At 69.6% G+C, this 115343-nt stretch carries 93 protein-coding genes, 2 tRNA genes and 3 pseudogenes (2 of these 98 cut by a window edge); 54 read left to right on the top strand and 44 right to left on the bottom strand.

Translation table 11 applies throughout. The annotated features are described in order from the left end of the window. The 5 genes in view from CLV71_RS15660 to CLV71_RS15640 are tightly spaced (at most 6 nt apart) and all read right to left on the bottom strand, a layout consistent with a single transcriptional unit that may run on beyond the window. Positions 1-1076 carry the 5' portion of a cytochrome P450 gene (locus CLV71_RS15660; protein WP_133903486.1) on the bottom strand. 169 nt of this gene lie to the left of the window's left edge, so only the first 1076 of its 1245 coding nucleotides appear in the window; its start codon is at positions 1074-1076; the stop codon falls past the left edge of the window. Beyond that, on the bottom strand, positions 1076-1711 hold the full coding sequence (locus CLV71_RS15655) for a GTP-binding protein (RefSeq protein WP_133903485.1): 636 nt from the start codon (positions 1709-1711) through the stop codon (positions 1076-1078). The genes CLV71_RS15660 and CLV71_RS15655 overlap by 1 nt, the downstream gene beginning before the upstream one ends. After that, the gene (locus CLV71_RS15650) at positions 1692-2033 is read right to left on the bottom strand and encodes a DUF742 domain-containing protein (RefSeq protein WP_133903484.1); all 342 of its coding nucleotides are present in this window, start codon (positions 2031-2033) and stop codon (positions 1692-1694) included. The genes CLV71_RS15655 and CLV71_RS15650 overlap by 20 nt, the downstream gene beginning before the upstream one ends. Before the next feature lie 6 nt (positions 2034-2039). Further along, the gene (locus CLV71_RS15645) at positions 2040-2444 is read right to left on the bottom strand and encodes a roadblock/LC7 domain-containing protein (protein WP_133903483.1); all 405 of its coding nucleotides are present in this window, start codon (positions 2442-2444) and stop codon (positions 2040-2042) included. After that, positions 2441-3958, bottom strand: coding sequence for an ATP-binding protein (locus CLV71_RS15640; protein ID WP_208297579.1), 1518 nt, complete (start codon positions 3956-3958; stop codon positions 2441-2443). The genes CLV71_RS15645 and CLV71_RS15640 overlap by 4 nt, the downstream gene beginning before the upstream one ends. 542 nt (positions 3959-4500) lie before the next feature. On the opposite strand from CLV71_RS15640, the gene CLV71_RS15635 reads away from it, so the two are divergent. From CLV71_RS15635 to CLV71_RS15625, 3 genes are all read left to right on the top strand, one after another. Next, positions 4501-4782, top strand: coding sequence for a DUF3311 domain-containing protein (locus CLV71_RS15635; RefSeq protein WP_133903482.1), 282 nt, complete (start codon positions 4501-4503; stop codon positions 4780-4782). After that, positions 4782-6428: a monocarboxylate uptake permease MctP gene (mctP, locus tag CLV71_RS15630; RefSeq protein WP_133903481.1), complete on the top strand. Its 1647-nt coding sequence runs from the start codon at positions 4782-4784 to the stop codon at positions 6426-6428. The genes CLV71_RS15635 and mctP overlap by 1 nt, the downstream gene beginning before the upstream one ends. Before the next feature lie 168 nt (positions 6429-6596). Beyond that, positions 6597-7691 carry an L-histidine N(alpha)-methyltransferase gene (locus CLV71_RS15625; RefSeq protein WP_133903480.1) on the top strand — a complete coding sequence of 365 codons (1095 nt, stop codon included), beginning with the start codon at positions 6597-6599 and terminating at the stop codon, positions 7689-7691. Positions 7692-7707: 16 nt separating this feature from the next. Here the strand turns inward: CLV71_RS15625 and CLV71_RS15620 are convergent, their stop codons facing one another. Then, the gene (locus CLV71_RS15620; protein ID WP_133903479.1) at positions 7708-8301 is read right to left on the bottom strand and encodes a TetR/AcrR family transcriptional regulator; all 594 of its coding nucleotides are present in this window, start codon (positions 8299-8301) and stop codon (positions 7708-7710) included. 90 nt (positions 8302-8391) lie between these two features. Here CLV71_RS15620 and CLV71_RS15615 point away from each other — a divergent pair, with 90 nt between their 5' ends. Genes CLV71_RS15615 through CLV71_RS15600 form a run of 4 tightly spaced genes read left to right on the top strand, consistent with a single transcriptional unit; the run spans position 8392 to position 14331 of the window. After that, complete coding sequence (locus tag CLV71_RS15615) at positions 8392-10122, top strand: ABC transporter ATP-binding protein (RefSeq protein WP_133903478.1); 1731 nt, start codon at positions 8392-8394, stop codon at positions 10120-10122. Next, complete coding sequence (locus CLV71_RS15610) at positions 10119-11981, top strand: ABC transporter ATP-binding protein (protein WP_133903477.1); 1863 nt, start codon at positions 10119-10121, stop codon at positions 11979-11981. The genes CLV71_RS15615 and CLV71_RS15610 overlap by 4 nt, the downstream gene beginning before the upstream one ends. Then, positions 11978-12703, top strand: coding sequence for an SDR family oxidoreductase (locus CLV71_RS15605; protein ID WP_133903476.1), 726 nt, complete (start codon positions 11978-11980; stop codon positions 12701-12703). The genes CLV71_RS15610 and CLV71_RS15605 overlap by 4 nt, the downstream gene beginning before the upstream one ends. Positions 12704-12747: 44 nt before the next feature. After that, positions 12748-14331: an ABC transporter ATP-binding protein/permease gene (locus CLV71_RS15600; RefSeq protein ID WP_133903475.1), complete on the top strand. Its 1584-nt coding sequence runs from the start codon at positions 12748-12750 to the stop codon at positions 14329-14331. 67 nt (positions 14332-14398) lie between these two features. Here CLV71_RS15600 and CLV71_RS15595 read toward each other — a convergent pair whose 3' ends face one another. The 5 genes from CLV71_RS15595 to CLV71_RS15575 form a co-directional block, all read right to left on the bottom strand. Continuing rightward, complete coding sequence (locus tag CLV71_RS15595; RefSeq protein WP_133903474.1) at positions 14399-14803, bottom strand: hypothetical protein; 405 nt, start codon at positions 14801-14803, stop codon at positions 14399-14401. 105 nt (positions 14804-14908) lie between these two features. Further along, on the bottom strand, positions 14909-17092 hold the full coding sequence (locus CLV71_RS15590; RefSeq protein WP_133903473.1) for an MMPL family transporter: 2184 nt from the start codon (positions 17090-17092) through the stop codon (positions 14909-14911). 149 nt (positions 17093-17241) lie between these two features. Beyond that, positions 17242-18990, bottom strand: a complete 1749-nt coding sequence (locus tag CLV71_RS15585) for an EAL domain-containing protein (protein ID WP_133903472.1) — start codon at positions 18988-18990, stop codon at positions 17242-17244. Further along, on the bottom strand, positions 18963-19952 hold the full coding sequence (locus CLV71_RS15580) for an alpha/beta hydrolase (protein WP_133903471.1): 990 nt from the start codon (positions 19950-19952) through the stop codon (positions 18963-18965). The genes CLV71_RS15585 and CLV71_RS15580 overlap by 28 nt, the downstream gene beginning before the upstream one ends. Positions 19953-19961: 9 nt before the next feature. Then, positions 19962-21272, bottom strand: coding sequence for a cytochrome P450 (locus CLV71_RS15575; protein WP_133903470.1), 1311 nt, complete (start codon positions 21270-21272; stop codon positions 19962-19964). Between the two features lie 106 nt (positions 21273-21378). Here CLV71_RS15575 and CLV71_RS15570 point away from each other — a divergent pair, with 106 nt between their 5' ends. Next, positions 21379-22182, top strand: a complete 804-nt coding sequence (locus CLV71_RS15570; protein ID WP_133903469.1) for an SAM-dependent methyltransferase — start codon at positions 21379-21381, stop codon at positions 22180-22182. Between the two features lie 34 nt (positions 22183-22216). After that, positions 22217-22915, top strand: a complete 699-nt coding sequence (locus CLV71_RS15565) for an HNH endonuclease family protein (protein ID WP_243866480.1) — start codon at positions 22217-22219, stop codon at positions 22913-22915. Here the strand turns inward: CLV71_RS15565 and CLV71_RS15560 are convergent. From CLV71_RS15560 to CLV71_RS15540, 5 genes are all read right to left on the bottom strand, one after another. Beyond that, positions 22912-24279 carry a tetratricopeptide repeat protein gene (locus tag CLV71_RS15560; RefSeq protein ID WP_133903468.1) on the bottom strand — a complete coding sequence of 456 codons (1368 nt, stop codon included), beginning with the start codon at positions 24277-24279 and terminating at the stop codon, positions 22912-22914. The genes CLV71_RS15565 and CLV71_RS15560 overlap by 4 nt on opposite strands. Before the next feature lie 881 nt (positions 24280-25160). Further along, the gene (locus CLV71_RS15555; RefSeq protein ID WP_133903467.1) at positions 25161-26300 is read right to left on the bottom strand and encodes a serine hydrolase domain-containing protein; all 1140 of its coding nucleotides are present in this window, start codon (positions 26298-26300) and stop codon (positions 25161-25163) included. A gap of 20 nt (positions 26301-26320) precedes the next feature. Then, positions 26321-27433 (bottom strand): serine hydrolase domain-containing protein, encoded by a 1113-nt coding sequence (locus CLV71_RS15550; protein ID WP_133903466.1) that lies wholly within the window; start codon positions 27431-27433, stop codon positions 26321-26323. Between the two features lie 100 nt (positions 27434-27533). After that, positions 27534-28187, bottom strand: coding sequence for a response regulator (locus CLV71_RS15545; RefSeq protein ID WP_133903465.1), 654 nt, complete (start codon positions 28185-28187; stop codon positions 27534-27536). After that, positions 28175-29416 (bottom strand): sensor histidine kinase, encoded by a 1242-nt coding sequence (locus tag CLV71_RS15540; RefSeq protein WP_133903464.1) that lies wholly within the window; start codon positions 29414-29416, stop codon positions 28175-28177. The genes CLV71_RS15545 and CLV71_RS15540 overlap by 13 nt, the downstream gene beginning before the upstream one ends. A 127-nt stretch (positions 29417-29543) precedes the next feature. Between CLV71_RS15540 and CLV71_RS47660 the strand changes: the two genes are divergently transcribed. Continuing rightward, complete coding sequence (locus CLV71_RS47660; protein WP_166664112.1) at positions 29544-29720, top strand: hypothetical protein; 177 nt, start codon at positions 29544-29546, stop codon at positions 29718-29720. Between the two features lie 10 nt (positions 29721-29730). Here the strand turns inward: CLV71_RS47660 and CLV71_RS15535 are convergent, their stop codons facing one another. From CLV71_RS15535 to CLV71_RS15525, 4 genes are read right to left on the bottom strand one after another with little or no spacing between them, the layout of a single operon-like run. Further along, on the bottom strand, positions 29731-30234 hold the full coding sequence (locus tag CLV71_RS15535) for a GNAT family N-acetyltransferase (RefSeq protein ID WP_133903463.1): 504 nt from the start codon (positions 30232-30234) through the stop codon (positions 29731-29733). 11 nt (positions 30235-30245) lie between these two features. Further along, the gene (locus CLV71_RS50130) at positions 30246-30374 is read right to left on the bottom strand and encodes a hypothetical protein (protein WP_279588733.1); all 129 of its coding nucleotides are present in this window, start codon (positions 30372-30374) and stop codon (positions 30246-30248) included. Further along, positions 30364-30690 carry a ketosteroid isomerase gene (locus tag CLV71_RS15530; protein ID WP_133903462.1) on the bottom strand — a complete coding sequence of 109 codons (327 nt, stop codon included), beginning with the start codon at positions 30688-30690 and terminating at the stop codon, positions 30364-30366. Before CLV71_RS15530 ends, CLV71_RS50130 begins: the two co-directional genes overlap by 11 nt. Then, complete coding sequence (locus tag CLV71_RS15525) at positions 30687-31595, bottom strand: LysR family transcriptional regulator (protein ID WP_133903461.1); 909 nt, start codon at positions 31593-31595, stop codon at positions 30687-30689. Before CLV71_RS15525 ends, CLV71_RS15530 begins: the two co-directional genes overlap by 4 nt. 71 nt (positions 31596-31666) lie before the next feature. Here CLV71_RS15525 and CLV71_RS15520 point away from each other — a divergent pair, with 71 nt between their 5' ends. The 6 genes from CLV71_RS15520 to CLV71_RS15495 are packed head-to-tail and all read left to right on the top strand — an operon-like array spanning position 31667 to position 39139. Next, entirely contained in the window at positions 31667-33418 is a 1752-nt protein-coding gene (locus CLV71_RS15520) for a gamma-glutamyltransferase family protein (RefSeq protein WP_133903460.1), read from the top strand. A gap of 30 nt (positions 33419-33448) precedes the next feature. Further along, the gene (locus CLV71_RS15515) at positions 33449-35074 is read left to right on the top strand and encodes an ABC transporter substrate-binding protein (protein WP_133903459.1); all 1626 of its coding nucleotides are present in this window, start codon (positions 33449-33451) and stop codon (positions 35072-35074) included. Then, positions 35074-36030, top strand: a complete 957-nt coding sequence (locus CLV71_RS15510; RefSeq protein ID WP_133903458.1) for an ABC transporter permease — start codon at positions 35074-35076, stop codon at positions 36028-36030. The genes CLV71_RS15515 and CLV71_RS15510 overlap by 1 nt, the downstream gene beginning before the upstream one ends. After that, positions 36027-36899, top strand: a complete 873-nt coding sequence (locus tag CLV71_RS15505; RefSeq protein ID WP_133903457.1) for an ABC transporter permease — start codon at positions 36027-36029, stop codon at positions 36897-36899. Before CLV71_RS15510 ends, CLV71_RS15505 begins: the two co-directional genes overlap by 4 nt. Beyond that, entirely contained in the window at positions 36896-38488 is a 1593-nt protein-coding gene (locus CLV71_RS15500) for a dipeptide ABC transporter ATP-binding protein (protein ID WP_208297578.1), read from the top strand. The genes CLV71_RS15505 and CLV71_RS15500 overlap by 4 nt, the downstream gene beginning before the upstream one ends. A 36-nt stretch (positions 38489-38524) precedes the next feature. Beyond that, on the top strand, positions 38525-39139 hold the full coding sequence (locus CLV71_RS15495; protein ID WP_133903456.1) for a helix-turn-helix transcriptional regulator: 615 nt from the start codon (positions 38525-38527) through the stop codon (positions 39137-39139). On the opposite strand, the gene CLV71_RS15490 is transcribed toward CLV71_RS15495, so the two are convergent. The 3 genes from CLV71_RS15490 to CLV71_RS15480 form a co-directional block, all read right to left on the bottom strand. Then, positions 39112-42423 (bottom strand): ATP-binding protein, encoded by a 3312-nt coding sequence (locus tag CLV71_RS15490; protein ID WP_133903455.1) that lies wholly within the window; start codon positions 42421-42423, stop codon positions 39112-39114. The genes CLV71_RS15495 and CLV71_RS15490 overlap by 28 nt on opposite strands. Before the next feature lie 47 nt (positions 42424-42470). After that, positions 42471-45590 carry an ATP-binding protein gene (locus tag CLV71_RS15485; RefSeq protein WP_166664111.1) on the bottom strand — a complete coding sequence of 1040 codons (3120 nt, stop codon included), beginning with the start codon at positions 45588-45590 and terminating at the stop codon, positions 42471-42473. A 206-nt stretch (positions 45591-45796) separates the two neighbouring features. Then, positions 45797-46408: an ATP-binding protein gene (locus tag CLV71_RS15480; RefSeq protein WP_166664110.1), complete on the bottom strand. Its 612-nt coding sequence runs from the start codon at positions 46406-46408 to the stop codon at positions 45797-45799. A 131-nt stretch (positions 46409-46539) separates the two neighbouring features. Between CLV71_RS15480 and CLV71_RS15475 the strand changes: the two genes are divergently transcribed. The 4 genes from CLV71_RS15475 to CLV71_RS15460 all read left to right on the top strand — a co-directional run bounded on the left by CLV71_RS15475 (position 46540) and on the right by CLV71_RS15460 (position 48774). Further along, positions 46540-46770: a WXG100 family type VII secretion target gene (locus CLV71_RS15475; RefSeq protein ID WP_166664109.1), complete on the top strand. Its 231-nt coding sequence runs from the start codon at positions 46540-46542 to the stop codon at positions 46768-46770. Further along, positions 46757-47074: a WXG100 family type VII secretion target gene (locus CLV71_RS15470; protein WP_133903451.1), complete on the top strand. Its 318-nt coding sequence runs from the start codon at positions 46757-46759 to the stop codon at positions 47072-47074. Before CLV71_RS15475 ends, CLV71_RS15470 begins: the two co-directional genes overlap by 14 nt. An 80-nt stretch (positions 47075-47154) precedes the next feature. Continuing rightward, complete coding sequence (locus tag CLV71_RS15465) at positions 47155-47760, top strand: helix-turn-helix transcriptional regulator (RefSeq protein ID WP_133903450.1); 606 nt, start codon at positions 47155-47157, stop codon at positions 47758-47760. Between the two features lie 399 nt (positions 47761-48159). Beyond that, positions 48160-48774: a hypothetical protein gene (locus tag CLV71_RS15460; RefSeq protein ID WP_133903449.1), complete on the top strand. Its 615-nt coding sequence runs from the start codon at positions 48160-48162 to the stop codon at positions 48772-48774. Here CLV71_RS15460 and CLV71_RS15455 read toward each other — a convergent pair. Then, positions 48749-49114, bottom strand: a complete 366-nt coding sequence (locus CLV71_RS15455; protein WP_208297577.1) for a PadR family transcriptional regulator — start codon at positions 49112-49114, stop codon at positions 48749-48751. The two genes, CLV71_RS15460 and CLV71_RS15455, sit on opposite strands and share 26 nt — an antisense overlap. 278 nt (positions 49115-49392) lie before the next feature. Here CLV71_RS15455 and CLV71_RS15450 point away from each other — a divergent pair, with 278 nt between their 5' ends. From CLV71_RS15450 to CLV71_RS15430, 5 genes are all read left to right on the top strand, one after another. Then, on the top strand, positions 49393-49734 hold the full coding sequence (locus CLV71_RS15450) for a hypothetical protein (protein ID WP_133903448.1): 342 nt from the start codon (positions 49393-49395) through the stop codon (positions 49732-49734). A 29-nt stretch (positions 49735-49763) separates the two neighbouring features. Further along, positions 49764-51746 (top strand): ATP-binding protein, encoded by a 1983-nt coding sequence (locus CLV71_RS15445; protein ID WP_133903447.1) that lies wholly within the window; start codon positions 49764-49766, stop codon positions 51744-51746. Further along, positions 51736-52452: a response regulator transcription factor gene (locus CLV71_RS15440; RefSeq protein WP_133903446.1), complete on the top strand. Its 717-nt coding sequence runs from the start codon at positions 51736-51738 to the stop codon at positions 52450-52452. The genes CLV71_RS15445 and CLV71_RS15440 overlap by 11 nt, the downstream gene beginning before the upstream one ends. A 46-nt stretch (positions 52453-52498) precedes the next feature. Next, entirely contained in the window at positions 52499-53140 is a 642-nt protein-coding gene (locus CLV71_RS15435; protein WP_133903445.1) for a hypothetical protein, read from the top strand. Positions 53141-53220: 80 nt separating this feature from the next. Beyond that, a complete protein-coding gene (locus tag CLV71_RS15430) occupies positions 53221-54102 on the top strand; it encodes a tetratricopeptide repeat protein (protein WP_133903444.1) in 882 nt (293 codons plus the stop codon). Here the strand turns inward: CLV71_RS15430 and CLV71_RS15425 are convergent. From CLV71_RS15425 to CLV71_RS15380, 10 genes are all read right to left on the bottom strand, one after another. Then, complete coding sequence (locus CLV71_RS15425; protein WP_166664108.1) at positions 54057-55151, bottom strand: Fic family protein; 1095 nt, start codon at positions 55149-55151, stop codon at positions 54057-54059. The two genes, CLV71_RS15430 and CLV71_RS15425, sit on opposite strands and share 46 nt — an antisense overlap. Positions 55152-55554: 403 nt before the next feature. Continuing rightward, positions 55555-56919, bottom strand: a complete 1365-nt coding sequence (locus CLV71_RS15420) for an aldehyde dehydrogenase family protein (protein WP_133903442.1) — start codon at positions 56917-56919, stop codon at positions 55555-55557. Next, positions 56919-58007: an acyl-CoA synthetase family protein gene (locus tag CLV71_RS15415; RefSeq protein WP_133903441.1), complete on the bottom strand. Its 1089-nt coding sequence runs from the start codon at positions 58005-58007 to the stop codon at positions 56919-56921. The genes CLV71_RS15420 and CLV71_RS15415 overlap by 1 nt, the downstream gene beginning before the upstream one ends. Before the next feature lie 90 nt (positions 58008-58097). Continuing rightward, positions 58098-59015 carry an arylamine N-acetyltransferase family protein gene (locus tag CLV71_RS15410; RefSeq protein WP_133903440.1) on the bottom strand — a complete coding sequence of 306 codons (918 nt, stop codon included), beginning with the start codon at positions 59013-59015 and terminating at the stop codon, positions 58098-58100. 17 nt (positions 59016-59032) lie between these two features. Then, positions 59033-59305: a phosphopantetheine-binding protein gene (locus tag CLV71_RS15405; protein ID WP_133903439.1), complete on the bottom strand. Its 273-nt coding sequence runs from the start codon at positions 59303-59305 to the stop codon at positions 59033-59035. Further along, a complete protein-coding gene (locus tag CLV71_RS15400; RefSeq protein WP_133903438.1) occupies positions 59292-60743 on the bottom strand; it encodes an amino acid adenylation domain-containing protein in 1452 nt (483 codons plus the stop codon). The genes CLV71_RS15405 and CLV71_RS15400 overlap by 14 nt, the downstream gene beginning before the upstream one ends. Continuing rightward, positions 60740-61879: an acyl-CoA dehydrogenase family protein gene (locus tag CLV71_RS15395; protein WP_133903437.1), complete on the bottom strand. Its 1140-nt coding sequence runs from the start codon at positions 61877-61879 to the stop codon at positions 60740-60742. Before CLV71_RS15395 ends, CLV71_RS15400 begins: the two co-directional genes overlap by 4 nt. A 4-nt stretch (positions 61880-61883) precedes the next feature. Beyond that, a complete protein-coding gene (locus CLV71_RS15390) occupies positions 61884-62984 on the bottom strand; it encodes a 3-dehydroquinate synthase II (RefSeq protein ID WP_133903436.1) in 1101 nt (366 codons plus the stop codon). Then, positions 62981-63871, bottom strand: a complete 891-nt coding sequence (locus CLV71_RS15385; protein ID WP_133903435.1) for a 2-amino-3,7-dideoxy-D-threo-hept-6-ulosonate synthase — start codon at positions 63869-63871, stop codon at positions 62981-62983. Before CLV71_RS15385 ends, CLV71_RS15390 begins: the two co-directional genes overlap by 4 nt. A gap of 1386 nt (positions 63872-65257) precedes the next feature. Then, entirely contained in the window at positions 65258-70924 is a 5667-nt protein-coding gene (locus CLV71_RS15380; protein WP_133903434.1) for a DUF4011 domain-containing protein, read from the bottom strand. A gap of 215 nt (positions 70925-71139) precedes the next feature. Here CLV71_RS15380 and CLV71_RS50650 point away from each other — a divergent pair. Both CLV71_RS50650 and pglW read left to right on the top strand, forming a co-directional pair. Further along, positions 71140-71397: pseudogene (locus tag CLV71_RS50650) on the top strand (HNH endonuclease family protein); the annotation flags it as partial. Between the two features lie 134 nt (positions 71398-71531). Then, positions 71532-75710, top strand: a complete 4179-nt coding sequence (pglW, locus tag CLV71_RS15370) for a BREX system serine/threonine kinase PglW (protein ID WP_166664107.1) — start codon at positions 71532-71534, stop codon at positions 75708-75710. 24 nt (positions 75711-75734) lie between these two features. Here pglW and CLV71_RS15365 read toward each other — a convergent pair whose 3' ends face one another. Beyond that, positions 75735-76313: a Uma2 family endonuclease gene (locus CLV71_RS15365; protein WP_133903432.1), complete on the bottom strand. Its 579-nt coding sequence runs from the start codon at positions 76311-76313 to the stop codon at positions 75735-75737. A gap of 128 nt (positions 76314-76441) precedes the next feature. Between CLV71_RS15365 and CLV71_RS15360 the strand changes: the two genes are divergently transcribed. Then, positions 76442-77689, top strand: coding sequence for an HNH endonuclease signature motif containing protein (locus CLV71_RS15360; protein ID WP_133903431.1), 1248 nt, complete (start codon positions 76442-76444; stop codon positions 77687-77689). Between the two features lie 9 nt (positions 77690-77698). On the opposite strand, the gene CLV71_RS15355 is transcribed toward CLV71_RS15360, so the two are convergent. After that, complete coding sequence (locus tag CLV71_RS15355) at positions 77699-78064, bottom strand: hypothetical protein (protein ID WP_243866478.1); 366 nt, start codon at positions 78062-78064, stop codon at positions 77699-77701. A 383-nt stretch (positions 78065-78447) separates the two neighbouring features. Here CLV71_RS15355 and CLV71_RS15350 point away from each other — a divergent pair, with 383 nt between their 5' ends. The 8 genes and pseudogenes from CLV71_RS15350 to CLV71_RS50645 all read left to right on the top strand — a co-directional run. Then, entirely contained in the window at positions 78448-79338 is an 891-nt protein-coding gene (locus tag CLV71_RS15350; RefSeq protein WP_133903430.1) for a helix-turn-helix domain-containing protein, read from the top strand. A 5-nt stretch (positions 79339-79343) separates the two neighbouring features. Continuing rightward, positions 79344-79550, top strand: a complete 207-nt coding sequence (locus CLV71_RS15345; RefSeq protein ID WP_133903429.1) for a DUF397 domain-containing protein — start codon at positions 79344-79346, stop codon at positions 79548-79550. 87 nt (positions 79551-79637) lie between these two features. Continuing rightward, a pseudogene (gene pglX / locus CLV71_RS49300) lies at positions 79638-82328 on the top strand (BREX-2 system adenine-specific DNA-methyltransferase PglX); the annotation flags it as partial. 88 nt (positions 82329-82416) lie between these two features. After that, positions 82417-83067 carry a helicase-related protein gene (locus CLV71_RS50435; RefSeq protein WP_341771598.1) on the top strand — a complete coding sequence of 217 codons (651 nt, stop codon included), beginning with the start codon at positions 82417-82419 and terminating at the stop codon, positions 83065-83067. 32 nt (positions 83068-83099) lie between these two features. Further along, positions 83100-83783, top strand: a complete 684-nt coding sequence (locus CLV71_RS50430) for a hypothetical protein (RefSeq protein WP_341771571.1) — start codon at positions 83100-83102, stop codon at positions 83781-83783. 450 nt (positions 83784-84233) lie between these two features. Continuing rightward, positions 84234-84572, top strand: coding sequence for a DNA/RNA helicase domain-containing protein (locus CLV71_RS49295; RefSeq protein ID WP_341771569.1), 339 nt, complete (start codon positions 84234-84236; stop codon positions 84570-84572). Positions 84573-84929: 357 nt separating this feature from the next. Next, complete coding sequence (locus CLV71_RS15320; RefSeq protein WP_133903425.1) at positions 84930-86321, top strand: plasmid pRiA4b ORF-3 family protein; 1392 nt, start codon at positions 84930-84932, stop codon at positions 86319-86321. A 779-nt stretch (positions 86322-87100) separates the two neighbouring features. Continuing rightward, positions 87101-87472, top strand: a pseudogene (locus tag CLV71_RS50645) (tyrosine-type recombinase/integrase); the annotation flags it as partial. 12 nt (positions 87473-87484) lie between these two features. Here CLV71_RS50645 and CLV71_RS15305 read toward each other — a convergent pair. Further along, positions 87485-87560 (bottom strand) — tRNA-Lys (locus CLV71_RS15305). A 201-nt stretch (positions 87561-87761) separates the two neighbouring features. On the opposite strand from CLV71_RS15305, the gene CLV71_RS15300 reads away from it, so the two are divergent. Then, a complete protein-coding gene (locus CLV71_RS15300) occupies positions 87762-88928 on the top strand; it encodes a L,D-transpeptidase (protein ID WP_243866476.1) in 1167 nt (388 codons plus the stop codon). A 2-nt stretch (positions 88929-88930) separates the two neighbouring features. On the opposite strand, the gene CLV71_RS15295 is transcribed toward CLV71_RS15300, so the two are convergent. From CLV71_RS15295 to orn, 4 genes are all read right to left on the bottom strand, one after another. Further along, on the bottom strand, positions 88931-89215 hold the full coding sequence (locus CLV71_RS15295; protein ID WP_133903422.1) for a hypothetical protein: 285 nt from the start codon (positions 89213-89215) through the stop codon (positions 88931-88933). Positions 89216-89337: 122 nt separating this feature from the next. Next, positions 89338-89781 (bottom strand): GtrA family protein, encoded by a 444-nt coding sequence (locus CLV71_RS15290; protein ID WP_133903421.1) that lies wholly within the window; start codon positions 89779-89781, stop codon positions 89338-89340. Positions 89782-89982: 201 nt separating this feature from the next. Beyond that, positions 89983-90058, bottom strand: a tRNA-His gene (locus tag CLV71_RS15285). 65 nt (positions 90059-90123) lie between these two features. Beyond that, positions 90124-90729: an oligoribonuclease gene (orn, locus tag CLV71_RS15280; RefSeq protein WP_133903420.1), complete on the bottom strand. Its 606-nt coding sequence runs from the start codon at positions 90727-90729 to the stop codon at positions 90124-90126. 107 nt (positions 90730-90836) lie between these two features. Here orn and CLV71_RS15275 point away from each other — a divergent pair, with 107 nt between their 5' ends. After that, positions 90837-92315, top strand: a complete 1479-nt coding sequence (locus tag CLV71_RS15275) for a glutamate-cysteine ligase family protein (RefSeq protein WP_133903419.1) — start codon at positions 90837-90839, stop codon at positions 92313-92315. A 3-nt stretch (positions 92316-92318) separates the two neighbouring features. Here the strand turns inward: CLV71_RS15275 and CLV71_RS15270 are convergent, their stop codons facing one another. After that, positions 92319-92522, bottom strand: a complete 204-nt coding sequence (locus tag CLV71_RS15270; RefSeq protein WP_133903418.1) for a hypothetical protein — start codon at positions 92520-92522, stop codon at positions 92319-92321. 116 nt (positions 92523-92638) lie between these two features. Between CLV71_RS15270 and CLV71_RS15265 the strand changes: the two genes are divergently transcribed. Both CLV71_RS15265 and CLV71_RS15260 read left to right on the top strand, forming a co-directional pair. Further along, on the top strand, positions 92639-93862 hold the full coding sequence (locus CLV71_RS15265; protein ID WP_133903417.1) for an NAD(P)/FAD-dependent oxidoreductase: 1224 nt from the start codon (positions 92639-92641) through the stop codon (positions 93860-93862). 23 nt (positions 93863-93885) lie between these two features. Beyond that, positions 93886-94905, top strand: a complete 1020-nt coding sequence (locus CLV71_RS15260; protein ID WP_133903416.1) for a tetratricopeptide repeat protein — start codon at positions 93886-93888, stop codon at positions 94903-94905. Positions 94906-95905: 1000 nt separating this feature from the next. Here the strand turns inward: CLV71_RS15260 and CLV71_RS47655 are convergent. Further along, the gene (locus CLV71_RS47655) at positions 95906-96046 is read right to left on the bottom strand and encodes a hypothetical protein (RefSeq protein ID WP_166664106.1); all 141 of its coding nucleotides are present in this window, start codon (positions 96044-96046) and stop codon (positions 95906-95908) included. A 441-nt stretch (positions 96047-96487) separates the two neighbouring features. On the opposite strand from CLV71_RS47655, the gene CLV71_RS15255 reads away from it, so the two are divergent. Continuing rightward, entirely contained in the window at positions 96488-97651 is a 1164-nt protein-coding gene (locus CLV71_RS15255; protein ID WP_133903415.1) for a lactate 2-monooxygenase, read from the top strand. A 45-nt stretch (positions 97652-97696) separates the two neighbouring features. Here CLV71_RS15255 and CLV71_RS15250 read toward each other — a convergent pair whose 3' ends face one another. After that, complete coding sequence (locus CLV71_RS15250; RefSeq protein WP_133903414.1) at positions 97697-99343, bottom strand: bifunctional 3'-5' exonuclease/DNA polymerase; 1647 nt, start codon at positions 99341-99343, stop codon at positions 97697-97699. Positions 99344-99454: 111 nt separating this feature from the next. Here CLV71_RS15250 and CLV71_RS15245 point away from each other — a divergent pair, with 111 nt between their 5' ends. From CLV71_RS15245 to CLV71_RS15185, 13 genes are all read left to right on the top strand, one after another. After that, positions 99455-101296, top strand: a complete 1842-nt coding sequence (locus CLV71_RS15245; protein WP_133903413.1) for an acyl-CoA synthetase — start codon at positions 99455-99457, stop codon at positions 101294-101296. Between the two features lie 111 nt (positions 101297-101407). After that, positions 101408-102598 carry a S8 family peptidase gene (locus CLV71_RS15240; protein WP_133903412.1) on the top strand — a complete coding sequence of 397 codons (1191 nt, stop codon included), beginning with the start codon at positions 101408-101410 and terminating at the stop codon, positions 102596-102598. Positions 102599-102786: 188 nt separating this feature from the next. Further along, positions 102787-103122: a transposase gene (locus tag CLV71_RS15235; protein ID WP_341771568.1), complete on the top strand. Its 336-nt coding sequence runs from the start codon at positions 102787-102789 to the stop codon at positions 103120-103122. Between the two features lie 394 nt (positions 103123-103516). Beyond that, entirely contained in the window at positions 103517-104752 is a 1236-nt protein-coding gene (locus CLV71_RS15230) for an acyl-CoA dehydrogenase family protein (protein ID WP_133903411.1), read from the top strand. 18 nt (positions 104753-104770) lie between these two features. Further along, positions 104771-105568: an SDR family oxidoreductase gene (locus CLV71_RS15225; RefSeq protein ID WP_133903410.1), complete on the top strand. Its 798-nt coding sequence runs from the start codon at positions 104771-104773 to the stop codon at positions 105566-105568. Continuing rightward, positions 105565-106605, top strand: coding sequence for a phosphotransferase family protein (locus CLV71_RS15220; RefSeq protein WP_133903409.1), 1041 nt, complete (start codon positions 105565-105567; stop codon positions 106603-106605). Before CLV71_RS15225 ends, CLV71_RS15220 begins: the two co-directional genes overlap by 4 nt. Beyond that, positions 106602-107252: a histidine phosphatase family protein gene (locus CLV71_RS15215; protein WP_133903408.1), complete on the top strand. Its 651-nt coding sequence runs from the start codon at positions 106602-106604 to the stop codon at positions 107250-107252. Before CLV71_RS15220 ends, CLV71_RS15215 begins: the two co-directional genes overlap by 4 nt. Positions 107253-107260: 8 nt before the next feature. Next, positions 107261-108241, top strand: a complete 981-nt coding sequence (locus CLV71_RS15210) for an SMP-30/gluconolactonase/LRE family protein (protein ID WP_133903407.1) — start codon at positions 107261-107263, stop codon at positions 108239-108241. Between the two features lie 541 nt (positions 108242-108782). Further along, on the top strand, positions 108783-110084 hold the full coding sequence (locus CLV71_RS15205; protein ID WP_133903869.1) for an ABC transporter substrate-binding protein: 1302 nt from the start codon (positions 108783-108785) through the stop codon (positions 110082-110084). 79 nt (positions 110085-110163) lie between these two features. Beyond that, positions 110164-111165 (top strand): carbohydrate ABC transporter permease, encoded by a 1002-nt coding sequence (locus CLV71_RS15200; RefSeq protein ID WP_243866475.1) that lies wholly within the window; start codon positions 110164-110166, stop codon positions 111163-111165. After that, positions 111162-112004 (top strand): carbohydrate ABC transporter permease, encoded by an 843-nt coding sequence (locus tag CLV71_RS15195; RefSeq protein WP_133903406.1) that lies wholly within the window; start codon positions 111162-111164, stop codon positions 112002-112004. The genes CLV71_RS15200 and CLV71_RS15195 overlap by 4 nt, the downstream gene beginning before the upstream one ends. 30 nt (positions 112005-112034) lie before the next feature. Next, positions 112035-114575 carry a glucosidase family protein gene (locus tag CLV71_RS15190; RefSeq protein WP_208297575.1) on the top strand — a complete coding sequence of 847 codons (2541 nt, stop codon included), beginning with the start codon at positions 112035-112037 and terminating at the stop codon, positions 114573-114575. Between the two features lie 177 nt (positions 114576-114752). Further along, positions 114753-115343 carry the 5' portion of an NPP1 family protein gene (locus CLV71_RS15185; RefSeq protein WP_133903405.1) on the top strand. Its footprint extends 165 nt past the window's final position, so only the first 591 of its 756 coding nucleotides appear in the window; the start codon lies at positions 114753-114755; the stop codon falls past the right edge of the window.

Here is a 115343-nt window from a genome sequence, read left to right as displayed (position 1 = left end):
GCGGGACAGGCGTGCGGGCCTGCACTCCACGCCAGGTGCGACCGGTTGCCGACCTCCAGCCACGCGTCGTCGGTGTGGACACGGGGATCGTTGTTCGCCGAGGACAGCCCCAGGATGATGGCGTCGCCGCGCTGCACGTGCGCGCCACCCAGCTCGCAGTCCACGAGTGCGTAGCGGGCGGGCATGTTGGACATCGGCGGGTCACGCCACAGGACCTCGTCCAGCGCGTCGTCGATGCCGAGGCGCCCACCACGCATCCGGCCCGCGAACCGGCTGTCGGTCAGCATCAGCCGCAGTGTCTGGGCGATCCACGTGGTCGTCGTCTCGTAGCCCGCGGAGATCATGAGCACGATCGACTGCTGGATCTCGAAGTCGTTGCGCAGGTTGGCGTGCCGCAGGAACGCGGTCGTCAGGTCGTCCGTCGGCGCGTTGCGCCGCGCGGTCATCACGCCGGACAGGATGCGCTCGAGCTGGTGCGCGGCGGGCTGTGAGTCCTCCGCGGAGCTGAACAACGCGATCAGCGCGGCCCGCAGCTCGTGGCCCTGCTCGCGGCCGATGCCGAAGAAGCCCGCCACCGTCAGCATCGGCACGACCGCGGCGTAGTCGGCGACGAGGTCGGCCTTGCCCTGGGACTCGAACTCCCGCAGGAGGTCGACGCACGTGGCGCGGATGAACCGGGCCATGCGGTGCTCGTCGAGGCTCTCCAGGCCGTCGTCGATGGGCCCGCGCAGCCGCCGGTGCTTCTCGCCGTCGGCGAAGTAGGCGTTGTCGCGCGGGAACATCATGGGTCCGAGACCGGAGTCCGCCGCGACGACACCCTCGGAGAACAACCGCCAGTTGTTGGGGTCGCGGGAGAACAGCTGCTCGTTGCGCACCACCTGGCAGATCTCGTGGTGCCCCATGACGAGCCAGGCGTGGATGCCCGGCTCCAGCTCGACGGGTGCCACGACACCCCACCGCTCCTGCAGGTCGCGGTAGGCGCCCTGCGGGTCGGTCGTGGTGGTGGTCGTCGCCAGGTTCTGCAGGCCGGTCATGTCGGCCAGTCTCTGGCGGTGCCTGCGGGTTGCGGATGGCATCAGGTGAGCGCCTTCTGCGGTGTCGGGTGATGGAGCGCGTGTTCGACGAGCTTGATCAACGCCTGTGCCGACGACTCCTTGTCGCGGGCGTCGCACTGCACGATCGGGGTGTCCGGCAACAGGTCCAGTGCCTCGCGCAGCCGCTCGGTGTCGTAGCGGGGCGCGTCGGGGAAACCGTTGACGGCCACGGCGAACGGCATGCCGGTGCGGGTCTCCAGCTGGTCGAAGACCTCGAAGCTGTCCTCGAGCCTGCGGCTGTCGATCAGCACGAGCGCGCCGACCGCGCCGTCGGACAGGCCCTCCCAGAGGTCCCAGAACCTGCGCTGGCCCGGGGTGCCGAACAGGTACAGCACGACCTCGGAGCTCACCGTGATCCTGCCGAAGTCCATCGCGACCGTCGTGGTCGCCTTGTCGTCGAGGCCCATGAGCGAGTCGATGCCGACGCTCGCCGAGGTCATCGTCTCCTCGGTGCGCAGGGGCGCGATCTCGGAGACCGCCCCGATGAGCGTCGTCTTGCCGACCCCGAACGCGCCGACGACGAGGATCTTCACCGACTGGGCGACGGTGGACGCCACATAGCGCCCGGCATCGTCGTCGGCCGAGTCATCGGCCCAGTCAGAGTTTGCGGAGGCCATCAAGCACCTTCTCCAGAAGTTCAGCTGGTGGCGGGGTGTGGCGTGGCGCGGAGCGGATCTGCAGGTGCCCGCTGTCGACCAGGTCCGACGCGATCACGACCACGAGGCTCACCGGCAGGCGAAGGTGTGCGGCGGCCTCGGCGAGCGAGAGCATGCCGCCGCACATCTCGAGCAGTGCCTTCTGCTGGCTCGTCGGCGCGATCGGACGTGGCGCGTCCGGGTCCACCACCAGCAGGGTCTCGGGTCTGATCGTGTTCCGTGACGGGTGCGCGCGGCCCGAGGTCAGGACGTAGGGCCGCACGGGGTGGTCGTTGTAGTCCATAGGCCTCTAGCCAGTGCGTGTCGGGGTCGAGAGCGTCCGCTCGCCGATCATGAGCACCTGGGCCTGCATCTGCTGCGCGATGAGCGCCGGGTCGATGACGGACTCGGTGACCACCGCGAGCCGCGAGCCGTCGCCCGCACCGCGCACGAACAGGTAGCCGCCGTCGAACTCCACCATGACCTGCTTGGACCCGACTCCGGTGCCGAACTCCTTGCTGATCCCCTGGCCGAGCGCGGAGAGCCCGGCACACGCGGCCGCCAGCTTGTCCGCGGTGTCCTGCGGGGTGTGGTCGGTTCTGACCTTCAGCAGCCCGTCGGAGGTGAGCACGACGACGTGGCGAACGCCCCGCACCGCCCTGATCAACTCCAGCATCCAGCTGTTGTCGACGGGATGGGTGCCACCGGTGCTCATCTGGGGTCCTCCGAGTTTTCTGTGTCTGTCCTGTAGACCGGGTAGTCCGGGTCGCTGTGGTGTTCCTGGCCGTTGGTGGACGCCGTGCCGGACAGGAACGCGTTCATCCACTGGCCCGCCTGCTCGGGGTCCTCCTCGACGTCGCGCTCCGCGGGCCAGTCCACGGCCGGCTGCGGCCGGGGCACCGTGTGGCCCCTGCGGGAGCGGCGGCGGGGGAGCGCGGGGAGGTCGTCGTCGCCGGTGGGGGCGAGCGGCGGCAGTGCGTCCTCCACGTTGACCTGGCCGCTCTGCGTCTCCAGTTCCCAGTCCTCCGGCTCCCTGGGGGCGGGCGCGGCGAGGGCGTGCCGCTCCGGGCGGCGGGCGAGCGCGTGGGCGCCCGGTGCGACCATGCCGGAGGGGGCGAGGGCCTCGGTCAGCTCGGTCGGCACGAGCACGATCGCACGCAGGCCGCCGTAGACGGACTCGGTGATGTCGACGCGGAAGCCGTGCCGTCGGACGTACGCGCCGACCACGGGTAAGCCGGTCTGCGGGATCTCGCCGAGGTCGGAGATGCCGACCGGCCGGTGGCCGGACGCGATCTCACGCACCTGCTCCAGGCGCTTGTCGTCGAGGCCGACCCCGCCGTCGTCGATCTCGATGACCGCGCCGCGCTGGACCTGCCGCAGGGTGACGAGCACCTGCGTGGTCGGCGGGGACGACTGGGTGGCGTTGGCGAGCAGCTCGGCGACGAGGTGGATCAGCGGCTCGACGACGCGCGCGGACACGGCGACGGCCGGGTCCCCGGAGACCTCGACGCGCTGGAAGGCGGTGATGCGGCCCGCGGCGCCACGCACGACGTCGCCGATCGGCAGGGCGTCGTGCCACTGCTGGCCAGGCCACTCGCCGCAGAGCGCGGCCAGGGTCTGCGCGTTGCGGGCCTGCTGGGCGGCGGCGTGGTCGACACGCATGCTGCTGTGGAGGATGTCCGGGTCGGTGGGGTGGTGCACCACCATCCGCGCCGCCTCCTCCTGGATGCGGTGCGCGGAGGCCTGGACCTTGCGGCCCAGTGAGACGACGGCGGCGGACACGGCGTCCTGACGGGCCATCTGGTCCTCGCGCAGACGGCCGAGGTACACGGCGGCCTGGCCCGCGAGGTGCGCGGCGATGTCGTCGCCGGCGAGGTCGGGGAGCGGGGGCGGCACCGTGCCGTTGACCAGGGCCGGGAGTTGGTGTTCCACAAGGCTTTCCAGCGCGACGTGCCTGGCCTCGGCGAGCGCGGCGAGGTTGTGGTTCTCGTCGTCGAGCCGAGCCAGCTCGTCGAGGTGCTCGCGTCCGGCGCGCGTGGTCCGGTACGCCCCGGCCGCGACGACGGCGATGGCGATGGCGCCGACCACGAGCCACGCCACGATCCAGACCGGCGAGCCGAGCTCGTGGAAGATGAGCGGGGAGACCGCGACGTAACCAGTGACACCGGCGATACAGGTCCAGGGGCCCGAGTGCCGTGGCGATGACGACACGGACGATGAGGCTGTCATGATCACCTTATGGTCGAGATTCGGGGGGACCGCGCTGCTCACCCACAGCGGTGCCACGTCACCCACCGCAGTACGCCGTAAGCAGCGAGGTACGAGGTTATCCCATACCGTCAAGCTGCGCTGTTCACCAGATCGATGGATTTTCGGCCCATGACGGAAAATGCCCGTTACCCGTATTCGGGGCGTACGGCCCATAAGTGCTGCTGCCGCACGGCTGTACCGGTGGACGGCTGCCGGCGCACAACGTGATCAACCGCTTGGCCCAGCGTTTCGCCGTGTCGGGAACGACAGTGGTGTCATTGCTCACGCGTGGCGCGGGTCGATCACGCGACGGTGGGGGGACCAGGCATTTCGCCCTGTCCCGCCATGCGCCCCGGATCGCGTTCCGGAGTGCCGCGGGACCGGCCGGGCGTGTCCACGCTTGATAACACTGCGGACACGCATCCTGGCCCGGGGTGATCATCGGATCTATCGTATCCGGCACTGTCCCTCGATCACGTCAGACAAGCGTCGGTCACGCCAAACAACGAGGTAGGGCTGCTATGTCGTCAGACAAGCCAGGCGGCCGGGCCAGCGGGCTGGTGTTCAACCCGTGGAACCTGGTTCTGCTGATCCCGTTCATCGTCCTGCTGACACCGCTCTACAACAGTCGGACGCCGGAACTGTTCGGGATGCCGTTCTTCTACTGGTTCCAGTTCGCGGTGATCATCATCGGCGTGCTGTCCACGATCACCGTCTACCGGATGACCCGGAAGGCGCCAACGACCCGGGCGGGCGGCGAGACCGCTGACGTGGACGCCCTCGACGAGGGGAGCGCCGAGTAATGCAGTGGACAGAGCTCATCATCTTCATCCTGCTGTTCGGCCTGGTCACCGTGCTCGGCTTCGTCGCGGCCCGCTGGCAGGCCGCCGACAACCTCGACCACCTCGACGAGTGGGGCCTCGGGGGGCGCAAGTTCGGCTCCTGGATCACCTGGTTCCTCGTCGGCGGTGACCTCTACACGGCCTACACGTTCGTCGCCGTGCCCGCCCTGCTGTTCGGCGCGGGTGCGGTCGGCTTCTACGCGCTGCCGTACACCATCGTCGCCTACCCGCTGGTGTTCCTGCCGGTGCTGCGCATGTGGTCGGTCTCGCGGGCCCGCGGCTACGTGACCCCGGCAGACTTCGTGCGCGGCCGCTACGGCTCGCCGCTGCTGGCGCTGATCGTGGCGGTCACCGGCATCGTCGCGACCATGCCCTACATCGCGCTGCAGCTGGTCGGGCTCGAGGCCGTGCTGCGGTCGATGGGCTTCAACGCCTCCGGCTTCCTCGGCCACCTGCCGCTGCTGATCGCGTTCGTCATCCTGGCCGTCTACACCTACCAGTCCGGCCTGCGGGCGCCCGCGCTGATCGCGTTCGTCAAGGACATCCTGATCTACCTGGTGATCCTGGTCGCCGTGATCTACCTGCCGATCAAGCTCGGCGGGTGGAGCGAGATCTTCGGCGCGGCGGAGGACAAGCTGTCGGCGACGAACCCGGCGACGGGCAAGCCCTTCGGCGACGTGCTGCTGAACTCGAACAACCAGCTGCAGTACGCGACGCTGGCGCTGGGTTCGGCGCTCGCGTTGTTCCTGTACCCGCACTCGGTCACCGGCGTCCTCGCCTCGCGCGGCCGGGACGTGCTGAAGCGCAACATGTCCGCGCTGCCGGCGTACTCGCTGCTGCTCGGCCTGCTCGCGCTGCTCGGCTACGTCGCGATCGCCGCGGGCACCAAGCCGATCACCAACAACGCCACCGGCCGCCCGGACGGCAACACGGTCATCCCGGAGCTGTTCAACGGGCAGTTCCCGTCGTGGTTCGCGGGGATCGCGTTCGCCGCGATCGGCATCGGCGCACTGGTGCCCGCCGCGATCATGTCGATCGCCGCGGCGAACCTGTGGACCCGCAACGTCTACAAGGAGTTCTTCCGCAAGGGCGCGACGCCGAAGGACGAGGCCAAGCAGGCGAAGGTCGCGTCGCTGGTGGTCAAGTTCGGCGCCGTCCTGTTCATCGTGGTGATCGATCCGCAGTACGCGATCGACCTGCAGCTGATCGGCGGCGTGATCATCCTGCAGACGCTGCCGTCGGTCGCGATCGCCCTGTACACGCGGTGGCTGCACCGCTGGGCGCTGGTCGCGGGCTGGGCGGTCGGCATGCTCTGGGGCATGGTGATGCTCTACGGCATCCCCAACCCGGCGACCGGCCGCGCGCACTTCGGCGGTTCGGCGCTCGCGCTCGACAAGCTGAGTGTCTTCGGGTGGCACCCGTTCGCGGGCTCGATGGTCCAGATCTACGTCGGTTTCGTCGCCCTGGTGGCGAACCTGCTGGTGGCGGTGGTCGTGACGCTGGTGATCCGGCGCACGAGCGTCTCCAACGGCACCGACGAGACGACCGGCGAGGACTACCACGTCGACGAGCACGACGAGAACCTGCGGCCTGTCGCCGCACACTGACAAGACATCGTTCCAGAAAGCCCTTAACGGGACAGAATTCTGTCCCGTTAAGGGCTTTCTGGATTTTGTACGCATCCGTGATCGACTCGGCTTGTGCAGATGCACGTGCAGATGCAGAATCAGTGACTTCATATCAAGGTCCGCCATCCGCGGAAGGGGAGACCTGCGATGGCTGTAGGGGAAATCAAGCTCGGAAGTGGGCCGACACCCGTATTACGTGTGCCGTCGCCGCCGGTTCTCGAGTGGCTGGAACTGGGTGCCGACGACCGGACGCCCCGGTTCATCGGCCTGACGAGCGACCTCGGCCGCTCGTTCGACCCGTTCGGTGACGGCAAGCGGATCACCAGCGGTCACGCGTACGCCGGGAACGACGCGGCGGTGGCCTGGACGTCGGTGTGCCGGGACCCCCTCGGCGGGGCATTCCGGCAGAGCGTCGAGACGTTCGCCGAACGCTGGCGTGCCGTGCGTGGCAGCGCTCCGGCAGAGCCGTGCCACTACGTCAGCTTCGGCCCGGGTGACGGCCGCAAGGACGGCGTGGTGCTGTCCGACCTCTCGACCGTCAACCGGGACCTGTGCTACCTGCCCGTCGACACGAGCGTGGAGCTGCTGCACCTGGCGATCCGCGGTCTCGTCCGGCGCGTCGGCCTGCCGACCGACCGCGTGATGTCCCTGCCGTGGGACTTCTCGTTGACGGAGTCGGTCTCGGCGCTGCGCCGCCTGCTCGACGAGATGTTCGGGTCGACCCCCGTGCTGTTCTCGTTGCTGGGCAACACGATCGCCCACTTCGACAACGACGTCGAGGTGCTGCGGCTGCTCGGTTGCCTGCTGAACCCGGGGGACCGCCTGCTGTTGGAGGTCGAGGCGACCGCGGCCGTGCTGCCGCAGCTGGCCGCGCCGGCCGCCGACGAGCTGGCGCAGAGCCCCGCGTTCCGCGAGTTCGCCACCAGTGCGCTGCGCCACCACACCGACCTGCACCCCGGCTGGGACGACGTGGAGTTCACCGGCGGGGTGGAGTCCGACCGGGCACTGGTGGTCAAGACACTCCACCGGGCCGACGAGGACACGGTCCTGACCCTGCCGAACGGCGCCACGACCCGCTTCGCTCTCGACGACACCGTCCGGGTGGGTCTGTCGCGCAAGTACTCGGCACTGGGCCTCGCGGAGCTGGTGGCGGGCGCGGACCTGTCCATCGTCGGCGACAAGTGCACCAGGACCAGCGGACCGTTCGGGCTCGCGCTGCTCATGCTCGAACGACCCGAGTGACACGGTCGCCGGGGAGTCAGTCGACGGCGAGGCCCTTCAGGAGCGGGATGTAGATCTCGTCCACGATGGCCTCGACGGCGACGGTGGGGATGCCCTCCCGGCTGAACATGGCCTCGGAGCGGATCAGGTCCACCGGCATGCGCAACACGCGCCGGGTGAGGGGGACCGGCCGCATCTCGCCCCTGGCGACCGCGTTGTCCACGATCGTGGACAACGACTGGTGCATCGGCCTGGTCTCCAGCCGGTTGCGGAGGAAGTCGACGACCTCGGGATGGCGGAACGCCTCGCCCATGACGCCCGCGATGGTCTCGCTCATCATGCCGTTCACGCGACGGGCGATCCGGTCGAACAACCACACCAGGTCGGCTCGTAGTGAACCCAAATCGGGTATTGCGGGGTCAATCGGGATCCGGTCGGCCCAGGCGGCGATGACCAGCTCCGCTCGGCTCGCCCATCTGCGGTAAATGACGGGTTTGCTGGTCCCCGCCCGTTTTGCCACCGCCTCTATGGTTAGAGCTGTGTAGCCCACCTCGCTGAGCTGCTCCCACGTGGCGTCCAGGATGGCTCGCTCAAGCTCGGCGCCGCGGCGCCGCGTCTTGGTCTCGGTCACCCTGCTCCCTAAGATACGTTGCGTTTCTTACGTGGGTGGTCTACCTTGGCACAATATTAGACACGGGTCGTTTCTTCCCAGGGGGGAACGTTGCTGAACCGCTTGCTGGTGTTCTACCTGCGGCCGTACCGCAAGGAGCTGACGGCCATCCTCGCGCTGCAGCTCGTCGGCACGATCGCGTCCCTCTACCTGCCGAGTCTCAACGCGGACATCATCGACAACGGTGTCGCGCGCGGGGACAACGGCTACATCCTGTCGACCGGCGGCTGGATGCTGGCCGTCTCGCTGGTGCAGATCGTCTGCTCGGTCGTCGCCGTGCGCTTCGGCGCCCGCACGGCAATGGCCTTCGGGCGGGACGTCCGGTCCGGCATCTTCCACCGCGTCGGCCAGTTCTCCGCCCGCGAGGTCGCCACCTTTGGCGCACCGTCGCTGATCACCCGCACCACCAACGACGTCCAGCAGGTCCAGATGCTGGTCGTCATGATGGCCACGATGTTCGTCACCGCGCCGATCATGTGCGTGGCCGGCGTGATCATGGCGCTCCGCGAGGACATCGGCCTGTCCTGGCTGCTCGTGGTGTGCGTGCCGGCGCTGATCATCTGCATCGGCCTCATCGTGTCGCGGATGGTGCCGCAGTTCCGGCTCATGCAGGACCGCATCGACCAGGTCAACCGGGTCCTGCGCGAGCAGCTGACCGGCATCCGCGTGGTCCGCGCGTTCGTCAGGGAGAAGGCGGAGACCACCCGGTTCGCCGACGCCAACGAGCGGCTCACCGACACCGCGGTGCGGGTCGGCAGGCTGCAGGCGATGATGTTCCCGACGGTGATGCTGATCCTCAACGTGTCGAGCGTCGCGGTCCTGTGGTTCGGGGCCCACCGCGTCGACGACGGTGAGATGCAGGTCGGCGCGCTCACCGCGTTCCTGTCCTACCTGCTGCAGATCCTGATGTCGGTCATGATGGCCACCTTCATCTCGATCATGATCCCGCGCGCTGCCGTCTGTGCCGAGCGGATCATGGAGGTGCTGGACACCGACTCGTCGGTCAGGGACCCCGAGAGCCCGGTCGTCGAGCTGCCGACGCGGGCCGAGGTCGAGTTCGCCGGCGTCGAGTTCCGCTACCCCGGCGCGGCCGACCCCGTGCTCCGCGACATCTCCTTCCGCGCGGAGGCCGGCAGGACCACGGCGATCATCGGCAGCACCGGGGCCGGCAAGACCACACTGGTCTCGCTGATCCCCCGGCTCATCGACGTGACCGGCGGCGAGGTCCGGATCAACGGCACCGACGTGCGCACGCTCGACCCCGACGTCATGCGGTCCAGGATCGGGCTCGTGCCCCAGCAGGCGTACCTGTTCACCGGCACCGTCCGGTCCAACCTCCAGTACGGCAAGGGCGACGCCACCGACGAGGAGCTGTGGGAGGCGTTGACGATCGCGCAGGGCAAGGACTTCGTGACCGAGATGGGCGGGCTGGACGCCACCATCGCGCAGGGCGGCACGAACGTGTCCGGCGGCCAGCGGCAGCGGCTCGCGATCGCGCGGGCACTGGTCCGCAAGCCGGAGATCTACCTGTTCGACGACGCGTTCTCCGCGCTGGACCTCGCGACCGACGCGGCGCTGCGTGCCGCGCTCCGGCCGCACACCCAGCACTCCGCGGTGCTCGTGGTGGCCCAGCGCGTGTCCACGATCCTCGACGCCGACCAGATCGTGGTGCTGGAGAACGGCGAGGTCGTCGGCGCGGGCACGCACCGCGAACTGATGGACACGTGTCCAACCTACGTCGAGATCGTCGAGTCCCAGCTCACCCCGGAGCAGGTCGCATGAGTACACCAACCGCCACCCGCAGGCCGCCGCCCGGTCCGATCGGGCGTGGCTTCCCCGGCATGCAGGGGCCCGTCAGCAAGGCCGACGACTTCGGCACGTCCGCGAAACGGCTCCTCAGGAGGCTGCGGCCGGAACGCGCCAGCATCGCGCTCGTCGTGACGCTCGGTGTGGTGGCCGTCGGCTTCAACGTGGCCGGACCGAAGGTCCTCGGGCACGCGACCGACATCATCTTCGACGGCGTCATCGGCCGCTACCGCGGCCTCCCCGACGCCGGCATCGACTTCGGCGCACTCGCCACGGTGCTCTCGTGGGTGCTCGGGCTGTACCTGACGTCATCGCTGTTCAGCTTCGCGCAGGGCAGGCTGCTCAACACCGTCGTGCAGCGCGTGATCTACACGCTGCGCGAGGACGTCGAGGCCAAGCTGCACCGGCTGCCGCTGCGGTACTTCGACGGCCAGCCCCGCGGCGAGCTGCTCTCCCGCGTCACCAACGACATCGACAACATCTCGACCACGCTGCAGCAGACCATGAGCCAGCTGATGATCTCCGTGCTCACGGTGATCGGCGTGCTGGTCATGATGTTCACGATCTCGCCGCTGCTGGCGCTGATCGCGTTGCTGGTCATACCGGTGTCGGTGTACCTGACGCGGGTGATCGGCAAGCGGGCGCAGAAGCAGTTCATCGCGCAGTGGAAGCACACCGGCCAGCTCAACGCGCACATCGAGGAGTCGTTCACCGGGCACCAGCTGGTGAAGGTGTTCGGGCGTCAGAAGGAGTCGGAGGAGGAGTTCCGCAAGCGCAACGAGGAGCTGTACCAGGCCTCGTCCGGCGCGCAGTTCGTGTCCGGCCTGATCATGCCGTCGATGATGTTCCTGTCGAACATCAGCTACGTGCTCATCGCGGTGGTCGGCGGCCTGCGGATCACGTCGGGGACCATGACCCTCGGCGAGGTCACCGCCTTCATCCAGTACTCGAGGCAGTTCACCCAGCCGCTGACGCAGGTCGCGTCCATGGCGAACCTGCTGCAGTCCGGGGTGGCGTCGGCGGAGCGCGTGTTCGAGCTGCTCGACGCGGAGGAGCAGGAGCCGGACCCGGCCGACGCCTCGCTGCCCGCCGAGCGCAGGGGCCGCGTCGAGTTCGAGGACGTGTCGTTCTCCTACCGCGCCGAGCAGCCGCTGATCGAGAACCTGTCGCTGGTGGCCGAACCCGGCCAGACGGTGGCGATCGTGGGGCCGACCGGCGCAGGCAAGACCACGCTCGTGAACCTGATCCTGAGGTTCTACGAGCTGGACGCCGGCCGGATCACCCTCGACGGCGTGGACATCACGGCGTTGAAGCGGGAGGACCTGCGTTCCCAGATCGGCATGGTGCTGCAGGACACCTGGCTGTTCGGCGGGACCATCCGCGACAACCTGGCGTACGGCAAGCCGGGTGCCACGGAGGAGGAGATCGTCGCGGCCGCGCAGGCGACCTACGTCGACCGCTTCGTCCGCACCCTGCCGGACGGCTACGACACGGTCATCGACGAGGAGGCCTCGAACGTCTCCGCCGGTGAGAAGCAGCTGCTGACCATCGCACGCGCGTTCCTGGCGAGCCCGTCGCTGCTGATCCTCGACGAGGCGACCAGCTCCGTCGACACCCGCACGGAGTCGCTCGTGCAGCACGCGATGGCGGCGCTGCGCTCGTCGAGGACCAGCTTCGTGATCGCCCACCGGCTCTCCACGATCCGCGACGCCGACCTGATCCTGGTCATGGAGTCGGGCCGCATCGTGGAGCAGGGCAACCACGAGCAGCTGCTCGAACAGCGCGGTGCCTACCACCGCCTGTACTCCGCGCAGTTCGCCGCGCCGGTGGAATGACCGGCACGGCCCTCGTCACCGGAGCCGGACGCGGCCTGGGTGCGGCGATCGCCGCCACCCTGGCCGCGCACGGCTGGTCGGTGGCGGTCAACGACCTGGACGCCGAGTCGGCCGACAGGGTGGCGTCCTCGTGCGGTGGCGTTGCCGTGCCGGGCGACGTGACCGACGAGGACGCCGTGACCTCGATCGTGGCGTCCGCGTCGGACCGGCTCGGCCCGGTCGGCTGCCTGGTGGCCAACGCGACCGGTCCACAGCCGGTCGTGGCGCTCGCCGACCTGACCTGGCGCACGCACCTCGACCAGTTGGAGTTCTTCGTCAAGAGCCCCACCCTGCTGGCTCGGGCCGTCGTACCGGGCATGACTGCCATCGGCGGCGGCCGGATCGTCAACATCGGCTCGGACATGCCGGACCGGGCGCTGCCCGGCTGGTCCGCCTACTCCGCCGCCAAGGCCGCCCAGCTGGCGCTGACCCGCACGTGGGCCCGTGAGCTGGGCCCGGCCAACATCACGGTGAACGTGGTCGCACCGGGCTGGATCCCGGTGGAACGCCACGCGGACGCGACCCCGGCCGAACGGGCGGCGTACGCCTCGGAGGTGCCGTTGGCGCGGCTGGGCACGCCGCAGGACGTGGCGGAGACGGTCGCGTTCCTCGCCTCGGGCGAGGCGGGCTTCATCACCGGGCAGTACTTCCCGGTCAACGGCGGTCATACCATCGCGCGCTGACGCTCCCGTGCGGCACACTGGCCAAAAGCCGCTGGGGAGGCGACATGCCCGTCACGAAGACGCTCGCCCGGGTCCAGGCGCTGGCCGCGTCGTGGACGGCGGGGGACTTCACGCTGGAGCCGGTCACCGCCGAGATCGGCACCGGCAGGCTCGTGGCGATCATCGGGCCCAGCGGTGCCGGGAAGACGACGCTGCTCGAACTGCTCGCCGGCGTGCGCACCCCGTCGAAGGGGCAGGTCACGAACCCGCCGGAGGTCGGGTTCGTGCCGCAGGACGACATCGTGCACACCCACCTCCCGCTCCGGCGCACACTGTCCTACGCGGCCAGACTCCGTGGCGAGCACGAACCCGCGACCGTCGCCGAGATCCTCGAGACGCTCGGGCTGACGCAACGCGCCGCCGCGACCGTCGGCACGCTCAGCGGCGGCGAGCGCAAGCGCGCCAGCATCGCCGTCGAGCTGCTCGCGCGGCCGGACATCCTCTTCCTCGACGAGCCGACCAGCGGCCTCGACCCGGCGACCGGCCGAGACCTGTTGCGCCACCTGCGTTCCCTCGTGGACGGTGGCAACACCGTCGTGCTCACCACGCACACCCCCGGCGACATCGCGTTGTGCGACGAGGTGTTCGTGCTCGACGGCGGGCGCCTCGTCTACGCGGGCACGCCGTCGCGGATGCTCGAGCACTTCGGCGTGGCCACCGCGGAGGAGGTCTACGACCGGCTCGGGGGCGACCCACCCGAGTGGTCACCGGCGGCCGTCGTCTTCGAGCCGCCCCAGCCGGTGCCGCAACGCCACCGCGTCTCCGCCTTGCGGCAGTGGTGGCTGCTGACCGCACGATCCGTGGAACTGCTGGCCCGCAACAGGGTGACGCTCGCGATCCTCATGGGTTCGCCGGTCGTGATCGCGTTGATGTTCCTCATGCTGTTCCGCCCCGGGGCGTTCGAGCAGACGAACCCCGTGCCCAACACGACCGTGATGATCCTGTTCTGGATCGCGTTCGGCGGGTTCTTCTTCGGCCTCACCTACGGGCTCTCCCAGATCTGCGACGAGTTCGCCATCCTGCGCAGGGAAAGCCGTGCGGGGCTGCGGGTCGCGCCGTACCTCCTGTCCAAGGTGGCCGCACTGCTTCCCCTGCTGTGCCTCGTGGACGCGCTGCTGCTCGCCCTGCTGTCGGTCACCGACCGGCTGCCCGCACTCGACCTGGCAGGCGACGCGCGGCTGTTCGGCACGGTCGTGCTCGCGTCCCTGTGCGCGCTGACGCTCGGACTGCTGTGCTCGTCGTCGGTCAACAACCCGTCGCAGGCCGCCCTCACACTGCCCATGCTGTGCTTCCCGCAGGTCCTGTTCGTCGGCGCCTTCCTGCCCGTGCCCGTGATGGCGGACGTCGGGCGCTACCTGAGCTACGCGATGAGCAACCGCTGGGCGTTCGAGGCCCTCGGGCACACCGCCGGCCTGCCGGAGCTGTGGCGGGACGGCGGTTCCCAGCTCGGCCCGCCGCTGCTCGCCTCCTACGGCGACACCTTCGACCACCCACTGTGGGTGGACTGGTCGCTGCTGGCCGGGTTCGCCGTGCTGTTCGCGGCCGGTGCCGTGCTCGTGCTGCGGCGCAAGGCCGGCCCGGCCAGATGACCGGGTTCCTGGTCGACTTCCCGGAGTACCAGGACACCGCGAGGCTCGACGACCTGCGGGCGAGCCATCATGAGGCCGAGCAGCACCACCTGTTGTCGTCGGGCAGCCGGATCGCCACGACCCGACCGGCCCGCAACAGGTCCTCCGCGCCGAGGGGGACGAGCCGTGTCGGACTCGCGCCGAGCGCCCTGAGGTCGGCACCCGACACGAGGTTGGGAGCCAGGTACAGCACGTTGACGAGCACGAACAGCGCGAGCACCGCGGGAAAGGCGATGCCGAGCGGGTGCGTCGGATAGACGAGCGCCAGCACGAGAAGGGCGAGGACGACCCAACGCACCGGGTTCTGCAACGACTTCCTCGGCGCCAGTAGCAGGTCGTGGAGCACCGGTTGGTCGGTTACCGGCACGCCTGCGCGTGGCTCGTAGAGCCCGACCTGGTCACGGGTGGGTGTGGTGTCGGGTGAGATGTCCAAGGCTGCCCCCAGTCGCGGTTCAGCCTTCTGTCGCGGGGATTCCGCCCGGTGCTACCGAGAACGGGCCGGGACCTGTCGGCCCCGGCCCGCGGTGTTCCGACCGCCTCAGCCGACCGGTTCGATGACTCTCGTCTCCTCGTTCGCGTTGACTTCCTCGCGGGTGCGCAGGAAGCGCGGCGTCCACCAGTTCGCCCTGCCCAGCACCGTCATCAGCGCGGGCAGGAGGACCGCGCGGATCAGCGTCGCGTCGATCAGGATCGCGACGGCCAGGCCGACGCCCATCTGCTTCATGTCGATGGTGCTCAACGTCGCGAAGATCGAGAACACGCCGACCATGACCGCGGCGGCGCTCGTGACCACGCCCGCCGACCTCGTGATGCCTGCGGCCACCGCGTCCTTCGTCGACATGGTGCCCGTCGCCTCACGGATGCGGCTCACCACGAACACGTGGTAGTCCATCGAGAGCCCGAACAGCGTCACGAAGAGGATCACCGGCAGCCACGCGGTGATGCCGCCGGTCGACGTGAACCCGAGCACGCCCTCGGCCCAGGTGTTCTGGAACACCAGCACCAGCACGCCGTAGGCGGCACCGGCCGACAGCAGGTTCAGCCCGATCGCGCTCAGTGCGATCACCGGCGCCCGGAAGGCCCACAGCATCACCAGGAACGTCAACAGCAGCACGAACCCGATCACCCACGGCAGCGCGTCGGTCATCGACGCCACGAAGTCGTTCTCGCCCGCGGTCTGACCGCTGACCGCGAACTCGGCGCCGCTGACGGTGCCGATGGTGGCGGGCACCAACGTCCCACGCAGCCTCGCGAGCGACTGGTCTGCCTCGGCGGACGCGCCGTCGAAGGGGATGCCTGCCGAGATCAGGTAGATCCGGCCGTCCTTGGCGGGCGTGACCGTCGGCGGGCGGTCGTGCGCGAAGCCGGGGTCGGCCGCGATCCGCCTGAGCAGGTCGTCGACGGCCGCCCTGCCCTGTGCGGTCTGGTCGGCGGGAACCCGCACGGCGATCTGGTGCGAGGCGCCGGTGCTGGGGAAGGCCTCGGTCATCCGGTCGTAGGACCGCATGATCGGGATGCTGCGTGGCAGGTCGGCCTCGCCCGGCGAGTTCAGCGTCATGCTGAACGTGGGCACCGCGAGCCCGGCCAGGACGCCGACGGCGATGACGAGGGTCGTCCTCGGTGCACGCAGGCTCGGCTTGAGCACGGCCCGCCAGAAACGCGAGTCACCCGTTCTCCGCATGGAGAACCGCCACAGCAGTGGCACGCGGGGCTTGTCGACGAACCGCCCGAGCTTGGCGAGCAGTGCGGGCAGCACGGTGATCGACCCGATCATGGCGGCGAGCACGACGAGGATCGTGCCGACGGCGATCGAGGAGAAGACGACGTCGTCGACCACGAACATGCCTGCCATCGCGACGGTGACGGCGATGCCCGACACGACGATGGCGTGCCCCGACGTGGCCGCCGCGATCTCGACCGCGTCGACGTGCCCCGCGCCCCTTGCTCGTTCCTCCCGGTCCCGGCGGACGTAGAAGAGCGAGTAGTCGACACCGACGGCCATGCCGATGAGCAGGATCATGCTGCTGGTGTTGTCCGTGGCGGGAACCAGCTGGGAGGCCAGCGCCGAGAGCCCGAGCGCGGCCCCCACCGCGGACATGGCCAGCAGCACGGGAACACCCGCGGCGATCACGGCGCCGAAGACGACGAGCATGATCACGAGCGTGACCGGGATGCTGATCAGCTCGGCCTTCTGGAAGTCGTCGCCCAGCGTCGCGGAGAGCGCCTTGTCGAGCGACGCGCCGCCGACCTCCTCGATCCGCAGGCCGGGGTACTGGTCCTGCACCGAGGCGGTCGCGTCGAGCAGGGCGTCGACCCGCTCGTCCGCGGTGTCCGGGTCCCCGGCGATCTCGACGTTCACCAGCACGGCCGTGTGCTTGGGCGAGGGCAGCGGGTCACTGACCTCGCCGACCTCGGCCAGCCCGTCCATCGCCGCGCGGACGTCAGCGGCGGCGGTCATGGCCAGGCCCTGGTCGAGGGTGCCGTCCTTGGCGGAGATGAGCACGTTCTCGGTCGCGGGCCTGGTGAAGCCCGCCTCGTCGACGATGCTCTGGTAGGTGGCGAGCTCGCCGGTGGGGTTGTCGTCGAAGTCGGCCTGCCTGGTGCCGGTGATCTGCCCCGCCCCGATGCAGATCGCCACGAAGAGCAGCCAGGCGCCGATGGCGCGCCAGGGATGTTCTGCGCTCCATCTCGCGACCCGCACGGTCAACATCGGTTTGCCCATCGGGGCCCCCTCAAAAGTCCTGTCGTGGTGACGCGGACAAGGCTCCAGCAGGGGCGGTCCCGGCAACTCCGGGCATATCCATGAGATGGCTCAGGGTTGACCCTGATCCACTTCCTCGGGCACGGACGTGCCAGGGCGTCGGCCAGTCACTACTGCTCGCGGATCGGGAACATCGGGCCCGTCGCGGTGTCGGCGCCTGCGTGGCGCCACCAGTCGACCTCCGGTTCGCTGCGGAGGTCGTCGACCGACACGGTCGCGCCCGCGTCGTGGACCAGTGCGGTCAGGTTCGAGAACGCCCGTGTCACCAGGCTCTTGGTGCCGATCGTGCGGGCCTGGGCGACCAGGCGCGGTGCCAGCGACACCGTGTTCAGCGACAGGTCCGGCAGACGCACGACGTCCGAAGGGGCGCCGGTGAAGTCGTGGACCGCCGTGCGCACACCGGCCTTGGTCAGTGCCTTGAGGTTGTCGACCGCCTGGGACCGTCCGTCGAACACCTCCGGCGCGGGCATGGCGAGGCGCAACCGGGCGGGCGGCAGTGACACCTCCGCCAGCGTGTCCAGGACCGCGCCCACCAGGTCCGGCGCCGCCGCCTGGTTGGGGGACAGGCTCACCGACAGCGGCAGCCCGGTCTCGACCGCGCGTGCTCCCGCCGTCCTCAGCAGCCACCGGCCCATGGACGGGCTCAGTCCCGTCTCCTCGGCCAGCGTCACGCACTCCGTCCCGCCAACGCCCGCGAGGGCCCACCTCGGGTACGCGTCGATCGCCACCGGCCGCTCGTCCGCCAGGTTCACCCGCAGCCGGTACCCGACCGCGAGCTGCCCCGTCTCGACCGCGCCCGGCATGATCGACGCCAGTCGCGGCCTGCGGACCCGCAGCTCGGCCTCGGTCGGGGTCAGCAGGTGCCACTGACCGGGTCCCCGCTCCTTCGCCAGCCGCAGCGCCAGGTCCGCCGCGTGCAGCAACCGCTCGGGATCCGCCCCGTGCGGCGGGCTCCGCACCACCCCGATGTTGGCCGTCAGCGCCAGACCGTGGTCGTCGACGTAGGTCGCGTCGGACAGCGTCTCGGTGATCATGGCCACCACCGACGCGGGCGCCGGCAGCGAGTGCTCGTCGTCGGGGCCCTGCTCGTCCAGCGCCGCGAAGCAGGCGCGGTCCGTCCTCGCGATCATCGCCACGGGCAGCGCGTGCCGAAGGCGGGTCGCGACCGCGAACAGCAGCGTGTCGGCCAGCCTGCCGCCGAGTCCGTCGTTCAGCAGCTGGAAACCGTTCAACTCCAGCAGGTACAGCGTCGTGGGGCTGCCGGAGTTCAGGACCTCCTCCAGGCGCGTGGTGAGGAACTGCCGGTTCGGCAGGCCGGTGAGCGGGTCGTGCAGCAGCTGGTGTGACAGCTGACCCCGCAGCAGCGACAGCTCCGTCGCCATCGCGTCGCGGTCCTCCTCGTTGGCCTTCGCCACCCGGATCGCCTTGGCCGCAACGGCCTTCACCGCGCGGATCATGCTCTCCTGCTGCTCGGTGGTGCGCCGCCGCAGCGCCTCCGCGTAGCCTGCCGCCACCGCGCCGAGGAGCCTCGTCACCCGCTCCGGCGAGTCCTCCGCGAGCAGCGGGCCCGCCAGCACGTCCACGGTGATCCGCAGGCTCTCGCGGTCGACGCAGTTCAGCTCCACCAGCCGCGCGCCGACCCGCTCGGCGGCACGCAGACGTTCGTCGGCGTCGAACAACTCCTGCACCATCTCGCGCACCGGCTCCTCGATGTCGGCGTGCACGAGCGGCACGTAGGTGGTCGTGCAGAGCAGGTAGGCCCACTTCCTCGCCGTCTTCTCCCGGTCCCTGCCCGCCGGGGACGGCGTGCCGCGGCCGGGCAGCGGAACCGTCACCGGCCGGCCGTCCGGTCGGCCCATGCCACCACCGCCGCGTGGAGGTCGGGTGCGTTGGGCGCGTAGTTGAACGAGTGGCCGTAGCCGGGGAGGACGTAGGCCTCCAGGTGTGCACCCGGCCCGTAGAACGGCGCCTCCGCGGCGAGATAGCTCGCCGACGAGCCGCAGTCGGTCGCGAGCGGACCGCAGAAGGTCGGGTCGCCGCCCGCGATGGCCGTCAGGACCGGCACGTCCACGAGCCGCGTGTACGGGGTGACGGTGCCGAGCAGCGCGGCATCGACCAGCTCACCAGGCGCGGCGACGTCCTTGGTGGCCTCGTCGAACCCGACCGCCGCCGTGACGTTCGGCCCCGGTTGGTGCAGCGAGTACCGCGTGCCCGCGCGCGTGGTCAGGTAGCCGGGGTCGAGCGGGCGCCCCCGGAACGCCGGGTCGAGGACGGCCGGCACGAACGAGGTCGCGATCGTCGCGACGCCCAGCACGTTGAGGTGGTGGCCCATCGAGGTGACCAGCACGCCGTCGACGTCGTGGTACGTGGCGGCCTCGATGATCGAGACGGCCGAGCCCAGCGAGTGGCCGCCGAGGACGACCCGGTCGAACCTCGGCCGCATCGCCTGCACCACCTGGTGCACGGCGTTCGCCTGGACGATCGCGCTCAGCAGCAGGCTCGGCGGCTGCGAGCTACGACCGGTGCCGAGGCGGTCGACGGCGAGGGTCGCGTAGCCCGCGTCGTTCATGGCCAGGCGGAACGAGCGCACCGCCGGGTCGACGGTGATGTCCCAGTACGAGCGGTTGTAGAACCCACCGGGGACGAGGACCTGGAGGGTGCGCGCGTTCGCGGGCACGCACAGGGTGCCCGCCATGGTCTGCTGGAGTCCTGCGACGCTCACGGGGAAGGTGACGTCCTGGCAGGAGGCGTCGGCCTGGGCCGTCGCGGGGACGAACATCATCCCGGCGACGAGTGCCGCTGCGGCGAGACGGTGGAACATGTGGACCTTTCAACGGGGCGTGGCCGTCATCGACAGCCGGGTGGGGTAGGCGGTGGAGGTGTAGGTGACCTCGACGGGGCGGGCGAGGCGCAGCCGCCAGCGACGTGCGATCGTCGCCGCCGTCACGGCCATCTCCAGCAGGGCGAACGAGTAGCCGACACACATGCGGTTGCCCGCGCCGAACGGGACGTAGGCGCCGCGCGGCACCTCGCCGACCCGTTCCGGTGCCCAGCGTTCGGGGTCGAAACGGTGTGGCTCGGGGAAGTTGCGGGGGTCGTGGTGCAGCGCGTGCGGGCTGACGACGACCTCGGCGCCCTCGGGGAGCCGCGCGCCGCCGAGCTCGACGGGCTCGAGCGTGCGGCGCATCAGGATCCAGACCGGGTACATCCTGAGGGTCTCGTTGACGACCTGCCTGGTGTAGGTGAGCCTGGCGTAGTCGTCGTAGGTGACCGCGCGCCCGCCGAGGACCTCGTCGACCTCGGCGTGGACGCGGCGCTCCACCTCGGGGTGGCGCGCGATCTCGTGGAACAGCCACGCGAGCGCGAGTGCGCTGGTCTCGATGCCCGCGCTGAGGAGGGTGACCACCTCGTCGTAGGCCTGCTCGTCGGTCATCGGCGCGCCGTGTTCGTCACGCGCCATGAGCAGCATGGACAGCAGGTCGCCCCGGTCGTCGCCCCGGGCGCGCCAGCCGTCGATGACCTCGCCGACGACGGCCCGCATCCGGGTGACGGCCTGGTCGAACCGCCGGTTGCCGCGCACCAGGAGGCGGCCGACCGGCTCGGGCGACAGTGCCCGGATCATGCCCTGCCTGATGACCACGGGGATCGAGCGACGGGCCTCCTCGACCGCCGGTCCGCCGAGTTCGGTGCCGAACAACGCCGCGCCGGTAATGGTCACCGCGAGTGCCCGCATATCGTCGTTGATCTCGCGGATCTCACCGGGTTCCCATGATTCACATAATTCGGAAACGGCCGTTTTCATCAGGTCGGTGTAGCTCGCGACCCGGTCGTGGTGGAACGCGGGTTGAACGAGCCTGCGTTGGCGCAGGTGAAAGGCGCCGCCGGAATTCACGAGTCCGTTCCCGGTGAATGGTCGGAACTTGTCGAACATGGCTCCTTTTCCGAAGCTGGCTGACGCCGTGACCAGCACTCGGTGCGTCAGCTCGGGGCTCGTGACGAAGTACGCAGGCAGCGTGCCGAGGTACACCCGCACCAGCTCGCCCTGTGCGTGAAGTCCTTCCGTGAAGCCGGATCGATGGTGTAGAAGTGCGGGCGTGTGGCCGAGCAGCGGCCACCGCCCCGGTGCTACTGGCACTGGCATCACAGACTCCTCGCACCGAGGGACGGATTACAGTAGGACTAACCCATGTTGCTCCAAAAGCACCCGATCGGGTGCGATTTCCCTCGAGGCGAATTAGGGTGTGCGGGTGGATTGGGTACCGGCAATCGTCGACACTTCCGCGCCGAGTGGTGCGCGGACATATGACTACCTGCTCGGTGGGAGCCACAACTTCGCGGCCGACCGCGCCATGGCTGACCAGGTCGAACGCGCGGTGCCGGGAATCAGGGCCGCGGCGAGGCTGAACCGTGCCTTCCTGGCGAGGGCGGTGCGTTTCATGATCGGCCAGGGCGTCCGCCAGTTCCTCGACATCGGCTCCGGCATACCCACTGTCGGTAACGTGCACGAGATCGCGCACCAGGTGGACCCGTCCTGCCGGGTGGTGTACGTGGACAGGGACCCGATCGCCGTCGCGCACAGCGAGCTGATGCTGGCCGACGCGGAGCACGCCGCCGTGGTGGAGGCGGACATGCGGGACCCGTCGAGCGTCGTCGACGACCCCGTCACCCGCCGCCTGCTCGACTTCGACGAGCCGGTGGGCCTGCTGTTCCTGCTGGTGCTGCACTGGGTCGCCGACGAGGACGACCCGGCGGCGCTGGTGGCGAGGTACCGCGAGGTGCTGGCGCCCGGCAGCTGCCTGGCGATCACCCACATGACGGACGACATGCAGGCGCACAAGATCGACGCCGTGGCCGGCATCGTCCGCGAGAACCGTGGCGCGGGCCAGGTCTTCCCCCGCGCCAGGGCGGAGATCGCGACCCTGTTCGGCGACCTGGAGCTGCTCCAGCCGGGGCTCGTGCCGACGGGCACGTGGCGCCCGGGTGGCGTCGGCGACATCGCCGACGACCCGGAGATGAACGAGCTGTCCTTCGCGGGGGTGGCCAGAAAGTAGCCCACGACACAAGGAGATCGACACAACTTGCCCGGTGAGCAATGATTTCCTGATGATCCGCCGTGCCGTGCCCCTGCTGTTGCTCGCGCTCCTGACGACCGGCTGCGAAGCCCTCCAGTCGGCGACGACCGCCACCCAGCCCCCACCGGCACCGCCGGCGCAGCCGGGTGCGCCCGTCCCCGGCGCGGGTGCCCTCGGCCAGCAGCTGGCCGCCCTGCAGGTAGCGCCGGAGGACACCGGCGCCCACTACGACCGCGACGACTGGTTACCCGACTGGGCCAGGACCGGCCAGTGCACGACCCGGGAAACCGTGCTGCAGCAACAGGGCCAGGGCGTCGTGGTGAACGACAAGTGCGCCCCGACCGCGGGCCAGTGGGTGAGCAGGTACGACGGCGTGACCGTGACCGACCCGAGCGACCTGGACATCGACCACGTGGTCCCCCTCGCCGAGGTGGCCCGCTCCGGCCCGATAGTCGACGGCCGCCGCCAACGCCCCGGCGACTGGCCCGTGGAACAACGCCGCGCCTACGCGAACGACGTCGAGGGCCTGGTGGCCGTGACGGCGTCGAGCAACAGGAGCAAGTCCGACGACGACCCCGCGCGCTGGCTCCCCGCCCAGGACCACTGCGGCTACGTCGCCTCCTGGATCCACATGAAGACCAAGTACCACCTCTCGATCGACCAGCAGGAGCACGACGCCATAGCGCAGATCCTCACGACCTGCCCGGCCTAGGGATTGACCAGGGACGTGAAGCCCGCGTGGACGTCCGGGTCGGACGGGGTGACGTAGACCTCCGACGGCGGCCCCAGGTCGACGGTGCCGATGGTGCGGTACTCGAGGAACGCCGGGCAGCTGGCGCCGCCGATCTCGACACGTACGTCCACGATCACCCTGGCGGTCTTCACCTCGAAGACGCGGACCGGGATGGAGATCTTCTTGAACGTGACGTCCGTGTAGCCGAACGGGCTGAGCGGGGCCTCGTACGGGCACGTCTCCACGGCGGGGCCGTACTCGGTGGCGCCCGCACACACGATGATCACCGCGTCGGCGGCGTCGGTGGCCTTCCATTCGGCGGGGAGGCGGCTGGTGTACTCGTCGTTGCCGTAGAAGAGGGCCCGGTTGGGGCGGGTCGCGCCGTACGGGGTCGCGCCGCTGTAGGGCGCGGGCCGGGTGCAGTAGGCGGGCGAGGTCCCGACCGTCGTGGACAGGAGCTGGCGGACGTTGGCCAGCTCGATGGCCTGGGTGGCCTTGGTGACGCCTTCCTGGGCGCGGGGAGCCAGGTCGTCGTCCGGGTACCGGTCGAGCAGCTGCTGGTAGTGCTCGCGGGCCAGCGTGAAGTCGCTGGCGCTCATGAGCTGGTCCCCACACTCGACGATCGCCAGCGGTGCCACCTTCGGCACGATGTCCGCGGCCCGGTCGAGGATGGACTTGTCGTGGCCGATGCGGCTGAGCCAGTCGGTGATCTCGGTGGTGTCGCACGCGTCGTCGGTGGGGAGCCGGTCCAGGAAGCGGCCGAGGACCTTCTCCGCCATGACCTCGTGGCCGGGCAGGTCGTCGAGGACGGCGTGCAGGTTGTCGACGGCGGACCGCAGTGCCACGGTGTCGCCGTCGAGAGCCCGGTCCAGTTTCGCGTTGGCCTGGTGCAGGAGGTCGCAGGCGCGGACGGTGTCGTCGCCCTTGGCCGTCAGCGGCGCGTCGGCGATCCGGTGGCCGACGGTGCGTGCGTCGAGCGCGTCGAGGGCGGTGGTGCAGTTGCCCGCGTTCCTCGCGTCGGCGACGGCGTCGTCGATCCGCGCGGCGTCGAACCGCATCCCGCCGACGAGCAGGAGCACCACGGCGGTGACACCGATGGCGACGAGCCGCTGTCGTCGAGGCTGGGTCGGCCGCTCACCACGGCTCGCGAGGATCCACCCGTGCGCGATGACCGCGACCCACCAGACCACCACGACGATCTCGAGCCACAACTCCCGCACGGCTGTGGCCAGGAGTATGGCGAAGGTCAGCGTGACGAGCGCCGCGACCACCGCGAATGCCCGCCGCCCGAGAAGCCAGTAGCCGACACCGAGAAGCGAGCCGTTCCCGACGGCCACAGCCACGGGGTCGGCAGGCGGTACCGGCCGCTTCGGCTTGCTCAGCGGGATGGTCTCGAACTCGAAGCCGGGCTCGTTGGCCGCGGGGAACTGCGCGTAGGCGGAGTGGTAGTGGGCATGCTCGGTCTGGGAGGCCTGTGGCTGTCCGAGCGCAGGCTCGGTGACCTGCTCCCCGTCTGGGGAAGCCGCTGGCTCCGCGGCTTGGTCCTGGCTCGCGCTTCCACTGGGGGTAGGTTGTTCGAGTGCTGGTTCGGTCGGCTGTTCCGGGCTCCCGGGGTCACGCGGAGTTGGTTGTTCGGGGGGTGGCTCGGAAAGCTGCTCGGTATTCGTCGTGCCTTGTTCGGCTGGGGTCTGTGAGCTGTTTTCCTGGCTTGCCCCGGCAGGCGATGGCGACGCCGACTCGGAATCCGTTGCCTGCGCGGGACCGGAGTCCTCGCGCGGCTGTTCGGTGGTGACACCGGCCTCGGAGTCTTTTGTCTGCGGGGCGTTCGGGTCGTCCGTGCCCGGAGCTGCTCGCTGCGGTTCTACTTCCCCACCGGTCCGGGAGTCCGTTGCGTGCGAAGGCGCCTCGGCCCCGGGCGCTGCTTCCTCGTGCGAGGTCGGCTCGGCCGTCGCTTCAGAGGTGTCTTCCGGTGCCGTATTGGCATCCGGGATCTTTTCCTGGCCTGGCGCCGGGATCTTCTGCGAGGGCTTCCCAGGTTCAGGGCCGGGCTCCGGCACAGCTTGCGGTGGATGATCCATGAGTCTCTTCCTCGGGAAGCCTGCGGAGGTCGGTGCTCATTGTCGACCATCGTCCTGGGGAGGGGTCCCGAGTGGGGGTGGAAGTTTCCGGTTCGTAAGCAACAGCGCCGAATCCCGGCCCGGCACAGCCGGACCGGGACACGGAATCACGCACAGAGCGCGGTGTCCAGCGCGTCCTCGACGTGTTCCGCCGCGGGCAGGTTCATCGCCGGGCCCGTCACGGCGATCGTCGCCGCCCGGCCGTTCTCCGCCACCGCGTTGCGGGTGATGTAACCGGGGGCGTTGCCGCCGTGGGTCCACGCCACGCCGCCGCACGACAGCTGGAACGTCGCCAACCCGAGGCCGTACCGGGCGGTGCCGGTCGTGTCGAAGTCCGGTGCGTCCACCAGCTCCTTCATCTCCGCCAGCTGTGCGGGCGCCAGCAGGTCGCCGTCCAGCAGCCCGGTCAGGAACGTGTTCAGGTCACGCGGTGTGCCCACCAGCTGTCCCGCGGCCCAGCCCGGCGACGGGTCCATCTCCGTCACGTCCACCGGCCTGCCGTCGGCGCCCGGCCAGTACCCGTGCGGGTGCCTGCCTCGGATCGTCTGCGCCTCCGGCCAGTACGTCTCCCGCAGCCCCAGCGGCTCGATGACCCGCCTCGTGATCTCCTCGCCAAGCGGCCTGCCCGTCACCTGCTGGACCATCAACCCCGCCAGCACGTAGTTCGTGTTGCTGTAGCTCCAGCCCGTGCCAGGAGCGGACAACGCGGGCCTGGTCAGTGCCGCGTCGACCATCTGCCTCGGCTCGAAGTACGTGTGCCGCACGGCGAGGTAGTCGGTCAGCATGATCTCGTCGTAGTCCGGCAGCCCGCTCGTGTGCTGGAGCAGTTGGCGCACACTGATGTCGTGGCCGTCGATGCCGTCGCCACGCACGACGCCCGGCAGGTACGTCTCGATCGGCTCGTCCAGCCCGACCTTCCCCTCACCGACCAGCTGCAGCACGACCGTCGCCGTGAACATCTTGGTGTTGCTCGCGATCCGGACGTACCCGTTCGGCGGGACGGGCGCGCCGGTCCGGAGGTCTCCCACGCCCGCCACGTAGTCCCGGGTCCGGCCGTTCGCACTCCGGACCGCGGCCAGTGCACCGGGGAAGTCGTCCTCGCCGACCAGTGCGTCGAGACTCCGCTGTACGGTGTCCTTCTGGACCGTCACGGCGTCGACCCGTTGCGGCGGAACGGTTTCCTCGGTGGGCGCCGCGCACGCGGTCAGTGTCACCGCTACCGCGGCCAACCCGAGCTTCCTCAACATCGTCTGTCCTTTCGGGATGGTCACTGGCAGAGTGCGGTGTCGAGCACCCTGTCGGGCAGCATGTCGGGACCCTGCTCGGGGGTCGGCAGCGCGGTGACGGCCACCGTGGCGGCCCGGCCGCCCTCGGTGATCCCGTTGCGGTTCTCGTAGCCGTCGATGTCGCCGCCATGGCCCCACGCCACCCCGCCGCAGCTCAGCGAGATACGCATCAGTCCAAGCCCGTACCGCCAGTCCGGCGGGAAGCCGGGCGCCTCGACGGTCTTCTTCATCTCCGCGAGCTGCGCGGGCTTCAGGACCTCACCGCCGAGCAGCGCGGCCAGGAACTCGTTGACGTCACCGGGAGTCGCGATCATCTGCCCCGCGGCCCAGGCCCACGACGGGTCCAGCTCGGTGAACTCGACGCGCTCGGCTGCCTGCGACGTCGGCGTGTAGTAGCCGAGTGCGTGCTTCTCCCGGATGGTCTGGTCACCGGTACCCGGCCAGTAGGTGTGCCGCAGCCCCAGCGGTCTGACGACCCGGTTCGTGATCTCCTCGCCGACCGGCCGGCCGGTGACCCGTTGCACGATCAGGCCGGCGACGACGTAGTTCGTGTTGCTGTAACGCCAGCTCGAGCCAGGCGGGAACGACGCGGGCTGTGCCAGGGCACGGTCGAGCAGCTCCCGAGGTTCGACGTAGCGGTGCTGGATGTCCTTGTAGTCCAGCGTGAAGTACTCGGGCAGGCCGCTCGTGTGCTGGAGCACCTGGCGCACGGTGATGTCGTGGCCGTCGATGCCCGCACCTCGCACGAGGCCGGGCAGGTACGTCTCGATCGGCTCGTCGAGGCCGATCCTGTCCTCGCCGACCAGCTGCAGCACGACCGCCGACGTGAACATCTTGGTACTGCTGGCGATCCGGATCTGGCCGTCCTTCGGCACCGGCCTGCCGGTCGCCACGTCGCCGACACCGGCGGAGTAGAAGCGGTCGCGGCCGTCGGGCTCCCGCACGGAGGCCATGGCGGCCGGGAAGTCGTGGTCGGCGACCAGGTTGTCCAGCCCCTGCTGCACGGCGTTCGGCCTGGTCCCGGCGACGGCCTGCGGCGTGGCGAGAGCGAGCGCGGCGATCACCGCCGTGCCGAGAGAAACCCTGCGAAACATGCGATCCCCTTTGTCGGCATCCCTTTCAACTGAGGGAAAGCCTGCCGTCGCGTCGCTCGGGGATCGATCCGGCGAGCTGGAGGAAACGTGGTACAGCCAGCTATACGCGCCTGCCCTCCAGGTAGTGCAGCACTGCGGTCACGCGCCGGTCCGCACGGTCGTCCGGCGCGAGGTCGAGCTTGGCGAAGATGCTGCGGATGTGCTTGCTGACCGCGCCTTCCGTGACGAACAGCCGCTCGGAGATCGCCGTGTTGCCGAGGCCCTCCGCCATCAGTGCCAGGACTTCGTGCTCGCGCGGGGTGAGCCGCGAGAGCCGGTTGTCCGGCCGGTTCCTGGCGAGCAGCTGCGCGACGACCTCCGGGTCGATGGCCGTGCCGCCGCTCGCCACGCGCTCCAGCGCGTCCATGAACTCGGCCACCCGCCCGACGCGTTCCTTCAGCAGGTAGCCGAGACGCGCGCCGCCGGTCGCCAACAGGTCGGTCGCGAACGCCTGCTCCACGTACGCCGACAGCACGAGCACCGCGAGCCCCGGCCTGCGCCGCCTCGCCTCGACGGCCGCGACGATGCCCTCGTCCGTGTGGGTCGGTGGCATCCGGACGTCCACGATGGCCACGTCGGGCTCGTACTCGTCGACGGCGACGAGGAAGTCGGCCGGGTTGCTCGTGGTGGCAACGACGTCCTGCTCCTCGGCACGCAGCAGCAGCGCGAGCCCCTCACGCAGGAGCAGGTCGTCCTCGGCGATCACAATCCGCATGGCAGGCTCGCAGTCATGGTGGTGGGTCCGCCGGCGGGGCTCGCCAGCGCGAACGTGCCGTCGTGGGCCTCGACGCGGCGCCGGATGCCGGCAAGACCCGAACCGGCGCCCTCGTCCGCTCCGCCGCGCCCGTCGTCGGTCACCGCGACGCACAGCTGGTCCTCGTTGCGGCGCAACACAACCGTGGCCCGCCGCGCACCGCTGTGCTTGGCGACGTTCGTGAGGGTCTCGGCGACCGCGAAGTACACGGTCGCCTCGACGGACGCGGCGGACCGGCCGGGCACGTCCGCGTCGACGCGGCACGGCACCGGACACGTCGTGGCCAGCGAGGCGAGCGCGTCGGGGAGCGTGCGATCGGTCAGCACCGGCGGAAGGATAGTGCGGACGACACCACGCAGCTCGGTGAGGGCCTGCTCCGCGGCGTCCTGCGCGCGGTCGAGGATGGCGACCGCCGCGGCGGGGTCGCGGGCGACCGCCCTGCGTGCCGCACCGAGCAGCACGTTGACCGCGACGAGCCGGTTCTGCGTGCCGTCGTGCAGCGACCGCTCGATGCGGCGCAGTTCGGTGGTGTGCGCGTCGAGTGCCGCGGCGCGGGTGGCGGTCAGGTGCGCGACCCGCAGCGCGAGGTCGGTGCCGGGATCGGGGGTGAGCAGCCTGCGTCCCGGCCACGCCTGCAGCCGCGCCAGGAGCGGCTCCGCGGCCACGAGCACGACGAGCCAGCCGACACCCATGAGGCTGACCAGGAGCGCGTCGCCGAGGTCGTGCACGGGCAGGATGGCGAGGGTGTCGGCCGACTCGTCCGGCGGCAGGACGTACCACCAGAGCGGGAAGGTGCCGTCGGTCACCGCGTAGATGGGGAGGCTGACCCCGACCATCCCGAGGAGGAGCCCCGCGGTCCCGTGACACAGGACCCAGGCCAGCTCCCGCTGGGTCGTCGGATTCCTGATGGCGGCACGGAACCCCGGGGGCAGCGGCTCCGGCCCGATGATCTCCGGCGTCCACCGCGACAGCCTGCCGCGTTCGCGCTGGGCCACCGCCCGGATCACGCGGGGGATGGTCGGCAGGAGGGCGAACCCGACGCCGCCGACGCATGTCACCGCGGCGATCACCATCCACAGCACCGCGGCGACCGCGAGCACCGCCGTGCCAAGCCCACCCACGATGTGCTCGATGGCGTCGACCGTGGTGCGGAGGCGGGCGACGAGGTCCCACCGTTTGAGAGCGGACACTGGCGCGACACTATGACCACGTCAGGCGCTCGGCCAGGGGTGGAGCGGAAAAGTACAGCCTGCTATACCCCGGTTCTCCAGCCGGCGGGATCGTGCCGGGCCCTGTCGGTGCCTAGCGTTCTGTGGCATGACGACAACGACGAAGACCCGTGGTTCTGTCCGCTCGCTGCTGTGGGTGGTGCTGGTCCTGAGCGTGGCGGGCAACGTCGCCCTGCAGGGCATGATCATCGCGAGCGTCTGCTGTGGGGTGGTGGCGTTGGCGAGCGGCGCGACGCTGGTCGTGGACCACTACCGGCACCGGTGAGCGGCCGGTGTCAGAGGTCCAGGCGCATGCAGGCTCGCGGCCAGCGGTCCAGGCCGTGTGCCAGCTCCGCGGCACGGATCGCCCGCAGGCCAGGGGTTTCCTCGGCCTCCGTCAGGTAGCGGAAGCCACAACGCTCGTAGTAGGGCCCGTTCCACGGGACCTCCGTGTACGTCGTCAGCGTGACGGCCGGGAGGTCGCGGCGGCGGGCCCACTCGAGCAGGTGGTCGATCAGTACCCGGCCGAGCCGCCTGCGGGCGTGGTCGGGGTGGACCGACACCTGCTCCACGTGCCCGTTCCCGTCCACGACCTCGGCCAGCAGGTACGCCACCGGCCGGCCGTCCACCTCGTACACCCACGCCCGTCCTTCGGCGACGAACCCCGACAACGTCGCGGCGGACGGTGGTTCGTCCTGTGCCACCGACGTCATGCCGATCGCCAGGAACGGTTGTCCCGCCGCGCGTTCGAGCGAGCGCAGCACCGGGATGTCGGCCTCCCGCGCGGGGCGGACGGTCATGACGGCGACTCCTACGCGACGTTCTTCAGCACGATCTCCAGCGGCGTCGGCGCCAGGTCGAACGCCTGCTCGGTCGCCGACGAGTCGATCGTGAACGGGCGGGTGAACTGGTACTGCGTCGTCCGCAGCTCACGCAGCATCGGCGAGAACAGGCCCGCTGTCCACAGAACTGCGTACGGCAGCCGCGTCAGCCGGGCGGGACGCGCCGTCGACGAGCACGCGCGGCACCACCGGGGCACGGGTGTCCGGCGCGTGGAACTCGCCGAGCAGGCGGAAGTGGTCGGCCATGTCGGCCCTCGTCGACCGCGTGCGGATCCACGGCACCGAGGGATGGTCGCCCGCAGGCCAGTCGAGCCGGAAGTCCACCCGCTCGGCGAACAGCTCGGCGAGCTCGTCCGGCTCCCCGGCGGCCAGGCGGGCGAGGAACTCCGTCACGGTCGCACGCGTGGTGATCATGGTTCGGACGTTATGCCCGGTTCCCTGACACCCCTTGTCAGTGTGGTGTCCAGGAACGCCTGCGTGGCCGGGGTGATCGGACCGGACCGGTGGACGAGCCACTGCGGCAGCCGCTCGCGGGGGCTGAAGTGGTGCACGGCGGCGCCAGCGCGGACGGCCAGGTCGTGCCAGCCGTCCGGCACCACGCTCGAACCGATGCCACGCAGCACCATCGGCAGCACGACACTGCGGTCGCCGACCTCCGCGGCCACCGTGAGACCGCCGACGGTCTCCGAGATGCGGTCGAACAACGCACGCGCGGCCGTGGCCCGCTTGGTGACCACGAACCGCAGGCCGCGCAGGTCGTCGTGGGTGACCGCGCCGTCCTCGCCGAGGTGGGTACCGGGCGGCGCGACCAGCAGGAACTCCTCGTCACGCAGGTGGTGGGCGACGAGCCCCGGCCCGGCCGGACGTTCCCCGTGGCCACACACGCCGACCTCGCAGCGCCCCTGCAACACCATCGCCACGACCTCGGTCGCCGACAGCGCGGAGGACGTGCTCACCAGCACGCCGGGATGACGTTCCCGCAGCTCGGCGACGATGCTGATCACCGGCTCGAGCGCGGAGGACGACGTGGCCGCCACGTCCACCCTGCCCACCGCGCCGGTCTCGACGCTGCGGGCCGAGGCACGCAACGCTTCCAGGTCCCGCAGCACGAGCCTGGCGCGGTCGACCACCAGCTCGCCGGCGTTGCTGAGCACGGCGTTGCGGCCGACCCGGTGGAACAACGCGACTCCCAGCTCGTGCTCCAGCTTGCCGATCGCCCTGGACAGCGACGGCTGCGCGACCCGCAACGCCCGGGCGGCATGGGTGAACCCACCGTGTTCGACGATGGCGACGAAGTACTCGAGCTGACGACGTTCCATAGCCTGACGCTATCGGTTTGGTGTCAGGTATGTCTTGGACGCGTATACCAGGTCGCCGCGATACTCGGCAAATGTTCACCACGCGGCCGACCCTGCAGGGCACCTTCGGCATGGTGTCGTCCACGCACTGGCTGGCCTCGTCGTCGGCCATGGCCGTGCTGGAGGACGGCGGCAACGCCTTCGACGCGGCCGTCGCGGCGGCGTTCGTCCTGCACGTGGTCGAGCCCCACCTGAACGGTCCGGCAGGCGAGGTCCCGATGATCGTCGCCCCGGCAGGTGCCGAGCCCACGGTCCTCTGTGGGCAGGGCGTCGCCCCGGCGGGTGCCACGGTCGCCCACTACACCTCGCTCGGCCTCGACCTCGTGCCAGGCACCGGCCCGCTCGCCGCCGCGGTGCCCGGTGCGTTCGACGCGTGGCTACTCCTGCTCCGCGACCACGGCACGAAGTCGCTGCGTGAGGTCCTGACCTACGCCATCGGCTACGCGGAGGGCGGCCATCCCGCGGTCGCCCGCGTCGGCTCCACAGTGGACACCGTCCGGGAGCTGTTCGAGACCGAGTGGACGTCCTCGGCGGCGGTCTACCTGCGCGACGGCGAACCACCTGCCGCGGGCCGACTCCTGCGGAACCCCGCGCTGGCGTGGACGTGGCAGCGCCTGCTCACCGAGGCCGAGGCGGCAGGCGCGAACCGCGAGACCCAGATCGACGCGGCCCGCGCGGTGTGGCGGGCGGGCTTCATCGCCGAGGCGATCGCCACCCAGGCGGCGAAGCCCACGATGGACACCTCGGGTGAGCGGCACGAGTCCACCATGACCGGCGACGACCTGGCAGGCTTCTCGGCCCACTACGAGCCGCCCGCGACGTTCACCCGGAACGGCTGGACCGTGGCGAAACCGGGCCTGTGGAGCCAGGGGCCGACGTTCCTGCAACAACTCGCGCTGCTGCCCACGGACGATGACCCGGACGACCACCACACGCTCATCGAGGGCACCAAGCTGGCGATGGCCGACCGCGAGGCGTGGTACGGCGACAGCACCGACGTCACCCTGGAGTCACTGCTCTCCCCGTCCTACAACGACTCCCGCCGCGGTCTGGTCGGCGAGCGGGCCAGCGCGGAGCTGCGGCCGGGTAGCCCGGACGGCCGGGAACCCAGGCTTCCCGCACACCTCGACCTCGCCGGCGCCGCTGCCCCAACGCCTGTCGGCGCCGGCGAGCCAACCGTGGCACCGGACGGCGGCACCCGGGGCGACACCTGTCACGTCGACGTGGTCGACCGGTGGGGCAACATGATCGCCGCAACGCCGAGCGGCGGCTGGCTCCAGTCGAACCCGGTCATCCCGGAACTCGGCTTCCCACTGGGCACCCGGTTGCAGATGACCTGGCTCGAGGACGGCCTGCCCAACTCACTGGTCCCCGGCAGGCGGCCGAGGACCACCCTCAGCCCGTCGATGGCCATGAGGGACGGCCAACCGGTCATGGCGTTCGGCACCCCGGGCGGCGACCAGCAGGACCAGTGGAGCCTGCACTTCTTCCTCGCCGTCACGCGGGGGAGGGACCTCCAGGCCGCGATCGACGCACCGAACTGGCACACGTCGAGCTTCCCCAGCTCCTTCTACCCCCGGGCCATGGTGCCGGGCGGCGTCACGGTGGAGTCGAGGATCGGCGACGATGTCATCGACGGCCTCCGCGAGCGCGGACACGACGTGACGGTCGGCGATCCCTGGTCGGAAGGCAGGTTGTGCGCGGTGACGCGGGACCCGGAGACCGGTGTCCTGTCCGCCGCGGCCAACCCGAGAGGCATGCAGGGCTACGCGGTCGGCAGATAACACAAGCGCATTCCCGACGTTAGGTGTCCTATGTCCAGGTCCTTGCGTTTCGCACTCACGGCGTTGGCGGTGGTCACGGCGAGCGCCTGCGTCCCGATCCAACACCCGGCCGCCAGGGTCGGGCACCACGACGACTTCGGCACCCCGGTCGGCAACAGGAAGGTGGCCGACGGCGGCGACCTCGTCATGGGGCTGTCGTCCGAACCGGACCGGCTCGACCCGACGACCTCCTCGTCGCTCTACACGCGTTACGTCATGAACGCGATCTGCGAGAAGCTCTACGACCTCGACTCGTCCGGCGAGATCGTCCCGCAGCTCGCCACCGGCCTGCCGACGGTCTCGCAGGACGGCCTGACCGTCACCATCCCCGTCCGCACCGGCATCACCTTCGCCGACGGCACCCCCTTCGACGCGAACGCCGTGCGCACCAGCCTCGACCGCCACCTCAACCTCGCGGAGTCCCAGCGCGCCGCCGAGATGGGCCCGATCGCGAGCATCACGGCGGCCGACAGCAGCCACGTCGTGCTCCGCTACAAGCAGCCGTTCGCGCCGATCACGGCCGCGCTCGCCGACCGGGCCGGCATGATCCTCTCGCCTGCCGCGCTCCAGGAGGAGGGCGACGACTTCGGCGACAACCCCGTGTGCGTCGGGCCCTTCAAGTTCGTCAGGCGCGTGCCGCAGACCTCCATCGAGGTCGCGCGTGACCCGAAGTACTACGACGCCAGGGAAGTCCACCTCGACACCATCACCTACCGGATCATGGCCGACGCCAACATCCGCGCCGCCAACCTGCGCTCCGGTGACCTCCAGGTCGCCGACACGATCTCCCCGCAGGACGTCGACGCCCTGGCCAAGGACCCGGACCTGCGGGTGCTGCAGTCGCCCTCGCTGGGCTTCCAGGGCATCTGGCTCAACGTCGGCAACGTCGACGGCGTCGGGAAACCCACGAAGCCGATCGACACCCCGCTCGCGAAGGACGCGCGGATCCGGCTGGCGCTCTCCAAGGCCGTCGACCGGCAGACCCTCGTGGACACGGTGTTCAACAACTGGTTCGAGCCCGCCTGCTCGCCGATCGCGCCGCAGACGCCGTACGCGTCGGACGCGAGCAACGGCTGTCCCGCCTTCGACCCCGGGGAGTCGCGGCGGCTGCTGACCGAGGCGGGCGTGAAGATCCCGTACCGCATCGAGCTGCAGGTGACGAACTCGCAGGACCAGCTGCGGTACGCGCAGGCGCTCCAGGCGAGTGCCGCAGAGGGCGGGTTCGACATCCAGATCATCCCGGTCGAGTACTCGACCCTGCTGGACGTGCAGAAGAACGGCACGTTCGAGGCGTTGCAGCTCGGCTGGTCCGGCCGGATCGACCCGGACGGCAACATCACCCGCTTCCTCGCCACCGGCAAGGCAGGCAACTACTCGGGCTTCAACTCGTCCACACTGGACGGTCTGCTGGCGAGCGCCGGACAGACCACCGACCTCGCGAAACGCGCCGACCTCTACGGACAGGCGGTCGAGCTGATCCAGGAGGAGACCCCGGTCGTCTACACCTACCGGGTCCGCAACCTGACCGTGCACACCACCAGGGTCACCGGCGTCGAGGTGTACTCGGACGGCGTCGTCCGGCTCGGCAAGGCCGCCTTCGTGAGCGGGGAGGACTGATGCTTCGCTACACCCTCAACCGGCTCTGGCAGTCCGCGTTGACGCTCCTGCTCGCGTCGATCGTCGTGTTCATCGGCATCCGCCTGCTGCCGGGTGACCCGGCGACGGCCATGGCAGGCGAGGAAGCCGACCCGGCCGCCATCGCCGCGGTCAGCGAACGGCTCGGCCTCGACAAGCCGATTCCGGTGCAGTACCTGACCTTCGTGGGCAACGCGGTGCAGGGCGACTTCGGCGAGTCCGTGCGCACCGGCACCCCGGTGACGGACATGATCGGCGCGACGCTGCCCGTGACCGTGCAGCTCGCCATCTACGCGATGCTCGTCGCGGTACTCGCGGGCATGGCGTTCGGCGTGGTCGCGGCCGTGTTCCGGGGCCGCTGGCCGGAGTGGGTGGCCAACGGCTTCTCGCTGTTCGCGTTGTCGGTGCCCACGTTCTGGCTCGGCATCCTCGCCGTGCTCTACCTCGCGGTGCAGCTGGGCTGGTTCCCGGCCTCCGGTTACGTGTCGCCGTTCGACGAGCCGTTGCGCGGCCTGTACTACCTGACGCTGCCGTCGGTGATCCTCGGCATGACCCACGCGGCGGTGGTGCAACGCCAGACCCGCGCGTCCATGGTCGACACGCTGACCGCCGACTTCGTCCGCACCGCACGCGCGAAAGGCCTGTCCCGCAGTGCGGTCGTCTTCCGCTACGGCCTGCGCAACAGCCTCATCGTGGTCACCACCATCGTCGGCCTGCAGCTCGGCGGGCTGATCGCGGGCGCGGTGGTCACCGAGCGGATCTTCGGCCTGCCCGGCATCGGGAAGCTGACGCTCGACTCCGTGTTCACCCGCGACTACCCGGTGATCCAGGCCGTCGTGCTGGTGATCACCACCGCCTACATCGTGATCAACCTGGTCGTCGACCTGCTCTACACGGTCATCGACCCACGCGTGCGTGTCTCCGGGAGGGCCAGATGACCACCGCCGAGGTCACCGCGACCGCCGCGCCGCTCGTGCGTGGCCGCACCCTGCGCAGGCTCCGCCGCAACCCGCTCGGCGTCGTCGGCGGCGTGCTGCTGCTGATCGTCGTGATAGCCGGGGTGTTCGCGCCGCTGCTCGCGCCCTACGCGCCGACCGAGGTGCACTTCTCGACGCCGTTCCAGCAACCCGCCACGGTCGGCTTCGCACTCGGCACCGACGACCTCGGCCGTGACGTACTTTCCCGTGTCCTGTACGGGATCCGGGCGTCGCTGGAGGTCGGGCTGCTGTCGGTGCTGGTCGCCGTCGTGGCGGGTGTGCCGCTCGGCCTGCTCGCGGGCTACTGGCGCTGGGTGGACGCCGTCGTGTCGCGGCTCGCGGACCTGATGCTGGCGTTCCCCGCGCTGATCCTCGCCGTCGGGCTCGCGGCCATCAACGGCGGCGGCCTCGCCAACGCGGCCGTCGCGCTCGGCATCGCGCAGATCCCGACGATGATCCGGGTGGTGCGCGCGGAGACGCTGCGGCTGAAGGAAAGCGACTTCGTGCTCGCCGCGCACACCATGAGCGCGGGCCCGGCACGCGTGCTCGGCCAGCACATCCTGCCCAACGCGGCGTCGGCGATCATCGTGCAGGCCACCGTGATCATGCCGACGGCCGTGCTCGGCGAGGCCATCCTGTCGTTCCTCGGGCTCGGCATCCTGCCACCCGACCCGAGCCTGGGCATCATGCTGTCCGACGCGCAGCAGTACCTGTTCCGCACGGCGTGGCCCGGCATCTTCCCCGGCGTCGCGCTCGCCCTGATCTGCCTGGGCTTCAACCTGTTCGGCGACGCCCTGCGCGACGCACTCGACCCGAGGAGCACGTCGTGACGCCGTTGCTGGAGGTCAGCTCGCTCGCGGTGTCCTTCGGGGACACCCACGCGGTGAAGGACACCGCCCTCTCGCTCGGACCGGGCGAGCGGGTCGCGGTGGTCGGCCAGTCCGGGTCCGGCAAGTCGACCACGGCACACGCGATCATCGGCCTGCTGCCCGGCAACGGGCGGATCACCGGCGGCACGATCCACTGGCGTGGCGAGGACATCACGCACGCTGGGGAACGTCGTATGCGGCGCCTGCGTGGCCGCGAGGTCGGCCTCGTGCCCCAGGACCCGATGTCCAACCTGAACCCGGTCTCGCGGGTGGGCAGGCAGGTCGCGGAAACCCTGGTGGCGCACGACATGTGCGGGCGCCGGCAGGCGTGGCGGGAGGCCGTGGACCTGCTGGGCCAGGCCGGCATCCCCGACGCGGCGCGGCGGGCGCGGCAGTACCCGCACGAGTTCTCCGGCGGCATGCGCCAGCGCGTGCTGATCGCGATCGCGCTGGCGTGCCGGCCGGACCTGCTGATCGCCGACGAGCCGACCTCGGCGTTGGACGTCACCGTGCAGCGCCAGATCCTCGACCACCTCGAGAAGCTGACCGACGACCTCGGCACGGCGCTGCTGCTGGTCACCCACGACCTCGGCCTCGCGGTGGAGCGCACGAGCCGCGTGGTCGTGATGTCCGATGGCGAGGTCGTGGAGACCGGTCCCGCACGGAAGGTCCTCACCGAGCCACGCGAGGACTACACGAAGCGCCTGGTGGCCGCGGTCCCGTCGCTGTCGCCGCCGAAACGGGCGGCGGTCGCCGAGGTCGAGCCGGTACTGGAGGTCGCGAACGTCTCGAAGGAGTACCGGGTCCGCGGCCGGGGCGGGGTGCTGCGTGCTGTGGACGACGTGTCCTTCACGGTCGGCAGGGGCCGCACGACCGCGATCGTCGGCGAGTCCGGCTCCGGCAAGACCACGACCGCGCACCTGGTGCTGGGGCTGGTGGCGGCCACGTCCGGGACGATCCGGCTGGACGGCGAGGAGATCGTCGGCCTGCGTGGCGTGCGGCTGCGTGCGGCACGCAGGACCATGCAGCCGGTGTTCCAGGACCCGTACGGCTCACTCGACCCCATGTGGACTGTCGAGCGGATCGTCGCGGAACCGCTGCGCACCTTCGGGGTCGGTGACCGAAACTCTCGCCGCGAGAAGGTCGCCGAGCTGCTCGACCAGGTGGCGCTGCCCGCCGACATGGCCAACCGGTACCCCAACGAGCTGTCGGGTGGCCAGCGCCAGCGGGTCGCCATCGCCCGCGCGCTCGCGCTCGGCCCCCGGCTGGTGGTGTGCGACGAACCGGTGTCCGCGCTGGACGTGCTGGTGCAGGACCAGATCCTCGACCTGCTGGCCAGGCTGCAGAAGGAGCTGGGCCTGAGCTACCTGTTCATCTCCCACGACCTCGCCGTGGTCCGCTCACTCGCCCACGACGTGGTGGTCATGCGGGACGGTCGCGTGGTGGAACAGGGCCTCGTCGACCAGGTGCTGACCGCGCCGAAGGACCCCTACACCCGCAGGCTCCTCGACGCGGTGCCCGGCGGCTCGGCGTTCGTAGAGGTTCCGTAGAGGCGGTATGAAGGTCGGTCGTGGACGCTTGGTGATGTGACGGTACGAGTGCTTGTCCACGCGTCCGACCCGGTCAACCGGGCCGGGGTGGCGGCCCTGCTGCGGCCGGCGCGCGAGGTCGAGCTGGTGATCGAGGGTGAGGAGTCGGACATCGTCGTGCTCGCCGAGAGCACGGTCGCGGCGGCCCAGCTCGAGGAGGTCGACCGGCTGCGGACGACCCGGCGGACCCGGTGCGTGGTCGTGGCGGGGCGGTTCGCCGAGAAGGACCTGATGACCGCCGTGCGCTGCGGGGTCGTGAGCGTCCTGCCGTTCGAGGGCGTGAGCGCCACGAAGCTGTTGTCCACCATCGTCGGCGTCGGGCAGGGCCGCTCGGTCATGCCGCACCGCCTGCAGGCCGCGCTGCTCCGCCAGCTGAACGAGCTGCGCCGGGACCTCCTGACCCCCAACGGGCTCACGCTGTCCGGTTTGGACGAACGGGAGCTGGACGTCCTCGGCCTCATCGCCGAGGGCTTCCGCACCGACGAGATCGCCGCGAAGCTGTCCTACTCCGAGGGCACCGTCAAGAGCGTCCTGCACGGCGCGATGACCCGGCTCAACCTCGCGAACCGGGCACACGCCGTCGCCTACGCCATCCGCGCAGGCCTGCTCTGACCCGAGGCGATCACCGGCGTCCTGCGGATCGCGAACTCCGCGAGCCGCGCCTCGGCGCGCTCGATGTCCCACCGCGCAGACAGGTCGCCGTACACCTCGACGCACTCGGCGAACGCCGCCCGCGCACCGGGGAGGTCACCGCGCCGCGCCAGCAGCACGGCCGCGTCCTCCAGCACCTCGCCGAACTCGACGCGCCGCCCGATCCTGCGGTAGTGCGCCGCGGCCGTCAGCACCGGCGACGGATCCCCGGCGACCAGCCCCTGACACCACCACGCCGCCACGGTCGCGCGGGCGGTGACGCGTTCCCGCCGAGCCTCGAACCCGCACACGTCCATGGCCCTGGCGACCCGGTCGTCGTCACCGACCGACTGCGCCAGCCGCACGATGCCCGGCAACCACTGGTGTCGCAGCATCATCGGCGCGAAGTCGGGGGAGAGCAGCGGGTCGAGCAGTGCCAGCGCCCGCTCGACCGAGCCCTGCTGCTGTGCCGCTACCGCCTGTGCCGCAAGGAGGAAGTCGATGTTCTCGCGTTCCTCGTCCGTGGACCCTTGCCGTGCGACGGCATCCAGGTGTGCCGCGGCCTCGATGGTGTCGCCGCGTCTGCCCGCGACCAGCGCCGCGACGCCGTGCCACAGCACCGCCATCGCCGACGGGTCGCGCAGCCCCAGGAACGTCAGCCCGTCCTCCGGCACCTCGTCCAGCTCGACAAGCGCCTCGTTCCACCGGCCGAGCCAGTAGTGGTGCACGGCCGACGGGATCTGGAACGCCGCCCGTCCGGCCACCCGCAGCGTCGCCTCGGCCTCGTCGAGCCGGTCCAGGTTGTGGCAGGTGAACAGCCTGTTGTCGAGCAGGTCCAGCTCGACGTCGGTCAGCGCACCCGCCGCCCGCACCCTGGCCAGCGCGGCGTCCACATGCGACAGTGCGGCCTCGTGGTCGCGCCGGACCGACGCGACGAGCCACAGCGTCTGCCTGGCGTGCGCGGTCAGGTACTCGTCGCCTGCCGCGTCCTCCAGCGCCTCGTACCCGGCGGCCTCCGCCGCGTCGAGGTCGTCGAGCCTGCCGCGCCGGAAGCCGGCCAGCAGGTGCCGGTGGCGGCGCCGCCAGATCTCGGGGACGCTCTCGTCGTCGGTGGCCGCCGCGACCGTCCGGATCGCCGCGCCGACATCGCCGCCACGGAACCGCATCGCGGCGAGCAGCTGGCGCATCTCCGCGGCACGGAAGGGGTCGGTCGTCATCGCGAGCGCGTCGGCCGCCTCCTGCTCCGGCTGGCGGTCCAGCCGGTACAGGACGCGAACCCGTGCCGAGGCAAGGACTTCGCGGCGCGGGTCGGCCGAGGGGCACACGGTCACGGCCCGTGCCAACAGCTCCGCGGCGACCAGCGGCGCTCGGTGCGCCAGCGCCTCGTGGTTGTCGACCAGCCACGCCAGTACCCAGGCGTCGGTCTCCGGTGTCGCCGCGAGCTGGTCGGCGACCCTGGTGACCGGCGCGCCCGCCCGCGTGAGCGCCTCGGCGGCCGACCGGTGCAGCCGGTCCCGCGCCCCGGTGGGGATCTCGTCGTAACACGCCTGGCGCAGCAACGGATGCCGGAAGGCCAGATGCGGCCCTGCGTCGACGAGCACGTTCGCGGCCGTCGCCTCCTCGAGCGTCGCCAGCAGGTCCGACGGCCGCTTCCCCGCCACCGCGGCCACGTCGGTCACCGTGAAGTCCACGCCGAGCAGCGCCGCGGCCCGCAGAACCTCCCCGGCCTCGGGCGACAGGGTGAGCAGGTGCCTCCGCACGGTGTCCACAAGGGACTGTGGCGGTGGGTAGTCGGTCCTGGCGAGGTCGTCGACGCCGTCCGCCGTCACGAGTACCGCCTCGCGCCGCAGCGCCGACGTCAACTCCGTGACGTACAGGGGGTTCCCGGTCGTGCCGAGCACGAGGTCCCGGAGCTGGGGGCCGGCCGGCGCGCCGGTCAGCAGCTCCTGCAGCGCGAGGGTCTCCGCCGAGCTGAGCGGGCCGAGCAGCAGGACGTCGTCCCGGCTGTGCAGCTCGTGTCGCAGCCGCACCAGTGCCGGAGTGCGTGGCACCGGCCGTGCGGCGGCCACCAGCAGCAGCGGCAGCGCCCGCGCGGCGACCGCGAGCCGGTGCCAGAGCTGCACACTGGCCTCGTCGGCCCACTGCATGCCGTCCACCACCAGCACGAGCGGCGCCGCCGCGCACAGCTCGGTCACCCGCGCCAGCAGCACGTCCGCCGTCGCGGTCGCGCAGTCCCGGCCGTCCGGCAGGCGTGCGGTGAGGCCGAGGCACTCGTGCATGACCCGCAGCGGCACGCGCGCGGACCGCTCGTCGGCGACCGCCCAACCTAGCTGGCAGGGTACGTCCGCAAGCGCTTGCGCGAGCAGTGCCGACTTCCCGATGCCGAAGTCGCCCTCCAGCCAGACCGCGCCGCCCCGGCCCTCACACACGGCGTCGACCAGCGTGCGCAGTCGCCGCACCTCCGCGAGCCTGCCGACGAACCGCGCACCGGCGGGCGCGGGCCGTGCGAGCAGCCTCGGTTCTTCGACGTCCTCGTCGAGCAGCCGCGCGTGCAGCTCCCGCAGCGCGTTCCCCGGCTCGACGCCCAGCTCCTCGGCGAGCACCCGGCGTCCCGCGGCGAACACCTCCAGCGCCTCGGCCCGCTGCCCACCTCGGTGCAGGGCCAGCATCAGCAGCTCACGCAGGCGTTCCCGCAGCGGGTACTCGCCGACCAGCGCGGTCAGCTCCGCGACCAGCTCCTGGTGTGCGCCGAGCGCGAGCAGCGCCGAGGCCCGGCGCTCCAGCGCCGTCAGCCGCACCTCGACCAGCCGCGACCGCTCGGCGGCGGCGAACGGACCGGGCAGACCGGACAGCGGTTCGCCGCGCCACAGCGCGAGTGCCGAGTCGAGTGCCTCGACCGCGCCGCCGTCGGCGTCCCCGCCACGCGCGACGAGCCGCTCGAACGCCGCCGCGTCGAGGTCCGCCGCCCGGAGCCGGTAGCCGGCGGTGTCGCTCGTCAGCAGCGTGCCGGAGTCCCACCGGTCGCGGTCGGGCTCCAGCACCCGCCGCAGCCCCGAGACGTAGGTGTGGATGTTGCCGGTCACGCTCTTGGGCGCGTCGGCACCCCACACGGCCGACTCCAGCTCGGCTCGGGTCACCGGCCTGCCCGCACGCAGCGCGAGCACGGCGAACACGGCCCGCTGCCGCGCGGGCCCCAAGGTCAGCTCCACCGCGCCACGCCAGGCCCGCACCGGACCGAGCACCTCGATCCGCAGGTCTTCCGTCATCTGTCCCCACCCCTCACCTGACACACGTGCCCGGCGAGGTGAAGCGTTCAAACCAGTGCGCGTGGCGCAACACCGGCACCCGCGTCGGTGCGGTCGAGGTCCGCGACGGCGCCGAAGAGGCGGTAGCACTCCAGCGCGTCGCCGAGCACCTCCTGCGCCTCGCGGGCCTCGCCCTGCCTGCCGAGCAGCCACGCGAGGTCGGCGAGCGCGTGTGCCCGCATGAGTTCCAGGCCGCCCGTCATCCGGCAGAACGTGATGACCTCACGCAACGCGGCCGGGTCCTCGGCGAGCAGACCCCGGCAGTAGGTCAGCATCATGCGTGCCTCGACCGGCAGCGACGGCTCGTCCGGGATCGCGCGCAGCCGGTCCGCGCGGTCGCGGTCACCGGCGAGCACGACCAGCCGCGCGAGGTCGGGGAGCCAGCGGTACCAGGGCACCGGCAGCTCGGTCGTGTCGAGGATCGCGGCCAGCTCGTCGAGCGCGTCCCTCGGCCTGCCGGCCAGCTCCGCGAGCAGCGCGCGGGCGGCGTGGACGACGGCCAGCGGGGTATCGCCGTCGGCCTGTCCATGCCTGCGGGTGGTGCGGAGCAGGTGGAACGCGGCGTCGCGGTCACCCCGGTGCGCGGCGAGCAGGGCACTGGCACCCGCCACCGCGATCGCGACGACCGGCCTGCGCACGTACGCCGCCGGGTCCGCCGCGGCTGCCGCGATGATGTCCAGCTCCGTCTGCGCCGCGTCCCAGCGGCCGTTCCAGAAGTGGTTCATGGCGTTGGTCATGTGCAGCTCGGCGGGCAGCGCGCGGTGCACGGCAAGCTGCCACGTCGTGGCGGGCACGGTCGCGCCCGCGTGTTCGAGTGCCGCGCGGGTGTCCTCGTCGAGCAGCCGGTACTCGCCGAGCCCCGGCGGTCCCTGCGCGGGCGGCGCGCCCAGGGCGGCACGCAGCAGCTCGTGCCGGTCCCGCCAGACGCCGGTCGGTCCCTCCGAGAGCGCGCGTTCCACCTCGTGACACGCGTCGTCGACCCGGTCCCGCCTGCCGTAGCCGTAGGCGAGCACCCAGCGCAGCTCCGCCACCAGCGTCGGGTCGGTGGTGCGGGCGATCAGCGACCGCGCCTCCGCCTCCGGTTCGGTGCCCAGCCAGAACAGCAGCCGGATCAGCATGGCCGTCAGGGTCTCGCGGGTGCGCGGCGGCGCGGTCGAGGTGATCGCCAACCGCAGCAGCCGCACGGCGATCTCGGGCTCCTCGGCCGCGACGGCGCCGATGTTGGCGGGCAGCCAGGTGCCGACCAGCTCACCGGAGAGCGTCGACGCGAGCGTCAGCTGCTCGGCCACCCGCACGGCGGGGGCACCTGCCTCGACGAGTGCCTCCGCGACCTGGTGGTGCAGCGCGACCCTGATCGCGTTCGGCGTCTTCTCGTACAGGGCCCTGGCGACGAGCGGGTGGCGGAACCGCAGCCGGTCACCCGTTGCCGCGAGCACCCCGACCGTCAGTGCCTCGTCGAGCGGTTCGGTCAGCGCGGCGGGCCGCTCGCCGGACGCGGCGGCGAGGTCGGTGAGCGTGAACTCCTTGCCGAGCAACCGTGCCCAGCGCAGCAGGGCCATGGTCGGCGTGGACAGGAACGACAGGTGGTCGTCGACCCACGAGACGAGCTGGGGCGGCAGGCCGCGGTCGTCCTGCGTCGGCACCCCCGCGCCGCCGAGCAGCTCACCGGCGACGGTCGCGACTATCTTCCTGACGTAGTACGGGTTTCCGGCCGCATCGTCGAGCCAGCCGCGCAGCCTGCCCTCGGGCGGCGCACCGGTCAGCTTCTCGGCGAGCCGGTAGGAGTCCTCGGTGGACAGTGGCTCCAGCGTGAAGGTGCGGCCCACCGCGGCGACGTGCCTGCGTACCTTCGCGTGCACCGCCGTGCCCGGTGCGGGGCGCGTGCAGCCGATCAGCAGCAGTGGCAACCGGTCCACCCGCGTCGCGAGCCGCCACCACGCCGACATGCTCGCCTCGTCGGCCCACTGGAGGTCGTCGGCGACCACGGTCAGCGGGCCGTCGACACAAATCCGCTCGACGGCCTCGAGCACGGCGGCCGTGTCGCCGCCGACGCCGAGCAGGTCGTTCGCGAACCGCATCGGCAGGCCGCTGTCCAGCTCCTGCGCGTTCGCCCAGCGCAGCCGCTTCGCCGGGATCGGCACACCGGCGAGGGCCTCGGCCACCAGCGCGGACTTCCCGATGCCCGGCTCGCCGTCGATCCACACCACGCCGCCCCTGCCGGCCAGCACGTCGTTCATGGCGGTACGCAGTACCGCCAGCTCCGCCTTGTGCCCGACGTGGACACCGGCCCGGTGGGTCCGCCACGCGGGCTCGACCGTGGGCTCCGCGCGGACGTCACCGGTCAGGAGCTGTTGCTGGAGCTGGCGAAGCTCCGGGCCCGGCTCGATGCCCGACGCCTCGACGAGCGCGGTGCGGGCGTCGGCGAACACGTCGAGTGCCTCGGCCGTGCGGCCACCGGCGTGCAGTGCCCGCATCAGCAGCAGGCGAAGTCGTTCACGCAGCGGGTGTTCCCGGCACAGGGCCGTCAGCTCGGTGATCGGCTCGTCGGGCCGGTCCAGCTCGATGAGCAGCTCCGCCCGGTGCTCGACGGCCGCCAGCCGCAGCTCGGCGAGCTTGGCCCGCTGCGCCTGTGCGAACGGGCCGGGGATGCCGGTGAGCGCGTCGCCCTGCCAGAGCCCGAGCGCGGTGTCGAGGTCGGCGAGCGCGGTCCGGTGGTCGGACGTGTTGGCCGCGCGGGTGCGCAGTGCGGTGAAGCGGTGCACGTCGATGTCCGCGCGGTCGATCCGCAGTGAGTAACCAGAGCCGACGGAGGCCAGCAGGGTGCCGCCGGACCGCTTGGCCCGCCCGGGTTCCAGCGCCTGGCGCAGCGCCGAGACGTAGGTGTAGATGCTGCCGCTGGCGCTCGTCGGCGGCTCGTTGCCCCACAGTGCGTCGATCAGGTCGTCGCGGGAGACGGTGTGGCCCGCGGACAGCGCGAGCACGGCGAGCACCGCGCGTCGGTGTGCCGACCCGAGGTCGATCTCGTCGTCGCCGCGCCAGGCGCGGACCTCGCCGAGCAGCTGACAGCGCGGCCCGGTTTCCCCGGTGCCCACCTGCGCTGATGCCGCCGATCTGTCCGTCGCGTCCATCCTTCGTCCAAGCCGACGCCGCCTGTATAGCAGGCGACAGACTGTACGGGAGGAATAACGCGACGTGGCCGCCGGTGCGCACGGGTGTGCGCGGGTCGGGGCGACTCGCCGTGCCGACCTGGGCGCTTGCCCCCGTGTCCGCATGTGACCGCCGTGGGGTCCGTCTGCGTCCGCACGTGCCCGGGTGTGTTGACCAGGAGGAAATCTCAGGAAATTTTAAGCATCCGTTCACCTCCCACACCACTCAGCGGTCGCGTCCCCGCCACTGGCTGAAGGTCGACCACCCGGTCCGGCTCGAGGCCGTCGGTGTCCTGGCACGCGGCCACGATGAGGTAGCCGGGCAGGCGCGCGGGCGCGAGCGTCGGGTGCGAGACGGCGTCGAGGTCGTCCGCGATGAGCACGGTCGGGCACGCGGTCCTGACCTTGTCGAACACCTCGGCGAGCCTGGCCAGCAGCCAGGACCGCTCCGCCGCCGAGTCGTACGTGCCTGCCGTGCACAACGCGGCGGCCGCGTCGACGGGGCCGGCGAGTGAGAAGTCGCCCGCCCTGGTGTAGTGCTCGCGCAACGCGTCGAGCATGGCGCCCGCGCCGAACAGGTCCCACGGCGCGAGCTTGTCCCTGAGGTGCACGGAGATCACCGTGATGCCGCGTCTGCGCCACCGGCCCGCGGCACAGGCGAGCAGGGTGGTCTTGCCCACCCCCGGATCCCCTCGCACGGCGACCAGCGTGTGCCGGTCGGCGGTGGTGCCGGCGAGCGCACTGTCCAGTTCGGACAGTTCCGCGTCCCTGCCGGGAAGTGTCGTACGGTCCCCTCGCATAGGACCATCCTGACCCCACGGACGTGCGGATCCCCAACCGTGGTTCAGGATCGGGCGCGAATGGGCAGCCGGGTGAGGCCGTTCGGGCATCGCGCTTCGCTGGTCACCCGCTGGTTGCCGACACTGGAACGGTGACGTACCGACAGGTCCATACCGCCAGACCGGTCGCGCGGGAGTTCGCCCGCACGGCAACCGATCTCGACGGCGAACTGGCGCGGGTGACCGGGATGCTGACGTCGCTGCGGGCAGGCTGGACGGGCCCCGCCGCCGACTTCGACGCCGCGATGGACGCGTGGGTCGTGTCCCTGCGCGTGATCGTCGCCGAGCTGAACCACCTGGCGGACACCCATGAACGGTCATGAGAGGAAGGTCGTGCACCGGTTCGACTTCGAACTGGCGACGCAGACCCTCGACGAGATGCACGCGGTCAACGGCCGCGTCCGCCAGGCGCTCGCCGACCTGCAGGCGGGTGTCGAGGCGGGGCTCCACGAGTGGTCAAGTCCCGCGCTGGACGCGTACTGGCGTGCCAAGGCCGAGTGGCAGCGGCGGGCGAACGAGCTGCCGACCCAGCTGGAGGCAGGCAGGCGGACCCTGCTGTCGATCTCGGACGACCACGGCACCCTGGCCCACCGCACGGCGCTGATCTGGGCGAACAGCCGCGGCTGAGTGCCGTGAAGAACGCGTGGAGAAGACGTGAAGATCCCTCCGACAGACTGCTCGTCATCGCTGAGCGGGGAGGGGACCTCATGGAGCGGGTTCGGGTGCGGGTGTGCGCGCTGGACGCGATCACGTCGGCGGGGCTGGTCAAGTGCCTGGAGCCGGATGTGACGGTGTCCGACGGCGAGGTGGACGTCGTCGTCGCGGGCTTCGACCGCCTGAACGCGGCGGCGGTGGCAGTGTTGCGCAGCGCGGCGGCGGAGGTGGGCCGTCCGGTCGTGCTGGTCGTGAACGAGATCCGGGAGGTGGAGCTGCTGCCCGCCGTGGAGTGCCGCGTGGTCGCGATTCTCCCGAGGGCCGCGGCGGCCGACGGCCGGCTGGCGCAGGCCGTCCAGACGGTCGCCGCCGGCGGCGCCGACCTGCCGCCCAACCTGCTCGGCCAGTTGGTGGGGCACGCCGAGCGCCTGCACAAGGAGGTCCTCGCGTCGCACGGCCTGACGGCGTCGGGCCTGTCCCAGCGCGAGGTGGACGTGCTGCGCCTGATGGCGGACGGCCTGGACACCAACGAGATAGCGAAGAACCTGAGCTATTCGGAACGCACGGTGAAGAACATCATCTACACGATCACCAACCGTCTGAGGCTGCGCAACCGCCCCCATGCGGTCGCGTACGCGATGCGCGCCGGAATAATCTGACGGGCTTTCCACGTCGAATTCAGCACCCGTAGTGGATTTCCTACGGATAGCCGTCGTACACCGGTGGATGATGACGGCGGAGTAGTCTATTGAGACGCAGAACGAAACCACCCGGATGGCGGTTGGTCTCATATTGACGCGGACATCGACGGTTCGGTGTGAAACTCAAACCGGACGCTTTAGTTCCGCGACCCGCGATGTGCACACGAACGTGGTCCCCTAACCGGTGAACCAACTTTCCCCTCTGTAGGCTCCTGGCCATGTCCCGCAGGCTGGGAACGCTAAGGTCACGTAGCCGGTCACCGCGGATGTGCCTACCGGCGCAGCCGAATCGGGTCTGACGTGGACAGGGCGGGGGACCGAATATCCGTGGCGACGCGTATTTCAACCGTATTCCTTGTGGCTGCCGGGCTCGTGCTTCTCGTCGTCCGGCCCGAAAAGTCGATCATCGCGCTGATTCTGATCACCATCGCCGCCGTGCTCCGCATTCGTGATCTTCGCCGCGGCAGGCTCAGGTTCGCGCCGCGTCCGCTGACGGTCATCGCCCTGTTGATGCCGCTGTCGGTCGCCCGTTCCTATCTCGAGGAGTTCGCGCGCAACGCCACCGAGGTGCACGGCCGGGAGGCGCGGCGACACGTGTGGAACGCGGTCGTCGAGTCACCCGCGACGCTCGTCACCGTGTGGCACGACTGGTTCCGCACGAAACTGGTGCGGCTGACCGCGCGGCTCCTGTCCTCCCGCGTCGACCGGGTGCGGCTCGTGATCCGGGACCTCGCCGCGGCACCCGGGAGACACGAGGCAGCGCTCCGAAGGCTCCAGCGGTACTGCAGGCTGATCCTGCTGGCCACCGGCAGCGGGCAGTTCCACGACTACGCGGGGCCTGCCGAGGCGCTGCTGCGGAGCTGCAGGCAGTCGGCGGAGAACGGTGGCGACGCGGAGCTGACGACGCGGATACAGAAGGACGTGGACAGGCTGGTGTGCGCGTTGGCTAGCCGCCGTCCCGACCGGGCCTGAGCTCCGGAGCGGGGACGAGGCCGGCAGGCCACTCCCAGCGCCGGGCGGCGGAGGGCGCCTTCTCGGCGCGTCGCGCAAGCTCGCGGGTGGCGTGCTCGACACCGCGCGAGGTCATCTTGTAGTACCTGCGCCGTGGCCGCTGCTCGTCGTGCGGGTCGATGGCCTCCCAGCGGGAGGTGACCCAGTCGGCACGCTCGAGGCGGACGAGGATCGGGTAGATCGTGCCGGGCAGCAGCGTGGTGTGCGCCGCGATCTCCAGCCCGTAGATCTCCTCTTCCGGCTTGGCCAGGAAAGCGCGCAGCACGAGCTGTGTCTGCATCGTCATCCGTAGCCCGGCCATATGGTCACCCTATATTGACAACTCGACAGTTCGACATCGCGTCCGCCCACTATTACCTGTATGGCCGACCTGCTGTCCCCCTATATAGAGGAACGGGTAGGGTACCTCCCAACATCGCGGCGGCGACGTGAACCGTGCCCCGCGGCGGACCAAGACCCTGCGCTCAGACGGCCGTTCCCGGCCTACGGGAGTCCTGCTCTCTGTCTCCCGGGAGTCCGGGAAGTCCAGGCTGCACGCATGAGGCCCTCCGGGGTCCCCGACACACGAAGGAGAAAGAGATGTCCACGACCGCGGAAGGCACGCCGCCCCTGTGGCGCCCCGCACGGGAGGACCTTGACCTCTGGTACCGGACGTTCGAGGTGTACGCCGCGTCCGCGCCACTCGACAACGCCCACTTCCACGGCCCGCACGTCGCCATCCCGGTGCCGCTGACCAGGGTCGAGGAAGGTCTTCGCTGGCTGCGGAACCGGTATCCCACCGAGCTTGCCGCCATGCCCCTGCCGACGCTCGAGCAGATGCGTGCCGAGCTGGCGGCCCGGCGGCCGGAACCGAGCGGTGTGGCCGTCCGCGACAGCGGCTCCCCCTGCCACAACCTGTGGCACTGGATCAACGGCAGCTGACCGCGACATTCATCTCGAGGGGGACACACGTGCGAAGCGACAGAGCTTTCCTGAGATTCTTCTCCAGTCCCGGCAAGGAAGTGCTCATCTCGCGCGTGCTCGCGCTGGTGGCGGTGGCGGCGATGTCGACCGCCATCGCCACCCAGCTGCTCGACGTGGGCGTCGCACCGGCGGCCCATCCACGCCACTGGTTCGTCGCGGTGGCCTGCACACTGCTCGGACTGCGTGTCGTGGCCTACACACCACGCAACGCGGTCGGCTGGCTGATCCTGGCGATGGGCCTGTTCAGCGCGCTGACCGTAGGCACACAGGCGTTGTCGGTCTGGTTCGTGCCCGCGTGGCTCGGTACCTGGCTGTGGTGGCCGAGCTACGCGCTCCTGCCGGTGGCGGCGCTCCTCTTCCCGGACGGCAGGCCGACGTCGAGACGGTGGTGGTCCGTCCTCGTCGTCGCCGCGCTGGGCGTGCTGCTACCCGTGGTCGGCATCGGCTGGGGCTCGTGGTCCTCACCCGCCACCTTCTGGGAGGACGCGGTGAAGGGCACGGCCAGGGGCGGCCTGCCGGTCGTGGTCACCGTGGCGGGCGTGCTCTCGCTCTTCGCGGGTCTGGTCGGGTCGGTGTGGTCCCTCGTCGTCCGCTGGCTGCGCGCCGACCGCGGCCGGCGGCGCCTGCTCGTGTGGTCCTCGGCAGGTACGGCGTTGCTCACTGTCGCCCTGGTGCTCGAGATGGCCGGCACGGTCTGGGGCGCGTGGGCGGTGGTCGCCGCCGCGTTCCCCGTCGCCACGCTGGTCGCGATCCTCTGGTACGGCCTGTACGACATCGAGCTGCTCGTCCACCGGTCGCTCCTCTTCGGACTGATCACGCTGATCCTCGCGGGCGTGAACACGGTCGTCGTGCTGGCGCTCACCACCACCCCGCCGACGCCGGGGCACGTCATCGGCACCCTGGCCGTGGTGCTGATGCTCGCCCCGCTGCACCGACGGCTGCGTGGCCTGCTCGACCGCTGGCTCTTCGGCGACCGCGCCGACCCCTACCGCGCACTCTCCAGACTCGGCGAGCAGCTGGAGAACCTGCTCCAGCCGGACGAGGTGCTCAAGACGATCGCCAGCTCCGTCGGCAACGGGCTCAAGCTGCCCTACGTCTCGGTCCAGGTCGACAGCCTGTTCGCCGCGAGCGGCACCAGCAGACAGTGGCCGCAGCTCACCCTCCCCCTCAGACACGACGACGGCTACGTGGGCAACCTCGTCGTCGAGGCACGCGCACCCGAGGAGGGCTTCGGACGCAGCGAGCGGCGCCTGCTCGACGACCTCGCCCGCCAGGCCGCGCTCGCGACCAGGTCGGCCCGGCTCGCGAAGGAGCTGCAGCGGATCGACCGTGAACACGTCGAGGACCTCAGGTACGTCACCGGAGAGGTGCACGACAACCTCGCGCCGGGCGTGGCGGCGGTGCGCCTCCAGATCGACGCGTTGCGGCGAACGGGAATCTGCATGGACGAGCGTCTCAGCGCGAAGCTCTGCCAGATCGGTGACGACCTCTCGCTGGTCCTCCGCGAGATCCGCACGGTCGTCCACCGCGTCCGGCCGATCGGACTCCACGCGGGGCTCCTCGAGATCGTGCGCCGCAGGGCGTCGACGTTCCAGAGCAAGGAGCTCACCGTGACCGTCACACCGGTCGGCATGCTCGACGGGCTGTCCGCGAGCGTCGAGGAGGAGGCGTACCGGATCGTGAGCGCGGCGCTGGGCAACGTGGCCGAGCACGCCAACGCGTCCGCCTGCGAGGTCCGGCTGGTCCAGGACGCGGAACGGCTCGAGATCAACGTCATCGACAACGGCACGGGCATCCCGGCCGACGTCGTCCCGGGGGTCGGGCTCGAGTCGATGCGCCACCGCTGCGAGAAACGAGGCGGCAGGTTCGAGATCGAGCGCCGCCACCCGGGGACCCGGATCGTCGCGGTCCTCCCCCTCGGGGACCCCACCGCCAGTGCCGTCAACCACGAGGACGCCGATGGCCGATGAACCAGAAGTCCCGGCGACGGACGAGAAGGTCAGCGTCCTGATCGTCGAGAACCACGCCATCTACCGGAGAGGGCTCTGCGCCCAGTTCGCCGTCGACCCGGCGATCGAGGTGCTCGCCGAGTGCGACACCGCGGCCGAGGCGGTGCGCAAGGCCCTGGAGCTGCGGCCCTCCGTCGTGCTGATGGACCTCCACCTTCCCTGGGCCGTCGGCAGGCATCCCACCTACTGCGGTGCGAGGGCGATCCTGCAGATCCTGCAGGAGTGGCCGGGAGCCAACATCGCCGTGATCACGATGTTCGAGGACGACGAACGGGTGCGTGAGGCACTCAAGGCCGGGGCCCGGTCCTTCATCTCGAAGGACGGGGAACCGGCCGAACTGATTCAGATGGTCCACCTGACCGCGAAGGGGACCGGGGTCCTGAACAGGAAGGCCTCCGAGTACGTGGCGAAGAGCCTCCCGCACTCCGCGAACGGGTCACGGCACTTCACCGAGCTGACCCCTCGGGAGAACGACGTGCTGGCCCTGGCCGCCGCGGGCAACCCCGACTCCCGGATAGCCGTGAAGCTGGACGTCGCGACGAAGACCGTCGCCAACAACTGGACGAACATCAGGCAGAAGCTTGGTGTGTCCTCCCGGGAGGAGGCGGTGGAACTGGCCCGGGACAACGACTTCCGGCAGGACGGTGGTCCGGGAGAACCCGGGTGAGGTCACCTCTGCCGCCCGGGAACCCGGGAAGGGCAACGTTTCCCGCATGTTCAGCAGACCACAACCCCGCTACCGCAACGTCTTCGGGGTGGATGTCGAGGGCTCCACGACGAGGAACAACGGCGCGAAGGCCCGCATGCGCGACGCGATGTACACCCTGGTGACACAGTCGTTCGTCCGCAACGGGATCACCGCCGACGACCACGACCGGCTCCTCGACAGCGGCGACGGCCTACTCGCCCTGCTCCGCGCGGTCGACCGCATACCGAAGACCCTCCTGCTCCACGGCGTCGTCCCCACGCTCAGCCGCCTGATCGACGAGCACAACACCCGCCGCCCCGCCGACTGCCTGCGACTGCGTGCCGTCCTCCACGCGGGCGAGGTGCACCACGACACCCGCGCCCCCTTCGGCGAGACCCTCGACGTCGCGTTCCGCCTGCTCGACTCGCCGGTCACGAAGCGCGCCCTGCGCCGCACGACCGCGCCACTCGTCCTCGCCGTGTCGGACGACGTCCACAACGCCGTGGTCCGCCACCAGTACGACGACATCGACCCGCTGGCCTTCACGGCCTTCATGACGAAACGGAACGCGACCACCTGGGACTCCGGCTGGCTCCACGTCCCCGGCGAGGCGGGCACGTCGTTCCTCGGGCCGAACCTCGCAGGTCACCCGTCCGTGAGCCAGTGACAGGTCCGGTCACCCGACGTACGCGCCACGCCGCCACGGGGTACCCGGGCTCACTCCGTCGGTAGGCCATGATTACGCCGATGGGTCTCAGGTTGGTGGAGGCGGGTGACGCACCGGTCATGTCCGAGCACAGGCGCGTACTCGAGCTCATCGACGCGGTGAGCCTGGAACGGCACGGGCCGGCCGGGGTCGGGGTGTGGTTGGGCGACCACCGCGCCGAGGTGGTCGCCACCATCCGGGCCTGTGACCAGGACGGCGCACGAGAGCAGGGCACCCGGCTCGCCGCGGCCGTCTGGCCTTCGGCGGCGCTGGTCCGCGACCCGAGGTGGTGGGAGGAGCTCGCCGGGGTAGGCGAGGCCCTCGCCGTCGCCGACCGCGATCCCCGGCGGCTCGCCGAACTGCTGCACAGCGCGGCCGCGACCTTCGCCGCACACGGCGACCGGCTGCGGGCCGAGGAGCGGTGGGTCCGTGCGCTCGCCGTCGTCCGGCGCGACGGCGACCGGGTGCGCCACGAGGCGGTGCTCGGCGGGCTCGGTGACCTCTACCGCGGCTGGGGCCGGCTGTCCAAGGCACTCGACGCCTACCTCGGGCTCGTCGACCTGCGGCGGGACCTCGACGACCCGGCGCGGCTGGCCGAGGCGTACGTCGCCGTCGCCACCACCATGCACGACGCGGGCAGGCTCCGTTCCGCGACGGACTACTTCGACCGGGCCGACGAGGTGCTGACCGAGGTCGAGGCACCCGTCACCCATGCCGGCGTGCTCGTCTGGTGTGGCCGGACCCGGTGGGAGCAGGGCGAACACGGGGCCGCGCGTCGCAGGTGGAGTCGCGCGCTCGCGATGCTCGTCGACGTCGACGAGGACACCGCCGACCGGGTCCGCGCCCTGCTGGCGACCGGGCAGGACGAGCGCCCGCCCTACTGGTCGAACACCGCGTCGTCGCCGTCCGGCGGCGTCGGGTAGCTCAGCTCGAACAGGTCCAGCACGTCCGGCACCGTGAACACCTGCCGGTAGCTCCGCCCGTTGAGACTCCTCAGCACCCCCAGCCGCAGCAGCTGCTTGGTGAGGCTCGCCGCCTGCTGCACCGAGATGCCGCTCCGCTCGGCGACCTGCAGGTTCGTCGTCAGCGGCGTGACGGCCAGGTCGCGCGTCACCCGGACGATTCCGTCCATTCGTCTGCCCAGCCTGCCGAGGTGTTCCGCACTGATCCGTTCCGCGCGGTCGATGAATCCGAGCTGGTTTCGGCACAACGCCGCGATGCCCGTCGCGAAGAACTCCAGGAATCCGTCGAGATCACCCCGGTGGACCATACCGAGAATGCCTTCGCGGTATTCGTCCCGGTGCCTGCTGAGCCATTCCGAGACGGGCAGGAGCGGATCTCGCAGCGCGCCTTCCCTAATCAGCGCGAGGGTGATGTACAACCGGGACAGGTGGTCGGCGTGTGTCACCGGCGAGAGCGTCGAGAGCTGGTAGTGGCCGAGCGCCACCCTGGCCAGCAGCGGCGCCTCGCACTCGGAGTCCACCCAGGCCGACCACTGCATGCCGCCGGTCTGCAGCTCCGCGCCTGCCGGGACGGTCAGCAGGTACGGCTCGGGACCGCCGAGCCAGCCGGGCCCGGTGCGCCACTCCACCTCGGTCACGTCGTCGCCGCCGACGTGACCGAGCGTGTCGGCGCGGCCGTCGAGAATCGCGCCGAGTCGGCTCAACAGAGCCAGGTTGATGGCGCCGCCCGCCTTGACCCACGCCACGGCCTCGTCGTTGGCGCGCAGGTACCCGCGCAGCTCCTCGTCGAGTGCGGGCACCTCGACCGTGCCAGGCAGGTCCGCGAGCAACAGCTCCCGCAACCCCGCGAAGGTGCCGCCGAGCTCACCGGAGCCGTGGACGTCCCGCAGCTGCGCCAGCCGCACCAGACCCGCGCGGTTCGGCAGGCGTGCGGCGGCCTCGTCGAGCCTGCCGAGAGCCTGTTCGGCCTCGGCGAGCAGCCGGTAGGTCTGCGGTCGTAACCGAACCATTGACGGAAGTGGTCGCGGAAGGAACGCGCCTTCCTGTCTCAGTTTCGCTGGAAAGCCGACGATGCCTTCCGCCAGGAACCATCGGCCCGTCGCCGCGGGCATCGCGTCAGGCATGGCGGAAAGACTGGCCGACAGAACCGGAAATCGGCAAACCTTTCAAAGCACACATGCAAGATCACCATCCAGGCGTCCTCAGCAATTAGAGGCCAAAGCCCGGGTGATTCATCTCCCAAGCGACTTCATGGCGAAATCGCCGACGACAGTCGCCTGCCCTCCCCTCCGCGGACCTCACCGCCAGGCTCCCTTCCATAGTCGAACAAACGTTCGAGGGGATGTCAAGGGTGCGCACACGACGAGAGCCCACCGGCGACGGTCTCGCCGGTGGGCTCTCGGGTGGGACGGGTCAGTGCCGAACGACACCCTTGCTGCGCATCAGGAACTCGCCGAGATAACCGTCATGGGGTACCCCTGGTGCCATCCAGTGCGTCGGGCGGTCACCCACGTAGAGGTTGCGGATGGTCGGCTCGTCGAGCAGCTCGTCGAGCAGCGTCTCGTCGGAGGTGACCGCGGTCAGCACGAGCGAGTTCCGCAACGGCACGACACCCGCCTCCCGCGTCCACGGCGCCACCCACACACACGGGAAGCCCAGCTCGATGCCCGCCTGCGCGGCATGCGGGTCCGGCAGCTCGAACACCGCGGGCCGCAACACCGCGGCGTCACCGACCTCGTCGACGACACCGTCGCCGCCGAGGTGCGCCTTCACCCCGGACGCCTTCGCCAGCAGGTACGCCTCGATCGACCGCGCCGCCTCCCGCGGGTAGGCGGGGAGCACCGCCTTGTCGTCCTCCGGCGGCAGGCTCGGGATCGCGGCGAGCCGTTCCGCGATCGCCGCCGCGACCGGGCCGGGGTCGCCCTCGACGAAGACGGCGGTGGTGTTCACACACGCGGCGCCGCCCAGTGCGCTCACCGAGTCGACGACCATGTCGACGTGGTCGCGCCAGTCGCTGTCCGAGGTGAGGAGGATCTTCGAGCGGCCGGGTCCGTTCGGCAGCACCGTGGGATCGGTCGCGTACTTGTCGATCACGTACTGCCCGCCGTACACCATGCTCAGGTCGGCCCCGCGCAGGATCTCCCCGGCCGCGGCGTGGTCGGTCGGCAGCAGGACCACCTGGTCGGTTCCGAAACCGCTGGCGTGCAGGGCGGAGATCAGCCGGTGCGGGGTGAGCGGCTCGCGCCCCGACGGCCGCACCGCCACGCGGTAACCGGCCGCGAGGGCCTCCAGCCACCCGGCGTGCACGCCGGGGGAGTTGCCCGCCGCGTGCACCGCGAAGACCTCGCCCTTGCGGATCCACGCCGCGGCACCCTGCCGGACGCGCTGGTCGCGCAGGTCGTTCACCGCGCCGACGGGGCGCGCGGACTGCAGGCCGTCGTCGTAGGCGGCGGTGGCGTGCCGCGTGATGGTGTCGACGGCCTGCCGCACGACCGGCAGCGGCGTACCGGACATGCGGCTGACCGTGTGCTGGTACTCGGCCGCGCTCATCCCGCCGACCTCGCCGGTGGCGAACAGTTCGCCCGCCCGCGCGATCGCGGCCGTGCGCTCGGCCACCGGGAGCGGCCTGGCCCTGCGCAACGCGGCCATCGTGCGGGTGATGAACAGCGGCGGCACCAGGCTCAGCTCACCGAGCGGCGCGCCGGCCACGTCGGTGAGCGGCAGCCGGTTGCGGGTGCGGTAGGGACCGTTGGGCCCCAGGGCGTCCAGGTCGAGCATCAGTAGACGCCCTCGATGACGGTCTCCTCCTCGAACACCTGCACCGGGAACACCTCGGCCACCGCGTCGCCCGCCGCGCCGGGGAGGGCCTCGACGCGGATCGCGAGGTCGCGCTCGAGGTTGTTCGGCATCAGCATGCTGCGGCTGACGTGGTTCATCACGACCTGCCCGCGCTCGCCGTAGGCGACCTTCCTGCCGGTCGCCGGGTCCACGACGGCGAACGTGATGGCGGGCGAGATCGGGTCGAACACGGGCATGTCGTCCGTGCCGGGACGCTGGAGCGCGGGGCCGCCGCCGATCATCGTGCTGCCGAGCCCGCCACTGAACGTCTTGCCGGGAAACACTTCCGTGCGCATCAGGTCGCGGGTGTCGGGGTCGAGGGTGGCGCCGCCCCACATGATCGCGCTGACCTTCTCCCTCACCAGCTCGACGAGGTCGTCGTGCTGCGCGAGCCGCGCGAGCATCGGTCCGGTGATCATCAGCACACCGATCCGCTGTGTGCGCAACAGGATCCTGGTCTGCTCGAGCAGGTGGGTCGTGTACGCGTCCGCCTCGTCGCCACGCCCGGAGCCGATGAGCTTCTTGACCCAGCGCGGGTCCAGGTCGATGAAGAACGCGACACCGCCGCGGTCACGCGCCCACCGGACCATCGTCTGGCCGACGACGTGCGGACCGCCGGGTGCCATGGCGAGCCAGTTCACGTTCCTGGGCACGCCAAGGGCGTCCATGCGGACGTGCAGCTCCGCGAGCAGCTGCTCCCACCAGTCCCGCATGAGGACGATCCGCTTCGGCGCGCCGGTGGTGCCGCCGCTCTCGTACACACCGACGACCGGCGGCCGGTCTCCGTAGCCTCTCGGGATGAGGTCCTCGACGGGCACGTCACGGAACTCACTGAGGACGTTGGGAAACCGCGCGAGATCCTCGTGGCCCTTGACTTCGAGACGCGGGTCGAAGTCGAACGACTCGGCCTTCCTGAGCCAGAAGGGGGAACCGGTCTCAGGGTTGAAGTGCCATTCCATCGCGGCGCGCACGTACTCGTCGACGTCGGTCACGGCACTCAGTGGCAGGTCCAGCACCGAATCGGTCATGGGGAACCTCATTTCAGGGAGTTGAAACCGTTGGACCCCCAGAGTCCGGATAGGACAGATCAAAGTGTACTGATCAGGTCCTTGGCGTGGCTAGACGCCTGCCGCGTAGTTCGCGACAGGACCGGTGACGCGGTACATGATCGGTTCGACGGGAAGCAGCGCGCCCGGCGGCAGGTGCAGGCTCAGCTTCTCCGCGAGTACCGCGGCCTGCTCGTCGCGGGGCACCCGCGTCCGCTCCGGTTCGCCTTCCGGGCCCTGCCGGACGAGCAGCCCCTCGCCCGACTCGGTCGCCCAGTCCATCCAGAAGGTCCACCGCACGCCGTCCTCCGCGCGCTGCGTCCAGAAGATGTTCAGCAGCGCGGACTTCGGGTGTGTGCTGCAGAAGTGGTGCATCAGGACGAGGTCGGTCGGCGACTGGGGGAGCAGCGAGAAGCTGTAGAGGTCGCTCCACTGGTCCTGCTGCCGGTTCTGCAGCACGTACTCGTGTTCCTCGGCCACCAGCCGGAACTGCCAGCCGAACTGGTCCGCGGGCTCGCCGACCGCGAACGGCAGCGGCAGCATCAGCCCGTCCCCGCCGAAGCCGACGTCCGCGAGGAAGGACCGGTCGCCGAAGCTGACCGAGAGGAGCAGGTGCGGCCGTGGCACCGGCCGCGGCCTCGGGTCGGGACTGCCGGACCGGACCTTGGCCGCCAGCATGGTGACCGAGAAGCCCAGTGCCTCCAACACGGTCGCGAACATGAGGTTCTGCTCGACGCAGTAACCGCCCTGCCGGTCGTGCACCAGCTTCTGCTGGATCCGTTTGAGGTCCAGCGGAAGCGGCGGTGCGATCAGCGCCTCTATCGTGGAGAACGGGATCCGGCTGATGTGGGCGAGGTGGAGCGCGGACAGCGTCTCGGGCGTCGGCTCCAGCGAGCCGTCGTAGCCGATCCGAGCCAGGTACGCGTCGAGGTCGAGCGCGGCGGTCGACAGCTTCTGCCGGGCCGCCGGTGACTCTGCCCGCGTCTGCATTCTTCGTCCCCCTTCACTCACCGGGTACCGAGACGGAGCTCGGTCACCAGGTCGGTAATGCTTTCCAGGTCCTTGAAGTGCTCGGCGTTGACCTGCATGGGAGGGACGCGGACGCCGAACTCCTGGCGCAGGTAGACCGTCAGGCGGGCGGTCTCGACCGAGTTGAGGATTCCCCACTCCAGCAACGGGGTCGTGGTGGTGAGGTCCGTGGCGTCCTGTTCGCCGAGCACCTCGTCACTCACGTACCTGGTGAGTTTCTCCAGCAGGGCCTGACGTTCAGTGTCCGACATCGACCTTCTCCTTCTCGGCGACCAGCGCTGCGCGGTCGGTCTTCCCGTTCTCCGTGCGGGGCAGCTCGTCCACGAGACGCAGCTCGTCGACGATCATGTAGGCGGGCAGCCGGCTCGCGCACAGCCGTTTGAGCTGGATCAGCGTCGGGCGCATGCCGGCGTGCGCGACCACCACCGCCTCGATCCGCGTCGCCATGCCGGTGCCGTGCACGAGCACGACGGCCTGGTCCACCGCCTCGTGGGTGCGCAGTGCCGTCTCGATCTCGCCGAGCTCGACCCGGTGCCCACGCACCTTCACCATGTGGTCGCGCCGACCCACGTACTCCAGCCTGCCGGTCTCGTCGTACCGGCCGAGGTCACCGGTCCGGTATGGACCGACGTGCCGGGGCCCGCCCCAGTAACCCAGCATCACGGTGGGCCCGTCGACGACGATCTCACCCTCGTCGAGCCACACCCGGTCGCCCGAGCACGCGGTCCCGATGGGCAGTGGCCGCGTCCGTGCCAGGTCCACGTCCGTGACCTCGTAGGACGTGCACACGTTGGTCTCGGTGGGGCCGTACCAGTTGAACAGCCGCACCTGCGGCCACGCCGCACGCAGCTCCAGCACGTCGCCGACGGGGAACGGCTCGCCGGCGAACACGCAGACCCGCAACGACTCCGGCGCGTGCCTGGCCATCAGCCCGCCCTGGCGCATCATGAGCAGGAGCACCGAGGGGACCGAGTACCAGACGGTGATTCCGTCCAGCAGCTCGACGAGCTGCTCCGGCGCGTACGCGGCCGCGCCCGGGACGAGGTGCACCGAAGCACCCGCCAGGAAGGCACCGTAGAGGTCGAACACGGAGAGGTCGAAGTTGAACGGCGCGTGGTTGGCCAGCCGGTCCCCGGCGTGCAGCCCCACCTCCGCCGCGGCCCACTCGACGAACGCCAGCGCGTTGCGGTGGCTGATGCAGACGCCCTTCGGCTCCCCGGTGGAGCCGGACGTGTAGAGGATGTAGGCCGGGCTGTCCGCCGAGATGTCGGTCGGGTGGTCCGGCGCAGGTCCGCTCGTCGCGCCCAGGTCGTCGAAGGTGGCCAGCGGCGCGTTCGTCCAGCCCGCCGCGTCGGCCTTCCTCGCGCCGTCCTCGTCGGTGACGACGAGCACGGGCAGACAGCTCGCCGTGATCCGGTCGAGGCGCGCGACGGGGTTGCTCGGGGCCACGGGGACGTACACCGCACCCATGCGCAGTGCCGCCTGCATGAGCGCGACCGCCTCGACGCTCTTCTCGCACCAGATGAGCACCCGGTCGCCCCGGCCGACGCCGTGACCGGCGAGGGCGACCGCGTACCGGTCGGCGAGCCGGTCCAGCTCGCCGTAGGTCAGGCGCTCCGACGGCCCGCGCACGGCCTCCGCGAGCGGGTCCCGGCGTGCCGACGCGATGACGAGGTCCTGCAGGTTCACAGACCCAGCTCCCTCGCGACGAGCTGCCGTTGGATCTCGGAGGTGCCGGAGAAGATCCGGCTCGGCAGTGCGTCCCGCAGCACGGCCTCGATGCCGTCCTCCTGGAGGTAGCCGCGCCCGCCGAACACCTGCACGGCGTCGAGCGCGCTGGCCACGACGCCTTCCGAGACGGCCAGTTTGGACAGTGCGACCGACAGCACGGCGTGGTCGCCGCGGTCGTGCTCCCAGCAGGCGCGGTAGAGCAGCAGCCGTGCGCTCTCCAGCCGCAGCTTCATCTCGACGATCCGGTTCGACACCGACTGGAAGTCGCCGATCCGCTGCCCGAACTGGCGGCGCCTGCGGGCATGCCGGACACAGAGGTCGAGAAGCCGGTCCTGGACACCGACGTAGAGCGCGAAAAGGCAGGCGCGCTCCCAGGCCATGGACTGCTGGAAGATCGCACTGCCCTGCCCGGGAAGCCCCAGCAGCTGCTCCTCGGGGACGAAGCACCTGTCGAACGTGACGGTGCCCGCCGGACACGCGTGCAGACCTGCCTTGCGCAGCGGCTCGCCCGCGGTGAGTCCCTCGGCGTCGCGTTCGACGACGAACCCCGTGGTACCGAGGTGTCCGGCCTTGGGGTCGGTGGTGGCGTAGGTGACGTAGACGTCGGCCTCCGGCCCGTTGCTGACGAAGCTCTTGACCCCGTCGAGCAGGTACCCGCCGTCCACCGCGGTCGCCGTGACCGACAGCCGGGAGACGTCGGAACCGGCGTTCTCCTCGGTCATGGCGTTGCCCGCGACCAGCTCGCCCCCGCACATCCCGGGGAGGAACCGCTCACGCACCTCGGGCTTGGCGAACTCCACGATCGGCATCGCACAGGCGAACAGGTGCGCCGCGGCGGCGAACACCAGACCGGTGTTCGCGCAACCACGTCCTACCGCCTCGTACACGTGGGCGGCGTCGAGCGCGCCAAGGCCGCCGCCGCCGTACTCCGATGGCACGCTGGCGCCGAGGACGCCGAGCTCACCGAGCCTGCGCCAGTCCTTCCGGCTGTAGAAACCCTGCTCCGGAACGGGTTCGGCAGGGAAGTAAGTCTCGGCCGCGGTCAGGATCTCGTCGTGGCGAGCGGCCTGACCGGGGCTCCAGGCGAAGTCCACGCCGTCATTTCTCCAGGCAGAATTCGTTGATCGGGTAGCCGACGTGCCGGTCCGCCAGCGGCAGGTATCCGAGGAGGGTGTCGCCCGGCTTGAGCTCGGTGCTGTTCAGCACCTGGCCACCGGGCCCGAAAACCCTGACGTGCCAGTCATCCTGGAGGATGAGGTTGACGGTCTGCCCGTTGGGCGCCTGCGCGTCGACGGAGATGAGCGGCCGGCTCTCGATCTTGACCCGGCCCACGGTGACGACGCGGGTGCGGCCCTTGACGTCGACCGCGGTGACCTTGCTGCCGGACTTCAGCTCGCTGAGGTAGTTGGTCCGCTCGTTCTGCGACAGCGTGTATGAGTGGATCGCGCCCGCGTTGACCCGGAACGGCCGCGTCGGCATGTACGGCAGCGGGTGGGTCTCGCTGACGCACAGGATCATGCCCTTGGAGTGCGAGCCGACGAGGATGCCCTCGTCCTCGCGGAAGTGCGTGCAGGTGTCGACGCAGGCGCGCTCGCCCATGCCGACGTGGGTGGTCGCGGTGACGGTCAGCTCGACCAGCTCCAGCGCCGGGCTGTCCACGACGGACGCGGACTTCAGCCCGGTGGCGTCGCCGACGGCCTTCGGCGCGAGCATGACGCCGTCGGAGCCGTGCTCGAGGACACCGAAGATGATCTCGGCCTCCTCCACGTCCTTGGCGATGGTGATCAGGCTGCCGGTCGCCCGCGCCGCGGCGGCGATGACGATCTCCAGCGGGATCTTCGTGGGGTCGCGGAAGTACAGCAGGCTCCACGGGTAGACGTTGGCCGACTGGCAGGCCTCGTCCAGTGTGGCCGGGTCCTTGATCTCGACGTACCGGCCGAACTCGACCTCGGGGTGGGCGGCGGCGAGCTCCTCGGGCAGGCCGTGCTCCTCGGGGACGACGATCACGATGTCGGTCTGGCCGAGGTCCTCGGGAAGCGTGGTGCCCTGCGGGAACAGCACCTTCTTGACCGTGGGGGGCAGCCCTTCGAAGTCCGCGACCGCGTCGGACACCACGGCGTCCACCCGCTGGTGCAGCGACTCTTCCAGAATCGCCGCTCTGGCTGCGGATGCGCGGACGTCGACCCAGGTGAGCTTCATAGCGAGGATCCTTCTCTTTCGCCACGTCTGGTGGCGGTGGGGACCAGGAGGGGAATGGACTCCACGGACCAGGTGCGGAACTCGGGGGGAGCGGAGGGCACCAGGTCACCGTGTACTCGTTCGGCGAGCCTGCGGGTGAGGGCGCCGGGGTTCGCGGCCTCGAAGATGTTGCGGCCGACGGCAAGCCCGGCGGCACCGCCGAGGAGGACCTCGTCGACGAAGTCCATGAGGGCGTCCTGGTCACCCGCACGCGGTCCGCCCGCCGCGACGATCGGCACCGGCGACTGGGCGGTGATCTCCTGCATCTTCGAGACGGAGCCGACGTAGTAGGTCTTGACCAGGTCCACACCCAGCTCGGCGGCGAGGGTGATGGCGTGTGCGACAAGCTCGGGGTCGGTCGGGTTCGCGACGTGCGGGCCGCGTGGGTACATCATCGCCAGGATGGGCACGTTCCAGCGGTCGCAGGCCTCCGCGACGATCCCGAGGTCGGAGATCTGCCGCGCCTCCTCGCGCGAGCCGACGTTCACGTGGACGCTGACGGCGTCGGCACCGAGCCGCAGGGCTTCCTCGACCGTCCCGACGAGCACCTTGTCGTCGGGGTCGGGGGCGTGCACCGTGCTGGCGCTCAGGTGGACGATCAGCGAGAGCTGCTTGAACCAGGCGGGGTCAACGAACCGGATGTTTCCTTTGTGGAGCACCACCGCGTCCGCGCCGTTGACGGCGAGCTGACCGACCAGCGTGTTGAGACCGTTGCCGCCACCCGGAATGGGTCCACCGGTCAGCGAGTGGTCCAAGGGGACGATCATCGTCCGCTGAGGATTGTTCCGAAAGAACCGGTTGAGACGGAGACGACGCGCAGTTGACCCGCCATAGAATGGCTTATTCATTAATTCCTCTCCGGCGTCACAAAATACACAGAACCCCCAATCTCACATCGACTTCCCCCGGGGAACTCCTTCCATGACAGTATTCTGGCGAATCAATTTGCGACATTGCGGCAAATATGAACGCTCTACGCAGAGGTAAAAGGCGGGCCTGACGCGGGCGTCATGGTAGTGGCACTGACTCGCCACGGGCAAGGCATGTGTGCACCTTTCCCACGTGCACCGCTTCACCTGGTCTTTTTCGATTCAGGTCTTGACAGGAGGGTGCATCAAGGCTTCCATGACCTGTTTTCTGACCAGTTGTCCAGACCCGACATTTATTCGCGATAGTCGGAACGGACGTTTTCCGATTGACGGCCCACTGATTCATTGGGTCGAGACCGCGCTCACAGTCCGCATTGGACCGGATGGTCCCGTGATCGCCGCGCCCATACGGGTGACCTGTTGCTGCCAAACGCGCCCGAAAACCGGGACGCTGTTGTTTTGTTGCCGGTAGGACGCTCGCGACCACTCCGTACCGCGATCCGGCGGCGCGTACCTCGCGGCCCAGGCCCTCGGCGCGCACCTGCTCCGTGGGCTGTTCGGCATGTCCTGCGCTCGTGCCGGTTCTTGGTCCGTGTCATCCGCTTTCGGGTGGTGCGGTCGTTCCTTGCGACCGGCCCAGATCCTTCTGTGATCTTGGTCACCATGATCGGAAAGACGCGGACTGTCCTCGATGCCGTCATGCAGAGGAGCGTGCGCGTGTACCGATCGCGAGAGGTGCGTACGCGACTTCGCGCCACGGCGTCGGGCGATGAAGTGTCGCCTGGCCTTGTGCGGGGCTCGTTCGCCCAGATCAGGGAAACCGTTCATTCAGGGGCAGATTCGAAGGCTTCCGCAAGCCGTTGATCGCCAGGGCCGGAAGTCGCCGTAACTCCGATTTCCCATGAAGTACGTCGTACGTCCTCGACTGACGAAACAACCAGCCGCGGGGTCGGTACCTCGTGGGTTCGGTGTCGTTGCCGAGGTCGTCGCCGCCTGCGGTGCCCCGATGTTCCCGCCTCTGTGCGCCCAAGCGGGTGACGGGACGGACAGTTCCCAGTGGAGGGACGAGGTGCGATTGGCTCCCAGGTCACCGCACCGACACGAAATCGGCGCCGACCGACAAGATCCTGTGGAGGACCTGCCGGTCGACGCCGATCCCACTGTGTACACCGCCAGGGACCCGAACCCCGAACCCGCTGGTTAAGAGGCCGATCGGGGGTATGTCGGGTTGTGTCGAATGATGCCGCATGATGCCGTTTCAGCACGTCGTGCTCACCTGCCAATGCCGGGTGGTGTCGGCTCGTGGTGGGTGGCGTGGACCCTCTCGGGAGCATCTCGGGCACGCACCTGCCAGCATCTGCTGGTTCATTCGGCGGCGTCGTCGGCGGGAAGGGTCGATCGAGGTGCTGATGTCTCGCCATGAGCCGGGGCAGGGTGTACGTGGGTCACCATCAGTTGGAGCCACCGGTGCAGGGTGTCGGCCGCATCACGTGCCGAGCGGCTGTGCTGGTGGAGCCAGGGCCGACAAAGGCCGCATCGTCTGGCATACGCTCGTCCGTTGTGCCCCAACCGATCGACCTCGATGGGCCCTTCGGACTCGATCGCCTCTTCTAGGGACTCGCGCACCAGCTGTTGCACCCGGTGGTCGCGCGTGAGTGCGTCGATGTCCTCCGGCGTGCCGATCTGGGTGGGACGGTAGGGCACGAAATCCCTTGGCGAGTCCACCCCGACCGTGGGTCGTTGCGGGGTGACCGCACGTTGCAGCGCTGGTGCCGGCACTCGTAGCGGGACCACAGCGGTGGATTGCCTGGCTGGCGAGCTACTGAACTCCGGTCGCACCGCTATTCTGCCAGTCGCCTCACCCGGTGGGCTGTCGTCGGCGGCCGGCGCCGGTTCGGCGAGCAGTTCTTCGATGTTGGCCAGCACGGTGTCCCGGTCGTTGAGCCACTGCGGCAACCAGACCCGGCACACTGCCGGCCAGCCCATGAGCCTTTCGAGCAACTGGGGTGCGGCGTCGCGGTCGGCGACTGTGGGGCGCTGTGCCCACGCTTGGCCGTCGAGCAGGACCGCCGTCGACCATCGCGCGGAACCTGCACGCCGGACCGCGAGGTCGACGGTGAAGTGAGACAGTCCGAAGTGGACCGCGACCTCGTGGCCGCGCTCGCGGAGAGCCGTGGCGAGCTCCTCGGCCACCCGGTCTCTGCGTACGTCCTTGCGGCTGATCACGTCGCCCGAGCTGGCGACACCGTTCGCCGCCTGTTCGAGGTAGGCACGCAGGTGCCGGGTCCCGAGTGCGGTGGTGCGGGTGAGGTCGATGTCCTTGGGGGCGAACGAGCTGAACAGGATCACCTGGGTCCGGGCACGGGTGATCGCGACGTTCAGCCGTCGCTCGCCGCCCTGATTCGACAGCGGCCCGAAGTTCAACGGCAGCTGACCGGTCTTGGGATCGATGGAGAACGCGAGGGAGAACAGGATCACGTCCCGCTCGTCGCCCTGGACGTTCTCGAGGTTCTTGACGAACAGCGCCTCCCCGTCGTCCCTGGCGAGTGCGGCCTGAACGCGGGGATCGATGCTTTCCTCGACCAGGTTCAGCAGAAGGTCGCGCTGCTGGACGTTGAACGTGATCACTCCGACCGACCGGTCGGCGGTCCGCGGATCGGCGAGCAGCCGGGAGATCTCCGCGACGATCGCCTCCGCCTCCACCCGGTTGGTGCGGCTGGCGCGGGTGCCGCGGTCGTAGTGGCCGTCGACCCGGCGCCATGAGATGCCGGCTGCCGGGTCCCCGCCGGGGGACGGCAGGCTCGCGAGCTTGTCGTCGTAGTAGTGGGTGTTGGAGAAGGAGATGAGCGACTCGTCGGTGCTGCGGTAATGCCAGGTCAGCGACTCACGCGGAAGTCCGGACTCGACGCACTCGGCGAGGATGCTGTCCAGGTCCTCCGGCACGGCCGGGTTGTCCTCCTCGTCGGCGTGGGCAGCTTCCATGACGCTGGTCGGTGGCATCTGCTTGGAGTCGCCGACCACGACTACCGAGCTTGCCCGTCCCATCACCCCGACCGCCTGTGCGACCCGGATCTGGGACGCCTCGTCGAACACGACGATGTCGAAATGCGCCGACCCCGGTTCGAGGAACGTCGCCGCCGACGCCGGGCTCATGAGGAAGCACGGGGTGAGGCCGGTGACGATCTCGAACTGGTCTGCGCAGGCTTCGCGGAAGGACAGGCGGTCCCGCCTGCTGTTCAACCGTCGGACCAGCTCCCCTGCCTCCGCGCGGAAGCGTGGGTGGATCCGCTGCCGGTGGGCGACGAGCCCGGCCGCGAGGCGCTCGGGCAACTGCTCGCGGACGCGGGCGCCGAGGCGGAGGTAGTCGGCCACGTCGTCCTGGTGCGCGCCGGCGTCGAAGTACTCCAGATCGTTCGCGTGCAGCCGTTCGTCCAACGCCGCGGCGGCGACGCCGCGATGGAACGCCTGCTCGATATCGGCGGCGTCGAGCGAGCCGTCGAGGACCTGTCGGCGGAACTCGTTGAGCCCGGCCGCTGCGAGCACGTCGGTCTGTGTCAGTACCGCACCCCACCGCTGGACCGGTCGTGCCCCGCCCGCCGTGATGTCCGCGTGCCAACGTGGGCCGTCGGCGTGCCACGCCTCGACCCACCCCAGGTCAGCTGACCAGCGCGCGAAGTCAGCGTCCGAGGTCGCGAGCACACCGAGCCAGCCTGTCCACAACCGGGCGAACGCGTCGAGGTCCGGCACGTGGCGGCCGAGCCGGTGCACTGCGGTCCACAGTGCAGGCCGGGTACGGTGCAGTTCCCGCGAGATCACGAGCGCGTCGCGTGCGTCGGCGACCACACCTGTCGCGCCGGGCCGGGTGGGCCACCAGTCCGACGGGACGGTGCAGCCGGGAACGGAGTGGACGGCGTCGGCGGCGCGCCGGGCGGCGTCCTGCGCGGCTGCCGCCGCGGTGACCGTGTCGATCACTGCGGCCTGGTCAACACTGCTGGTGACGAACGGCTGGAGTGCTTCGGCGAGCGCGGTTCTGCGCTTCTTACGCCCGAACAGGCCCTTGTTGGCGACTGCGGCCTGTGCGGTGATCACGTCGAACGCGGGGTCGGTGAAGAACTCCGGGCGGAGGACGGACAGGATCGCGCGGTGCTCCGTGTGCAGGGCACGCACCTGCTGGATCGCGGCCTCGGCGATGGCGTCCCAACCGCGCTGTTCGGCGGCAGTGGTGGCCGAGGCGTCCGGCAGCCGGCCCTGTACGGCGAGCTTGGCGGCGGGTACCGCCTCCAGCACGTGGCTCGGATGCGGCAGCTCCGCGATGCTGCGACGCAGTTGTTCGGAGTACTGCCCGAACTCGGTGCGGAGCCGTTCGAGGCCGGTCGCCATGCCGGTGAGAACCTGGGCGGGCAGGTCGGCCACCGTGCGGCGACCACTGATTCGCCACGGGTGGTCGTGTCGCGGCCGGGCAGCGCTTGCGATCGCCGGCAGGGCACGGGCGGCTTCCGTGACGTCGGCGCGCTGCTGTTGTGAGAGCGCGAAGAACGTGGCAAGTATGACCGCCCGGTCGCCTGGTTCCTGTGCGAGGAGAGCGGAGTAGGCCGACCATGCTGAGAAGCCGGCCGAGTTCTCGGCGTGGAGCCGTTCGGGATACTCCCGCAGCGCGGCGACACGCGCTCGGTAGGCCGCCTCGATGGACTGCCAGGCGTGCTGGTCGTCGTCGGCCAGCGCCTCGTGAGCGGCCTTGAGCTGGGCGTGGATGCTGCGGGCGGTCTGCTTGCGGCCGTGCAGGTCGAGGCAGAACGGCTCGAGTCCGACAGCGGCCAGCCGCCGCTTCACCACGTCGAGCGCCGCCTGCTTCTCCGCGACGAACAGCACCGACTTACCCGAGGCAGTCGCGTGCGCGATCAGGTTGGTGATCGTCTGCGACTTGCCGGTCCCGGGTGGCCCCTCCAGCACGAACGACCGGCCGCCGGCCGCCAGCTCGACGGCCCGCATCTGCGACCCGTCCGCGGCGATCGGCAGGAACAACGCGCTCTCGTCGACGGTGGTCGCCGGCTCGTCGGCCGACATCGGCTGACCGGACCTCTCGACGAGGTGCCGGACGACGGCGTTGCGGGTGAAGACCTGCCAGTGCTCGGTGAGGTCACGCCACATCTGAAACGTCGAGAACTGGAGCAGCCGCAGACTGGCGGTCTCATCCACCCGGTAGTTGAGGTGGTTGTCGACCAACGCCTTCTTGATCGCGCGGAACGAGGCGTCGATGTCGATCCCGTCGTCGTCCAGGATCGGCTGCTCCAGCTCGGCGATCCACACGCCGTGCTTGACCCGCAACCACTGGACGAGGCAGTGGTTGGGCGCGGCCACTTCGGCGCCGTCGATCAGAACTGTGTAGGGCCGGTTGCCCGCACCGCCTTCGATGCGGACAGGCAGCAGGAACAGCGGGGCGTGGGCGTCCCCGGACGGTGTCGGGTGCACCAGCGAGCCGAGGGTGAGGTAAAGGTAGTTACTGCCCGTCTCCTGCTGGAGGGTCCTGGCGTCCCGCTGCAGCCCGCGCATCCGCGCCACGTAGGAGGACTGTGTGACCGCCCCGTAGATCCGCCGATCCTTGGCGAGTTCCTGTTCGGTCACCTCGTCGGGCAGGTCCTGGACCCGGCGCACCCCCTGGAGTTCGTGTACACCACTGATGTTGTCCTGCGCGACGACGTCGATGGCCTTGCCGCTGTGGACGAGGTCGTCGAGCACCGCCAGTGAGCCGGCCGGCACGTGGAGATCGAGTCCCTTACCCCGCTTTGGCAGCTTCAGCAACGGGTTGCGCAGACTGAGGTCGAGCAACGCCCGACGCCACGCGGCGATCCTGGCGGGCGCACCGTCGTCGGCCGCCTCGACCTCGAGGTTCTCCTCCTGGTCCAGCGCGCCGCTCGCCTCCAGCTCGGCCGGCAACGCAAGACTGGCGCCGGTCGCCGGCACGGCCGGTTCCTCGACCGGCCACGCCGGCCGCGGGTCGGTGGACGGCAACGGCTGGATGCCGGTCCGGTGCGCGAGCCGGATGTCGACCATCCCGAACAACGCGGCAGACCCACGCAGGTGCGCTCGACCGAGCCGAGTTGCCTCGGCGAACGCGACGGAATCCGCGCCAGGCCCGACACCGGTCAGCTCCACCGCCACTGCAGTGCCCGACTCGACCACATTGATCATCTGCGCCGGATCGAGCGAGACCGTCTCGGGAAGACGGTCCTCGCTGAGGAAGAACCCCGCGAACGCGTGCCTCTCGATGATCCAGACCAGTGGGTGGAGCCCGGTAGCCTCGAGACACGCGGCATAGGTCACCGACAGGTCCACGCAGTTGCCGAGCCGTTCCCGCAACACCGCCGCGGTGGTGCGGATCTTCTGCCCGGTGTCCTCGAACGACGCGGGACTGCCGACGTAATTGATCCCCAGCTCGCGCAGCGCCTCGTAGACCGCGGCGCCGATCTCCGCCGCCCGCCGCGGCCCGGCCTGATAGCCCTGGAGAGAGCCCGACCCGGTCCGCGCACGCAGGAGGGTCGACGCCGCACGCAGCACCACGTTCACCGAGTCGGTGTTCGGCTGCACGAACGCCGCGATCGAGTCGTACAGCGCGGGAGAGTTCTGCCACTCGTTGTGCGCGAGAACTCGGGACGGCGCGACGAGCCGAGCGGGTTCGACGCCGGAAGCCGTGACCGTCACCTCGTAGGTGACCGGAAAAGCCTCATCGACATGCACGAGCGCGGCGGTGGCAGGGCTGAAGTCACCGAACTCGTCCCAGCCGACCTCGCCGAACGCCGGAATGACAGGCACCCGCCGCGTCCACGGCCCGGCCAACGTCCCGTCCGGCCCGACAAGCTCCATCCTGACCTCGACGTCACGAAGGTTGGTCCCGCCGTCGTTCCGCACCCGCAGGTGATGGACGACCGGCACGTTGTTGTGCACGAGCGCGTAGAACATGGCCGGCGGATGAAGGAGTTCGATGCCCAGCCGCTCGTCGTCGAGCTCGGCCAGGCGGAATGTGGAAGTCGTCATGGTGCTCTCAGCGGTGTGGGATTCGCGGACCAGTCGGTCACCAGGAGGACCGTCGCCACGGATCCCTCTGGCGTTAACAACACCAAGTCGACGTCACCCGGTAGGTAACGTGACGCGACATTCGGCCGACATGACGGTGGCCTGCCGTGCTGGAGGCGGGAGTTGCGCCGGCCAACGACGCACAGGAATGAGCGCAGCTCTTCACCCGCGGCGAGCGAGACCACTGGACCCACCAGCTGGCCAATCTCGTCCTCCTGAGCCGCAGCAAGAACTCCGAGGCGAAGTACTTCGACTTCACCACCAAGAAGTCGAAGTACTTCACGTCGAAGTCGGTGTCCAACTTCCCTCTGACCACACAGGTAATCGCAACAGAGAGCTGGACACCTGAGGTGCTGGAAAAGCGGCAGCGGAACTTGATCGACATTCTCAGGACGGCCTGGGACCTGACGGTTGAATCACCTGTTGACTCGTGAACCGACAAACAGCCCGGTCAACACGCAAGCTGAACTCTCGCCATGTTCGGCCGTGACGCCCTTGGATTCGGGTCGGATGGGTGGTATCGGGTAGTTTCGACCACGGTGGTCAGCGGATCGGAGAGGGGCTGACGGTGGACGAGGGGTCGACGCGATGGCACGAGATCGCGCTGTCCGACTTCGACCATGAGCGGGCAGGTCTCGCGCAGGTTCGTGCGCTGCTCCCGGACCGGTACCCCTACCAGGCGTGGTCGAACTTCACCTTCATCTCCCCCCGTGGTCATCCTCGGGAGGTGGACCTGCTCGTCGCCGTGCCGAGCGGGCTGTACCTCCTCGAGCTCAAGAATATTCGCGGCCGGGTGCGCAGCAGGCACGGCACGTGGATCACCCAAGGCGGCGCCACCTTCGACCATCCCCTCTTTGGCGCGGACCAGAAGGCCAAGGAGCTGAAGAAGCTGCTGGGCAACCAGGCCAAACGGGAACGAATTCCCGTCCCCTTCCTGTCCGCGGCTGTCTTCCTGACAGAACGTGGAATGACATGTGACCTCGAGGACGGCCACCGGGCGGGTGTCTACGGCCCGGAGGACGGCCACAACGGCCTGCCCCGGATTGGCTCGGACCTGCTGCTGGCACCGCCGACCAGACAACCGCCCGCTCCGCAGTTCTTCAACGCGGTCGACCGGCTGCTGCGTCAGGTCGGCATCAGGCCCAGCGAGCGGATGGTGACCGTCGGCCGGTGGCGGATCGACGAGCGACCCTACGAGACCGGTCCAACCTGGCAGGACCACCACGCCGGCCGGGAGGACCTGCCGGGGGAACACCGGCGGGTTCGGATCTACCTGTACGAACGCGCGGCCGACCCCGACAAGAAGCGGTCGATCACCCAGGCCGCCCAACGCGAGTACCAGGCGTGCCGGGGCATGCGGCATCCCGGGCTGCTGCCGCCGGACGAGTTGGAGAGTCACCCGCTTGGCCCGGCACTGATCATCGATCAGGCGCGGGACGCCATGCGCCTGGACCACTACCTCGCCCGTCACCAGGACGAACTGGACCTGCCGACCAAGGTGGACATGTTCCGCCAGCTCGCGGAGGCGGTCCGCTACGCCCACGAGCGGCGGCTGGTGCACCGTGCGCTGTCGCCTCGGGCGATCGTGGTGGAACCGACCGGGACGGACTGGACGCGTCCGGTGCTGCGGGTGGGCGAGTGGCAGGCGGCCGCGCGTGGCCTGTCCGGTCCGGACACCGTGCACCGGCTGGTGCCGACCACTGGAGCCGCCGGGCACGTGGACCGAGGCGCGGAGCCCTACCTCGCGCCGGAGTTCGACGTGGCGGAAGCCGGTGTGCCGCTGGATGTGTTCGGCGTCGGTGCGGTCGGGTACCTGCTGTTCACGGGCCAGCCGCCGGCCGCGGACCGCGCCGAGCTCAAGGCGCGGCTGCGGGCCGAGGGAGGCCTACACCCGTCGGCTGTCGTCGACGGTATCCCCGACGACCTGCTCGCGCTGATCTCGATGTGTACCGCCCCGGTGGTGGCGGATCGGTTCGCCGACCTCGACGACGTCATCGCCCAGTTGGACGAGGCGCTGGCCCAACCGGTGGGTGAGGACGCCAAGCCGCGCACGCCCGACCCGTGGGACGCGGTCGCAGGCGACTACCTCGGTGACACCGAGTACCGGGTGGTGCAGGTTCTCGGCACCGGCGCCACGGCACGCGCGTTCAAGGTCGACCGGGACGGCTGGGACTCGGTCCTCAAGGTGTCGCGGTCGGAGGACGCCGCGCTGCGGCTGATGGACGAGCACGCCGCGCTCCTGGACCTGCGGCACGATCATCTTGTCGGCCTGCGCCGTGCCCTGTTCCCGGTGGGCGAGCGGCACGCGATCGAACTCGACTTCGCGGGACCGCACACACTGGCCCAGGTGCTGCGCACCGAGGGCGCGCTGCTTCCGGACCAGCTCCAGCGCTACGGCGACCAACTGCTGGACGTGCTCGGCTACCTGGAGCGCAAGCAGGTGTTCCACCGCGACATCAAGCCGGACAACCTCGGTGTCCGGAAACATCCCAAGCTGGGCAACAGCCTGGTCCTGTTCGACTTTTCCCTGGCGGGTGTGCCGGCATCCGATCTGCAGGCGGGCACCCGTGGCTACGTCGATCCGTTCCTGGACGGCGTCCGGCGGCCGGTGTACGACGCGGCCGCCGAACGCTACGCCGCCGCGGTGACGCTGCACGAGATGGCGAGCCTGGAGCTGCCGAGCTGGAACGCGGACGGCACCGACCCGATGTTCGGTGGCGACGTCGTGCTGTCCAGCGAGCTGTTCGCCGCACCGCTGCGTGACCAGCTCGCCGAGTTCCTCAGCACGGCCCTGCACCGCGACGCCGACCGGCGCCACAAGTCCATGGCGGAGATGCGGGCGGCATGGCAACGGGTCTTCACCACTGTCGACGAGACCGGTCCCGCGACCAACTCGCGCTCCGAGTCGGAGGACCCGGGTGAGCTGCGGGACGAGGCGGCCGGGCGGGCGAAGCTGGACACGGCGCTCGACGCGGCCGGCCTGTCGCCACGGGCGGTCGCGGTCGCGCAACGGCTCGGCACACAGACGGTCGGTGACCTGATCGACCTGCCGTACCGGACGCTGTGGAACGCGCGAGGACTGTCCAAACGCACCCGGCAGGAGTTGGTGAACCGGCACACCCAGTGGCGCAGGTCACTGCTCGGCAGCTCAGGGGAGGACGGCCCGTCCGTCGGCGACGCTCTCACCACCCCGCTGGACCGGATCGTGCCGTCGCTGGTGCCGGCACCGAGGCGCCGCGAGGACAGCCAGGTGGCGATCACACGGTTGCTGCTCGGCCTCCCGGACGACACCGGCGAGCTGCCCGACCAGCGATGGCCGACGAACGTCGAGGTCGCTGGTCGTTGTGGGCTGACCAACGGCCGCATCGCCCAGGTGCTTTCCGCTCGGCGGAAGGCGTGGGCCAGGAACGAGTACCTGAAGGCGCTGCACGACGAGTTGGTCGAGGCCCTGACCGGGCTGCGGCGGGTGGCGACCGCGGAGGAACTGGCCGAGCGGCTTCTGGGCCTGCACGGCTGCGTGGACACCGTGCCCATGGCCCACCGCCTGCCGTTCGCCTACGCGGTGTGCCGGGCGGTGTTCGAGCGGGACGTGCTGGCCGACGAGCCCCGGTTCGCGATCCGGCGACACCACGGCCGGATCCTGGTGGCACTGCAGGCGACGGACGAGGAACCGCTGGACACGGTGTCGGACACGCTGCTGCTGGACCTCGCCGCCGACCTGGGTGACGCGGCGAAGGAACTGGCGGGCGAGGACCCGCTGCCGACACCGACGGCGGTGGTCCGCAGGTTGCTGGACCGCGCCAGGCAGGTGGACTGGGTGTGGGGTGAGCGTCGTCTGGTGCAGCTGGCCGCGTCCGCGTCCGGCACGGTGCTGTCCAACGCGCGCATGGAGCTGTATCCCCGTGACCTCGACCCGGCACGTGCGCTCCGGCTGGCACAGGCCGGTGCCGGGCTGCCCGTCGAGGGTCTGCCCGATTCGGATCTCCGGCAGCGGGTGACCAGTCGGTTCCCCGGCCTGGCCCCGCTGCCCACCGGCCGTGCGCTGTGGGACCTGTGCGGGCGTGCGGGGTTCGAGCTGCACTGGACCGGCGAACGGTTCCTGCCCCGGTCGGTATCGGTGACCGGAGTTGCTCCACGGTCGCGGTCCGACTCGTCGTCCGGTGGGCAGCCGCTGGTCGAGGGCAGCGCCACCGCCGACGCGCCTGCCCGGCTTTCCGACGCCGTTCGGCACGGGGGTGTCCGGTTCGTCACCTTCCGGCCGCGTCGGGCCGGCAAGGCTCGCGCGCGGGTCGAGGACATCGTGGGGGTGCCGGTGTTCGACGTTTCCGCGATGTTCGTGCGGATCCTGCGTGCTCAGGCGTCGTCGGCGGCCATCACGGACTTCGGGGTGGTGCTGCGTGCGGACGCCGCCGAGCCCGGCAGCCGCGACCAGCTGAACCTGTCACGGCTGCTGACCAGGACGTTCGACGCGCTCGCCGAGGAGTTGGCAGGCCCACGGGTGCTCGCGCTGGACGGGCTGACCCCACTCGGCCGTTACCCCGCGGGGGCCGTGCTGCTCAACCGGCTGATCGAGCACGCCAGGTACGGCGGCAGCGACGACGGTCCGGACACGTTGGTCCTGCTCTGCCCCGCCGAGAACGAACGGCAGCACCCGCACATCGGCCCGTTCACCCTGCCGCAGGGCACCCCGGAGGAGTGGGTCGTCGGCACGTCGGCCTGGCTCGAGGCACACACCGGCGCGGCCTGAGGGCGTCGGGGCCGGGCGCGTCGATCACAGCTTGTCGAGCTCGGTCATGTCGATGTCGATGTCGAACGGCACGGTGAGCGCCAGCTGATCGTGGTGGATTCCGGTCAGCGCGTAGGCGCGGGTGGCCGGGTCGAGTTCGTAGACGTACACGGCGGCACGCCCGGCCACGTTCTCGACTCGCCAGAAGTGCCGGATTCCGGCTTGTGCGTAGAGCTGGGGCTTGCGTTCCCGGTCGCGGCGCTCGGAGTCCGCGGACACCACTTCGACAGCCAGGACGACGTCAGCGGCCTGGTAGGTCGTCTGGTCCAGGTCACCGGCCGCGGACGCGTCGATGACAAGGACATCCGGTTCAGGACGCTGACGTTTGTCGAGGGTGACTGTCATCTCCCGCCGCACTCGCACGGTGTCGGGTGCACAGCGGCGCAGCCCGGTTTCCAGGAGACCCATGGTGAGCAGATGGAACGCCGTCTGCGGACTCACGAAGACGAGGCTCCCGTCGATCAGTTCGGTGTGCGGTGGCAAGTCGGTCAGCCGGTCGAGGTCATCGGCGGTGAACCCGCGCGGTGGCGGGCGAAGCCAGTCGGGCATCGGATCCGCGGTCATGACATCCCTGTTCCGCTCGTGGTTCGTGGTGGCACCAAGTATGCCGCACCCGCAGGTGGAAGAAGCCCTCGTCACCCACACCGGTGACATCGCTGGGCGTTCGATCGCCTGTTCGATAAGATGCTCGTGTGGACAAGGTCATCGCCGAGCTGTTGGGCCGGCACTGGGATCGGCTGTCCGACGACGAGCTGCTCGCGTCGGTACGGCGGATCGAGGCGTGGTCGCGGCAGCTGTACGCGGTCACGCTGGCGGTGACCAAGGAGGTCGACTCACGCGGACTGGCCGGGAGGCAAGGGGTTTCGTCGACGGCCGTGTTGTTGCGCCAGCTGCTGCGGCTCTCGCCGCGGGCCGCCAGGCGTCGGGTCGAGGACGCGACGGACGTGTGCTCCTCGACGACCGTCTCGGGTTCGCGCGTGGTGTCGCGGCTGCCGGGTGCCGCGGCGGCGTTGCGGTCGGGAACGCTGAGCGAGGAACAACTCGGGGTAGTGCGACGCACTCTCCGGGAGCTGCCCGACGACGTGGCGCCTTCCGTCCGTGTCGAGGTCGAGCAGCGGTTGGTGGGCGAGGCGCGGCGGTTCGACCCGAGCCAGCTCGGCAGGCTGGCCGTGCGCATCCGCGCCCATCTCGACCCCGACGGCGTGCTGCGTTCGGAGCGGAACACGGCGGAGCGGATGGAGCTGTCGCTCACCCAGGACTCCGAAGGAGTGATCCGAGTACGGGGACGGTTGTCCGCCGAGGGGGCCGCGGTGTTGCGGTCGGCGTTGTCGCCGCTGGCGAAGCCGTTGCCGCAGGACAAGCGTTCCGCGGCCAAGCGGCGCGCGGACGCGCTGGTCGAACTCGCCCGGCGGGTGCTGAACGCGGGCACGCTGCCGGTCGAGGGTGGCGTGCGGCCACACGTCGGCCTCACCGTCGACATCGCCGAACTGCGGCGCCACACCGGAGTGGTGGACCTGGACTGGGGTGGCACGGTGTCGATCCAGACCGCTCGCCGGATCTGTTGTGACGCCGAGATCATTCCCATCGTGATGAGAGGCGGTTCCCAGCCGCTGGATGTCGGCCGCCGCCAGCGGCTGGTCACCGGCCCACTGCGACGGGCGTTGATCGCACGCGACCGGGGCTGCGTCGCACCGGGCTGCGACCGCCCACCCGAATGGTGCGACGCCCACCATCTCGTGCACTGGTCCGACGGCGGGGCGACGTCGATCGACAACACCGCGCTGCTGTGCGGCTACCACCACACGCTGGTCCACCAGGGTGGGTGGACGGCTCGCATGATCGACGGCATCCCCCACTTCATCCCACCTCCATGGATCGATCCCGCCCGGGAGCCCCAACGGAACACACTGCACCACTTCGACACGCGCGAAGCAGCGTGACAGCGGCGTTCACCTGGGGAATTCGTCTCCGACGGGGGTGGCCGCGTCCGGGTCGAACCACACCAGGCGGGCCCGGATGTGATCGCCGACGGTGAACATGCGCAGTGCGTTCTCCGGAGCGCGCACGCTCAGCCGCCGTTGATGGGTGACGATCTCGGAGTGGTCGTCGAAGGCCATGCCCCATGCGGCGATCACCGCGTCGACACGTTCGCCGTACTCCTGCACGACGGCGAACAGTCTGGGTGCCTCGTCGGCGACCATCCGTGCCACGATCGCGGCGAACTCGTGCTCGCCGCAGATGGGGGCCAGCGCGCCGAGATCGGGCACCTGCTGGTGCAGCGCGTGCCGGCCCCCGTGGTCGAGGAATGCGGTCATTGGGTTTCTCCATCCGTGTCCGTGTCCGTGGGTGCGTGTCCGTGGGTGAGGGTGAGGTGGTGGGGCCGGCGGTGCGGGTACCGGCCCCACCACCGGCCGGCGGCGAGCGCGGAGCGTGGACGTTGGTCGTTCGTCGTCATCCGCTCGACGCCGCGTCGCTCGCCGGGGCCGTTCCCGCCGTGGGAGGCATGCGGGAACGGTGACCGTGGGGTGATCGCTGCCCGGTGAGAGGCGAGTCCTTCGTTGTGTATCGTCGCTATTCGACGTGAACGCTGCTTCTAGCTGCTAAGGACGTTAATCTGTAACTCCAATATGTATAGTCGCCAAAATGGGTGAACGCCCTGGAGCTACGCAGCGTGACCGGTCATGAGAGGATCCGCGTCATGACGAGCCCTTCGAGGTCGATCAGCATGCAGCGGCGGCTGCTCGGCGCCGAGCTGTTGCGCCTACGCGAGATCGCCGGCCTGACGCAGGACGAGGCGGCCACGCGTCTGGGCAAGCAGGGCAACAAGGTCAGCCGAGTGGAGTCCGGCAAGATCGGCATAGACCGAACCGACCTGGACGCGTTGCTGGAGCTTTACGGGGCGTCGGAGAAGGACCAGGTGTGGTGCCGGGAGCTGAACCGCACAGCCAAGCCGAAGCGCGGCAGACCAGCCAGCGAGACCACCCTCTACCTCGGCCCCCGCTGGTTCCGAGCCTTCCGCGACCTGGAAGCCGACGCGAGCGAGATCATGGAAGTAGGCACGGAGATCGTGCCGGGCATCCTGCAAACTGACGACTACATCCGGGCGATGTTCGACGCACAGGAGGTCGACCCGGCCGACCGGATAGTGGACGACACCCTGCGCGTTCGTGCGGACCGCCGCCAACTGCTCACGCGAGAGAACCCGGCTCGTTTCGCGTTCGTGCTGAGCGAGTCAGCGCTGCGCCGGAGGATCGGCGGACCGGCGGTGATGGCCGAGCAACTGCGGCACCTGACCGAGGTGGCGATGCTGCCGAACGTGACGCTTCAGGTAATCCCGTTCGATGCCCGGTCATATGCCCACCTGAACACGGACTTCACGCTGTTCCGCTTCGGCCACGAGATGGCCAATGACATCGTCTACCTGGAGATGTTCTCCGACGCCGCATATCTGGACAAGCCGCCGGAGACGGTCCGCCGGTACGCCGAGTTGTTCGGTCGCCTCAGAGGGGTGGCGCTCGGCCCAGTCGAGTCGAGAAACTTGCTGGAGACCGTGGCGGAGGAGTACGTCATGGCGACTGCGAGGAGTTGACTGGAATGACCGCACCCGGTATCCGCGACTGGGCCACGGTTCGGTTCTGTAAGTCCAGTTGCAGCAGCACGAACGGCGGAAACTGCGTTGAAATAGGCGCCAGGTTCGGGGTGATCGGCGTTCGGGACTCCAAGAGTCCCGGTGCTGGGCTGATCGAGTTACCGGCGTCCGCGTGGGCAGGGTTCCTGTCGGCGTTGCGGGCCGGAGCGTGACGAACCGGGCGTCTAAACTCGCTGCCCGTGACCGCACCGCAGTTGGATCGCCCCGCCCTTCTCGCAGACCTGGTCAACCAGGTGCGCATGATCGAGCGGGACCTGGATGACCAGCTCGACCGAGGCGAACTGCCGGAGGAACTGACCGGGCTGCGCGCGGCACACCAACGGGCGACGACGGCCCAGCGCACGGCAGCGGACTTCGACACCTGGCGAGCTGGTGAGGTCACCCAGTCCGCGGTGGCGTGGGTACTCGGCACGGTGTTCGTCCGCTGGTGCGAGGACAACGAGCTGATCGCCCCGATGCTGTCCGGCCCGGATCACCGGATGGCCGACGCGCAGGACACGCAGAGCGCCTACTTCCGGACGCACCACGACCACACCAACCGGCACTGGCTGCTCACATGTTTCGACGCCCTGCGCCGAAGCGACGCGGGCGCCATGCTGTTCGACCCGGAACACAACCCCGCCTACCGCATCCCGGTCTCCCACGACGGCGCGAAGGCGCTCATCGGGTTCTGGCGCACTCAGCGCGCCGACGGTCTGGTGCACGACTTCCGCGACGAGGCATGGGACACCCGCTTCCTCGGCGACCTGTACCAGGACCTGTCCGAACGGGCAAAGGACCAGTACGCACTCCTCCAGACCCCGGAGTTCGTCGAGAAGTTCATCCTGAAGTACACGTTGGAACCAGCACTGGCCGAGTTCGGCCACGAGGGCCTGCGCCTGATCGACCCGACCTGCGGCTCGGGCCACTTCCTGCTCGGCGCGTTCGACCGCCTGGTGGAAGCGTGGCGCACCGACACCCGCCTGAACGACACGGAGGTGGCCCGCCGAGCACTGGACTCCGTGCACGGCGTGGACATCAACCCGTTCGCGGTCGCCATCGCCCGCTTCCGCCTGATGTTGGCCGCATGGCGGGTGGCGGGCATCAGCACCATCGATCAGGCAGCCGGACAACGCTGGGCGGTAACCATCGCCACCGGCGACTCCCTACTGGCCAACCGCCGCGAGACGTTCGAGGGCATGGACGTCGAGGCCGGACTCCAACTGGCCGCCGAGGACACCCACGAGTTCCCCACCCTGCTGGACATTGGCTCGTATCACGTGGTCGTCGGCAACCCGCCGTACATCGTGATGCGGGACCCGGCTCTGAACCGCGAATACCGTCGGTACTACACCGCCTGCCACCGCCAGTACCAACTGACGGTTCCGTTCGCCCAACGCTTCTTCGAGCTGGCCCGCCCGGCCGAGGAAGACGGCCGAGGCGCGGGTTACGTCGGCCAGATCACCTCGAACGCCTTCATGAAACGTGAGTTCGGCACCAAACTGATCGAGGACTTCTTCCCACGCGTGGACCTCACCCACGTGATCGACACATCGGGTGCGTTCATCCCCGGCCACGGCACCCCGACGGTGATCCTCATCGGCCGCGACCGCCGCCCCGATCTGGACGGCACGATCCGCGCCGTACTCGGCATCCGCGGCGAGCCATCCCAACCCCCGGTACCGGCCGAGGGCAATGTTTGGCGGGCAATCGAGTCCCAGGTGGACCACCCGGGCAGCGAGTCCGACTGGATCACCGTGGTCGATCTACCCAGGTCCCGACTGGCAGCACACCCATGGTCTCTCAGTGGCGGCGGCGCGGACGAATTGCTGACGGCAGTCGAACGCGCCGGCGTCCACGTGCTCGGTTCGACTGGAACAGAGCCAGGAACTGGCGCCGTCACCCGCGAGGACGCCGTGTATATGGTCGGTTCGGGGCCGCTCAGGCGACACGGCATTCCCGATCGATTTGTTCGCTCGCTGGTAGAAGGTGACGTTACCCGCGACTGGCGACTGGCCGATCCAGTCGCCTCACTCTGGCCTTATCGGGACGACACCCTTGCTGCCGATCCAGATGAGTCGGTGATCCGTTGGCTGTGGCCTTACCGCCTTCAGTTGAGTTCTCGGGTTGCTTTTGGCAAGACGCAAATTGAACACGGTCGATCGTGGTTCGAGTATTCCATGTTCTTCGCCAATCGGTTTCGCATCCCCGACACAATCGCATTCGCGTTTGTGTCGACGCACAACCATTTTGTGTTGGATCGAGGCGGGAAGGTCTTCATTCGTACTGCTCCGGTGATCAAGTTGCGGGAAGGGGCGACCGAGGACGATCACCTGCGGTTGCTCGGTGTGCTCAACTCTTCGACCGCGTGCTTCTGGCTCAAGCAGGTGTGCCACGACAAGGGAAGCCAAGGCGTAAACGAGGGGTTCAAGTCGCAGGCGTGGGAACGGTTCTTCGAATTCACTGGGACGAAGCTGGAGCAGTTTCCGCTGTCCGAGGCACTGCCGTTGGACCGTGCCCGCCGTCTCGACGACCTCGCACAACAACTGAATGCGAGTACCCCGCAGGCAATCGTCGTGCAGGCGCCGCCAAGCCGGAATCGGCTGGTCGAGGTCAGAGACGAGTACCAGCGCGTTCGAGCCCGGATGATTGCCGAACAGGAGGAGCTGGACTGGGACGTTTACCAGCGCTACGGCCTCTTGTCGGAGTCGGAAGCCGCCGCCGTCGTGATCGCCGACCCGGCAACCGTGCCCGCGCTCAACCTCGGCGAGCGGGCCTTCGAGATCATCCTGGCGCGGCGCGTGGCCGCGGGCGAGACCGACACCCAGTGGTTCGTCCGCCACGGTTCCATCCCGATCACCGAACTGCCCGACCACTGGCCCGACGACTACCGCCGCGTCGTCCAGGCCAGGATCGACCTCATCGAGAAGCGGCGTGACCTCGCCCTGATCGAACGACCCGAATGCAAGCGCCGCTGGTCCGCGGAAGACTGGGACGCCCAGGCCGAGCGTCGTCGGTTCGGTCGACAACGCCGCGAAGGTGATCTCCCTACTGCACCAGGGGGAGAAGCGGCTGGTGTTCGTGGACAGCAGGCGGCGTGCGGAGGAGTTGGGCGCGGCGTTGACGGCCAGGGGCGTGACGACGTTCCTGTCGCACTCGTCGCTGGCCGCGACGGAACGCCGTCGCGCCGAGGAGGCGTTCGCCACCGAGCGCGACTGCGTCATCGTGGCCACCTCGACGTTGGAGCTGGGGATCGACGTCGGCGACCTGGACCGGGTGATCCAGCTCGACGCGCCACGCACCGTCGCCTCGTTCCTCCAGCGACTAGGCCGCACCGGGCGGAGGGACGGTCACCGGAACTGCCTCTTCCTGTGCCTGGACACCGAAGCGGTAGCCCACGCGTGTGGGCTGTTGCTGCGGTGGTCACAGGGCTGGGTGGAGCCGGTCGAGGCACCACCCGCGCCCCGGCACATCATGGCTCAGCAGATCCTCGCGCTCGCCCTGCAGGAAGGTGTGGTCGGCACCCGCACTTGGCGGGACTGGTGGGGCGACCTGCCCGTGTTTGACGACTCCGGTACGGACATCGTTCAGCACCTGGTTGCCGAGGGCTACCTCGAACCATCGGCGACCTGGCTGTCATCGGCCGGGAGGCCGAGCGGAGGTTCGGTCGTCGCTACTTCTCCGACCTGACGGCCGTCTTCAGCGCCGCTCCACAGTTCCTCGTGCTCGCGGGCCGGACCGAGATCGGCATGGTCGGTGACGACCTACTGGTCGCGGACGGCGTCGGTGGACCTCGGGTGCTCCTGCTCGCCGGCCGGAGTTGGCTCGTCACCTCGATCGACTGGCAACGCCGACGGTGCCAGGTCGAACCGACTGACCTGCCGGGCAAAGCGAAGTGGGGTGGTCGTAACGGCGGTGTGTCGTTCGAACTGGCCAGAGGCATGCGGGACTTCCTCGGTGGGTCGGATCCGCAGGGCATCACACTCACCCGGCGTGCGATTTCCGCGATCGCGGAACTACGAAGCGATCATGGGGCGAACATCACCGTCGACGCGACGGTCATCCGGCAGGCCGACGACGAGACGCGATGGTGGACGTGGGCAGGCACAGCAGCCAACCGGTGCCTCGCGGTGAGCCTGCCAGAGCTGGTGGATCGGCAACAGCGGATCGGTGACCGGTCACTGCGCCTGCGGTCCGGTCTCACGGTCAAGGAAATCCAGACGGCACTCGACGACGAAGTACGGCTGCGTCTGCCGTCAGTCGATCGAAACGCGTTGTCCGGCCTGAAGTTCTCGGTGGCGCTACCGCCGGCCCTGGCAGAGCGCACGGTGGCCGAGCGACTCGCCGATATGTCGTCCGCGAGTGCTGTCCTGATGGAGAAGCGAGTGTTCATGCGCTCGAGCTGACGGGTCTGGTCAGGTGAGCGTGCCGACAGGTTACGGAATGTGCGGGTTGCAACCTGCCCAGGTTAACTCGAAAGAGTGATTCCTGGGGGTGGCGTTGCCGTCGATACCGGACACTGCGTGGAACCTGGCGCGCGCAGATCGTGAAGACCTGGTGCGAACCCTGGCGGACCAGACCCGCGTGAAGTACCTGCGCGCGGACGAGGGAGAACCGGGCGCATGGCGGAACAGCGTTCCGCTGCTGCTGGACCTGCTGTGCGACGCAGGGCTCGGGCACGTTCAGGTGCTCCTTGAACACCGCCTTCCGTACAGCCCACGCAGAGTCGATGCGGTGCTGTGCGGAGTTCACCCAAAGACCGGCCAGTCATCCTACGTGCTCGTCGAACTGAAACAGTGGTCGTACATGAGGGAGATCAGTCCCGCGTTGGTGCTGTTCGACGAGGACGCAAGACGGTGGTCGTGGTCCGCGGTGGCCCCGGTTCCGGCAAGAGCGCCATCGGGGCGTCCGATCCTGACGGCTCGGGTCAGGTCGGCTGCGTCTACACCGCGCAAGGGTTCGAGTACGACTGGGCGGGCGTCATTTTCGGGAAAGATCTTGTGGTCCGTGATGGGCGATGGCGGCCGCAGCCGAATGAGTCCCACGACACGTCGGTGAAAAGGGTGCGTGCGAAGGAATTCCTTGAACTCGCTCGTAACACCTACAAAGTGCTCATGACACGAGGAATGCAAGGCGTGTGCTTGTACTCCGAAGATCCTGAGACCAATGGGTTCTTTCACAGATATTGTCGTTGACATAGTTGCCGAGCGCCACGTCGCCAGCCGACGTAGCACAAGAGCTGCCGCCACAACGGAACTGGCCGTTGAGATCTACGTGACGGACCGTCAGGTTCTTGGCCTTCGCCGTGGCTTCGATCTGCGCGACCGTGCCCCCGCTGGGTGGCGAACTCACGCAGTTCTCGTTGTAGATCGTTCAACACCACCCCGGTTGCTACCACGCTGACACCCGGACCGACACTGCCGCCAACGCGGTGTCCTTCATCGCTCTACCCTGGTGCGGTGGATGGTTACGATCTTGCTCGTTCGGCGCGAGAGTGTGCCGCGCTGCGAGGTGCAGTTGTCCTGGCGGGTTGGGTTGGCACGGGCCGGGCGGTGACGGCCAAAGGGGTGCTGCGCAGGGCGGACGTGCCAGCGGCGGGTGGCGCGCTGGGTGTCGAGTTGCCGGACTGGGTACGCAGCGCGGCGGATGTGCCGGCGTTGCACTGGCCGTGGCAGGCGGCGCTTGGCTCGGGGCTGCTGTCCGTCGATGGTGGTCGTGCCGTGGCCACGCCGGCCGTGACGGGCTGGCGGTCCGCCAATTCTGCCGAGGTGCTCGACCTGTGGGCCCGAGGGTTCGCGGCGGCTCTGGCCGGTCTGTTCGACGCCGATGACGGAGCGGATGCGATCGAGATCGGCAGGCTGGCGTTGACCGTGTTGGCCGACGACCCGGTGCCGACCGGCGCGGAACTGTCGAAAGCGGTCACTCTCGCCGTCATCCATGCGAGGTTGCACGAGACCTTCGACCGCGGGTTCGGCGCGCGTGATCCGGCCGAGGCGACGGTCGAGTTACTGTCCGCGTTCGGGGCCGTCACCAACACGGCAAAGCGGCGGATCACGCCACTGGGCCGGTGGGCCATGGCGGTGATCGGCTTGCGAGGTGCGTCGTTGTTCAGGACGAACGACGGCCAGGAGGACGGGACGTATCAGCTCAAGATCGTCCTGCGGCACGTGCGGCCTACGTGCTGGCGTCGCGTGCACATGCCGGCATCGGCCACGCTGGGGGAGTTGCACGAGGTCATCCAGGTCGCCTTCGCCTGGGAGGGTGACCATCTGCACGGGTTCACCGTCGGGCGGCGCCGGTACGGCGATCCGTACTTCGACGTCGAGCACGACGAGTGCAAGGTCACGCTGGCCGAGGTGTTCGCCCGTGCCCGCAAACCCGTCACCTACACCTACGACTTCGGTGACGACTGGCGGCACGACATCATGCTGGAGAAGATCGTCGACCCGGCGACCGAGCTTCCGGTCTGTGTGGACGGCCGCGGTGACGCGCCGGTAGAGGACAGTGACGAGCCCGCCTGGATCGCGTTCGACCAGGCTGGCATCAACGCCCGCCTCGCCAGGTTGGGGACGGACGAGCGGGATGCCGAAGCCCAGATGCGAGAGGACACCGAGGTGATCCTCACTGACGCGTACGGCGAGTACGAGCAGATGACCGCGTTCCTGACGGTGCTGGAGGAGGAGATCGACTTCCCGGTCCAGGCCACGTTGCTGGGGAACCCGGTCGTGGTCACCGGCCTCGACGAGGACAACGCCACGATCGAGCTGCGTGCCCGCTGCAAGGGACAGCACGCCAAGGGATTCGTCTCGTTCGCTGACCTGGAGTTCCGGCCGGGGACGGTCGAGGCGTGGCTGCACGCCGTCTATGCCACCTACCTGGGCCGACCACCGTCAGCACTGACAATGCCAGCTGGCTGGGGCGGCCTGACCAACTGGACGTCGTGAGTCACCGGAGCAGTTCGGTGAGGCGTTCGCCGACCGTGGAGATGCCGGGTCTTCGTCGAAGAACGCCTTCTTGCGGCGACGGAGCAGGTTCTCCCCGTCCCGCGCCCAGGTGAAGCCGGGTTTGCGGGGAAGACCTTATCGGCGTTGTCGGGGTGGCGCTGCGCGAGCCGGCGGATTGCCAGCGGGGAGACGGAGTCGTCATCCAGGTATTCGCGTAGCTGGGTGAGGCGAGTGCGGTCGCGCGCCAGCACGGGGTCTGCGAACAGTTCGTCGAGGCGGCCGAAGTCGCGGTAGTAGGTTGAGTCCTTCGACCTCGTCATAGATGAGCCCGACCGTGTCGGCCATGAGCATGTCCTCGGGCAGCTGCGCCAGTTGTTCGGCTGTGGAACCCGTTTCCCTCTTTCGTTTGGCGGTTTTGGCGTCGAGACCGGCCAACGCCCATTCCCGCTGGCGGTGGTAGTGCTCGCGCAGTGTCTCCTGGGCCTCATGCGGTGGCAGCACGATCAGGTCGGCGCCGACCTGATCGATGATGTCGGCGCGGTGCGAAGCCTGGGCAGCGCTGGATCGATACACATCTCGACGCCGGGTCGATCGACGTGTTCAACCAGTTCGTGGAGTACGGCTGGGAGACCGGCATGGACACTCCAAGCCCGACGACTCCGCGGCCACGGTGGCCCTCGACGCCGACACCGCGCTGATCCCGCACGCGCATTGGAAGCGTCAGGGCGTCGAGCGGGAGACTGTCGGGGTGAAGTGGGTGGAGACGGGGTTGGTGTTCACCGAGGAAGACAGCGGCCCGCTGCACCCCCGCCGACGTCACTGAGCGGTTCAAGTTCCTGGCTCAGCAGGTTGGGTTGCCGCCGATCTGGCTGCATGACCTGCGTCACGGCGCGGCGACCATCGCCCTCGCGGCGGGGGTGGACATGAAGGTCGTCCAGCACATGCTCCGGCACGCCTCGATCACCACTACCAGCGACCTGTACACCAACGTGCTTCCAGAACTGGCGCACTCGGCTGCCAAGGCCACGGCCCGGATAATCCCGCGAACCAAGATCAACATTCTCGGGCACGCATCAGCCCGAGATGGACGGTCGGAACGAGCGAGAAACAGCACTCGAAACGACATAACCCCAGGTCAACATGAATGTTGACCTGGGGTCTGATGGTACGCCGCCAGGGACTCGAACCCCGAACCCGCTGGTTAAGAGCCAGCTGCTCTGCCAATTGAGCTAGCGGCGCGTGTGGAGTGGTGTGCTCCAGCGCGACGTAGGAACGCTATCACGCCCCCCATGACCCCCCGAAACCGGATTCCCCTTCCGGGTGGATCTCGTGGTCTGGAGGTTGGACCTATCGGGCACACTGTCGGGTGACGACCTTGGCGAATGGGGGTTCGACATGACGCGGACCGGACGATCCGGCTTACTCCTCGGCGGAGTGGCTGTGCTGGCCGTGTTGCTGGTCACGTCCTGTACCAGCAGTTCCGCCTCCGGAGAGCAGGGCGACGACGCGAAGCCCCGCTCGACGTCGAGCGCCAGGCCGGCGCCGCCCAGGAAGCCGGTCGCGCTCACGATCGCGCCGGGAGACAGGGCGGCAGGCGTCGAGCCGGGCGCGCCGGTCACCATCGCGGCCGTCGACGGCAAGGTCACCCAGGTCCTGGTGGTCAACGAGGCCGGGCAGCCGGTGGCAGGCGTCCTGTCGCCGGACGCCACCACCTGGCAGACGACCGAGCCGCTCGGCTTCGGCAAGACCTACACGGCTACCGCCACCGGCAGGGGCACGGACGGTAAGGACGCCACGGTCACGTCCGTGTTCAGCACCGCGGCGCCCCGCGTCAAGGCCGACCTGTCGATGAACCCGCTGGACGGGCAGGTCGTCGGGGTCGGCCAGCCGCTCGCGTTCTACTTCGACGCCCCCGTGGCCAACAAGGCGGCGGCCCAGCAGGCGATCCAGGTCCACAGTGAGCCGGCGGCCGAGGGCGCCTTCTACTGGTACTCCGACAAGGAGGTGCACTGGCGTCCGAAGGAGTACTGGGCGGCAGGCACCAGGATCACGATCAACGCCTCGATCTACGGCAGGGACTTCGGCAACGGCGTCTACGGCAACGACAGCCGCACGGCGGTCGTCACCGTCGGTGACGCAGTGGTCGCCAACGCGGACGGCGCCACCCATCAGATGACGGTGACCGTCAACGGCGCCGTGGTCCGCACCATCCCGATCTCGATGGGCAAGCCGGGCCACGAGACGCCGGTGGGCACCTACGTCGTGATGAGCGAGCACACGGACTACACGATGGACTCGAGCACCTACGGCGTCCCGGCGGACGCGGCGAACGGCTACCGGACCACGGTCGCGGTGGCGAGCCGCATGTCGAACAGCGGGATCTTCTACCACTCGGCGCCGTGGTCGGTCGGCGACCAGGGGCACCGCAACGTGAGTCACGGGTGCATCAACATGACCACGGAGAACGCCCGCTGGTTACAGAGCATCTCGAACAAGGGTGACGTGATCGTCGTCCAGAACAGTGGCGGCCCGGTGCTGGAGTCGTGGGACGGCCTCGGCGACTGGCAGGTCCCGTGGGACCAGTGGGCGGCGGGTGGCAAGAAGTAACGTCAGGCGGTCTTCCGCAACTCGGGTGACGGCTCGTCAGCGGGGGACTTCTCGCTGGTGAGCACGTCGCCGAGGATGGCGTCGACACGCCTGGAGGCCCGGCCGAGGGCACGGAACACGACGGCGACCAGGCAGGCGAGGAACACGCCGCAGGCGGCCCAGGTCACCGCAGCCGGGTCCGGGCCGAGGGCGACGGTGGCGGCGGAACCGAGAAGTCCCACGCAGAGCATGGCCCGCACCGCGCCCACCCGCGGAGGAGTCGTCCCGTCAACGGATTTCTGAGTCATTTCCCGACTTTCGACAATTGCCCTGACCAACAGCGATCACCGTCAGTCACCGAATTCGTCGTCCCGATGTTGCTGCCTGTTACAGACATGCGGGCGCGATCCACGAAGAATCAGGAAAGGCGTCAATCCGTAGCGAGATCCGGAACCCGGCGCGGACGAAACACCAGAAACCGCATGGCGCAGTACATGTACCCGGCCTCGCACGCCCCTGCCGCGACCCGGGCCAGCCGGTAGTCGACGCCGAGCGCGGCCAATCCGGTCCCGACGCCGAGGATCAGCGCGAGGTAGTCGACCACCACGACGACGGCGAACAGGCCGGCCTGGGGCCCGACTGCCGCATGCGACCGAAAGTTCAACGTCCGGTTGAGGAGGAAACTTACCGCGAAGGCGCAGGCATATGCGACGGAAACAGAGATCCACAGCGGCAGTGACAGCCCCGAACGCAGGACCGACAAAAGCAGGATGTCCACCGCGAAGCAGAACGCGTTCACGGTCGCGAACCCGAGCAGATCGACCGGGACGACCCGGGCGAGCCCGAAGGGAAGCCGACGGACGACCCACGCCATCCGGCCGGCGAACCGTTCCCCCCGCAGCTCCGCCCGCGAGGGAGCAGCAACTGGCACCCGGGGAGCCTGCCGCCACGAGGCGACCGGGAGGTGAACGAGAGGAGTCACGCTCAAGAGATCAACCGGAGCATCGCCCCAACGAGAAAGGCGACCGCGCGGGAGGAAAACTCCGACGCGACCGCCTCTGACCTGCGCGAACACTGGGGTGAGTGACGGGACTTGAACCCGCGACATCCTGGACCACAACCAGGTGCTCTACCAGCTGAGCTACACCCACCATCGCCGCTCCACCGGGACCGGCGGACATATCGTAACGTGCCGGTTCCGGGGGTTGGCAAACGGTTATGCTTTGGCCTTCATCAGGGCCTCTGCCACGGCTTTTGCCTGGTCACTCGACGGTCCGGGCTGGGGGACGAACGCGGTGCCCCGGTAGTACCTGAGCTCGCGGATCGACTCCTTGATGTCGGCGAGCGCCCGGTGGGTCAGCCCCTTGTCGGGCTGCGCGTAGTAGATGCGCGGGTACCAGCGCCTGCACAGCTCCTTGATCGAGGACACGTCGATCATCCGGTAGTGCAGGTGGGCGTCCAGCGCGGGCATGTCGCGGGCGATGAAGCCGCGGTCCGTGGCGATGGAGTTGCCGCACAGGGGCGCGGTGCGCGGGTCCGGGATGTGCCCGCGCACGTAGTCGAGCACCTGCAGCTCGGCCTCGGCCACGCTCACCGCCGACGCCCTGACCAGCGGTGTCAGGCCCGAGTTGGCGTGCATCTCCCGCACGATGTCCGGCATGGTGTCCAGTACGGCATCGTCGGCGTGGATGACGATGTCGACGCCTTCGTCGATGATGTTGAGCTCTGAGTCGGTCACCAGCACGGCGATCTCGACCAGCGCGTCCTTGCTGAGGTCGAGGCCGGTCATCTCGCAGTCGATCCACACCAAACTGTCCGTCACCTGACGCAGCTTATCCCGGTACCGTTGTTTGATCTCGCAGCTTGCGGGGGTAAAGGCTTGGCGTCAGGCTTCCCTGGACCAGCTTGCACCTAGTGAGGCGATTGCGGATGGGCAAGGATGTCGAACGGACCGAGTTCACCCGCGCCGACCGGCAGCGGTTTCGCGAGAAGGTACGGCTTGACCTGGACGTCTTCGCCCAGATGCTCAAGCAGTCGGCCTTCGACACCGACCGGCCGATGTCGGGGCTGGAGGTCGAGCTGAACCTGGTCGATGCGGCGGGCGATCCGGCCATGAGGAACGAGGACGTCCTGGCCGCGATCGCGGACCCGGACTTCCAGACCGAGCTCGGCCAGTTCAACATCGAGATCAACCTGGCCCCGAACGAGCTGGGCCCCGACGGGCTGTCCCGCTTCGAGGACAGCCTGCGTGCCTCGCTGAACGCGGCGGAGACCCACGCCAACTCGGTCGACACGCACATCGTGATGATCGGCATCCTGCCGACGCTGCGGCACGATCACATGAACGCCGAGACGCTGTCGTCGAACCAGCGCTACAAGCTGCTCGACGAGCAGATCTTCGCCGCGCGCGGTGAGGACCTGGAGATCAACATCGCCGGTGAGGAGCGGCTGGTGACCCAGGCGGACACGATCGCGCCGGAGTCGGCGTGCACGAGCGTCCAGTACCACCTCCAGGTGGCGCCGGAGCGCTTCGCGGACTTCTGGAACGCCTCGCAGGTCGTCGCGGGCGTGCAGGTCGCGCTGGGTGCCAACTCGCCGTACCTGTTCGCCAAGCAGCTGTGGGCCGAGAGTCGCATCGCGTTGTTCGAGCAGTCCACCGACACCCGGCCCGAGGAGCTGAAGGCGCAGGGTGTGCGCCCGCGCGTGTGGTTCGGCGACCGGTGGATCACGTCGATCTTCGACCTGTTCGAGGAGAACGTGCGCTACTACCCGGCGCTGCTGCCGCTGTGGGACGAGGAGGACCCGGTCGCGGTGCTCGAGGCGGGCGACGCGCCGGAGCTGCCCGAGCTGCGCCTGCACAACGGCACGATCTACCGCTGGAACCGACCCATCTACGACGTGGTCGAGAACCGGCCGCACCTGCGGGTGGAGAACCGGGTGCTGCCCGCCGGGCCGACGTGTGTCGACGTGATGGCGAACGCCGCGCTGTACTTCGGGCTGGTCAGGGCGCTGGCCGACCAAGAACGTCCACTGTGGACGCAGATGAGCTTCTCGGCGGCGGAGGAGAACTTCCACGCCGCGGCCAAGAGCGGGATCGGCGGGCGGGTCTACTGGCCCGGCATCGGTGACGTGCCGGTCACCGAGTTGGTGCTGCGACGGCTGCTCCCGCTGGCGCACTCCGGCCTCGACGCCTGGGGCGTGGCGCCGGCGGAACGAGACCGGCTACTCGGTGTGATCGAGCAGCGGTGCATCTCGGGTCGCAACGGGGCGACCTGGCAGGTGGACACCGTGCGGTCGATCGAGGAGTCCCGTGGCGTGTCCCGCGAGCAGGCGTTGCGGGAGATGGTCCGCCGGTACGCCACCCACATGCACACGAACGAACCGGTGCATACCTGGTCAGGGGCGTAGGGTTCAGCTTTCCGGCGTCCGCGACGCGTCCACCACCGCGTCGCGGAGGACGGCACGGAGGCGACCGACATCGAGCGGGTTGAGCACGGCGGTCTCACCCGGCGGGGCGACCAGCACCACCCGGCCCTGCCGGACGAACACGGTGAGGTCGCGGCGTCGGCCTGCGACGTCCCGACACGTGATCGACCATTCCTTGTGACTGGTCACCTTGCTCACCCTCCGGCAGTTGATCCACCTGCGCGTGCTTGTCGTTTAACAGTCAGACGTCGCGACGACGTTGTCGTGACGCGTTTTCGTCCATCGGAAGGAAGGTATGACTCACCATGGTTGAACCGCGCCGCATCGTGATCGTGGGTACCGGTCTCGCGGGTGCCTCGGCCGCCGGTGCGCTGCGCGAGCAGGGCTACGACGGCGAAGTACTGCTCATCGGCGAACAGCGGCACCGCCCCTACGAGCTGCCCGCGCTGTCGAAGGGCATCCTGCTCGGCGACACAGATGACCCCGACTGGGTGCACGACGAGTCCTTCTACGGCGAGAAGAACATCGACCTGCGGCTCGGCACCCGGGTGGGTGCCGTGAACGTCGGCGACCGCACGGTCGACGTCGACGGCACGGCCGAGTCCTGGGACCGGCTCGTGCTCGCGACGGGCTCGACGCCGCGCCGCCTGCGGGTGCCCGGCAACGACTTCGACAACGTCCGCAGACTGCGCAGGCTCGACGACGCGCGTTCGCTGCGACAGGAGCTGACCGAGGGCCGCAACATCGTGATCATCGGCGCGGGCTGGATCGGCTGCGAGGTCGCCGCCGCGGCACGCAAGCACGGCGCGAACGTGACCGTGGTCGACACGCTGGCCCACCCGCTGCACCGCGTGCTCGGCGACACGGTGTCCGGGGTGTTCCGCGCGCTGCACGAGTCGCAGGGCGTCACGTTCCGCATGGACACCGGCGTCGTGGAGTACGCCGGTGCCGACGGGAAGGCGACGGCCGTGCGGCTGGAGGACGGCACCGAGCTGCCCGCCGACCTCGTGCTGGTGGCGGTCGGTGCCGAGCCGAGGACCGACCTCGCGCAGGAGGCCGGACTGGCGTTGTCCGACGACGGCGGTGTCCAGGTCGACGCGACACTGAGGACGTCCGCTCCGGACGTGTTCGCCGTCGGTGACATCGCCGCGCACGCCCACCCGAGGCTCGGCAGGCGCATCCGCGTGGAGCACTGGGCCAACGCCAAGGACCAGGGTGCCCACGTCGCACAGAACGTCCTCGGCGCGAGCGAGCCGTTCGCCGCGAGCCCGTACTTCTTCTCCGACCAGTACGACCTGGGCATGGAGTTCCGAGGACTGGCCGATCCGTTCGGTGACGAGCTGGTGGTGCGTGGTGACCTGACCGGACGCGAGTTCATCGCGTTCTGGTTGCGTGACGGCGCCGTACAGGCCGCGATGAACGTCAACATGTGGGACGACGGCGACACGCTGCAGGCCCTTGTGGACCAGCGTGTGCGTGTCGAACCTGCGAAGCTGGTTGACGCGGATCTGGCGAGCCTGATGGGGTAAGCCCATCGGGAGGCAAATGCCGGATGACGATGACATCTGACGGTTCGATCGACGCGGTGCTGATGAGGGCGGCGCGGCTGTCCGACGAGGGCAGGCTGCGAGCCGCCATCGCCGTGCTCGAATCGGCCCTGGAAGTGGATCCCGGGCACGCGGTGGCGTGGTGCCGGCTGTCGGCCGCATACCTGGACATCGGCGAGGCCCGGGAGTCACTGGACGCGGCCAAACGGGCTATGGCGCTGGGCGAACCGGCGTGGGCGCACCGCCTCGCGAGCCTCTCCCTCCTGGAGCTGGGTCGCTACGAAGAGGCGGTGGTCTCGGCAGCCGAGGCGGTGCGCCGCGAGCCGGACGACTGGCGTGGCCTGGTGATCCTCTCGGAGGCACTGGCCCACCAGGAGCCAGAACAGGCGGTCCAGGCCGCCAGGGCCGCCGTCGAGCGGGCCCCCACGGAGCCGAGGACCCACGAGGTCCTCGGCGACGCGGCCATGCTCGCCCACGACTGGATGCTGGCCGAGACGGCGTACCAGGACGCCGTCCGGCTGGACCCGTCCAACAGGGACGTGACCGCGAAGCTGCACCGGGTGGTCAGCCGACCCGGTGACGACCCCCGCCGCAAACGCCGCCCAGTTCGTTCGCGGAGCACGCCGAAGTTCGAACGAGTCCACCGGGTGTCGTGGTACCTGGCCGTCCGCCGACCTGCCGTGTGGCAGGCACTGGGGGTGGCGGTCCTGCTGCTGGCGTCGTCGGCGTCGTTCTTGGCGTGGTACGGCCTGGGGGTGTTCCTGTTCGTCGGCCTGCGCGCATGGAGGGGCTGGACCCGCCTACCGGACGGAGCCGCGGTAACGCCCGCGGTCCTGTACTCGAAACTCCCACTGGCCGCGGTCTCGGCAGGCGCGTTGGCACTGTCAGCGGTGTCGCTGCTCGTGTGGACGGTGCTGGTGGCGCTGGGCCCGGTAGTGAAGCCGTTGCTGCTGGTGGCCCTGGTGAGCGCCCTGATAGCGGTGATTGTCCCATCCGCGGCACTGCGTCGAATGTGGACGAGGTAGAGGCGGAACCGAGGGCCGTTCCCGCGCGTCGTTGGGATGCAAACCCCTGCCTCGAGACCGGGGAGATGATCGTGCGTGGTCTAGGCGCCTGGCTGGCCGTACTCGGACTGGGTTCGGCAGTGCTCCACTTCACTGACTTCCAGTTCAGGCTGCTGATGTGGTCGGAAGACTGGCAACCAGGCCTCGGCCTCGGCCTGGGGGCTCTGGGGATCCTGATGGTGGTCCTCAGCGCCGCTTTCAGCAAGGACAAGTCCCCGACGACCGTCGACCCGTCGACGTTGCCCCCGCCCCCCGGCTACGGTCCGCCCCCAGCCGGGGCCTTACCGCCGGCCACCGGGTACGGCCCGCCTCCCGCGCCCGGCTATGGCCCACCTCCCGCTCACGGATACGGCCCACCGTCGACGCCCGGTTACGCCTCAGCCCCGGCCACCGGCCCCGGCACACCCTCGACACCCGGCGGCCAGCACCCGTCGCCCGACAGCGGCCCGATCCCGGCCCTGGGCAACGGCGCGCTCGCGGGTTCCGCCTACGGCCAACCGCAGATCTACGACAACGGCTCACCATCCGCACCCGCCCATGCCCAGCCACAGGCCAACGGCTACACCCCACCGACCGGCGGTTACGGCCAACCGGCAGGCGCTTACGGCCAACCTGCCCCGGGCAGTTACGGTCCACCATCCGTTGCCGGCTACGGTCCGACACCCACAGGTGGTTACGGCCCGCCGTCCGCGGCTGGCTACGGTTCAGCACCCGCTTCTGCCCATGGCCCGGCACCCACGTCCGGCTATGACTCGGCGCCCACCTCCGGCCACGGCCCGGCAGCCGTTGCGGGCCATGGCTCGGCGGCGAGTTCCGGCTACGGCTCGGCGCCCGCCTCGGGCTACAACTCGGCACCCGCTTCTGGCTATGGGGTGGCGCCAACGTCTGGCCATGAGTCGGCGCCCGCCTTCGGGCACGGCTCGGCAGCCGCTTCCGGCTACGGCTCGGGGCCCGCCTCCGGCTACGGCCAGCCGTCACCAAACGGCTCACCCACCCCGCCCCCAGCCACCTTCGTCCCCAACCCCACCATGGGCGAACCACCCTTCGGCGCCACGACGACCACGGGCCCCCAGTCGACCAGCCCTTCCGACAGCCCAGCCACGCCCGACTCCCCACCAAACGGCCCCAGCGCCTCAGCCGGGGGAGACATCCCGAACACCGAACCTCCCGGCTGGTTCAGCGGACCGGCCAGCCCGCCCAACGGCCTCGGCCCGCTGGGCGGAGCACCTGCCAGCCCACCCAACGACCGCGCCGCGCAGTCCGGGGCACCCGGCTCGCTGGGCGAAGCACCTGCCAGCCCGCCGGTCGGATTTGCCGCCCCGGCAGGCGATGGGTTCGCACCACAGGGTGCAGTTCCCCAGCAGGGGCCGCAGTTCGGCCCCAGGTCGCCTGCCGAGCCGCCCGCCCCCCGGAGCCCCGAAGATCGGCCGGACAACTCCGGTCCCCAGGGCGGCCAGTCGTCCGGACCCCAGGGGCGGTAACCGGCCGCCCGAGTGTTGTTCAATGGGCTCCCGGTTCGCGATCACGATCTAGGAGCGGCGGCGTGGCTGTGCAGTTCGGCGGGTACCAGAACGAGATCTACCTCCAGGGGCTCGGCGACAAGCTGCCGCCGTTCACGACCGATCCGACGCGGCTCGAAGGGCTCGCCCGCGAGACGTTCGACCCCGGTCCCTTCGGGTACGTGGTCGGTGGCGCGGGGTCCGGTGCGACCGTGGCCGCCAACCGGGAGGCGTTCGACCGGTGGCGGATCGTGCCGCGCATGCTGACGGACGCCACCACTCGGGACCTCGGCGCCACGGTGCTCGGACAGTCCATGCCGGCTCCGGTGCTGCTCGCCCCGGTCGGCGTGCAGTCGATCGTCCACCCCGACGGCGAGCTGGCCACGGCGCGTGCCGCCGCCGCGCTGGGGATCACCATGGTGCTCTCCACCGCGTCGTCGCACACCATCGAGGAGGTCGCCGAGGCCAACGGAGACGGCCCACGCTGGTACCAGCTGTACTGGCCAAACGACAACGACGTCACCATCAGCATCCTCCACCGGGCCAAGGCCGCCGGGTTCTCGGCGCTCGTCGTCACCCTCGACACGTGGACGCTCGCCTGGCGGCCCAACGACCTCGACCAGGCCTACCTGCCCTTCATCCGCGGCATCGGCAACGCCGTCCCCTTCTCCGACCCGGCCTTCCGCGCCCTGCTGGCGAAGTCACCGGAGGAGGACCCGACCGCGGCCATCCTCCAGTGGATCCCGATGTTCACCGGCACGGACAAGCGCTGGGACCAGCTGCCGTTCCTCCGCGAACACTGGGACGGTCCGATCGTGCTCAAGGGCATCCAGCACGTGGACGACGCTCGCCGCGCCAGCGACGCCGGCATGGACGGCATCGTCGTGTCCAACCACGGTGGTCGCCAGGTGGATGGCGCCGTGGCCGCACTCGACATGCTCCCCGAGATAGCCGCGGCCGTCGGTGACCGCCTGGACGTCCTCTTCGACTCCGGCATCCGCACCGGTGCCGATGTCGTCAAGGCGCTCGCCCTCGGCGCCAAGGCCGTGCTCCTCGGCCGTCCGTACGTGTACGGCCTCGGCCTCGGCGGTGAGGACGGCGTTCGCCACGTCGTGCGCAGCGTCCTCGCGGACCTCGATCTCACACTCGGACTGTCGGGCAACCGCACCCTCGCCGACCTGTCGCCGGACACCCTGCGCCGAACCTGACCCTTCCGCGTGACCGAGCCTGCCCGTGCTCGGGATTCGGTCCGGTCACTTCGCGTCGGCGTAGCAGTCGACTATCGCCGCTTCCAGGGGGAACTGGACCGGGGTGTCGCCGAAGACCAGGCGGGACGCCTCCGTGGCGGCAGCGCGCATCGCGTTGGCCACGTATTCAGTTGTGTCGTCAGGACAATGGATCATCACCTCATCATGTTGGAAGAAGACCAGTTGTGCGTTCGTGTCCACCAACCGCTGGCGGAGCGTCGCCAGCATGGTCAGTGCCCAGTCGGCGGCGCTCGCCTGCACCACGAAGTTGCGGGTGAAGCGCCCCCAGTCGCGAGCGGCCTGGCGGGAACGTTGTTCGTCGGCGTCCGGGTTGCCCATCAGGGCACGCCACTTCTCCGACGGCGGTGGCGAGGTGCGGCCAAGGCGGGATCGGACCACCTGACCTTCCTCGCCCGCCCTGGCCGCCGCCTCCACGTACTCCACGGCCTGCGGGAACCGTTTGCGTAGCTTGGCCAGCAGCGGACCGGCGCCGCCGCTGGTGCCGCCGTACATGGCCGACAGCATCGCGATCTTCGCGTGCCCCCGGTCGCCGTCGAACACCTCCGCGGCCAGGCCCGCGTACAGGTCGACGCCCCGCGACACGTCCGCGAGCCTGCGGTCGCCCGCGAGCGCCGCGAGCACCCGTGGCTCGAGCTGCGCGGCGTCGGCCACCACGAGCGACCAGCCTTCGTCCGCGCGGACGGCCGTGCGCAGCTGTTTCGGCAGTTGGAGCGCCGCGCCACCACGTGTTGCCCAGCGGCCGGAGACCACGCCGCCGACCACGTACTCCGGACGGAACCGCCCACCGGACACCCACGCGTCGAGCCACGACCACCCGTGTGCCACCCACAGCCGCGCCAGCTCCTTGTAACGCAGCACGGGTGCCACGGCCGGGTGGTCGATCCCCTTCAGCACGTGTGCCCTGCTGGACGGCACCTCGATGCCCACCCGCGCGAACGCCCGCACCAGGCTCGCCGGGTTGTCCGGGTTGACCTGCCGCGACTCGGGCGCCCCGACCAGCCCGAACGCGACCGTGATCTCCTCGGCGAGATCGGCGAGCACCTTCGGGCGGGTGCCCGCCGGCGACCTCGGCCCGAGCAGTTCCGTGAGCAGGGCGGTGTGCACGTCCGCCCGCCACGGCAGCCCGTGGTGCGTCATCTCCGCGGCCGCCAGCGCGCCCGCCGACTCGGCGGCCACGAGCAGGCGTAATCGGTCCGGCTGCGCGGTCGCCGCGATGCGCCGCTGCTGGTCGTCGTACACGGCCTCCGCGGCCGACAGCATGTCCGTGCCTGCGGGCGCCGGTTCCCGCTCGGCCTCGAACAGTGTCGGCTGCTCGGTCCTGGTGGCCGGGCGTGGGTCGTCGGGCTCGGTCAGCCCACGCATGCGGGCCCACGCCGCCGCCAGGTTGCGCGGCCGACCTGGCCGCTCCTCGAACGCCAACAGGATGCCTTCGGTGAGTGCCAGGTCGTGACACCGACCGAGGCGCACGCCGGCCTCGAGTAGGTCCGGGTAGAGCCCCTCGACCGAGGGCACGACCCACCGCGCGTCCCGCCCGGCCATCCATCCGGCCAGGTCGGGGACGGTTTCGGGCACACCGGATGGACCGAGCACCTGCCCGGCTCCACCTGCTTCCGGTATGACCGTGAACCGCATGTCCGCATTCTGCGCCGCTCCACCGACACTCCGGCGCGAGTGGAGAGTTCTGTGTGCCGATCTCACTCGAACGGGTGATCGAAATGGCCATTTTCGGCCTCGTCGCGGAGGATGGACCCAGACATCCACGGCGGGTTCGAGGAAGGAGATCGACGTGAAGACGTGAACGGGCCGGGTGTGGCTCGTCCACGCTGGGACTGGCGAGGTGACCGACGGTGTGCTGGACCGTTAGTTAACTCTCCAGTAGCTTCAGGTGGACGGCACGACGAGGAGGTCGGCGACGTGTTGAGGGCACTCGGGCAGGTACCCACCGCTATCCGCGGGCTTGACGTGCTCAGACGAGCAGGTCTCGCTCCTGTCACGCGCCCCGACCAGTCGTTGCGTTCGCTGCTCGTGCTGCGGAAACTTGGGCCGATCGCCGGAGCGGCCAGAGTCGCGGCCAGGCGGGACCATCGGGCTGTGGGACTCGTCGACGAGCTAGGTCCACTGACCTATCGCCAGATCGACACGCGGTCCAACGCGTTGGCCAGGGCTTTCATGGCCAACGGGCTGGGGGCCGGGTCCGTGATCGCACTGCTCGCCCGCGATCATCGGGGTGCCGTGGACACCATGGTCGCCGCGGGGAAACTCGGGGCGCGGATCCTGCTCATGAACACCGGGTTCGCCAAGCGGCAGCTGGTGGACGTCGCTCGACGGGAGAAGATCAGCGCGGTCGTCCACGACCAGGAGTTCACCGAGCTGATCGACGAACTCGACGGCGACCTGCCTCGGTTCCTCGCCTGGGTCGACGAGGAGCACGCCGAGGGCGGCGACGGGCTGGTGGACAGGCACGGCAACGGCAGGGGCAGCGGCAGAGTCGACGGCACGACGACGATCGAGGAGCTGATCGCCGGCTCTGATGATCGGCCGTTGGCCGATCCGCCGTCACCCGGCGGATTGGTGTTGCTGACGAGCGGTACCACCGGCACCCCGAAGGGGGCGCCGCGGACCGTGCGCTCGCCGCTTGCCGCCGCGCAGTTCCTCGACCGCATTCCTCTGCGTACCGGGGAATGCACCGTCATGGCAGCGCCACTGTTCCACGGGACCGGGCTCTCGCAGTTCCTGTTGTCGTTCGCGCTCGGGTCCACCGTCGTCCTTCGGCGACGGTTTGATCCAGAGGCCACCGTGCGCGCGATTCAGGACAATCACGCGACGGCGCTCGTGCTCGTCCCCACCATGTTGCGGCGAATCGTCGATCTCGGAAAGGAAACACTCGGCCAGTACGACACGTCGTCATTACGCATCATTTTCTGCGCGGGATCCGCATTGCCACCCGAGCTGGGCAACCGCGCGACCGAGGCGTTCGGCGACGTGATCCACAACCTCTACGGGTCCACAGAGGTCGCCGTAGCGACCGTCGCCACGCCGGACGACTGGCGTCGGGCTCCTGGCACGGTGGGACGCGCGCCGGTCGGCTGCCGGGTCGCTCTGTTCGACGACGACGGCAACCGGATCACCGCACCGCACGTGGTCGGTCGGGTGTTCGTTGGCAGCATCCTCTCGTTCGAGGGGTACACCGACGGCAGACACAAGGAGACCATCGACGGACTCCTGAGCAGCGGCGATCTGGGGCACTTCGACGACGGCGGACTGCTGTTCATCGACGGCAGGAACGACGACATGATCGTCTCAGGCGGCGAGAACGTGTTCCCCGGCGAGGTCGAGAACCTCCTGCTCGAGTACGACGGCGTCATGGAGGCCGCCGTGATCGGGGTGCCGGACGACGACTATGGACAGCGGTTGGCGGCCTATGTGGTCACCCGTCCGGGTATCAAAGTGGACGGTGAGGAGCTCAAGTCGTTCGTCAAGGGCAACCTCGCACGCTTCAAAGTGCCGCGTGACGTCGTGTTCGTCGACGAGTTGCCCCGGAATGCCACCGGCAAGCTGCTGCGAGACAGGCTTGCACACGGTTAGGCCCTGCTAACTATTCCCGACGAAAGTCGGATGTGCCTTCCATTCCTGGGTAATCACACTTACAGGTGACGTGCGGCGTGCATGTCAGTCGGGGATCGGAAGGGCAACACAATGAAATTCACGAGTCGGGGCAGGCTGATCGCGGGCGCTTCGCTCGCGGGTGCTGTAGCGATCGCAGCGGCGGTTGTCGGCATTCCCGCACAGGCGACCCAAGGACAGGTTCGGTCGGCGAACACCGAGAACGCGGTGGACGGCAGCTACATCGTGGTGCTGAAGGACAGCGCGGCAAGCACCACAGTGTTGGACGAGGCCACCAGCCTCGCAGGCACGTACGGCACCCAGGTCAGCCGCACCTACACGACCGCCCTTCGCGGCTTCGCCATGCACGCGACCGAGGAGCAGGCCAACAAGCTCGCCGGTGATGACTCGGTGGCATACGTGCAGCAGAGCCAGACGTACTCGGTCAACGACACCCAGGAGAACCCGCCGTCGTGGGGCCTGGACCGCATCGACCAGCGCGACCTGCCGCTCGACGACGCGTACAACTACGACAGCAAGGGCGACGGCGTCACCGCGTACATCGTCGACACCGGCGTCATGATCGACCACCCGACGTTCGAGGGCCGCGCGACCAGCGGTTACGACGCGATCGACGATGACGACGACGCCTCCGACGGAAACGGGCACGGCACCCACGTGGCCGGCACCGTCGGCGGCGCCGAGTACGGCGTGGCGAAGGGCGTCAGCATCGTCGCCGTACGCGTGCTCGACGACAACGGCAGCGGCACGACCGAGCAGGTCGTAGCGGGCCTCGACTGGGTCGCCCAGAACCACAGCGGCCCGTCGGTGGCGAACATGAGCCTGGGCGGCGACGCGGACGACGCACTCGACGAGGCAGTGCGCGGCGCGATCAACTCCGGCGTGACCTTCGCGGTGGCGGCAGGCAACTCCTCGGCCGACGCGGCGGAGTCCTCCCCGGCCCGCGTCGACGAGGCAATCACCGTAGCCGCATCGGACGACACCGACGCCCAGGCGTCCTTCTCCAACTACGGCGCGGTCGTCGACCTGTACGCCCCGGGCGTGGACATCACCTCGTCCTGGAACGACGGCGGAACGAACACCATCAGCGGCACCTCGATGGCCACTCCGCACGTGACGGGCGCCGCCGCGCTGTACCTGTCGGCCAACCCGGAAGCGACACCGGCGGACGTACAAGCGGGCCTGACCGCCGCGGCGACCCCGGACAAGATCACCGACGCCGGTCCCGACACGCCGAATCTGCTGCTGTACACCGGCCAGTGAGTTGTCCACAGCCGCACCACTTGTCCACAACCAAGATCGACAACCCCGTGTCGTCACCCCCTCCTGGGGCGTGTTCTGAAGTTCTGACCAGGGTCTCCGTGTGGTCTGCGGCGTGTTGTTGATCATGTAGGCGAGGTCTCCGGTAAGACGATCGTCGACCAAGAAGATCATCTTTATCCGGAGACCTCGTGGTCAGCGCAGTGGTGGCGGGGCGGGCGGCCCTGACCGATGAGCGGTGGGCGATGTTGGAGCCGTTGTTGCCCATGTCGAAACGGTCAGGTCGTCCGCCGATGTGGACGAAACGGCAGCTCATCGATGGGATTCGGTGGCGGTTGCGGGTGGGTGCCCCGTGGCGGGACGTGCCGGTGGTGTATGGGCTGTTCCGGCGGTGGCATCGCACGGGTGGGTGGACGGGGATCGTGGCCCGGTTGCAGGCCATCGCGGACGCTGTGGGACGGCTGGGGCTGGTTGGTTGCGTGGGGCTGGTTGGTTGCGCAGCGGTCGGTCGGCGGCCGACCGACTAGGTTCGCAACGCTGACCGGTTTGACGGGGGCTGCTTTTCTCGCAGGCCGGCGGCCTTCGCGGGGACCAGTAGATTCGCGGAGCAGCCAGCGGCAGGGCACGACCGGAGAGCCGGCTGGATCGCAGGGCGGCAACTTCGGAGGGGCTGACGACTCCGCGATGGCGTTTGGGTCGTCGGGGTTCTACGGGGCTTCGGCGAGCCCCTTGTTGTCGATGACTGCGGAGTGGGTGTGACCGTCGTCGGTGGCACGATCCACGCGGTCGGTTCTGGACAGTGCGCTGGTCGGGAGGCTGGAAGCCGCCCAGGACGGGTGGGAGCGGTGACCGATGTCACCTGCCGTCGGGGGTGGGTTGGTGCTCCCTTTGGCGGGTTTTTCGGGGCTAGGGTGCTTGTTTGTGGACTTCTCGCATTCGGCCATGGCGGCTGACTACCTGCACCGGGTGTCCGACTTCGTGCGGAACGAGGTCGAGCCGGTGGAGGGCGAGTACCACCGGGCCCTGCACGCGGGTGACAGCCCCTGGACGGTCCTCCCCGTCGTCGAAGAGCTCAAGGCCAAGGCCCGCGACCACGGCCTCTGGAACCTCTTCCTCCCCGACTCCGAGCGTGGCGCCGGCCTCAACAACGTCGAGTACGCACCGCTGGCCGAGCAGATGGGCCGATCGTTCCTCGCCCCCGAGGTGTTCAACTGCAACGCCCCGGACACCGGCAACGCCGAGGTCCTCCTCCAGTACGGCAGCCCCGACCAGCAGGCCCAGTGGCTGGAGCCGCTGCTTCGCGGCGAGATCCGGTCCGCGTTCTGCATGACCGAACCCGCCGTCGCCTCCTCCGACGCCACCAACATGGCGGCCACCGCGACTGTCGACGGGGACGAGATCGTCCTCAACGGACGGAAGTGGTGGAGCACCGGCGTCGGTCACCCCAACTGTCGGTTCGTCATCTTCATGGGGCTCACCGACCCCGCCGCGGACCGGCACCGGCGGCACTCCATGGTGCTGGTGCCGACCGACGCCCCGGGGGTCAAGGTCGAGCGGATGTTGTCCGTGTTCGGGCATCGGGACGAGCCCTACGGGCACGGTGAGGTCAGTTTCACCGACGTCCGGCTGCCGCTCGACAACGTCATCGCCGGGCCGGGCCGTGGGTTCGAGATCGCTCAGGGGCGGCTTGGGCCTGGGCGGATCCACCACTGTATGCGCCTGATCGGGCTTGCCGAGCGGTCGCTCGAGCTGGCGCTCACGCGGGGCACCTCCCGCGAAGCCTTCGGGAAGCCCCTCCTCAACCTCGGGGGCAACCGGGAACGCGTCGCCCACGCCAGGATCGCCATCAACCAGGCCCGGCTCCTCGTCCTGCACACCGCCTGGCTGCTCGACACCAAGGGCCTCGCCGGCGCCCGCAGCGAGGTCTCGCAGATCAAGGTCGCCGTGCCCAACATGGCGCTCGACGTGATCGACATGGCCATCCAGCTGCACGGGGCCGCCGGCCTCTCCGAGGACTTCCCCCTCGCCGCCGCCTACGCGGGCGCTCGTTCGCTCCGTCTTGCCGACGGGCCTGACGAGGTGCACCTCGGGCTCGTCGCCCGCTACGAGATGGCGCCCTACCGGAGCGGGACCAGCGAGGGAGGCGGCCGGGGATGAGCACCGCGACCCACCGGCATGGCTGACCGGGTCCTCGTCACCGGCTCGGCCTCGGGGCTCGGGCGGGCGGTCGCCGCGCGCTTCCTGCGGGCCGGCCACCGGGTGCTCGTCTCCGATGTGGACGGGGACCGGGCCGAGGCGTCCGCGAACGAGCTCGGTGCGCAGTCGATCCGGCTCGACGTCACCGACGACGGTGACTGGGCTGCCGCCCGGGACTGGTGTGAGCGCGAGTGGGGCGGGCTCGACGTGCTCGTCAACAACGCGGGTGTCGCGGCGGGCGGGCGGTTCGAGAAGGTCGGCATCGCCGACTGGGACTGGATCTGGGAGATCAACGTCAAGGGCGTCATCCGGGGTTGTCGCACGTTCGTGCCGGACTTCAAGGCCCGCCGGTCCGGTCACCTGGTCAACGTGGCCTCCCTCGCCGCGATCATGAACCTGCCCGCCATGAGCTCGTACAACGTCACCAAGGCCGCGGTCCTGTCGCTGTCGGACACCCTCCGCCTGGAGCTCGAGCCCTACGGCGTGCGCACCACCGTCGTGTGCCCGGGCTTCGTGCGCACCAACCTCAACGAGCGCCTGCGCAGCCCCGACCCCGCCATCGCCAGGCTCATGGACAAGCTGATGGCCTCGTCCACGGTCACCCCGGACGACGTGGCCGAGCAGGTGTACGACGCCGTGGCGCGTGGGCGGTTCCTCGTGCTCACGCACACGGACGGGCGGCGCTCCGCGCTGCTCAAGCGGTTCGGGCTCACCGACGGCCAGGTGCGCAAGTACTGGGCGCGGCTGCGCGGGGCCGTGGAGAAGGGAGACACGTGAAGGACGAGCCGGGTGCGCTGCGGGACGAGGACGCGTTCGACACGTCGGCCGTGCACGAGTGGCTCTCGGCCACCGTGGACGGGCTCACCGGCCTGCCGACGGTCCGACAGTATCCCGGCGGCGCGTCGAACCTGACCTACCTGCTGTCCTACCCGGACCGCGAGCTGATCCTGCGCCGCCCGCCCGCCGGCCAGAAGGCCAGGTCCGCGCACGACATGCGCCGCGAGTACACCGTGCAGAAGCAGCTCAAGCCGGTCTACCCGTACGTGCCGACCGTCCTCGCGCTGTGCACCGATCCCGACGTCATCGGCTCCGACTTCTACGTCATGGACCGCATCGAGGGCATCATCCTGCGTGGCGACCTGCCCGAGGGGATCACGCTGACGCCGGAGGAGGCGTCGAAGCTGGCCTACCGCGTTTTCGACCGGCTCATCGAGCTGCACGAGGTCGACCCGCAGGCCGCGGGGCTCGCCGACCTCGGCAAGGGTGCGGGCTACGTCGAGCGGCAGGTCCGCGGCTGGTCCGATCGCTACCGCGCCGCCCGCACCCCCGACTCGCCGGACGGCGAGGCGGTCATGGCCTGGCTGCACGAGAACCAGCCCGGTGACGTGCGGACCTGCGTGATCCACAACGACTTCCGGTTCGACAACGTCGTGCTCGACGACGACCTCGACACCGTGGGCGTGCTCGACTGGGAGATGGCCACCCTCGGCGACCCGCTCATGGACCTCGCGGGCAGTCTCGCGTACTGGATCCAGGCGGACGACGACGACATCGCGCTCCTGTCGCGGCGCCAGCCGTCGCACCTGCCCGGCATGCCGACGCGCCGTGAGCTGGTCCACCACTACTGCGAGCGCATGGGCCTGCCCTACGACAACTGGCTGTTCTACGACGTGTTCGGCGCCTTCCGGCTCGCCGTGATCATGCAGCAGATCTACTACCGCTTCCACAGCGGGCAGACCCACAACCCGGCGTTCGCGAACCTGGGCATGTTCGTGGGCTACCTCTTCGCCCGGTGCGAGAAAAAGCTCCGATGACCGCCGTCTACCTCCTCCGGCACGGCCAGGCGTCGTTCGGTGCCGCCGACTACGACACCCTCTCGGCGGTCGGCAGGCAGCAGGCCGCCGTGCTCGGCACCGAACTGGGCAGGCGGGAGGTTGACGTCCACGCGGCCTGGAGCGGCACGCTGCGCCGCCAGCTCGCGACGGCCTCGGCGTGCCTCGAAAGCGGCGGGTTCGACCTCCCCGTGCGCGAGGACGCCCGCTGGAACGAGTACGACCACCTCGGACTCGTCCCCGCGGGCCAGCCGGCGCCCTCGGAGTCCCGCGACTTCCAGCGCCAGCTCGACGTGGCGATCGAGTCGTGGATCACCGGCGGACACCCGGCGGGGAGCACCGGCACGTGGCTCGAGTTCACCGGTGGCGTGCGGGCGGCGCTCGCCGAGGTGTTCGACGAGCTGCCCAGGGGCAAGGCCGCGCTCGTGTTCACCTCGGCCGGGGTGATCAGCGCCATCTGCGCGGCGCTACTGTCGGCGCCGACCGCCGGTTACCTCGCGCTCAACCGCACCATGCCCAACGCGGCCATCACGAAGCTGGTCAGCGGCCGATCCGGGGTGAGTCTGGTGTCGGTCAACGAGCACGGCCACTTCGAGGGCCCGCACCGCGGGCTGCTGACCTACCGGTAGGAGCTGACATGGCCCGACGCCCGAAGATCTCGCCGCAGGTGTGGCGCCCGGCCAAGGCCCCGAAGTCGGCCCCGGACCCGCTGCCGCCACTGACCGTCGTGCCGGTCAACGGGAACGGCGCCGAGGACGTGCTCGTGGACAAGGGGCACGTGTTCACCGGCGTCGACGACGGCCGGATCCTGCGGCTGACCCCCGACGGGCGGCGGCTCGACCTCATCGTCGACACGGGTGGGCGGCCGCTCGGCCTGGAGCGGTACCCGGACGGCAGGCTGCTGGTGTGCGACGCGAAGCGCGGGCTGCTGCTGGTGTCGCGGCAGACCGGCGAGGTCGAGGTGCTGGTGGCCCGCGGCCCGGGCCTGCGGGTGTGCAACAACGCGGCCGTGGCCAAGGACGGGACGGTCTACTTCACGGACTCGACGTCGCGGTTCGAGCTGGAGCACTGGAAGGCCGACCTGCTGGAGCACAGCGGCACCGGCAGGCTGCTGCGCCGTTCGCCGGACGGCACGGTCGACGTGCTGCTGTCCGGGCTGTTCTTCGCCAACGGGGTCGCGCTGGCGCCGGACGAGTCGTACGTGGTGGTCGCGAGCACCGGGTCCTACCGGCTCGACAAGATCGAACTGCCCTCGGGGCGGCACGTCGTGCTCGACGACAACCTGCCCGGCATCCCCGACAACATCTCGACCGGCTCCGACGGGCTCGTCTGGGTCGCCCTGGCCTCGGCGCGGGTGCCTGCGCTCGACATCGCGCTGCGGCTGCACCCGGCGGTCCGCAAGGCCGTGTGGGCGCTGCCGGAGTCGTTGCAGATGAAGGACAAGCGGGTGGTCTGGGTCCGTGCGGTCGACGGCTCCGACGGGCGGGTGGTGCACGACTTCCGGGGCGCGCGGCCCGACTACCACCTGGTGACGGGCGTGCGTGAGTACGAGGGCGTCGTGTACATGGGCAGCCTCGAGGAAAGGGCCGTCGCCTACTTCTCGCTGCCGGGGCGATAGGCCATCACCCCTGGGGGTGACCGGAACCGGCCACCGGAATCCGGCGTCGAACCTTCCACCGCCCGGTAACCGGGCGGCCATTGTTGCCGAAAAGCAACCAGTCGTACCTGGTCGGCGACGGTAGGGCGTCGGTCCTGCCGCAACGCGTTCCGGGTGCCGCCATTCGGCGGCGTTCACTCCGTCATCCGGGCGCGGACCGTTCGCCTGCCGAAGCCGTGAACTCCGTTGCGCTCTATAACAATTCCGGGGTTGACACTCGCGAGTGCGCTGGTCCACGCTTGGCCGCCGTTGACCGATCAAGCTAGTGGGATCCGCGCCGGCGACGGCCTGGTCACAGCCTGTCTCGGTCCGAAAAGGACCACCGAAGAGGAGTCGAGGATGACTCGGTACGAGAGCCGCGAACGCGTGCGTCGTGTGCCGTGCCGCCACACCTCGACCATTCCTCCTGTGTTCTACTCGCCACTTTCCAGGTGTACCCGCTCTGTTCCACATGGCCCAGTGGTGCGGGTTGGTTCCATTTTGATCGACAGGAGTAAACGTGATGATAGGTAAAGCAAGCGTGCGCGGTGCCGCCTTGCTTGCCGTCGCGGCGGTCGTGCTGGCCGGCTGCGGCGATAGTGGGTCCGACGACTCGGGCGGCGGTCAGTCCGGGGCGCTCGAAGGCCGTGGCCCGATCAAGTTCGCCACGGGCAAGGACACGTCCGGCAACATGCAGAAGCTCGTCGACGAGTGGAACGGCAAGCACCCGGACGAGAAGGTGACGATCACCGAGCTCCCGGAGTCGGCCGACGACCAGCGCGACGCGATGGTCCGCAACGCGCAGGCGAAGTCCAAGGAGTTCACGATCCTGAACATGGACGTCGTCTGGACGGCCGAGTTCGCGGCGAACCGCTGGGTCGAGGAACTCCCGCAGGACCAGTTCGACCTCGACAACTTCCTCGAGCCCGCCGTGAACACCGCCAAGTACCGCGACAAGCTGTACGCGGTCCCGGTGTACTCCGACGGCGGCCTGCTCTTCTACCGCAAGGACCTCCTCGACGCGGCGGGCGTGACCGAGGCGCCGAAGACGTGGGACGAGATGAAGACGGCCTGTGACAAGGTCAAGGCGCTGCCGGGTAACGCCGCTCTTGGCTGCTACGCGGGCCAGTTCGACAAGTACGAGGGCCTGACGTGCAACTTCTCCGAGGCCGTGCAGTCGGCGGGCGGGTCGATCCTCGACGAGTCCGGTAAACCGACCGTGGACACCCAGGAGGCCAAGGACGGCCTGAACTTCCTGGTCGACGGCGTGAAGTCCGGTCAGATCCCGCAGGCGGCGGTGACCTACCAGGAGGAGCCGAGCAGGCGTGCCTTCCAGGACGGCGAGCTGATCTTCCTCCGCAACTGGCCGTACGTGTACGCGAAGGCCGGTGCGACCGACGGCTCCTCGAAGATCAACGGCAAGTTCGAGGTGGCCCCGCTGCCCGGCAAGTCCGGCCCGGGCGTGTCCACCCTCGGTGGCCACAACTTCGGGATCTCCGCGTTCGCCGAGAACAAGGCGACCGCGCTGGACTTCATCAAGTTCTTCACCAGTGAGGAGGCCGAGAAGTCCAACCTCCTCGCCACCTCGCAGGCGCCGACGCGGGCGAACCTGTACGACGACAAGGAGCTGGTGGAGAAGTTCCCGTACCTCACCACGTTGAAGGAGTCGATCCTCACGGCGGTGCCGCGGCCGCAGGCCGTGAAGTACGGCGACGTCACGGCGGCGATGCAGGAGGCCGCGTACAGCGCGATCAACGGTCAGGCGAGCACCGACGACGCACTGAAGGATCTCCAGTCGAAGCTGGAGTCGCTGACCACGCAGTAGCTCCGTGTGTGCCGGCCGGTGCGTCCACGAAGGGCGCACCGGCCGGCATCCGGCTATTCACACACCTGGGAGTCCTGTCGTGACAGTGACCACCGCGCCGCCGCCCACCACGGCAGGCGCAGCAAAACCCCCCTCGGCGAAGTCCGACCCGCAGAAGCACGGCCGCCTCGCCCTGCTGCTGCTCACCCCGACCTTCCTCGTGCTCGCGCTCGTGGTCGTCTACCCGCTGATCTCCGCGATCCGGGAGTCGCTGTACCGCAAGCAGGACGGGCTCGACGAGAACGGCTTCGTCGTCGAGGGCAACCAGTTCGTCGGCGTCGACAACTACGCCGACATCTTCAGCGGCGAGACCGGGACCCGGTTCTGGAACGCCTTCTTCAACACCACGTTCTTCACCGTCACCACGCTGGTCCTCGAGGTCGTCATCGGTGTCGCCATGGCGCTGGTGATGCACCACGCGTTGCGTGGCAAGGGCCTCGTGCGTGCCAGCATCCTCGTGCCGTGGGCCATCCCCACGGCGGTGTCCGCGATCATGTGGCAGTTCATCTTCCAGGCCGACGGTGTGGCCAACGAGGTGCTGAACTCGCAGATCCTGTGGACCACCGAGGGTTTCCAGGCCAAGATCGCGGTCATCATCGCGGACGTCTGGAAGACCGCGCCCTTCGTCGGGCTGCTGGTGCTCGCCGGGCTGCAGATCATCTCGAACGACGTCTACGAGGCGGCGAGGGTCGACGGCGCGTCCGGCTGGAAGCAGTTCTGGCAGATCACGCTGCCGCTGGTCAAGCCCGCGCTGCTGGTGGCGATCCTGTTCCGCGGCCTCGACGCCCTGCGGATGTTCGACCTGCCGTACGTGATGATCGGCAGGCGAAAATCCTCCGTCGAGACGCTCTCGATGCTCGCGCAGGAGGAGGCGGCGAACCTGAGAATCGGTCCTGCCGCCGCGTACGCCGTCATCCTGTTCATCTACGTGGCACTCGTCGCCTACGCGTTCGTCAAGCTCCTCGGCGCGGACGTCCTCGGTGAGGCACGTACGCGGTCGAAGGAAGCCAAGGCACGCAAGGACAGGGCGGTGACGGCATGACGGACCAGACGAAGCTGCCCACCGGCCGCAGGTGGTTGCTGCACATCGGTGTCGCGATCATCGTCGTGTACTGCCTGGTGCCGTTCTACTGGATGATCGTCTCGGCGTTCCGGCGGCCGAGCGACGTCGCGGACAAGTCGGTGATCCCGAGCCCGTTCTCGCTCGGGAACTTCGACGCGGTGTTCAGCCCGAGCGTCGGCTTCTGGCGGGCGCTCGGCAACAGCGTGATCGTCGCGGGCGTCACCACGATCCTGACGCTGATCGTCGGCACCTTCGCGGCGTACACGATCGCGCGGCTGGACTTCCGGTTCAAGAACGTCGTCGCGGGGATCGTCATCGCGACGTCGATGTTCCCCGGTGTGGCGCTGTTGGTGCCGCTGCTGAAGCTGTTCACCGACATCGGCTGGATCAACTCCTACCAGGCGATGATCATCCCCGACCTCTCGTTCGCACTGCCGCTCGCGGTGTGGACGCTCGCCACGTTCTTCCGGCAGATGCCGAAGGAGCTGGAGGAGGCGGCCATGGTGGACGGCCTGACGCGTGGACAGGCGTTCCGCCAGGTGATCCTGCCGCTGGCGGCGCCCGGCATGTTCACCACCGCGATCATCACGTTCATCGCGGCGTGGAACGAGTTCATCATCGCGCTGACCATGGTCAACGACAAGGACATCCAGGTCGCGACGGTGACGATCTCCCAGTTCACCGGCGCTTCCGGTTTCGACAGCCCGTTCGGTACGAAGATGGCGGCAGGCGTGATCGTCACGGTGCCACTCGTGATCGTGGTGCTGATCTTCCAGCGACGCATCATCGCAGGCCTGACAGCTGGAGGCGTGAAGTAGATGAAGAAGCCGGTCTTACTGTGCTCCGCGTTGGCACTCGTCGTTACCGCGCTGGCGGTTCCGGCCGGCGCGGAGGGCAGATCGGACAGAGACCTGGCCGGGGGAGCGTTCGCCGGACGCCACCCTACCGAGCTGTCCGAGACGACGAGACTGGCTGACCGCCGGGCGCTCGTCACCGGCGACCGCACGATCGCCATGGGCGACGCGGACGGTCTGTACCCGGCAAGCGGCTGGCACATCCGCGGCGAGATGGGCGGCATCTGGGCGCCGCCCGTCAAGCTGCTCGACGGCATCTGGTTCGCCGTCGACGGTTCCTGGCTCGGGGCGGACACCCCGGCCGCGCGGTACACGACCGGCTGGGGCTACCAGCGGTTCGCGTACCAGCCGGCCGGGGTGTCCGTCGACCGGGTCGACTTCGCGCCGGACGGTGTCGGCGCGACCGTGATCGGGTTGACGCTGCGCAGCTCGTCGGCGCGGTCCGTCGACCTCGCCATGGACGCGCACTCCGAGCTGATGACCGCCTACCCGTGGGGCTGGACGACACCCGGTGCGGCAGAGGCGAACCTGCCCGACACGGCGTCCACCGCGGACGGCACACTGGTGTTCCGCGAGCAGGGCGCCGGACACGACTACGCGGCCGTGGTGGGTTCCTCCGCCAGGCCGGTGAGCTCCGCGCTGGGCCCCGACCACCGCGGCCCGCAGGACCCGGCCGTGGTGTGCCCGGCCGACGGGACCGCGCCGCCCCGGTGCGACGACTCGGCGTTCGGCAAGGGCACCGGCGGCCGGCTCGACTACTCGGTGCGGCTCTCGCCGGGCCGGGCGACGACCGTGTGGTTCACGGTCGCCGGCTCCGACCAGGGACTCGGCGCGGCACGCGGCGAGTACCGACGTGCCTCGGCCGACCCGGTGCGTGCGCTGCGGTCCAAGGTGGACGGTCGGGCCGCGGTGGCACGCAACACCGTCGTGGACCTGCCGGGTGACCGGCTGCTGCAGCAGAGCGTCGACTGGAGCAAGCAGAACCTGGCCGACTCGGTGCAGGAGGCCCACGACCTGCAGCTTCGGGACACCGACGAGGGCAGGGCCTATCCCGAGCCGGTCGGCACCCTCGACAAAGCACGCTGGATCGGGGCTGGCTTCCCCGACTACCCCTGGCTCTTCGGCACGGACGGCGAGTACACGGCGTTCGCGGCCGTCGCCGCGGGACAGTTCGACGCGGTCAAGGCGCACCTGCGCTCGCTGCGGGACGTCAGCGAGGTCGTGAACGCCGGAAGCGGCAAGCTGGTGCACGAGGTCGTGTCCACCGGTGATGTGTACTTCGGTGTCAACGGCGACGCGGGCAACACCGACGAGACGGTGAAGTTCCCGAGCGCTGTCGCGCTGGTGTGGCGCTGGACCGGCGACAACAGGTTCCGTGACGACCTCTACGACTTCTCGGTCCGCAACCTCCGCTACGCGGTGTCCACTCTGGACGCCGACGGCGACGGCTGGCTCGAGGGCCTCGGCAACGTCGAGCGCACGGGCATGGGCGTCGAGAAACTGGACAGCACCGCGTACTTCATCCGCGGACTGCTGGACCTCGCGGACATGGCCGCGTCCAAGGGCGACACGGCGACCGCGAACTGGGCGACCACGAAGGCGACCGACCTCCGGACGCGGTTCGAGGCGGCGTGGTGGGCAGGCGATGACGCCAAGGGCTACGCCGAGTCGATCGACGACCCGGCCGACCCCGCGAACGACAACCGCCAGGTGTTCCAGCGCCACTGGACCGGCGTCACGCCGATGGAGATCGAGCTGCCGGGCGGCACCCCGCTGGCGTCGCCGACGCACGGTCCCGAAGCGTTGGCGCAGCGGGAGAAGAACTGTTACACGGGCGAGTTCGGCCTGTACCACACCGGTTCCGGCCCGACCTCCGCGCCGGAGGGCAACCCCGGTCCGTCGTGCGACACGGTGGTGTCGACGGTGAAGAGCGAGCGGTCGACGTACTCCCTCAACACGGCGGTCATGGCGGTGGCGGAGGGCAACTTCGGCCGCCTCGGCCCGCAGGAGGCGTACACGACCGGCAACGCGCGGATCCAGCTCGACCCGACCGTGTGGGAGACCCCGGGCGCCATGCCCGAGGTGGCCCCGTCACCGGACTCCCCGGCGAACATCGACCGCCCGTTCTACGACCGGTCGATGGCACTGCAGGCGTGGGGCACCTACGGCACGCTGTGGCCGGTCGTGCACCAGTGGCTGGGGGTGTCGCCGTCGCTGGGCACGGGTGCGCTGTCGGTGGTGCCGCAGCTGCCGCCGAACCAGAAGTCGGTGTCGGGCAAGAACATCCGCCTCGGCGACCGCGGCTCGGTCGACGTCTCGGCGACGCTGAGGGGCAACCACCTGACGACGACGGTCCACCTCGACGGGACCAGGGCCGGCCTGACCGTCGGCGCGGTCCTGCCGGCGGGCAAGAAGCCGGCGTCGGTGACGTTCAACGGCAGGAAGGTCGCCTCCCAGGTCGTCCAGACCACCCGAGGTGCGGAGGTTCGCGCCGAGGTCCGTGGCGACGGCAGCCTGACCGTGACTCTGCGGTAACGAGTGCTGCTCATCCTGGTCGGCGAGGAGACGCCCGTCGCGCTGGGCTCGACGGATAGTAAGCACCTCGTCACTTTGCCGACCATCGGCGGTTGACTCCCGCTGATCAGCCCGGCTTACGTTGACGGCGTTGGTCGCCCCTGCAAGACCAACGCAGTCAACGGAGAGGGCACTGCGATGCGTGTGGGAAGACGAGCCGCGGTAGTGGTCGCGACGGCCACCCTGTTCACAGTTCTGATACCTGCCACCGCCTGGGCGGACCCGCCCCGGTCACTGCCGGCGAGCTACGCGGCGGCCGACGGCAGGTGGCAACCCGCCTTCGACTACGACGGCGACGGCTGCTACCCGACCCCGGCCATCGGTCCCGACGGCACGATCGCGCCGGGACTCAACAACTCCGGCGCGCTCAACGGCAGCTGCCACGACCAGTCCGACCTGGACAACACGAACTCCTACTCGCGCTCCAAGTGCGACAACGGCTGGTGCGCCTACCTCTACGACCTGTACTTCGAGAAGGACCAGGCCATCCCCGGCTGGGACTGCTGCGGTCACCGCCACGACCTCGAACACGTCGTGATCTGGGTGCAGAACGACGTCGCGCAGTACGTCTCGGTGTCCAAGCACGGCAACTACGACACCTACCCGCGCTCACAGGTGGCGTGGGACGGCACGCACGCCCACGTGATCTACCACAAGGACGGCCTGTCGACGCACTGCTTCCGCATCGCGAGCATGACCGAGACGCCGGAGAACCACTACGGCACCTGG

Origin of the sequence: Actinophytocola oryzae (assembly GCF_004364325.1) — a bacterium.
GTDB classification, from domain to species: Bacteria; Actinomycetota; Actinomycetes; order Mycobacteriales; family Pseudonocardiaceae; genus Actinophytocola; species Actinophytocola oryzae.
The sequence above is the reverse complement of the archived record's forward strand: the minus strand, read 5'-3'. Positions and strand labels throughout refer to the sequence as shown.

What these genes read in the sequence shown, in the direction of transcription:
- CLV71_RS15530 (WP_133903462.1), bottom strand. Translation starts at nt 30,690, where the DNA reads ATGATCACCACGCGTGCGACCGTGACGGAGTTCCTCGCCCGCCTGGCC.
- CLV71_RS15465 (WP_133903450.1), top strand. Translation starts at nt 47,155, where the DNA reads ATGGAGCGGGTTCGGGTGCGGGTGTGCGCGCTGGACGCGATCACGTCG.
- CLV71_RS15575 (WP_133903470.1), bottom strand. Translation starts at nt 21,272, where the DNA reads ATGCCAGTGCCAGTAGCACCGGGGCGGTGGCCGCTGCTCGGCCACACG.
- CLV71_RS15555 (WP_133903467.1), bottom strand. Translation starts at nt 26,300, where the DNA reads ATGTTGAGGAAGCTCGGGTTGGCCGCGGTAGCGGTGACACTGACCGCG.
- CLV71_RS15600 (WP_133903475.1), top strand. Translation starts at nt 12,748, where the DNA reads ATGCCCGTCACGAAGACGCTCGCCCGGGTCCAGGCGCTGGCCGCGTCG.
- CLV71_RS15345 (WP_133903429.1), top strand. Translation starts at nt 79,344, where the DNA reads ATGACCGCACCCGGTATCCGCGACTGGGCCACGGTTCGGTTCTGTAAG.
- CLV71_RS15225 (WP_133903410.1), top strand. Translation starts at nt 104,771, where the DNA reads ATGGCTGACCGGGTCCTCGTCACCGGCTCGGCCTCGGGGCTCGGGCGG.
- CLV71_RS15605 (WP_133903476.1), top strand. Translation starts at nt 11,978, where the DNA reads ATGACCGGCACGGCCCTCGTCACCGGAGCCGGACGCGGCCTGGGTGCG.
- CLV71_RS15655 (WP_133903485.1), bottom strand. Translation starts at nt 1,711, where the DNA reads ATGGCCTCCGCAAACTCTGACTGGGCCGATGACTCGGCCGACGACGAT.
- CLV71_RS15260 (WP_133903416.1), top strand. Translation starts at nt 93,886, where the DNA reads ATGACGATGACATCTGACGGTTCGATCGACGCGGTGCTGATGAGGGCG.
- CLV71_RS15650 (WP_133903484.1), bottom strand. Translation starts at nt 2,033, where the DNA reads ATGGACTACAACGACCACCCCGTGCGGCCCTACGTCCTGACCTCGGGC.
- CLV71_RS15210 (WP_133903407.1), top strand. Translation starts at nt 107,261, where the DNA reads ATGGCCCGACGCCCGAAGATCTCGCCGCAGGTGTGGCGCCCGGCCAAG.
- CLV71_RS15535 (WP_133903463.1), bottom strand. Translation starts at nt 30,234, where the DNA reads ATGACCGTCCGCCCCGCGCGGGAGGCCGACATCCCGGTGCTGCGCTCG.
- CLV71_RS15645 (WP_133903483.1), bottom strand. Translation starts at nt 2,444, where the DNA reads ATGAGCACCGGTGGCACCCATCCCGTCGACAACAGCTGGATGCTGGAG.
- CLV71_RS15480 (WP_166664110.1), bottom strand. Translation starts at nt 46,408, where the DNA reads ATGCGAGGGGACCGTACGACACTTCCCGGCAGGGACGCGGAACTGTCC.
- CLV71_RS15435 (WP_133903445.1), top strand. Translation starts at nt 52,499, where the DNA reads ATGTTCAGCAGACCACAACCCCGCTACCGCAACGTCTTCGGGGTGGAT.
- CLV71_RS50130 (WP_279588733.1), bottom strand. Translation starts at nt 30,374, where the DNA reads ATGCTGCGTGAGCTGCGGACGACGCAGTACCAGTTCACCCGCCCGTTC.
- CLV71_RS15585 (WP_133903472.1), bottom strand. Translation starts at nt 18,990, where the DNA reads ATGGGCCGACCGGACGGCCGGCCGGTGACGGTTCCGCTGCCCGGCCGC.
- CLV71_RS15450 (WP_133903448.1), top strand. Translation starts at nt 49,393, where the DNA reads ATGTCCACGACCGCGGAAGGCACGCCGCCCCTGTGGCGCCCCGCACGG.
- CLV71_RS15590 (WP_133903473.1), bottom strand. Translation starts at nt 17,092, where the DNA reads ATGGGCAAACCGATGTTGACCGTGCGGGTCGCGAGATGGAGCGCAGAA.
- CLV71_RS15275 (WP_133903419.1), top strand. Translation starts at nt 90,837, where the DNA reads ATGGGCAAGGATGTCGAACGGACCGAGTTCACCCGCGCCGACCGGCAG.
- CLV71_RS15415 (WP_133903441.1), bottom strand. Translation starts at nt 58,007, where the DNA reads ATGACCGATTCGGTGCTGGACCTGCCACTGAGTGCCGTGACCGACGTC.
- CLV71_RS15245 (WP_133903413.1), top strand. Translation starts at nt 99,455, where the DNA reads ATGGACCCAGACATCCACGGCGGGTTCGAGGAAGGAGATCGACGTGAA.
- CLV71_RS15610 (WP_133903477.1), top strand. Translation starts at nt 10,119, where the DNA reads ATGAGTACACCAACCGCCACCCGCAGGCCGCCGCCCGGTCCGATCGGG.
- CLV71_RS15430 (WP_133903444.1), top strand. Translation starts at nt 53,221, where the DNA reads ATGGGTCTCAGGTTGGTGGAGGCGGGTGACGCACCGGTCATGTCCGAG.
- CLV71_RS15505 (WP_133903457.1), top strand. Translation starts at nt 36,027, where the DNA reads ATGACCACCGCCGAGGTCACCGCGACCGCCGCGCCGCTCGTGCGTGGC.
- CLV71_RS15545 (WP_133903465.1), bottom strand. Translation starts at nt 28,187, where the DNA reads ATGCGGATTGTGATCGCCGAGGACGACCTGCTCCTGCGTGAGGGGCTC.
- CLV71_RS15250 (WP_133903414.1), bottom strand. Translation starts at nt 99,343, where the DNA reads ATGCGGTTCACGGTCATACCGGAAGCAGGTGGAGCCGGGCAGGTGCTC.
- CLV71_RS15510 (WP_133903458.1), top strand. Translation starts at nt 35,074, where the DNA reads ATGCTTCGCTACACCCTCAACCGGCTCTGGCAGTCCGCGTTGACGCTC.
- CLV71_RS15525 (WP_133903461.1), bottom strand. Translation starts at nt 31,595, where the DNA reads ATGGAACGTCGTCAGCTCGAGTACTTCGTCGCCATCGTCGAACACGGT.
- CLV71_RS15380 (WP_133903434.1), bottom strand. Translation starts at nt 70,924, where the DNA reads ATGACGACTTCCACATTCCGCCTGGCCGAGCTCGACGACGAGCGGCTG.
- CLV71_RS15470 (WP_133903451.1), top strand. Translation starts at nt 46,757, where the DNA reads ATGAACGGTCATGAGAGGAAGGTCGTGCACCGGTTCGACTTCGAACTG.
- CLV71_RS15635 (WP_133903482.1), top strand. Translation starts at nt 4,501, where the DNA reads ATGTCGTCAGACAAGCCAGGCGGCCGGGCCAGCGGGCTGGTGTTCAAC.
- CLV71_RS15420 (WP_133903442.1), bottom strand. Translation starts at nt 56,919, where the DNA reads ATGCTCGACCTGGACGCCCTGGGGCCCAACGGTCCCTACCGCACCCGC.
- CLV71_RS15350 (WP_133903430.1), top strand. Translation starts at nt 78,448, where the DNA reads ATGACGAGCCCTTCGAGGTCGATCAGCATGCAGCGGCGGCTGCTCGGC.
- CLV71_RS15355 (WP_243866478.1), bottom strand. Translation starts at nt 78,064, where the DNA reads ATGACCGCATTCCTCGACCACGGGGGCCGGCACGCGCTGCACCAGCAG.
- CLV71_RS15485 (WP_166664111.1), bottom strand. Translation starts at nt 45,590, where the DNA reads ATGGACGCGACGGACAGATCGGCGGCATCAGCGCAGGTGGGCACCGGG.
- CLV71_RS15455 (WP_208297577.1), bottom strand. Translation starts at nt 49,114, where the DNA reads ATGGCCGGGCTACGGATGACGATGCAGACACAGCTCGTGCTGCGCGCT.
- CLV71_RS15205 (WP_133903869.1), top strand. Translation starts at nt 108,783, where the DNA reads ATGATAGGTAAAGCAAGCGTGCGCGGTGCCGCCTTGCTTGCCGTCGCG.
- CLV71_RS15410 (WP_133903440.1), bottom strand. Translation starts at nt 59,015, where the DNA reads ATGCAGACGCGGGCAGAGTCACCGGCGGCCCGGCAGAAGCTGTCGACC.
- CLV71_RS15290 (WP_133903421.1), bottom strand. Translation starts at nt 89,781, where the DNA reads ATGGCGTGGGTCGTCCGTCGGCTTCCCTTCGGGCTCGCCCGGGTCGTC.
- CLV71_RS15265 (WP_133903417.1), top strand. Translation starts at nt 92,639, where the DNA reads ATGGTTGAACCGCGCCGCATCGTGATCGTGGGTACCGGTCTCGCGGGT.
- CLV71_RS15390 (WP_133903436.1), bottom strand. Translation starts at nt 62,984, where the DNA reads ATGAAGCTCACCTGGGTCGACGTCCGCGCATCCGCAGCCAGAGCGGCG.
- CLV71_RS47660 (WP_166664112.1), top strand. Translation starts at nt 29,544, where the DNA reads ATGACGACAACGACGAAGACCCGTGGTTCTGTCCGCTCGCTGCTGTGG.
- CLV71_RS15195 (WP_133903406.1), top strand. Translation starts at nt 111,162, where the DNA reads ATGACGGACCAGACGAAGCTGCCCACCGGCCGCAGGTGGTTGCTGCAC.
- CLV71_RS15295 (WP_133903422.1), bottom strand. Translation starts at nt 89,215, where the DNA reads ATGACTCAGAAATCCGTTGACGGGACGACTCCTCCGCGGGTGGGCGCG.
- CLV71_RS15385 (WP_133903435.1), bottom strand. Translation starts at nt 63,871, where the DNA reads ATGAATAAGCCATTCTATGGCGGGTCAACTGCGCGTCGTCTCCGTCTC.
- CLV71_RS15520 (WP_133903460.1), top strand. Translation starts at nt 31,667, where the DNA reads ATGTTCACCACGCGGCCGACCCTGCAGGGCACCTTCGGCATGGTGTCG.
- CLV71_RS15240 (WP_133903412.1), top strand. Translation starts at nt 101,408, where the DNA reads ATGAAATTCACGAGTCGGGGCAGGCTGATCGCGGGCGCTTCGCTCGCG.
- mctP (WP_133903481.1), top strand. Translation starts at nt 4,782, where the DNA reads ATGCAGTGGACAGAGCTCATCATCTTCATCCTGCTGTTCGGCCTGGTC.
- CLV71_RS15515 (WP_133903459.1), top strand. Translation starts at nt 33,449, where the DNA reads ATGTCCAGGTCCTTGCGTTTCGCACTCACGGCGTTGGCGGTGGTCACG.
- CLV71_RS15425 (WP_166664108.1), bottom strand. Translation starts at nt 55,151, where the DNA reads ATGGTTCGGTTACGACCGCAGACCTACCGGCTGCTCGCCGAGGCCGAA.
- CLV71_RS15490 (WP_133903455.1), bottom strand. Translation starts at nt 42,423, where the DNA reads ATGACGGAAGACCTGCGGATCGAGGTGCTCGGTCCGGTGCGGGCCTGG.
- CLV71_RS15640 (WP_208297579.1), bottom strand. Translation starts at nt 3,958, where the DNA reads ATGACAGCCTCATCGTCCGTGTCGTCATCGCCACGGCACTCGGGCCCC.
- CLV71_RS15405 (WP_133903439.1), bottom strand. Translation starts at nt 59,305, where the DNA reads ATGTCGGACACTGAACGTCAGGCCCTGCTGGAGAAACTCACCAGGTAC.
- CLV71_RS15625 (WP_133903480.1), top strand. Translation starts at nt 6,597, where the DNA reads ATGGCTGTAGGGGAAATCAAGCTCGGAAGTGGGCCGACACCCGTATTA.
- CLV71_RS15440 (WP_133903446.1), top strand. Translation starts at nt 51,736, where the DNA reads ATGGCCGATGAACCAGAAGTCCCGGCGACGGACGAGAAGGTCAGCGTC.
- CLV71_RS15365 (WP_133903432.1), bottom strand. Translation starts at nt 76,313, where the DNA reads ATGACCGCGGATCCGATGCCCGACTGGCTTCGCCCGCCACCGCGCGGG.
- CLV71_RS15550 (WP_133903466.1), bottom strand. Translation starts at nt 27,433, where the DNA reads ATGTTTCGCAGGGTTTCTCTCGGCACGGCGGTGATCGCCGCGCTCGCT.
- CLV71_RS15580 (WP_133903471.1), bottom strand. Translation starts at nt 19,952, where the DNA reads ATGTTCCACCGTCTCGCCGCAGCGGCACTCGTCGCCGGGATGATGTTC.
- CLV71_RS15215 (WP_133903408.1), top strand. Translation starts at nt 106,602, where the DNA reads ATGACCGCCGTCTACCTCCTCCGGCACGGCCAGGCGTCGTTCGGTGCC.